Annotated in this window: 92 protein-coding genes (1 of these 92 running past the window's edge); 28 read left to right on the forward strand and 64 right to left on the reverse strand. The window is 48.2% G+C overall.

Annotated elements, in window-relative coordinates:
- Positions 1-337: 337 nt before the first annotated feature.
- Positions 338-3,202: a response regulator gene (locus IDZ20_RS12350; RefSeq protein WP_245792303.1), complete on the forward strand. Its 2,865-nt coding sequence runs from the start codon at positions 338-340 to the stop codon at positions 3,200-3,202.
- Positions 3,203-3,254: 52 nt separating this feature from the next.
- Here IDZ20_RS12350 and recO read toward each other — a convergent pair whose 3' ends face one another.
- The 11 genes from recO to rpoE form a co-directional block, all read right to left on the reverse strand.
- Positions 3,255-3,983 carry a DNA repair protein RecO gene (recO, locus tag IDZ20_RS12355; protein ID WP_188151744.1) on the reverse strand — a complete coding sequence of 243 codons (729 nt, stop codon included), beginning with the start codon at positions 3,981-3,983 and terminating at the stop codon, positions 3,255-3,257.
- A gap of 27 nt (positions 3,984-4,010) precedes the next feature.
- Positions 4,011-4,910, reverse strand: a complete 900-nt coding sequence (gene era, locus IDZ20_RS12360; protein WP_188151745.1) for a GTPase Era — start codon at positions 4,908-4,910, stop codon at positions 4,011-4,013.
- Between the two features lie 35 nt (positions 4,911-4,945).
- Entirely contained in the window at positions 4,946-5,644 is a 699-nt protein-coding gene (rnc, locus tag IDZ20_RS12365) for a ribonuclease III (RefSeq protein WP_223144963.1), read from the reverse strand.
- On the reverse strand, positions 5,601-6,011 hold the full coding sequence (locus IDZ20_RS12370) for a DUF4845 domain-containing protein (protein WP_188151746.1): 411 nt from the start codon (positions 6,009-6,011) through the stop codon (positions 5,601-5,603). The genes rnc and IDZ20_RS12370 overlap by 44 nt, the downstream gene beginning before the upstream one ends.
- 31 nt (positions 6,012-6,042) lie before the next feature.
- The gene (gene lepB, locus IDZ20_RS12375) at positions 6,043-6,900 is read right to left on the reverse strand and encodes a signal peptidase I (RefSeq protein WP_188151747.1); all 858 of its coding nucleotides are present in this window, start codon (positions 6,898-6,900) and stop codon (positions 6,043-6,045) included.
- A gap of 36 nt (positions 6,901-6,936) precedes the next feature.
- Positions 6,937-8,736, reverse strand: a complete 1,800-nt coding sequence (gene lepA / locus IDZ20_RS12380) for a translation elongation factor 4 (RefSeq protein ID WP_188151748.1) — start codon at positions 8,734-8,736, stop codon at positions 6,937-6,939.
- A gap of 130 nt (positions 8,737-8,866) precedes the next feature.
- Positions 8,867-10,255, reverse strand: a complete 1,389-nt coding sequence (locus tag IDZ20_RS12385) for a Do family serine endopeptidase (RefSeq protein WP_188151749.1) — start codon at positions 10,253-10,255, stop codon at positions 8,867-8,869.
- Between the two features lie 127 nt (positions 10,256-10,382).
- Complete coding sequence (locus IDZ20_RS12390) at positions 10,383-10,889, reverse strand: SoxR reducing system RseC family protein (protein WP_188151750.1); 507 nt, start codon at positions 10,887-10,889, stop codon at positions 10,383-10,385.
- A 32-nt stretch (positions 10,890-10,921) separates the two neighbouring features.
- Positions 10,922-11,929 carry a MucB/RseB C-terminal domain-containing protein gene (locus IDZ20_RS12395; RefSeq protein WP_188151751.1) on the reverse strand — a complete coding sequence of 336 codons (1,008 nt, stop codon included), beginning with the start codon at positions 11,927-11,929 and terminating at the stop codon, positions 10,922-10,924.
- 254 nt (positions 11,930-12,183) lie between these two features.
- Positions 12,184-13,071: a sigma-E factor negative regulatory protein gene (locus IDZ20_RS12400; RefSeq protein ID WP_188151752.1), complete on the reverse strand. Its 888-nt coding sequence runs from the start codon at positions 13,069-13,071 to the stop codon at positions 12,184-12,186.
- A 133-nt stretch (positions 13,072-13,204) separates the two neighbouring features.
- The gene (gene rpoE / locus IDZ20_RS12405; protein ID WP_188151753.1) at positions 13,205-13,786 is read right to left on the reverse strand and encodes an RNA polymerase sigma factor RpoE; all 582 of its coding nucleotides are present in this window, start codon (positions 13,784-13,786) and stop codon (positions 13,205-13,207) included.
- A gap of 488 nt (positions 13,787-14,274) precedes the next feature.
- On the opposite strand from rpoE, the gene nadB reads away from it, so the two are divergent.
- A complete protein-coding gene (gene nadB / locus IDZ20_RS12410) occupies positions 14,275-15,933 on the forward strand; it encodes an L-aspartate oxidase (protein ID WP_188151754.1) in 1,659 nt (552 codons plus the stop codon).
- Here the strand turns inward: nadB and IDZ20_RS12415 are convergent.
- Together IDZ20_RS12415 and IDZ20_RS12420 are read right to left on the reverse strand one after the other, a co-directional pair.
- On the reverse strand, positions 15,930-16,637 hold the full coding sequence (locus IDZ20_RS12415; protein ID WP_188151755.1) for a hypothetical protein: 708 nt from the start codon (positions 16,635-16,637) through the stop codon (positions 15,930-15,932). The genes nadB and IDZ20_RS12415 overlap by 4 nt on opposite strands.
- Before the next feature lie 40 nt (positions 16,638-16,677).
- Positions 16,678-16,926, reverse strand: coding sequence for an FAD assembly factor SdhE (locus IDZ20_RS12420; RefSeq protein WP_188151756.1), 249 nt, complete (start codon positions 16,924-16,926; stop codon positions 16,678-16,680).
- 211 nt (positions 16,927-17,137) lie between these two features.
- Here IDZ20_RS12420 and ygfZ point away from each other — a divergent pair, with 211 nt between their 5' ends.
- Complete coding sequence (ygfZ, locus tag IDZ20_RS12425) at positions 17,138-18,205, forward strand: CAF17-like 4Fe-4S cluster assembly/insertion protein YgfZ (protein WP_188151757.1); 1,068 nt, start codon at positions 17,138-17,140, stop codon at positions 18,203-18,205.
- A 124-nt stretch (positions 18,206-18,329) separates the two neighbouring features.
- Positions 18,330-19,169 (forward strand): HDOD domain-containing protein, encoded by an 840-nt coding sequence (locus tag IDZ20_RS12430; protein ID WP_188151758.1) that lies wholly within the window; start codon positions 18,330-18,332, stop codon positions 19,167-19,169.
- 26 nt (positions 19,170-19,195) lie between these two features.
- On the opposite strand, the gene IDZ20_RS12435 is transcribed toward IDZ20_RS12430, so the two are convergent.
- The 4 genes from IDZ20_RS12435 to IDZ20_RS12450 form a co-directional block, all read right to left on the reverse strand.
- Positions 19,196-20,479: a helix-turn-helix domain-containing protein gene (locus IDZ20_RS12435; RefSeq protein ID WP_188151759.1), complete on the reverse strand. Its 1,284-nt coding sequence runs from the start codon at positions 20,477-20,479 to the stop codon at positions 19,196-19,198.
- A 271-nt stretch (positions 20,480-20,750) separates the two neighbouring features.
- The gene (locus tag IDZ20_RS12440) at positions 20,751-24,014 is read right to left on the reverse strand and encodes an efflux RND transporter permease subunit (RefSeq protein ID WP_188151760.1); all 3,264 of its coding nucleotides are present in this window, start codon (positions 24,012-24,014) and stop codon (positions 20,751-20,753) included.
- A gap of 15 nt (positions 24,015-24,029) precedes the next feature.
- A complete protein-coding gene (locus IDZ20_RS12445) occupies positions 24,030-25,175 on the reverse strand; it encodes an efflux RND transporter periplasmic adaptor subunit (RefSeq protein WP_245792305.1) in 1,146 nt (381 codons plus the stop codon).
- 111 nt (positions 25,176-25,286) lie between these two features.
- Positions 25,287-25,517 carry a YgaP family membrane protein gene (locus tag IDZ20_RS12450; RefSeq protein WP_188151761.1) on the reverse strand — a complete coding sequence of 77 codons (231 nt, stop codon included), beginning with the start codon at positions 25,515-25,517 and terminating at the stop codon, positions 25,287-25,289.
- A 465-nt stretch (positions 25,518-25,982) separates the two neighbouring features.
- Here IDZ20_RS12450 and IDZ20_RS12455 point away from each other — a divergent pair, with 465 nt between their 5' ends.
- From IDZ20_RS12455 to IDZ20_RS12465, 3 genes are all read left to right on the forward strand, one after another.
- Positions 25,983-26,792 (forward strand): formate/nitrite transporter family protein, encoded by an 810-nt coding sequence (locus IDZ20_RS12455; protein ID WP_188151762.1) that lies wholly within the window; start codon positions 25,983-25,985, stop codon positions 26,790-26,792.
- A gap of 92 nt (positions 26,793-26,884) precedes the next feature.
- Positions 26,885-27,325, forward strand: a complete 441-nt coding sequence (cynS, locus tag IDZ20_RS12460; protein ID WP_188151763.1) for a cyanase — start codon at positions 26,885-26,887, stop codon at positions 27,323-27,325.
- 70 nt (positions 27,326-27,395) lie between these two features.
- Positions 27,396-29,129: a bifunctional protein-serine/threonine kinase/phosphatase gene (locus IDZ20_RS12465; RefSeq protein WP_188151764.1), complete on the forward strand. Its 1,734-nt coding sequence runs from the start codon at positions 27,396-27,398 to the stop codon at positions 29,127-29,129.
- A 29-nt stretch (positions 29,130-29,158) separates the two neighbouring features.
- Here the strand turns inward: IDZ20_RS12465 and IDZ20_RS12470 are convergent, their stop codons facing one another.
- On the reverse strand, positions 29,159-29,998 hold the full coding sequence (locus tag IDZ20_RS12470) for a lipoprotein intramolecular transacylase Lit (RefSeq protein ID WP_245792307.1): 840 nt from the start codon (positions 29,996-29,998) through the stop codon (positions 29,159-29,161).
- A gap of 525 nt (positions 29,999-30,523) precedes the next feature.
- Here IDZ20_RS12470 and IDZ20_RS12475 point away from each other — a divergent pair.
- The 3 genes from IDZ20_RS12475 to IDZ20_RS12485 all read left to right on the forward strand — a co-directional run bounded on the left by IDZ20_RS12475 (position 30,524) and on the right by IDZ20_RS12485 (position 34,805).
- Positions 30,524-31,996 carry a NarK family nitrate/nitrite MFS transporter gene (locus IDZ20_RS12475; protein WP_188151765.1) on the forward strand — a complete coding sequence of 491 codons (1,473 nt, stop codon included), beginning with the start codon at positions 30,524-30,526 and terminating at the stop codon, positions 31,994-31,996.
- A gap of 160 nt (positions 31,997-32,156) precedes the next feature.
- Positions 32,157-33,893, forward strand: a complete 1,737-nt coding sequence (locus IDZ20_RS12480; RefSeq protein WP_188151766.1) for a bifunctional protein-serine/threonine kinase/phosphatase — start codon at positions 32,157-32,159, stop codon at positions 33,891-33,893.
- A gap of 93 nt (positions 33,894-33,986) precedes the next feature.
- On the forward strand, positions 33,987-34,805 hold the full coding sequence (locus tag IDZ20_RS12485; RefSeq protein ID WP_223144964.1) for a peptidylprolyl isomerase: 819 nt from the start codon (positions 33,987-33,989) through the stop codon (positions 34,803-34,805).
- A gap of 134 nt (positions 34,806-34,939) precedes the next feature.
- Here the strand turns inward: IDZ20_RS12485 and IDZ20_RS12490 are convergent, their stop codons facing one another.
- Complete coding sequence (locus tag IDZ20_RS12490) at positions 34,940-35,941, reverse strand: Gfo/Idh/MocA family protein (protein WP_188151767.1); 1,002 nt, start codon at positions 35,939-35,941, stop codon at positions 34,940-34,942.
- Positions 35,942-36,128: 187 nt separating this feature from the next.
- Here IDZ20_RS12490 and IDZ20_RS12495 point away from each other — a divergent pair, with 187 nt between their 5' ends.
- From IDZ20_RS12495 to IDZ20_RS12510, 4 genes are all read left to right on the forward strand, one after another.
- A complete protein-coding gene (locus IDZ20_RS12495) occupies positions 36,129-36,437 on the forward strand; it encodes an ArsR/SmtB family transcription factor (RefSeq protein ID WP_188151768.1) in 309 nt (102 codons plus the stop codon).
- Positions 36,438-36,440: 3 nt separating this feature from the next.
- Positions 36,441-36,977 (forward strand): rhodanese-like domain-containing protein, encoded by a 537-nt coding sequence (locus tag IDZ20_RS12500; RefSeq protein WP_188151769.1) that lies wholly within the window; start codon positions 36,441-36,443, stop codon positions 36,975-36,977.
- Between the two features lie 143 nt (positions 36,978-37,120).
- Positions 37,121-37,789, forward strand: a complete 669-nt coding sequence (locus IDZ20_RS12505; RefSeq protein ID WP_188151770.1) for a response regulator transcription factor — start codon at positions 37,121-37,123, stop codon at positions 37,787-37,789.
- The gene (locus IDZ20_RS12510; protein ID WP_245792309.1) at positions 37,789-39,204 is read left to right on the forward strand and encodes a sensor histidine kinase; all 1,416 of its coding nucleotides are present in this window, start codon (positions 37,789-37,791) and stop codon (positions 39,202-39,204) included. Before IDZ20_RS12505 ends, IDZ20_RS12510 begins: the two co-directional genes overlap by 1 nt.
- 125 nt (positions 39,205-39,329) lie before the next feature.
- Here IDZ20_RS12510 and nirD read toward each other — a convergent pair whose 3' ends face one another.
- The 3 genes from nirD to cobA are packed head-to-tail and all read right to left on the reverse strand — an operon-like array spanning position 39,330 to position 43,075.
- The gene (gene nirD, locus IDZ20_RS12515; RefSeq protein WP_188151771.1) at positions 39,330-39,683 is read right to left on the reverse strand and encodes a nitrite reductase small subunit NirD; all 354 of its coding nucleotides are present in this window, start codon (positions 39,681-39,683) and stop codon (positions 39,330-39,332) included.
- A 12-nt stretch (positions 39,684-39,695) separates the two neighbouring features.
- A complete protein-coding gene (gene nirB, locus IDZ20_RS12520) occupies positions 39,696-42,242 on the reverse strand; it encodes a nitrite reductase large subunit NirB (protein ID WP_188151772.1) in 2,547 nt (848 codons plus the stop codon).
- 32 nt (positions 42,243-42,274) lie between these two features.
- A complete protein-coding gene (cobA, locus tag IDZ20_RS12525; RefSeq protein WP_188151773.1) occupies positions 42,275-43,075 on the reverse strand; it encodes a uroporphyrinogen-III C-methyltransferase in 801 nt (266 codons plus the stop codon).
- Positions 43,076-43,523: 448 nt separating this feature from the next.
- On the opposite strand from cobA, the gene IDZ20_RS12530 reads away from it, so the two are divergent.
- On the forward strand, positions 43,524-43,814 hold the full coding sequence (locus IDZ20_RS12530) for a DUF1244 domain-containing protein (protein ID WP_188151774.1): 291 nt from the start codon (positions 43,524-43,526) through the stop codon (positions 43,812-43,814).
- Between the two features lie 160 nt (positions 43,815-43,974).
- Here IDZ20_RS12530 and IDZ20_RS12535 read toward each other — a convergent pair whose 3' ends face one another.
- Complete coding sequence (locus IDZ20_RS12535; protein ID WP_188151775.1) at positions 43,975-44,370, reverse strand: globin; 396 nt, start codon at positions 44,368-44,370, stop codon at positions 43,975-43,977.
- A 287-nt stretch (positions 44,371-44,657) separates the two neighbouring features.
- Here IDZ20_RS12535 and ydiJ point away from each other — a divergent pair, with 287 nt between their 5' ends.
- On the forward strand, positions 44,658-47,765 hold the full coding sequence (gene ydiJ / locus IDZ20_RS12540) for a D-2-hydroxyglutarate dehydrogenase YdiJ (protein ID WP_188151937.1): 3,108 nt from the start codon (positions 44,658-44,660) through the stop codon (positions 47,763-47,765).
- An 11-nt stretch (positions 47,766-47,776) separates the two neighbouring features.
- Here ydiJ and purU read toward each other — a convergent pair whose 3' ends face one another.
- The 3 genes from purU to IDZ20_RS12555 all read right to left on the reverse strand — a co-directional run bounded on the left by purU (position 47,777) and on the right by IDZ20_RS12555 (position 50,432).
- A complete protein-coding gene (purU, locus tag IDZ20_RS12545; protein WP_188151776.1) occupies positions 47,777-48,643 on the reverse strand; it encodes a formyltetrahydrofolate deformylase in 867 nt (288 codons plus the stop codon).
- Positions 48,644-48,799: 156 nt separating this feature from the next.
- A complete protein-coding gene (locus IDZ20_RS12550; protein ID WP_188151777.1) occupies positions 48,800-49,621 on the reverse strand; it encodes an SDR family oxidoreductase in 822 nt (273 codons plus the stop codon).
- Positions 49,622-49,667: 46 nt separating this feature from the next.
- Entirely contained in the window at positions 49,668-50,432 is a 765-nt protein-coding gene (locus IDZ20_RS12555) for an enoyl-CoA hydratase (protein ID WP_188151778.1), read from the reverse strand.
- Positions 50,433-50,607: 175 nt separating this feature from the next.
- Between IDZ20_RS12555 and argS the strand changes: the two genes are divergently transcribed.
- Entirely contained in the window at positions 50,608-52,347 is a 1,740-nt protein-coding gene (gene argS, locus IDZ20_RS12560; protein ID WP_188151779.1) for an arginine--tRNA ligase, read from the forward strand.
- Between the two features lie 143 nt (positions 52,348-52,490).
- Here argS and IDZ20_RS12565 read toward each other — a convergent pair whose 3' ends face one another.
- The 11 genes from IDZ20_RS12565 to IDZ20_RS12615 form a co-directional block, all read right to left on the reverse strand.
- On the reverse strand, positions 52,491-52,790 hold the full coding sequence (locus IDZ20_RS12565; RefSeq protein ID WP_188151780.1) for a hypothetical protein: 300 nt from the start codon (positions 52,788-52,790) through the stop codon (positions 52,491-52,493).
- 315 nt (positions 52,791-53,105) lie between these two features.
- Complete coding sequence (locus IDZ20_RS12570; protein WP_188151781.1) at positions 53,106-53,519, reverse strand: hotdog fold thioesterase; 414 nt, start codon at positions 53,517-53,519, stop codon at positions 53,106-53,108.
- A gap of 47 nt (positions 53,520-53,566) precedes the next feature.
- The gene (locus IDZ20_RS12575) at positions 53,567-55,135 is read right to left on the reverse strand and encodes an AMP-binding protein (protein ID WP_188151782.1); all 1,569 of its coding nucleotides are present in this window, start codon (positions 55,133-55,135) and stop codon (positions 53,567-53,569) included.
- 67 nt (positions 55,136-55,202) lie between these two features.
- Positions 55,203-56,291 carry an o-succinylbenzoate synthase gene (menC, locus tag IDZ20_RS12580; protein WP_188151783.1) on the reverse strand — a complete coding sequence of 363 codons (1,089 nt, stop codon included), beginning with the start codon at positions 56,289-56,291 and terminating at the stop codon, positions 55,203-55,205.
- A gap of 43 nt (positions 56,292-56,334) precedes the next feature.
- A complete protein-coding gene (menB, locus tag IDZ20_RS12585) occupies positions 56,335-57,186 on the reverse strand; it encodes a 1,4-dihydroxy-2-naphthoyl-CoA synthase (RefSeq protein ID WP_188151784.1) in 852 nt (283 codons plus the stop codon).
- Positions 57,187-57,267: 81 nt separating this feature from the next.
- Positions 57,268-58,140 (reverse strand): alpha/beta fold hydrolase, encoded by an 873-nt coding sequence (locus IDZ20_RS12590; protein ID WP_188151785.1) that lies wholly within the window; start codon positions 58,138-58,140, stop codon positions 57,268-57,270.
- A gap of 24 nt (positions 58,141-58,164) precedes the next feature.
- Positions 58,165-59,922, reverse strand: coding sequence for a 2-succinyl-5-enolpyruvyl-6-hydroxy-3-cyclohexene-1-carboxylic-acid synthase (gene menD / locus IDZ20_RS12595; RefSeq protein WP_188151786.1), 1,758 nt, complete (start codon positions 59,920-59,922; stop codon positions 58,165-58,167).
- A gap of 62 nt (positions 59,923-59,984) precedes the next feature.
- Positions 59,985-61,463, reverse strand: a complete 1,479-nt coding sequence (locus IDZ20_RS12600; protein ID WP_188151787.1) for an isochorismate synthase — start codon at positions 61,461-61,463, stop codon at positions 59,985-59,987.
- Between the two features lie 119 nt (positions 61,464-61,582).
- Positions 61,583-61,906: a YqcC family protein gene (locus IDZ20_RS12605; protein WP_281250574.1), complete on the reverse strand. Its 324-nt coding sequence runs from the start codon at positions 61,904-61,906 to the stop codon at positions 61,583-61,585.
- Positions 61,903-64,023 (reverse strand): ATP-dependent DNA helicase DinG, encoded by a 2,121-nt coding sequence (dinG, locus tag IDZ20_RS12610; RefSeq protein WP_188151789.1) that lies wholly within the window; start codon positions 64,021-64,023, stop codon positions 61,903-61,905. The genes IDZ20_RS12605 and dinG overlap by 4 nt, the downstream gene beginning before the upstream one ends.
- 6 nt (positions 64,024-64,029) lie before the next feature.
- Entirely contained in the window at positions 64,030-65,181 is a 1,152-nt protein-coding gene (locus tag IDZ20_RS12615; RefSeq protein WP_188151790.1) for a 1-acyl-sn-glycerol-3-phosphate acyltransferase, read from the reverse strand.
- A 349-nt stretch (positions 65,182-65,530) separates the two neighbouring features.
- Between IDZ20_RS12615 and IDZ20_RS12620 the strand changes: the two genes are divergently transcribed.
- Positions 65,531-66,811: a response regulator gene (locus IDZ20_RS12620; protein WP_188151791.1), complete on the forward strand. Its 1,281-nt coding sequence runs from the start codon at positions 65,531-65,533 to the stop codon at positions 66,809-66,811.
- Positions 66,812-66,859: 48 nt separating this feature from the next.
- Here IDZ20_RS12620 and IDZ20_RS12625 read toward each other — a convergent pair whose 3' ends face one another.
- Both IDZ20_RS12625 and sbcB read right to left on the reverse strand, forming a co-directional pair.
- Positions 66,860-67,876: an aspartate carbamoyltransferase gene (locus IDZ20_RS12625; protein ID WP_188151792.1), complete on the reverse strand. Its 1,017-nt coding sequence runs from the start codon at positions 67,874-67,876 to the stop codon at positions 66,860-66,862.
- 206 nt (positions 67,877-68,082) lie between these two features.
- Positions 68,083-69,534, reverse strand: a complete 1,452-nt coding sequence (gene sbcB / locus IDZ20_RS12630; RefSeq protein WP_188151793.1) for an exodeoxyribonuclease I — start codon at positions 69,532-69,534, stop codon at positions 68,083-68,085.
- A gap of 185 nt (positions 69,535-69,719) precedes the next feature.
- Here sbcB and can point away from each other — a divergent pair, with 185 nt between their 5' ends.
- The gene (can, locus tag IDZ20_RS12635) at positions 69,720-70,355 is read left to right on the forward strand and encodes a carbonate dehydratase (protein ID WP_188151794.1); all 636 of its coding nucleotides are present in this window, start codon (positions 69,720-69,722) and stop codon (positions 70,353-70,355) included.
- A 170-nt stretch (positions 70,356-70,525) separates the two neighbouring features.
- On the opposite strand, the gene dcd is transcribed toward can, so the two are convergent.
- Both dcd and apbC read right to left on the reverse strand, forming a co-directional pair.
- Positions 70,526-71,095: a dCTP deaminase gene (dcd, locus tag IDZ20_RS12640; protein ID WP_188151795.1), complete on the reverse strand. Its 570-nt coding sequence runs from the start codon at positions 71,093-71,095 to the stop codon at positions 70,526-70,528.
- Positions 71,096-71,244: 149 nt separating this feature from the next.
- Positions 71,245-72,333: an iron-sulfur cluster carrier protein ApbC gene (gene apbC / locus IDZ20_RS12645; protein WP_425443433.1), complete on the reverse strand. Its 1,089-nt coding sequence runs from the start codon at positions 72,331-72,333 to the stop codon at positions 71,245-71,247.
- A 321-nt stretch (positions 72,334-72,654) separates the two neighbouring features.
- On the opposite strand from apbC, the gene metG reads away from it, so the two are divergent.
- The 7 genes from metG to IDZ20_RS12680 all read left to right on the forward strand — a co-directional run bounded on the left by metG (position 72,655) and on the right by IDZ20_RS12680 (position 80,998).
- Entirely contained in the window at positions 72,655-74,703 is a 2,049-nt protein-coding gene (gene metG / locus IDZ20_RS12650) for a methionine--tRNA ligase (RefSeq protein ID WP_188151797.1), read from the forward strand.
- Positions 74,704-74,791: 88 nt separating this feature from the next.
- Entirely contained in the window at positions 74,792-75,367 is a 576-nt protein-coding gene (rsxA, locus tag IDZ20_RS12655; RefSeq protein ID WP_188151798.1) for an electron transport complex subunit RsxA, read from the forward strand.
- Between the two features lie 4 nt (positions 75,368-75,371).
- Complete coding sequence (gene rsxB, locus IDZ20_RS12660; RefSeq protein ID WP_188151799.1) at positions 75,372-76,004, forward strand: electron transport complex subunit RsxB; 633 nt, start codon at positions 75,372-75,374, stop codon at positions 76,002-76,004.
- On the forward strand, positions 76,001-78,295 hold the full coding sequence (rsxC, locus tag IDZ20_RS12665) for an electron transport complex subunit RsxC (RefSeq protein WP_188151800.1): 2,295 nt from the start codon (positions 76,001-76,003) through the stop codon (positions 78,293-78,295). The genes rsxB and rsxC overlap by 4 nt, the downstream gene beginning before the upstream one ends.
- Before the next feature lie 101 nt (positions 78,296-78,396).
- Positions 78,397-79,446 carry an electron transport complex subunit RsxD gene (gene rsxD / locus IDZ20_RS12670; RefSeq protein ID WP_188151801.1) on the forward strand — a complete coding sequence of 350 codons (1,050 nt, stop codon included), beginning with the start codon at positions 78,397-78,399 and terminating at the stop codon, positions 79,444-79,446.
- 30 nt (positions 79,447-79,476) lie between these two features.
- On the forward strand, positions 79,477-80,130 hold the full coding sequence (rsxG, locus tag IDZ20_RS12675) for an electron transport complex subunit RsxG (protein ID WP_188151802.1): 654 nt from the start codon (positions 79,477-79,479) through the stop codon (positions 80,128-80,130).
- 157 nt (positions 80,131-80,287) lie between these two features.
- A complete protein-coding gene (locus IDZ20_RS12680; RefSeq protein ID WP_188151803.1) occupies positions 80,288-80,998 on the forward strand; it encodes an electron transport complex subunit E in 711 nt (236 codons plus the stop codon).
- Between the two features lie 93 nt (positions 80,999-81,091).
- Here the strand turns inward: IDZ20_RS12680 and IDZ20_RS12685 are convergent, their stop codons facing one another.
- From IDZ20_RS12685 to pabB, 8 genes are all read right to left on the reverse strand, one after another.
- The gene (locus IDZ20_RS12685; RefSeq protein ID WP_188151804.1) at positions 81,092-82,306 is read right to left on the reverse strand and encodes an MFS transporter; all 1,215 of its coding nucleotides are present in this window, start codon (positions 82,304-82,306) and stop codon (positions 81,092-81,094) included.
- Positions 82,307-82,361: 55 nt separating this feature from the next.
- Complete coding sequence (locus IDZ20_RS12690; protein ID WP_188151805.1) at positions 82,362-83,408, reverse strand: sugar phosphate isomerase/epimerase family protein; 1,047 nt, start codon at positions 83,406-83,408, stop codon at positions 82,362-82,364.
- A 72-nt stretch (positions 83,409-83,480) separates the two neighbouring features.
- Complete coding sequence (locus IDZ20_RS12695; RefSeq protein WP_245792311.1) at positions 83,481-84,680, reverse strand: Gfo/Idh/MocA family protein; 1,200 nt, start codon at positions 84,678-84,680, stop codon at positions 83,481-83,483.
- Between the two features lie 146 nt (positions 84,681-84,826).
- Positions 84,827-85,759 carry a sugar phosphate isomerase/epimerase family protein gene (locus IDZ20_RS12700; protein ID WP_188151806.1) on the reverse strand — a complete coding sequence of 311 codons (933 nt, stop codon included), beginning with the start codon at positions 85,757-85,759 and terminating at the stop codon, positions 84,827-84,829.
- Between the two features lie 108 nt (positions 85,760-85,867).
- Complete coding sequence (locus IDZ20_RS12705; protein WP_245792313.1) at positions 85,868-87,772, reverse strand: glycoside hydrolase family 2 protein; 1,905 nt, start codon at positions 87,770-87,772, stop codon at positions 85,868-85,870.
- A 175-nt stretch (positions 87,773-87,947) separates the two neighbouring features.
- Positions 87,948-88,559: a response regulator transcription factor gene (locus tag IDZ20_RS12710; RefSeq protein WP_188151807.1), complete on the reverse strand. Its 612-nt coding sequence runs from the start codon at positions 88,557-88,559 to the stop codon at positions 87,948-87,950.
- Positions 88,560-88,582: 23 nt separating this feature from the next.
- Positions 88,583-89,722 (reverse strand): sensor histidine kinase, encoded by a 1,140-nt coding sequence (locus tag IDZ20_RS12715; protein WP_188151808.1) that lies wholly within the window; start codon positions 89,720-89,722, stop codon positions 88,583-88,585.
- A 237-nt stretch (positions 89,723-89,959) separates the two neighbouring features.
- Complete coding sequence (gene pabB / locus IDZ20_RS12720; RefSeq protein ID WP_188151809.1) at positions 89,960-92,092, reverse strand: aminodeoxychorismate synthase; 2,133 nt, start codon at positions 92,090-92,092, stop codon at positions 89,960-89,962.
- Between the two features lie 373 nt (positions 92,093-92,465).
- Here pabB and IDZ20_RS12725 point away from each other — a divergent pair, with 373 nt between their 5' ends.
- Both IDZ20_RS12725 and IDZ20_RS12730 read left to right on the forward strand, forming a co-directional pair.
- Positions 92,466-93,830 carry a response regulator gene (locus IDZ20_RS12725; RefSeq protein ID WP_188151810.1) on the forward strand — a complete coding sequence of 455 codons (1,365 nt, stop codon included), beginning with the start codon at positions 92,466-92,468 and terminating at the stop codon, positions 93,828-93,830.
- Between the two features lie 400 nt (positions 93,831-94,230).
- The gene (locus IDZ20_RS12730; RefSeq protein ID WP_188151811.1) at positions 94,231-96,726 is read left to right on the forward strand and encodes an EAL domain-containing protein; all 2,496 of its coding nucleotides are present in this window, start codon (positions 94,231-94,233) and stop codon (positions 96,724-96,726) included.
- Between the two features lie 14 nt (positions 96,727-96,740).
- Here the strand turns inward: IDZ20_RS12730 and IDZ20_RS12735 are convergent, their stop codons facing one another.
- The 15 genes from IDZ20_RS12735 to ccoN form a co-directional block, all read right to left on the reverse strand.
- On the reverse strand, positions 96,741-97,523 hold the full coding sequence (locus tag IDZ20_RS12735; protein ID WP_188151812.1) for an SDR family NAD(P)-dependent oxidoreductase: 783 nt from the start codon (positions 97,521-97,523) through the stop codon (positions 96,741-96,743).
- Between the two features lie 93 nt (positions 97,524-97,616).
- Positions 97,617-98,462, reverse strand: a complete 846-nt coding sequence (locus IDZ20_RS12740; protein WP_188151813.1) for a hypothetical protein — start codon at positions 98,460-98,462, stop codon at positions 97,617-97,619.
- Complete coding sequence (locus IDZ20_RS12745) at positions 98,446-99,282, reverse strand: citrate synthase family protein (protein ID WP_188151814.1); 837 nt, start codon at positions 99,280-99,282, stop codon at positions 98,446-98,448. Before IDZ20_RS12745 ends, IDZ20_RS12740 begins: the two co-directional genes overlap by 17 nt.
- Positions 99,279-101,192, reverse strand: coding sequence for a thiamine pyrophosphate-binding protein (locus IDZ20_RS12750; RefSeq protein ID WP_245792315.1), 1,914 nt, complete (start codon positions 101,190-101,192; stop codon positions 99,279-99,281). Before IDZ20_RS12750 ends, IDZ20_RS12745 begins: the two co-directional genes overlap by 4 nt.
- Positions 101,193-101,715: 523 nt before the next feature.
- Positions 101,716-103,848 (reverse strand): TonB-dependent receptor plug domain-containing protein, encoded by a 2,133-nt coding sequence (locus IDZ20_RS12755; RefSeq protein ID WP_188151815.1) that lies wholly within the window; start codon positions 103,846-103,848, stop codon positions 101,716-101,718.
- A 2-nt stretch (positions 103,849-103,850) separates the two neighbouring features.
- Positions 103,851-106,199, reverse strand: a complete 2,349-nt coding sequence (locus IDZ20_RS12760) for a YfiR/HmsC family protein (RefSeq protein ID WP_188151816.1) — start codon at positions 106,197-106,199, stop codon at positions 103,851-103,853.
- A 213-nt stretch (positions 106,200-106,412) separates the two neighbouring features.
- Positions 106,413-107,129: a sulfite exporter TauE/SafE family protein gene (locus tag IDZ20_RS12765; protein WP_245792316.1), complete on the reverse strand. Its 717-nt coding sequence runs from the start codon at positions 107,127-107,129 to the stop codon at positions 106,413-106,415.
- Positions 107,126-107,449, reverse strand: coding sequence for a cbb3-type cytochrome oxidase assembly protein CcoS (ccoS, locus tag IDZ20_RS12770; protein ID WP_188151817.1), 324 nt, complete (start codon positions 107,447-107,449; stop codon positions 107,126-107,128). Before ccoS ends, IDZ20_RS12765 begins: the two co-directional genes overlap by 4 nt.
- Before the next feature lie 63 nt (positions 107,450-107,512).
- Positions 107,513-109,975, reverse strand: a complete 2,463-nt coding sequence (locus IDZ20_RS12775; RefSeq protein WP_188151818.1) for a heavy metal translocating P-type ATPase — start codon at positions 109,973-109,975, stop codon at positions 107,513-107,515.
- Between the two features lie 101 nt (positions 109,976-110,076).
- Positions 110,077-110,664, reverse strand: a complete 588-nt coding sequence (locus IDZ20_RS12780) for a FixH family protein (protein WP_188151819.1) — start codon at positions 110,662-110,664, stop codon at positions 110,077-110,079.
- Between the two features lie 72 nt (positions 110,665-110,736).
- Entirely contained in the window at positions 110,737-112,176 is a 1,440-nt protein-coding gene (gene ccoG / locus IDZ20_RS12785; protein WP_188151820.1) for a cytochrome c oxidase accessory protein CcoG, read from the reverse strand.
- Between the two features lie 174 nt (positions 112,177-112,350).
- A complete protein-coding gene (ccoP, locus tag IDZ20_RS12790) occupies positions 112,351-113,253 on the reverse strand; it encodes a cytochrome-c oxidase, cbb3-type subunit III (RefSeq protein ID WP_188151821.1) in 903 nt (300 codons plus the stop codon).
- A gap of 15 nt (positions 113,254-113,268) precedes the next feature.
- Positions 113,269-113,469 carry a cbb3-type cytochrome oxidase subunit 3 gene (locus IDZ20_RS12795; RefSeq protein ID WP_188151822.1) on the reverse strand — a complete coding sequence of 67 codons (201 nt, stop codon included), beginning with the start codon at positions 113,467-113,469 and terminating at the stop codon, positions 113,269-113,271.
- Positions 113,470-113,473: 4 nt separating this feature from the next.
- A complete protein-coding gene (ccoO, locus tag IDZ20_RS12800; RefSeq protein WP_188151823.1) occupies positions 113,474-114,085 on the reverse strand; it encodes a cytochrome-c oxidase, cbb3-type subunit II in 612 nt (203 codons plus the stop codon).
- 11 nt (positions 114,086-114,096) lie between these two features.
- A protein-coding gene (gene ccoN / locus IDZ20_RS12805) for a cytochrome-c oxidase, cbb3-type subunit I (RefSeq protein WP_188151824.1) crosses the window boundary here: on the reverse strand, positions 114,097-115,343 show its 3' portion. 211 nt of this gene lie beyond the right edge of the window; the window shows 1,247 of its 1,458 coding nt (coding positions 212-1,458); its start codon lies off the right edge, out of view; the stop codon is at positions 114,097-114,099.

The raw sequence follows: 115,343 nt of genomic DNA on the forward strand, positions 1-115,343 counted from the left end.
TGTAAGCGCACTAACGGCGTGTTACCAATACAGGATTCAATCGTCGGATACTGGCGGTCTATGGGACTAGCGTTTGGATGATCCATTATTGTCGTGTGTACTCCTCACAAGGTTAGACGGCCCTTCGTTGGACAGTTCACTACTCGCAATCATTGCGCCGCTGCCATCGCGGGCCGCAATTCTACCGTTATACTTCCTAAATTTCCTCTTTTTGCCTATTCTAGGCACCGCCGACCGTATTCCCTCAACTGGACTAGGTATTCATTATCAATGTAATACTTGCCCCTAAGCGGTGGTCTGCCGCTAAACCAATAGAGCAAAGCCAAAGGTTTCAATCATGCTGATACACCGGGAACTCCGTAAAAAGTTACTTTTTTTAACGCTCGTTCCCATAGGTTTAGCTGTCGTTCTCTTATGTGTTACCTTTTATTTCTTACACAGTGATTTTTTGCAGCGTCAAAGCCAGCAACGCAGTCAGTTTATTGTCAATTTAGTACGTGGCGATTTCGACAAGCAACTCGATTTTGGACAGTATTATCAACACCTTTCAAGCATGCTATTGAAATTCGACAACGTCCGCAGTGTCGCATTAATAGGTGAAGACAATTCAATTTCGGATATTGCGGGGCTGCCAATCCAGTCATTAACCTCAACCCAACTGCAGAAGTACCGCGACGCTGACCAGAACACTCACTGCCAAGATAAAAAATGTTTCACACTCACACCGCTTAGCTCTCCCAGCGAAGCTAATAGCTTACCTCAGCGCGTACTTGTGGTGAGCGACAACTATGATTTTACGCTAATCACGCACCGAGCCATTATTATTGGCCTCACGGTAATTTATGTTATCTGGTTTATTGTTTATCTTTACATCCGCCGTTTTCAGGCGGCTATCACACGGCCGCTCTATATTATTAACGAGGGCATTGAGCGTTATACCAAAGGCGAATACGCTACCCCCATCCAGCGTGAAAGTGATAGCGCCTACGGTGAATTAATCGATGGCATTAACAAGCTCGCACAAATTCAAAAGTCAGCGCAAGACAACCTCCAGCAAAATATTGAGCAGTCGACAATCGATTTACGAGAAACCTTAGAGACGGTTGAAATACAAAATATCGAATTAGATATTGCCCGCAAAAGCGCACTGCAGGCGAGCCGAGTAAAATCGGAATTCTTAGCAAACACCAGTCATGAAATTAGAACACCGTTAAACGGTATTCTCGGTTTCTCCGAGCTATTGAAAAAAACCGAACTATCTCCTCAGCAAGCCGAATATCTCGAAACCATCGATGAGTCCGCCAAGGGCTTGCTAACCATTATTAACGATATCCTCGATTTTTCTCGTCTCGAAATAGGAAAGCTGACACTCGAATACAAGCCGGTAAAACTGCGTCAAGTTATCGAAGAATCATTGCGTTTACAGGCCCACCCAGCCCACGAGAAAAAATTACGCCTGCTAACTATTATTGATCATGACATTCCCGAAAACCTACTCGGCGATCCACTGCGCTTGAAACAGGTCCTATCAAACCTGCTATCGAACGCAATCAAGTTTACCAACAGCGGCAATATATTAATTAGCGTCAGCAAAGATGTTCGCGCGGACAACCGTATGACCTTGCACTTTAGGGTTACCGACAGTGGAATTGGCTTAAATCAAGAGCAACAAGACAGTTTGTTTGACGCCTTTACCCAACTCGACTCCAGCGCAAGTCGCGCCTACGGCGGTACAGGTTTAGGCTTGGCGATCGCGAAAGGTTTGGTCGATCGCATGAATGGCCAAATCGGCGTTGAAAGTGAACCGGGTAAAGGCGCAACCTTTTGGTTTACCGCTACCCTCGGCTGCAACACTAACAATCAAGATAGTCAGGGCTACTTGCTCGGTAGCCTGCGCAATAAAAGAGTTCTTATTTACGACTGTGAAACCATGAGTCGCGCTGAAATTGTCCACTATATTCGCGGCTGGGGTGCCAGTGTTAACGAGATATCAGAGTTTGATGAAATACTAAATGCGACTGCCGCCGCCTGCAGAAATGGTCAAGTGGACCTAGCCATCCTTGATGCTCAAGTGACCCGCAACACATTCGACAAAAACCGACTTTACGAGCTTGTGCGAACCTTAAACGACGACTACTCCCTACCGGTTGTAGTATTGGCGCCACCGTCGGTACACCGTTTAATTGAGCCAACATTAAGCGGAACTCACAGCGCCATTTTACAGCGCCCTATCTACTGTAACCGCTTTAACCAAGTGGTTTGCGAAGAGCTAGGAATCATTATTCCGGAGATCGAGCAAAGTCGTACCATAGCTCATCGCGGTGGCGATGAGGAGGCCGTAAAAATACTCGCGGTAGATGACAATCCAGCCAACTTACGCCTAGTTTGTGAGCTCTTGAAAGATTTGGACGTTAAAGTATCGACCGCCGACAACGGTGGCGATGCCGTACGCTTATGTGATACCGAATTGTTCGACTTGATTTTAATGGACATTCAAATGCCGGGAATGGACGGTTTGGACGCGACACGACAAATTCGGATTCGCGAAAAAAATAAACGGCGTACTCCAGTCGTTGCACTAACGGCCCACGCAGCAAACGAGCAAAAGGCACGCCTGCTTCTCGCAGGCTTGGATGACTACCTTACCAAACCCGTGAGTGAAAACGAACTTCGACATGTCATCGAGCGCTGGGTTAGTCACACAACCCTAGCTATCGCAAAACCAGGCGCTGACCCTATTAGTAGCAACACAGCAGCCAATAGGTATGCCGAAATAAATAATGCGGTATCTAGGGAAACCTCCTCCCCCACTATAGATCTTTCTCAGGACGGCCTCGTCGACCTAGAATTATGTTTGTCACTAGCAAAGCACAAAACGGATCTCGCTCGCGATATGTTGCAAATGCTGCTGGATTCACTGACTGCCAGCACCGATGAAATTCGCACTAGCCTGAGCGAGGGCAATCTAAAAGAGCTTCAAGAAGTTATTCATAAACTGCACGGTGGTAGTTGCTATTGCGGTGTGCCACTATTAAAACAACACGCTTCAGAACTAGATGCGAAATTACAGCGGGTATTACAACAAAATGATGACTACCCCGAATTAGAACACGACGTTAACCGTTTGCTTTCTATTCTAAAAAAATTAAAAGAGTGGCAGCACAATACGGATATCGAACAGTTCTTTTCGATAGCCCGTTAAAATATTGGCTTTTAACGAATAGATACTAATGAATAGCTCAACGGAGAGAATGCTACAGCGTTAGGAATAACTCGCGGCTGTTAAGTGCTCGACCACCCAAATGATGGTTTATGGCTTGCCGACACAACCGCTTAGCCACGCTACGTACTGCTTCAAGCCTCCACTGGCGAGCGGCGATTGCACACAAATCGCAACCACGGTAAAGATAGACACCCTGTATTCCTAGCTCCACACGGGAGAATCCAAGCTCTTGCTCGAAGCGATAAAAACTTTCTGCACTATTTTCAATTGGGCTGCCGCTAACGTCAACATTAAAATGTATCGCGTAGCCTAATTCCGCCAAGAGCACCAATTCAAATTCACGCAAGCAAATATCTTCTTCACCGACAGTAGAGTTTGATAAGGCTGTTAACGTGGACTGATAACAGTGAAACAAATGGGGTTGAGGGTCTTCTGCTGGTAAAAGGTACGTTAGGATCTCGTTTAAATAGAGACCGCAATATAGCTGAACGCCAGTAAGGGGAATGGGGTTGCTAAGGTTTTCCAGCGATAGAATCGTTTTTAATTCACCGTCGCCGCGATAACTTAATTGCATTAGAGTGAATTGCTGAGGCTGCAGGTGGCCGCGATTTTTACCCCGGCCAGCACCACGTAATTTTGCCGCTCTATGCACCCCGCGAACACGGCCAAAATTGGGAGAAAGGAAATCGACTAGAATACGGCTATCGGTATAAGCACGCCGATGAAGCATAAAAGCCTGTTCATTCTCGATCAACTTCATAAGGCTGCACTTGGCTTAAGAAAAGTACTATCGTTGATCAAACCCTAGGCTGCGCAGCGCCCTTTCGTCATCGGACCAGCCCCCCTTTACCTTCACCCACATCTTCAGCATCACCTTAGAGTCGAACAGTCTTTCCATATCGATCCTTGCCTGCTGACCAATCTGCTTAATGCGGTCGCCTTTTTCACCGATCAAAATACGCTTTTGGCCATCTCTCTCGACAAGGATTAGCGCGCTGATAGTTATCAACCGGCCGTCCTGTTCAAATTCTTCGATCTCCACCGCCGCCTGATAAGGAAGCTCCTCTCCCAACTGGCGAGTAATCTTTTCACGGACGATTTCTGCGGCTAAAAAGCGCGAACTTTTATCCGTAATTTGATCATCAGGGTAAAAGTGATCGGCTTCAGGTAAATGCGAAATGGCTAACTGCTGTAACTTATCAAGGTTGAGGTTCTTGAGTGCCGATACCGGTACAATTTCTGCTCGCGGCAGTTTTGCCGAAAGTTTTTCAACATAGGGTAGCAAGGCGGCTTTATCGTCCATTTGATCAACTTTATTCAACGCGATAATGACCGGCGAAGTGATTTGCTCTAGCTGCTGAAGTACCCAGTCGTCCTCATCTGTCCAATGATTTTTATCGACCACAAATACCACAACATCAACATCCTTTAAGGCTGAGGATGCGGCTTTGTTCATATATTTATTAATCGCCTTGGTTTGACCTTTGTGAATACCGGGGGTATCGACAAAGATCATCTGTGCACGCCCCTCTGTTTTAATGCCGAGCATGTTGTAACGTGTCGTTTGAGGCTTGCGAGACGTTATGCTAATTTTTTGCTCAAGCAGATGATTAAGCATTGTCGACTTGCCGACATTCGGGCGGCCGACAATAGCGATATAACCGCAAACACGGGGGAGATCGGACATAAAAAACCTTTCTAACAACTGGAATATGAGGTGTGTTAAAGACCAAGCTCTAACAACATTTGTTTTGCGGCCAACTTTTCGGCTTTACGCTTACTGGTACTAATAGCGCTGGTTTTTTTCCCGCCGCTATGCACTTCGCAACTCACTTCAAACTTGGGCGAGTGGGCCTCGCCTAGACGATTGACAACACGATATACAGGCAGATCCTGTTTGTGTTCTTGCATATATTCTTGCAGGCGAGTTTTTGAATCTTTCCCCGACTCTTCCAGCTCGATAGAATCGAGCATATCGGCAAACCAGAAAAGGACAATCTTACGACACACCTCTAAGCCTGCCTCGAGATAAATCGCGCCGATAATCGCTTCGACGGCATCAGCTAAAATACTGGAGCGACGAAAACCGCCTGTTTTCAATTCGCCCTCACCTAACCTTAAGCATTCACCAATATTTTTTTCTCGCGCAATTTCAGCCAAGGTTTCACCCTTAACCAAACTCGCTCGCACCCGACTCATATCGCCTTCTTGGCCCTCGGGGAAACGGTTAAACAATTCTTCCGCAATAATGGTGCTAAGCAGAGCATCCCCTAAAAATTCAAGGCGCTCGTTGTTGTCCTTGCCGACGCTGCGGTGACTTAGCGCTGTAGCTAGCAACGTCTGGCTTTGAAACTCATAGCCTAACGCTTGTTGAAGCCTATTCAGGCTTAGTTTCAATGAGGAACTTACAACATTTTTCACTATTTGAACTATCCAACTGTTGTTTAAAGCTTAATACCACGTCGACATTGGCGAACATGTGTACCCGCTCTTCATAAACACTGTTAATAAGGGTTCGATCTTTTAGACGAACGACTTTAAAGGATTTTTCGGACGTGCCTCGAATCCCGTTTATTTGAATAAATTTTTGCAGCTGAGATTTAATTTCGGAGCGATCCATCGCGTTTATATCTTGGTCAGCAAAACTCTGCAGCGCACTAACCACATAGCGATTATCGAGGTAGTGGGGGCCCAATTTAAAAAAGCAGGTAAGGAAGAATCCAACGATAACTAACACCACTAACCAACCAAAGGTACTAAAACCACGCTGAGCACTAAGTCTATTCATATCATGCGGCCTAAAGTGTAGGAAACTGATTTTAAATACTGCCGGTACGAGAGAAGCTGGGAATACTGAAAAATGTTTTCCAATGCATCCAAATAGCGAAGGCTTTACCAACAATTCGCTCTTCGGGCACAGGGCCCCAGTCGCGACTATCTGAACTGTTATCGCGATTGTCACCCATCATAAAGTAATGCCCCTTTGGAACAACGTAAGTACCGTCAACGCTTAAACGTCCGGCGACTGTACACTTACGCATACGGTGGGCTTCGTCGGCAAGCAGCTCATCCATTACAAGGTATCGACCGCCGCGAGATGAGCAGTAATCCCGCTCTGGGTCTTCACTGACCAACACCTGCTGCTTACGCTCACCGTTAACGTACAGCACGTTATCGGTGTAGCGAACCGTATCGCCGGGTAGACCGATAACACGCTTAATAAAATAGCGCTCGCTATTAGGTGGGAAAAACACCATCACATCACCGCGCTGCGGATCGCCGACAGCTAAAAATTTAGTTCGCAATACCGGTAACCGCAAGCCATAGGCAAATTTATTAACCGCAATAAAATCACCGACTTCTAGGGTGGGAACCATAGATTCGGAGGGTATTTGAAAGGGCTCAATGACAAACGAACGCAGTACAAAAACCAGCAATAGGATGGGGAAAAACGATTTCGAGTATTCAACGACCGCAGGCTCCCGAATAACCGCGCTATACGCCGTTTGATAACCTTCATCCGCCAACTTACTTGCATCATCTCGGCCAGCATACTGTGCATCCAACTCGCGTACAGCGGCCTTGCGTGGCGCCCTTAGCGCAATGATATCGTACAGCCACACCAAACCGGTGGCGGAAACAGCCAGTAGCAATATTAAAGGTAAATTGATATCCATTTATTCGTCTCGTTAAGTCTGTTTTAGGAATCGACTCTAGGAATCCACTTTTAGTACCGCGAGGAACGCCTCCTGCGGAATTTCAACGTTGCCCACTTGTTTCATGCGCTTCTTACCCGCCTTTTGCTTTTCAAGTAGCTTTTTCTTACGGCTAACATCACCGCCATAACACTTAGCGGTCACATTTTTACGCAGTGCTTTTACTGTAGTACGCGCAACAACTTGGCCACCTATGGCTGCCTGAATTGCTACGTCGAACATCTGCCGAGGAATCAACTCTTTCATTTTGTCCGCTAGAGACCGGCCCTTATTGTGTGCGTTATCACGGTGCACGATCAGCGCCAAAGCGTCAACTTTCTCGCTATTGATCAACACGTCCAAACGAACTAGGTTAGCGTCTTGGAAGCGGACAAAACTATAGTCTAGAGAAGCAAACCCCCGACTAACGGACTTCAACTTATCAAAGAAGTCCATAACCACCTCGTTCATTGGCAGCTCGTAAGTCAGTGAAACTTGCCCACCAACGTACTGGAGATTTTTTTGCATCCCGCGCTTTTCAATACACAAGGTAATTACCGAACCAAGGTATTCCGACGGCACAAGCATATTGGCTTCGCAAATAGGCTCGCGCATTTCTTCAATCAAACCGATATCGGGTAACTTTGAAGGGTTGTCGACGTAGATAGTTTCGCCCTTTGTGGTAAGCACTTCATAAACAACGGTTGGTGCCGTTGTTATCAAATCGAGATCATACTCTCGCTCAAGTCGCTCTTGAATAATCTCCATGTGCAACATACCGAGGAAGCCACAACGAAAACCGAACCCGAGAGCATCTGAGCTTTCAGGCTCATAAAACAGCGACGCATCATTAAGCGTCAGCTTAGCTAGGGCATCTCGAAACGACTCGTATTCATCGGAGCTTACGGGGAATAGTCCAGCATATACCTGCGGTTTGACCTTCTTAAAGCCTGGTAGCGCTGGGGTACTGGAGGTATGCGCGTGAGTGAGTGTATCCCCCACCGGAGCGCCTTGAATCTCCTTAATACCGGCGACGATAAAACCCACTTCACCAGCACGCAAAATGCCAGTATCCAAACGTTTCGGCGTAAATACACCGACCACATCGACAACATGGGATTTACCGATCGTTTTGGAAATAATCTTTTCTCGGGCTTTTAGCGTGCCCTGGGTAACGCGTACCAGCGACACCACCCCCAAATAGTTATCAAACCAAGAATCAATAATGAGCGCTTGTAAGGGGGCATCTACGTCGCCGACTGGTGCGGGCACGTCGCGAACCAAACGCTCCAGCACTGCCTCAATCCCTAAACCAGACTTGGCGCTACACTGCACCGCGTCGGTGGCATCAATGCCTATAATATCTTCAATTTCTTCGGCGACCCGCTCTGGCTCGGCTTGCGGCAAATCCATCTTATTGAGTACAGGTATAACTTCTAGGCCCTGCTCCAAAGCCGTATAGCAGTTTGCCACGGACTGGGCTTCCACGCCTTGGGCGGCGTCTACAACCAGAAGTGCACCCTCACAGGCCGCTAGCGAGCGCGATACTTCATAGGAAAAATCGACATGACCAGGAGTGTCAATGAAATTCAACTGATACACCTTGCCGCTCTCAGAGGTGTAGTTCAGGGTAACGCTCTGGGCTTTAATTGTAATTCCCCGTTCTCGCTCCAAGTCCATTGAATCGAGGACTTGTGCAGCCATTTCCCTAGAGGAAAGGCCGCCACAGTGCTGAATAAACCGATCCGCGAGGGTAGATTTACCGTGGTCGATATGAGCGATGATGGAGAAGTTTCGAATGTGGCTTAGATCTGTCACTACTGCTTGCAACCCGTAATAGAATGATGGAATGGGGGTATTTTGGACGCGCAGTCTACAGTATTTATGGGGGCTAAGCTATGCAGATGGATGCTCTCGCACCCGCCGGCATAGCTATAACAGCAAGTGATTATTGCTGGATACGTATGGTGCGGAAGCTCGGCCGACCATCGCGGAAAAAACGAATGGGCAGCAAGCTATCGGCTGGTAGATTGCTCAACACCCTACGATAATCGTCAACCGTATTAATCTGCTCGAAACCAAGTTGAGCCACAACATCGCCAGCACGAATTCCAGCCTCCGCTGCCGCGCCGCCGCCGTCTACCTGCGCAACCATCACGCCACCACTTAAACGCCAACGATCTCGCACAGAGCTATCCAGAGGTTCAATCGTCAAACCGAGTCTATCGCCACTATCTGGCTGACTGCTCGCCAGTGCCTTAGCGCCCTCCGCCCCAGTTAATTGACCAACGCGAACCTTCAAATTTTGCTTTTTACCCTGACGCATAACAACAACAGGAACTTCTGACTCAGGCTTGGTAGCACCAACCATTGGCGGCAAATCGCTGGAGTTAGCGACCAAATCACCGTTAAACCGCAAAATAATATCGCCGATTTTTAGCCCAGAACGAGCGGCTGGACCATCAATTTCCATCTGTGCGACCAGCGCACCTTCTGGCTTCTTTAAGCCAAACGAGTCGGCGAGATTCTTATCCACTTCTTGAATAACAACGCCAAGCCAACCGCGATCAACCCGCCCTTTCTCCTTCAACTGATCCACCACATCGATTGCAACCGATGCAGGAATGGCAAAGGAAAGACCAATTGAACCACCCGAGCGAGTATATATTTGAGAATTTACACCAACTACTCGGCCATCAAGATTAAATAATGGGCCGCCCGAATTACCCGGGTTAATGGCAACATCTGTTTGAATAAAAGGTACGTAGTTTTCATTGCGCTCACTCGGCAAACTGCGACCAATTGCACTCACAATACCCGCGCTAGCGGAAAAATCTAACCCAAAGGGTGAACCAATAGCGACAACCCACTCACCGACGCGAAGGGTTTCTTTGTCTTCCAATTGTAAATAAGGAAGGTTGGTTTCATCTACCTTCAACAGTGCCAAATCGGAGCGTGGATCGGAACCAACAACCGTCGCGCGATATTCTCGTCGGTCGGTAAGGCGCACAACAATTTCATCGGCATCTTCAATGACATGGTTATTCGTTAGGATGTAGCCATCTTGGGAAATAAAGAAACCAGAACCCATCGACTGCATATTGCGCTCTGGCATTTGCCGAGGCTCGAACAGGTGGCGAAAAATATCGGGGACTTGCTGTCCCGGCGGAAGATGGTAGCTACTACGCTGAACCTTCGTTTGAGTATTAATTTTAACAACGGCGGGGGATGTCTTTTCGATAAGCGGGGTAAAATCAGGCAGCTGATAACGCTGCGCTGCGAACGCCGACGTTGACACAACAAATAAACATGAGACCAATAAAAATCGCATAAACATTAATAGCTCTCCTAAACGCATTACTGGTTTAAATTTCAACCTCTATATTTTCTGTAACTGGGTATTCAACAAATATGTTTTCAGCAACAAAAATGCAATAGGATGAAACAAAAAAGTGGCCCAGCACTTATACCAACGGGCTGCTAATTTCGACAGACTGAATGTCATTTTGTTTCGCAACTTTACCTATAAACATGGCCTGATAACAATTTCGAGTTGCCAGCATTCGAGTCGAACGCCGCACAACCACACCGCCGAGAAGTAAGCCCACAAAACCAGCAAGCAGCATCAATGGTTCATTCAGATTAAATTTGGACGCACAAAAAACCGAGACTAATGCCGCGCCGAGCGGAACGCCGTAGCTTACAAAGGTAGCCTGCAGAAATGCGCCTTCATCAATGCCGATTTCAACTTCGTCGCCAACATTAACTAAATGAGTGTCTGTCGGAGAGGTAGTTAGAACGCTAGCAGGATAGAGTGCTTTTATATGTGTCATATTTGCACCCATTTCACCAAGAATTTTTTGCCCGCAGCCGTGTCGAGCTTGGCACTGTCCACACACAGACTGTTTTTCAGTTTCAACCCACACGCCATCAGGATCCAACGCAACAACCCGCCCTGTTTCAGTTAGCATTACTCACCCTCATTGGATTAACCTTGGCTGTATTAGTTTACGTTTTCAGACTCGACATCTATTTCGCTTTCATTAGCCGCCGGAGTAGTTGTAGTCGCCAACGGACGTACCGACACAAGCACCTGCTGAGCAGTATTTTGAGGCAGCTCACCTACCAAGGTGATATGCAGTAATTCACCGGCAATTTGCTGTGTTGTGAGCGCAATCAGTGTTGCCCCACGATGGGCAATGCGGTTTGGTTTTAATTCTTCCCCTGCGCCAGCCGGTTTAATAAATACCGAGAAAGAATTCACGCCGTCGGTATAAGTTTCAACGAAACCATCTGCGTCGGTCCACTGAGCGCTGGCTCTAACAAAGCCGGACGGAATCCAACTTGCTGCCCACGGAATTCTCGACTCGGGTTCCGGCGACCCACAGGTTGGCGCAACCTTACCGGCAGCAATCACCAGTGACTTTCGCTCGTCTTCATCGAGCTGCGGATCTATATCAAGGGAAACAAACTGCAACCGCTCCAACACCCGCGAAGACGAAGAAACAACCGCCTTTACTAATAAGGCCGACTCAGTATCTACCGCTAGAGTAATACCCAAGCGAGCGTCATCCTTCGGCAATAGCTGAATAACAATTGCTTTACGTCCAGCAATGCGGGCATAACCGCGAGTATAGAATTGATAGTGCTCTGAAAGGTGTAGAATCGCCCCGTCGGGGCTTTGTAAAGCTCCCCCGCGGAGCAAATGACTACCTAAAGTTTTACACCCCAAACTACCGCCGCTGCGACTCAATTGCTGTTCGGGACCACTTAGGTGAAGATAATGTTCAAACTCGCGTCCCTCATCTACCCAGTGGGTAACTTGCAGAGTTTCTAGCGTGCCGCCATGTTCGTAGGTTAGCGTACCGCGATAATTTGTAGATCGCATCGCCACAGCCATAAGACTCACCAACTGATCCGCCGAATATTCAGTTTGCACTGATAGCGCTGGCGTTGCGGCCAACAGCAGCAGCGCAGTAACGACACCGGTTATGAAATTCCGTAGGATCACCTTTGCACTCCACCTTGAAACATCTGTCTAGCTGAACACATTTGTTATCGCCGATATTTTTGCCCGCAGAGCAAGAGCGCATGCCGACTTAGGGACGCATATAACATTCGTTATATAAATGAGAGAATAAGTTCGATAACAGAGATGGGTTCAGTTAACACTGTTATCAAGCTTAAGAAAAAGTGAGACCCTGCAAATTACTAGCCCCTAGGTATAGGGGCTGTTCGGTTTAAAAACACGTCGGTTAACAAACCCTATGGTTGAACCGGATTTGCGGCGGGAGCAACAGAATCCTTAACGGTAGATGGAGCGACCATCGAACCGTCCACCTCTTCAGCCACGATTTCAGTAGCGCCGGCTTCGACTTTAGCCTGCTCAGCACGAAGCTCAGACAAACGCGCAAATGACAAAACACCCAGATCGCTGGCTTTAGCCGTATTTTCTGCGTGAATGTGTAAAAGGCGATCAAATCTCGCTTGCAACTCTGGCTCTACTGCGCCACCAACAACGGCTGCAGAGCGCTCGGGAACAGCTTGGACTGCTCCAGTTAACGGCAAGGACAAGCCACTAACATTGCTACCAGTGCCCACAGTTCGTGCATTTAGCTGCTGGGTAAAGCGCATAGGGATAACCGATGAGTCTTTTAGCGGCTCGCTAATCGCGCTATCGCCATTAGCGACCTGCGCAGCAACACCAGTCGCTTGACTGTCTCCGGACAGATTATATTGCTGCACACCAAACAAACAACCAAAGGCTACGGTTGCAGCAATGGCAACTTTTCCAAAGCCGTCACGCCACTTTCTAAGCGGCGAAGACCCAAGTGAAGCAGCTGCAGAAGATCGGCCTTCGGATTGACTAAGTTCGGCAATATTAGGTTCTGCGTCAATTGCATTCATAACACTCGCTGCAAATCCCACGCTAGGTACAACACCAACCTCGCCTCGCAGCAAAGCCCCCGAGAGGTTGTAGCGCTGCCACTTATCACGAACTGCATCATCCAAGTCGTCACTATTATTAGTAGTGCGGCCCAAAATCCGCTGTAGATCTAAATCGTTGGCTTCGTTATCGGTGAGCGCCGAAATCGCCTCGCCTAGGGATGGATCGATGCTCAAGGTAGAAGCCTCTGTATTTTTGTCGCTCATAGATAAAGCCTAATTCACCGTAGATAATAGGTTTAAGTCGTTGTTGTTATAAAGTGCTTAGTATCACACAGCTAGTGTGACAACGGTGCCTGTTGTTTGTTCAACAAGTCCCCCTGCCTTTGTCCGTTTGCCGTTACAGAAGTGGTGCCATCTGGGCTTCGATCGCTTCGCGCGCGCGGAAAATACGCGAGCGAACAGTGCCGACAGGACAGCTCATAACCTCAGCTATCTCTTCATAGCTCAGCCCTTCCATCTCTCGCAAGGTAACGGCGGTACGCAAATCTTCGGGAAGGTTCCGAATAGCGCTATCCACCACCGCTTCCAATTGGTCACGCATCATTTGATTTTCCGGGGTATCGAAATCCTTTAGAGAATCGCTACCCGAATAGAATTCAGCATCCTCGACTTCGACATCGCTGGAAGGCGGGCGTCTGCCCCGCGATACCAAATGATTCTTAGCCGTATTGATCGCGATTCGATAAATCCAAGTATAGAAGGCGCTATCCCCACGAAAGTTAGCAAGGGCTCGATATGCCTTGATAAAGGTTTCTTGGGCGACATCTTGAACCTCCGCGTGATCGCGCACGAAGCGACTAATAATCGCAAAAATTTTATGTTGATACTTGAGTACCAGCAGATCGAATGCACGCTTATCGCCCTTTTGCACCCTCGCGACTAGCTGCTCATCTGTTTGTGAAGCGGATTTTTCCGCCATTGATAACTCCCAAATCGACCGGGAAATACCGGTGCGATGCTCTATTTCTATAGTTTTTATGTGCCGGACAAAGACCTATGCCATCTGCAATAGTTCAAAAATCCACTTTCAAGTCGCTTCCTGACTGAAAAACGTTCAACACACGTTCTTTACAAATTCACTTTAATTAATACTTCGTTTAGCCAAATTAGCGCGCCAAGTCGCGCGAACCTGATATGACTACAAAAGTATGCCCAGCAAACCCTTAACTGAGTCTTAACAATTGGGGCGCCAAGCTAAAAACTCAATCATAAGATTAGCGTAAATACCGCACCGAAAAGCGACATCGGTAGATCGGTGCGGATTAGCCTGCTTAGGTTATTCGAATAAAACGAGGGCTGGGGATACAGAATCACGGCGCAACCGGATAGCGCGAGTGTACCGCACTTATCAAAATCGAATGTATACTAAGCAGTCACCACCCCCCTACTCCGGAAGAAGCCTACACCATGCCCAACTCTCTCGCTTCGGCAACAACAACCTCCACCGCCAATTTAAAACAACAGTTTGATGTCCTTATCATCGGCAGCGGCGCGGCAGGTCTTACCCTCGCGCTAAGTTTACCCACGACGACTCGCGTTGCCGTATTAAGCAAGAGTGAAATTAGTGAAGGCTCGACCTGGTATGCCCAAGGTGGAATAGCCGCGGTTCTGGATAGCACCGACAGCGTAGAATCTCACGTTGCAGACACGCTCGCCGCCGGAGGTGGGCTTTGCCATAAAGATACGGTCGAATTCACCGTCGCCAACAGCAAAGCCGCAATCGACTGGCTAATCGCTCGCGGGGTAGCCTTTACTCGCAATAGCGGCGGAGACGATTACCATTTAACCCGCGAAGGTGGCCACAGTCAGCGCCGCATCATTCACAGCGCCGACGCCACCGGAAAAGCACTGCACACAGCTTTAAATGAGCAGGTTAAAGCGGCCGAAAATATTGAACTTTATGACCACTACATCGCCATTGACCTTATCCGTCAAGCCGAGGCGGGAAGCCGAAAATTGCGCTGTACCGGCGCCTATGTATACAACCGCAAGAGCGACGCCGTAGAAACATTTGCCGCCAAAGCTGTGGCACTTGCCACCGGCGGCGCCAGTAAAGTCTATCTCTATACCTCCAACCCCGACGGCGCTAGTGGTGACGGCATCGCCATGGCATGGCGCGCAGGCTGCCGTGTTGCCAATATGGAGTTCAACCAGTTCCACCCCACGTGTCTTTACCACCCTAAAGCCAAATCCTTCCTCGTGACCGAAGCACTGCGTGGTGAGGGTGCCAAATTACTCCTGCCAGACGGCAGCCGATTTATGGATAAGTTTCACGAGCTTGGCGAGCTAGCACCGCGCGACGTGGTAGCGCGCGCAATCGACCATGAAATGAAGCGTTTAGGTAGCGATTGCGTGTACTTAGACATCAGCCACAAGTCCGAAGAATTCATTACATCGCACTTCCCGACCATTAAACAAAACTGCCTCAACTACGGTATCGACATTACCCGAGAGCCTATTCCTGTCGTTCCCGCCGCGCACTACACTTGCGGCGGCGTTATTGTCGACAAGCATGGGCAAACCGATTTAAACAATCTCTATGCGATTGGCGAAACCTCATTTACTGGATTGCATGGCGCTAACCGTATGGCTAGCAACTCACTTCTCGAATGCATTGTTTATGCGCAGTCTGCCGCCGCCAAGATAACCGCGACCCTTGCCGATATTTCCACTCCAACAGATGCGCCGCAGTGGGATGAATCGCAGGTAACCAACTCAGATGAAGATGTTGTGATTTCGCACAACTGGGATGAGTTGCGACGTTTTATGTGGGACTACGTGGGCATTGTGCGCACCCAAAAGCGTTTAGAGCGAGCATCCCACCGAATCAAACTCTTGCAGAAAGAAATTCACGAATACTATTCGAACTACATGGTTGGCAACGATTTAATTGAGCTGCGCAATCTAGCGACCGTCGCTGAACTGATTATTCGATCGGCTATTGACCGCAAAGAAAGCCGCGGCCTGCACTACTCGCTCGATTTCCCCGAGCTTGCCCCGATTGCGCGCGACACGATTATGGTACCCAGCAATTTTGCCGACCAAGACATTATCGTTCAGGCCTAAGTTTTGGTGAAGGCGATCCGCAGGTGCCTAAAATCATCGTCCGATAAAAAACTATCGGGCGTCAGCACTAAATTCACTCGTGTATTCGCTTGCGGCGTCACCGTTAGAGCGAAACATGACCACAGCCTTCGCCCGAGCTTTATCGCAACTAGAGAAGTTTTTCCAATAACGTGATTCGACGCAATAGCGTTATTAGAGGGGGTAGAGATATCAGAGTTTAATTGGATGCCACGTAATCGAGCACTTAAGCATATCGCGTAGGGCGTAACCACCAACTCACCGACATGAGCGACACGCTCCCAACGATGGCCAAAGCGCAGTTCAAGCTGGTATCGGGCGCGGGCGCGCTGCAGATTGCTAGCAGCTAATTCCGGTCCAGCGGTCATGCCAGACCTAGAGATTAACTCTGACGACTTTTCCGGCATCGCTGTTGAGGTCGATTGAATCCCTAGCTCAGTAGATTGAGCAGAAAGCTTCTGTAGGCTCAGCCCAGTAACCGCCAGCTCATTTTTTATACGAAAAATCAACCGCCATCGACCGGCCAGCTCAGCCAACCAAACAGCTAAGAGCGCACACTTAACCCAAACACCAACGCTTACCAGCACAATGACGCATAAAGTAAACGTCAAAAGAAACGCCGCAATATAACCTTGCTTGGAAGATGATTTTAAAGGGATAACGAGTCGCTGCTGATTGCTCGCCATAAGTATCTAGGCCCTCCTTGGCCAGCGGATGAAAATGTTACTACTCTGGCTGGATACCTGTATTCTGTCGAATGATATTGACTATCGTAAGGATATCCGCTTCTTCTGGGTCGCTTTTACGCAAAAACCACTGGAACATGTCTTGATCTTCGCACTCCAGTAATTTTTCAAATAGTAATTGCTGCTGCTCAGTTAAGCTTGGGAAAATATTATCTAAAAACGGCAGCAAGATTAAATCTAACTCCAGCATGCCTCGACGTGTTGCCCATCGTAATCGGTTCTGATCCACTTTTTACCCCATCAGGTGTTTTCTGGCGCTATTCTAGCGCTTTTTGATCTATTGTGGTGACGTTATCCCAATTCAGATTCACAGATTACCTAACCCGAAAGCGTTGATTTTATGGCGCCCACGCAATCGATCAATGCGCCCCGCGCAAGGCTTGTGAGTTGAGCCTACGAAGCGCTAAGATGTGTGTCTCCTAAGCTAAATCGACCTATTCATGAGCAACACTCTATTTTCTCTCTCAACCTCAGCAGCGAGCATTACCAACCTAGACACAAGCCAATCAAAATTGCTTGTAATGCCGCTGCAGGACTACAAGCTTTTAGACATTGAAGGCCCTGACGCTGAAAAACTGCTACAAGGCCAGTGCACCTGTGACTTCCGTCGCTTGAATAGTGGCGACTGGTTGCGCGGCGCCCACTGCAACCCAAAAGGCCGAATCCTTTCCAGCTTTGTTGCCCAAGGACTAACGCCGCAGCACATCCGCCTAAGAGTCCATCACAGCATTCAACAAACGGCGCTTTCTGCCCTGCAAAAATACGCTGTATTTTCAAAGGTACAGCTATCTGCGGTAGAAAGCATACAGGTTGTTGGGCTTTACAGCCTACAGCTGGAGCAAATCCTAACGACCGCTAATCTGGAAATTCCCGCGATTGGCAAAGCGGCATGGTTAGAAAACAGCCAACTATCGTTGCTACGCATTGACGCCCACCGCTTAGAAATGTGGATAACTAAAGAGACCTCTCTAAGCTCCCAATGGACGGAAGTATTAGCGACCGCTGAAACCGCAACGGCAAACTGTTGGAAACAACTGAATATTCGCGCAGGTATCACCGAAATCGATATTGAGCTTCACGAACAGCTACTTCCCCACGAGCTTAACTATCAATTAATTGATGCCGTTTCGTTTCGAAAAGGGTGTTACACCGGACAGGAAATCATCTCTCGCACCCATTACAAGGCGACCCTGAAAAAGCACCTATACGCGCTAAGACTTACTCTGGCGTCGGCTTCTGGAAACACCGAGGGCAACCAAGGTTCAACACCACAAGCAATCACCTTTGGTTCAAAGCTACTGGATCAGAACGGCAGTAAAATTGGCGTTGTTATTCAAGCCGCCAAAGTGTCGCCATCAGACGCTGGCGAACAAACATGGGAGCTGCTTGCACTTATTCGAGATAGTGATTACGGCCACGAAAATGTGACCTTAGAGCCCTATTCCAATGCAAAAACCCAATGGCTAACCCTGCCCTATGCTATACCTAAAGAGCACCAACCGAACTAAGGGTTAAGTGTTGCGGCAATATTAACCGCTTTTTCAATCGTTCCATTAACCCTTAGCGTACAGCCAAACCTCGCTGCACAGGTGCCTCACCCTCTATTAGGATTATTACAAAGAGATTTGGCCTATGAATCCGCTTGCTCAGAAGATTGCGCAAGATATCAATACCGCAATTGATACTGACAAACTAGTACTACCTACCCTGCCCGAAATTGCGTTACGTGTACGCGAAGTTGCCGACGATCCCGATGCCAGCATCAAACAGCTCGGTACAGCTATAAGCTCAGACGCATCCTTGACAGCACGTATAATTAAAGTTGCCAACAGTCCCTTATTTCGCGCGCCGCGAGAAATAGAAGACTTAAACATGGCGCTCTCGCGTTTAGGGATGCAATACACATCAAACCTAGCAATAGGTTTGGCGATGGAACAAATGTTCCAAGCAACATCCGACCTTGTCGACAAACGCTTACGTGAAGTTTGGGCGCGGTCTAGCGAAGTTGCCGGTATGTGCCACGTACTTTGTAAGCACCGAACCAAACTCCGCCCCGATCAAGCGGCCCTAGCAGGGCTGGTTCATCAAATTGGCGTGCTCCCAATTCTTGCCTACGCCGAAGAAAACAATGCTCTTTTAAGAGACAGCCTCAGTCTCGATAGTGTTATCGATGAGGTATCGCCGCAGCTGGGCATTAAGATTTTAACCGCTTGGGAGTTTCCAACGGAGCTTCGTAATGTCCCTATCGACTGTTTGAAATTTGATCGAAAAATCGCTCACCCCGACTACGCCGATTTAGTTACTGTTGCGATGCTACAGAATTATGCAGGGTCAAATTCCCGCTTCGCTTCGTTAGATCTAAACTCGGTAACCGCATTTGCTCGCCTCGAGATTGAACCCAACATTGAATCTACTGAGGCCGAAGATTTAAGCGATGAAATGGAAGCGGCACTCGCGCTCTTACAAGGGTAAGGCGCGAAAGATGAAGGCCAACAGTGTTAGCTCGGTAGGTTTTGTTTTTTATATTGCCGCGGTGTAACGCCTTCCATTTTCTTAAAAATACTATTAAAAGTTGCTTTACTGTTAAATCCAGCCGCGGTCATTATCTCGACCATCGTTGCATCGCGGGTGGATTCAGCCACCATTAAGCGCTTCGCTTCTGCGATTCTATAGCGATTAATAAATTCAAAAAAATTGCACTCGTAGTGCGCCTTCAATACCGTCGACAAGGTTCGTGCGGAGACACCAATACGCCGCGCCAAGGCTTCGAGTGTAAGATTTGCCTCCAGATATACGCGGTCAGTCTCTACTAGCTGATCCAACTTCCGCACATACTCTGGATTAACACTCGGTTCGGCGACTTTTTGTTTGGCGCTCGACGAACGGCCATCGTCTCGAACGGCTTGATGAGGTTCGAAAGAATCTACAACAAATTTCTGGGGTAGACTAAACCCTTTAAATCCCGCGATTAGAACTGCGCTGAATAACATACAATTTATATAGTTTGCTGACAGCCCTAAAAACTCCACAGGAAAGCCAATTGCAAATTTCACATTTACGATCAAACCAAAACTAACAACGCACCCCAGCCCCCACAGCAGTAAAACACCCACCACTAAAATAGGCACAGCGCCAAAGTAAACTTGACCGCCGTCTAATTCTTTTTGATTCCTTCCAAAGACCACAGAGTCAATCGCCGGTGTGAAATCCGAACGCTTCTCCAACGCCGCCATCGAGTGCGCTTTACCGCCAAGACCTCGCAGATACACAAATAATTCTGTAGCCGCCATAACCGCGAAGTAAAGTCGCAACAGCTCTCGGCACAGCACAATAAAATATATTGTCATCAGATCGGCCCCATCCGGAGCCTCATCGGCACTTGCTGGCGTCGCTTCATGATAATTGTAATAGGCTAAAATCTGGTGCAACAAAAACAGCAGAAACGGTAGAAGATAAATTGCGTCGCGAGCACGCGGTCGATACTCCGCATCCAAAAAAGAACGTAGCATCCACAAAAATAGCGGCCCCTGCAGCCAATACCCCATTTCCAGTAAATATAGCGACTGAGGTAAAAACTCCACCGCCCAAGGGTGGAATTCTGCCCCAAAGCGAATCAGCTTATCGAGAGGGATTGCGCCACAGGATAAGAAAAATAACCCCGAAAAAATGGCCAGTCTAGGATTGCGGGCAGCCGCAAACACACTCGCTAGAAGCAGCAACCCACTCTGATAGAGTGTGATTAGCAAGACTGTATCGTGAAAATTAAACAGTACTAGGTTCACATGCGTGTACTCTTATTAAAACAAAAATTATTAAACCAAAGATTATTAAACCAAAGATCTAAAAAAATCCGTGTCGGAGTCGCACCAGCCAGAAAGCTAACGAGCCAATAATTACGCACCTGAACTGAATTAACTGAAGGTAGACTAGAGAATATCGTTATTATTATTGGGTCAATTAAGCCGCTGCCAATAGTAGCAACTTAATTGACCAAGGAAAGCTTAGCTCGATTAGTCGGCTCATTTCAACCTATAGATTACCATAACGCGGTAATCACTCGGTTGGAACATTTTCAGCAGTACCATACTCGTAGGCATAGTAGACAACCGGAATCACCAGCAACGTTAGAGCGGTGGACACCAGCAAACCAAAAATAAGCGAAACCGCAAGACCGCCAAAAATGGGATCATCTAGAATAAAAAAGCCACCCATCATCGCCGCGATAGCCGTGAGCGCTATAGGAACCGCGCGAACTGCGGCAGCCTCAATGGTCGCGGACTGCAAACTCTTACCCTCCCGCTGCTGTTGCTGAATAAAATCCACCAGCAAGATCGAATTGCGGACGATAATACCTGCGAGCGCAATCATGCCAATCATCGACGGCGCGGTGAACTGCTGCCCCAACAACGCATGCCCAGGCAGAATACCGATCACAGTCAACGGAATGGGGGCCATGATAATCAGCGGCACTGAATAGGAGCCAAACTGCGCTACCACCAAAAGGTAAATCATAATCAAGCCAACCGAGTAGGCTATACCCATATCGCGAAAAGTTTCGTAGGTTACCTGCCACTCGCCATCCCACTTCATACTCCAAGCATAAGGGTTCTCGGGCTGCTGTATATAAAATTGCTCAATCGGTGCTCCGTCTATTGGGTTCGCATCTAAGCTAGCGCTTATTTTCGCCAACCCGTAAAGCGGGCTGTCGGTTTCCCCTGCTGCATCACCCATCACATATACAACCGGTAATAGATCTTTATGATAAATGGTTTGATCACGCGTCTGCTTTTGAATAGTCGTTAGTTGAGACAACGCCACCAACGAGCCATTGTTCGCCCTCACCTTTAAACCTTGTAATACCTGTAGGTTATCCATATCGCTAGCGGGAAGCTGCAATCTCACTGCGATAGGGGTTTTCGCATGCACATCGTGCAAGTAGGAAGCGTCTTCACCGCCCAGTGCTGCTGCAATATCCGTCACAATCGTTTGCTGATTGACACCAAAGCGTGCGGCTCGGGCTCGATCGACTACCAATACCCACTTAGATTGCTCGGCTTCTACGGTGCTATCAACGTCCACAACGTCATCGGTAGCCAAAAAGAGTTCGGTTACACGCTCTGTAACCTGTTGCTGTCGGGCGTAATCCAAACCATAGATTTCCGCAACCAACGGCGCCATAACCGGCGGACCAGGCGGCATTTCCACCAATTTAACATTGGCGTGATATTGTTCTGCAGTTTGCTGTAATCGCTGGCGCGCATCGAGCGCTATTGCATGGCTTTTACGACTACGCAAACTTTTGTGCAATAGATTAACTTGAATATCACCTTGATGCGGTTCTCCTCGCAGGTAATATTGGCGAACCAGACCATTAAAATTTATCGGCGCAGAAGTCCCTGCATATAACTGATAGTGGGTAACTTCTGGAATTGTTTCCAACTGCACAGCCAAGGCCTGCAGGGCTTGATGAGTAACTTCGAGCGGAGTGCCTTCCGGCATATCGATAACAAGCTGAAACTCACTTTTATTGTCGAAGGGTAGCATCTTCATTATCACCGACTGACTCACAACCAATAACAACGACAAGACAATAAGAACAAGAATACCAACTAACAACCACACACGATTGCGACGCCCAGCCTTTTTATTGAGAAAGGGCGTCATGATTTTTTCGAAAAACACCTGTAAACGCGAAGCCTTTTTTTGCTCGCCATGAGAAGCTGTTTGATTACCTGCATGAGCGCTCGCCGCCTCGCGAGCAAACAGTCGAAAGTACAGCCAAGGCGTGACAATAAATGCAACCGCCAATGAAATTAACATTCCGGTCGAGGCGTTAATGGGTATTGGGCGCATATAGGGGCCCATTAAACCAGTTACAAACGCCATAGGCAGCAGCGCGGCAATGACTGTAAAAGTGGCCAGAATGGTCGGACCACCCACTTCATCTACCGCAATCGGAATTGCTTCTTTAAGGGATCGCCCGCCCAATACCATATGACGATGAATATTTTCGACGACGACAATGGCGTCATCAACCAAAATACCAATCGAAAAGATGAGTGCAAAAAGCGATACCCGATTTAACGTAAAGCCCCAAGCCCAGCTCGCAAACAAGGTGATTGCCAAGGTCACAACAACCGCCACACCAACCACAATCGCCTCACGTCGACCAAGAGCAAAAAACACCAAAACAATCACCGAGAGCGTGGCAAAGATCAGTTTCTTAATTAAGGTTTGTGCCTTTTCTTCCGCCGTAGCACCATAGTTGCGAGTTACGGTTGCCTCTACCCCATCGGGAAAATATATACCTTTGATCTGCTCGAAGCGCTGGATAACCGCATTCGCTACGTCGACGGCATTTTCGCCGGGCTTTTTCGATACCGACAAGGTAACAGCTGGAAATCGACCGGCGACCTGCTCACTATCAACCAAACCCAAAGCCGGCCCAGCGCCAAAATTTACGTAGCTATTCGGCGTTTCGCCTACTACCGTCACCGAAGCTACATCCCGCAGAAATATCGGTGCGGTTCCCTGAACACCAACCACCAACTCACTAACATCTTCCGGCGTAAGCAGAAAACTACCGGCCTGTATTTTTATCGTGCGATTTTCGCGCACAAGTTCACCGGCATCCGCAGATGCATTTGCCGATGCCAAAGCGTGCCGTAATTCCTGAAGCGACAAATCGTAAGCAGCGAGGCGTACTGGATCAAACTCGACCTGTACAACTCGATCTGGCCCGCCAATGATTTCGATATCCCGAGTGCCGGGAACGCGCTGTAACTCAGCCTCCATTGAATGGGCGATACGCAATAAATCGAGCGCACCAATGTCTGGGTTTTTACTCCAGAGCGTACCGGCAACGATCGGCACATCATCAATACCTTTGGGTTTTATTAATGGCTGGCCAACGCCGAGATTACGAGGAAAAATATCTTGATTAGAATAGAAGGCATTGTATAAACGTACGATTGCATCTGTGCGAGGCTCGCCAACTTTAAAGCGAACGGTTAAAACCGCCAGCCCCGGAGATGATGCGGAATAAACATGGCGGACACCTTCAATCTCAGACACAATTTGTTCGGCTGGTGTTGTAACGACACTTTCCACCTCCTCTGCACTCGCGCCAGGAAAGGGAATAAAAACATTCGCGAAGGTTACATTAATCTGCGGCTCTTCTTCACGTGGCGTCACCATCACTGCAAAAAAGCCCAGTAACAAACCGGTAAGTGCTAGTAGCGGTGTTATTTGTGATGTTAAAAATGCTTTGGCTATGCGCCCGGAAATACCCAAAGGAAGAGATTTTTGTCGATCCATTACGCTACCCTAACCCTAGTTGGCAATTTTGAATTGTTGTTTATAGGCGCTCGCTGCCAGCACTGGGTCTAAGGCAACGCGTTCACCGACATTCACGCCTGACAAGATCTGACGCTGGCCCTCAGCAGTTGCGCGGCCAATACGCAGGTAGCGAAACTCCACTCGCTCACGCTGATCTGCGCTATCTGCATTGTCTAGGTTATCGGATAACACATAAACGCCCGCCACCTCCCCTCGATAAGCGACAGCAGAGTCGGGAATTTGAGTCAGTGTTTCGCGGCCACTCACGACGGCAACTTTAACTAAAGTTCCTGGGAATACAGGCTCACTCAGTTCGATTGATGGTAACTGCAACAAAACCGTAAAACTGTGAGTATTGGCGTCGGCGCTGGGCGGCATGCGCATTTCGTCAACAGCGATCGACTCGCCACTAGGCAGTATCACGCGCGCCATTTTATGTTGGCGTAAATGGCCAATATACTGCTGCGGAATATTTACCTGCACGCGCAGATGCTCTAACGACAGGCCTTCCATCAATGGCGTGCCGGGCGCAACCGCGGCGCCCACTTCTGTTAAGCGCTTTACCACAATGCCATCGTAAGGGGCGATAACGCGGGTGTAAGCCAAGCGTTGCTCGGCGTCTTTTACCGCCGCCTCGGCAGAAGCGGCGCGCGCCTGAGCCGATAACTCAGCCGCCTTAGCTTGATCGTAACTCGCCTCCGCAACCATCCCTTTCGCGTACACATCGGTGATCCGCACAAACTGAGCCTTCGCTTCTGATAGCTTGGCTTGCGCTTCACTAAGCTGGGCTTTAGCCGCCTGTAATGAAGCTTGCTGCTCGGTATCCGTCATCACCGCAATAACATCCCCTTTGCGAACGTAATCGCCAACATCATAGGGTAACGAGACTACACGGCCGTTCGTCTGCGAGGAAACGCGGGCTTGGTTCACCGCCTCGATAACACCGTCGAAATTTATCTCTATCGCAACCTCCGACGCCGTCGCGTCGACGGTTGCAAGCGTCCCCTGCGGGATGCCCGGCGCAGTAACAACTGTTTCAATATCGTTCCCGCAGCCACTCAACAAGATCGTAGCAATCGCCGTTAGCAGCGCTGGGGCAAAAGAATTAAAGCGGACAAACGAGGGAATTGGACTGGCCACACCGGCCTCCTGTTATAAATCGGACAACGTAGAATAACTTAACCCACTAGATAGCAATGCCTCCAGCAGACAGTGCCGCTAAAACAATTACATCTCAACAGCAAACCACAACTAGAGATCGGAACCACAGCGAAACGCCACGCCGGGCTTTACCCCTAACTTGCTAAGAATAGTCGCTAGTGGGCAAAAGCCGGTAAATGATGCCTGTAATAAATTCACCCCAACGAAGGTGGTAAACCACAGCCAGTAGGGGTGATGGAAATGCGCTAACGCCAAACTGGCTAACACAAAAATGCCCGCGAAACGGAACACCAACTTATCAACATTAACCGTACTCGACATAATCAAACTCCTATACACACCATTCAATATTTCAATTACCTAAGGTGTCGGCAATTGTTTCTGTATTCAAAAACGCAAAATTAAGGCTACACTAATTTAGTCATTGCTAATATATAGCGATACAGTCTCTCGCGCAAGTGTTTTGTTTCTTCACACAAAATCGTTCCACTACCCCAAAGCGAACCAAAACAGTGCGGCAACAGCAAGAACGAGCAGAGCTATAAAAAATGTACCAACCATATGCTCAATTCAAATGCGTTTTCGTCCCATTTAAGTGCGCAAGATGCTACGCGATACCATCAAAACCAACAAAAAATAGCCAAAATAATGAAGCAATTTCCTTAATATCAATGACTTACATTAAAAAATGAGGAGTGGCCTGCAAATTGCTCTTAGTCTCATGCAACGCTTAGACGCAGTAACGAACACTCACTGCATCCAACAACTCCAGCATGAGAACTCACTATGTCTTATTTGGTCCCTTCAGAATTTGTCACAAAGATGGTAGACGCAGGTGAATCAAAGATTTTTATGTCCACTCGTGACACCTTGATTCGCGCTTTTATGGCCGGCGCCATTCTGGCCTTGGCCGCCGTATTCGCCATTACAATCATCACCCAAACTGGGTCGCCGCTAATCGGCTCGATCTTATTCCCCGTCGGCTTCTGCATGCTCTACCTGCTAGGCTTCGACCTGCTTACGGGTGTGTTCGTACTCTGCCCCCTAGCCTTAATTGACAAACGCCCCGGCGTCACTATCGGCGGCGTTTTACGCAACTGGGGCCTCGTCTTTACCGGGAACTTCGCAGGCGCTCTGACCGTTGCATTTTTAATGGCATTTGTCTTTACCTATGGTTTCTCAACAGACCCAGGTGCAGTCGGTAAAAAAATCGCGGGTATTGGCGAGTCTCGAACTGTAGGTTACGCAGCCTATGGTGCAGCGGGCTGGTTTACAATTTTCATTCGCGGCATGTTATGCAACTGGATGGTATCTACCGGCGTTGTTGGCGCGATGATATCTACCACCGTTAGCGGCAAGGTAATCGCCATGTGGATGCCGATTATGCTGTTCTTCTTTATGACCTTCGAGCACTCCGTTGTAAATATGTTTTTATTCCCCTCAGGTATAATTATGGGCGGCAGCTTTTCGATTATGGATTACCTCTTATGGAACGAAATTCCAACTGTTTTGGGCAACCTTGTTGGCGGCTTAGCATTTACCGGGTTAACGCTCTACAGCACACATATTAAAACGGGTGCAAAGCGCGCTATCTAATGGTTAGCGGCAATCTAAAGCCTGTAGTTAAACATCCTCGGTCGCGATTGCACTGAGGATGTTTAAATCAACAAAGAATCATAGGAGGTTTTATGGATAAGCAAGCAATGACAGACCTTATTGTCAGCACTAAAGTCGCCAAAGGTCTAACCTGGGAAAAAATGGGCAGCGATTTGTCTATGTCGAGCGTCTGGCTAGCATCTGCCTGCCTCGGCATGAACAGCGCACCAAAAGAAAAAGCCACGGCAATCGCCAGTTACCTTGGCCTCGATGCCAAAGTCGCTATCGCACTCGAGGCTTACCCGACGAAAATTTGGCAGCAAGCCGTCCCTACCGATCCACTCATATATCGCTTTCACGAAATCACCGGTGTATATGGCGCAACCTTGAAAGAAATTATTCAAGAAAAGTTTGGTGACGGGATTATGAGCGCGATCGATTTTTCCTTAGAAGTCGACAAAATCGAAGACCCTAAAGGTGATCGGGTTGTGATTACCATGAATGGTAAGTTCCTACGCTACAATAGCTGGTAGTAGATCTATTACATGGCGTTTTTCGGAACGCCATATGTGCCCCCTCCACAAGCCAAGCAATAGCGAAACTATGTCAAATCATTTACGTGTTGCCGTTGGCCAGTATTCGGATAAAGGCCGCAAGGAACTCAATCAGGACTTCCACGGTGTCTACATCCCAAAAGAACCACAGCTAAGCTCGAAAGGTGTCGCCATTGCGCTAGCCGACGGCATTAGCAGTAGTCAGGTTAGCCAAATTGCCAGCGAAGCCGCCGTCAGTAGTTTTCTCGAGGACTATTTCTGTACATCGGAAGCTTGGTCAGTAAAAAAATCGGCGCAGCAAGTCCTTATGGCGACCAACTCGTGGCTGTATTCGCAAACGCAGCAAAGCCAGTATCGCTACGACAAAGATCGCGGCTATGTTTGCACCCTCAGCGCGATCATTATTAAATCCTCTACCGCACACCTTTTTCATTTGGGCGATGCTCGAATCTATCGGGTTCACCACGGCTCGATGGAACAACTTACCAAGGACCATCGCCTCTGGGTATCGCAGCAGCAAAGCTATCTCAGCCGTGCATTGGGAATGGATTCTCATATTGAAATTGACTACGCCCGACTCAGTGTAGAAACCGGTGATATTTTTTTTCTTGCCACCGACGGTGTCTACGAATACACCAATGCAGAAGACGTTAATACTGCGATCTTAGCCCATAGCGATAACCTAGATCTCGCAGCCAAAGTATTGGTTTGCAAAGCTTACGAGAAAGGCAGTACCGACAACCTTACCGCGCAGATTATTCGCATAGATCAATTACCACTATTAGATGCCGACACTGTTCAGCAAAAACTGACCGAGCTTCCCTTTCCGCCGTTACTCGAAGCCCGCGAGATTTTTGATGGCTATAAAATTATTCGCAAACTGCACGGCAGCAGCCGCAGCCATGTTTACTTGGCAGAAGATATTGAAACGGGAAATGCCGTAGTCTTAAAAACCCCATCAATTGATTTACGTGACCAACCGGCCTATTTAGAAAAGTTTCTAATGGAAGAATGGGTCGCCAAACGTATTAGCAGCCCCTACGTCGTTAAGCCCTGCCCTCAAACCCGAAAGCGCAACTTTATTTACATCGCGCTGGAGTTTATCGAAGGGCAGCCGCTCAGCCAATGGATGCTAGACAACCCCAAGCCTGATTTAGAGTCGGTAAGGGAGATTGTTGAACAGATAGCAAAAGGGTTGCGGGCGTTTCACCGATTGGAAATGCTCCATCAAGATTTGCGCCCCGCCAACGTGATTATCGATAAATCCGGAACCGTTAGAATTATTGATTTCGGTTCAACCAAAGTTGCAGGCATAGATGAAATTGCTTCACCAATTAACCATCAACATATTTTGGGAACAGCACAGTATACTGCCCCGGAATATTTTTTAGGTGAGAATGGCGACGCCCGATCCGACCTGTTTTCGCTGGCGGTTATGACCTACCAAATGCTTTCAGGCAAACTGCCATACGGTGCAGAAGTCGCAAAGTGCCGCAGTCGATCAGCACAGTTAAAATTAAAGTATCGAACGGTACTCAGCGACGAAGGTGAAATTCCTGCTTGGGTTGACTACACCCTACAGAAGGCTTTGCGGACAAACCCAGAAAAACGCTACCAAGAAATCAGCGAGTTCCTATACGACTTACGCAAACCTAGCCAAGAATTCCTAAACAAAACACGCCCCCCCTTAATAGAGCGCAATCCAGTCATCTTTTGGCAGGCCGTTTCATTTGCGCTTGCTGTCACAAGCCTAATATTAGCCGCCAAGAACTGGTCAACTTAATCACCATCACACCCGCGAGGGTGCATTCGTTAATACTTCCCTGCCAAATAATGCTTACCAAGCCAGTGTGCCATTAGCCACTGCAGACCAAAAAATACGATCAGCGTAACCAAAAGCAGTGCCAGAGCGATCCATGCAAATAGTGTTGGTGCCATCATTAAAGTCGACATTAAGGATTCTTGATAATAAAAAAACCACTGATGCCCAGCGGGGAAAACCCAAATATGCAATTGGTTAAAAACCCGCTCGGCGCCAACCACAAACAGCACTGTAAACGACAACGATAGCAGCGCTCCAACACCCACTAACTGATGCTTAAGTTTCGGTAACCGGTGTCGACGCAGATATATAGTCGACAGCCCACCCCACAACACAACGATTAGCAACGCCGGCCAAAACAAGGTTTGCAATAGTTTGGCAACATCTTCTAGGTGCTGAATTTCAGGGGCTCGCAATAGTTGTTGCTCGCCAAAGCTAGAGCTTGTTTGATAGCGAATGTCCGCCAAGCCATCGCCGCCTTTGTGTACGCTGAGGTTAATTGCGGCAAACAATTGAATTCGCTGCGCGCGCGTGGTATCGCTAAACCCTGACTTAAACTTATTTTTAACACCAAAACGATCAATGCCTTCACCTATGCCACCGTGGTCGAGCCAAACGCTGTAACCAAAATTAAGCGGCGCAAGCAGTGCCCAACTAAACACGAGCGCCGCAAGTAACGACAGAATACCGTAGCCACCGGCACCTACTCCAGCCACTACGCTCCCAGTCCCTACTCTCGCGGAACGACTGATATTAGCCTCTGCAACTTCGCGCGGTTTAACCGAGCTTGATCGTCTATCCCTGCGCGCTTGTCTATCTACATTGCTCACTCCGCCTCCTGGTTAATATGTTAATTTTTTCTACTAGATTCAGCTATGAACCGCTAGCAATCTAGAGCGAACTACCGACATTCAACGAATCACACTCACATTTCTTATTGATACCGAAACAGACCAAAGCTAACAAGATAGCTTACCTATAAATGAAGCGAGTATCGCGGAGATATGCACCAAAATAAGGAGTTCGACACCTCAATTCATTCGCTAGAGCGTTAAACCATATTTATAGATCCGATTCGTTCAGATACATATTGGTGCACAAAATCACTACATTTAATCAAAAATCAATCCATCACCGCCTTAACCCCGACAAGACTGCACCATGCATAACAACCGCGGTTCACCAATGGTGCACAGAAAAGACCGCAGCGAAGCGTCAAAATAGATATTTCCCTTTATTTTCAAACACTTAAAAACATAAAAATGAAGTGGCCCCATTATTGCTAATTCAATACCACGCTACATCGCTTGCACCATGCAAGCATCGAAACCGATCAAACCTAGCCGAGACCTGTTATGAGTAGTACGAACCTTAACCTGTTTAAATTTTCAGAACCGAGCATTCGCACCCTGCACCTAACTTGGGTTGCGTTCTTCCTTACCTTTGTTATGTGGTTCGCTCACGCACCGATGAAGCCATTAATTATGGCCGCTTTTGATATGTCGATCGCGCAGTGGAAAGCGCTCTTAATACTTAACGTGGCACTCACGATTCCGGCGCGAATTGTTATTGGCATATTGGTCGATAAATTTGGCCCGCGCATAGTATACAGCTCGCTACTGGTCATATCTGGCTTCCTTTGTGTCGCCTTTGCAATGGCACAAAGCTTTGAACAGTTAGCTATTTTGCGTTTCGCCATGGGCTTTGCTGGTGCGGGCTTTGTAATTGGTATTCGCATGGTCGGCGAGTGGTTCCCAGCCCGCCAAGTTGGCTTGGCAGAAGGTGTTTACGGTGGCTGGGGTAACTTCGGTTCCGCCGCTGCAGCGTTCAGTTTACCTACGGTAGCCTTGCTCTTTGGTGGCGATGACGGCTGGCGTTATGCCATCGGTGTTACCGGTATTATGGCTTCCGTTTACGGTGTTTTCTTTTACTGGCGCGCACGCAACACACCTAAAGGCTCAACTTACTTTAAGCCAAAAAAATCGGGCGGCTTAGAAGTTACTAGCAAGCGTGACTTCTATTTTTATTTGGCTATGAACGTTCCCATGTATTTAATTCTCGCCGTACTGGCGTGGAAGCTTTCGCCAGCGGGCGTTAGTCTGCTAAGCGCTACGGCAACCAACTCAATGTATGTTTTACTAGTAGCGCTTGCGATTTTCCAATTCTCGCAGATCTACAAAGTTAACAAGGAAATGTTGCAAAATGGTGCCGCGGAACACGACAAGTACGAATTCAAGCAAGTCGCTATTTTAGATTGGGCCTATTTTGTAACCTTCGGTTCCGAACTCGCCGTTGTATCCATGTTGCCAGCATTCTTTTTAGAAACCTTTACCAGCTTGTCGCTTGTTCAAGCCGGAGCCTTAGGTGCAGCGTTCGCCTTTATGAATCTTGTTGCTCGCCCTGGTGGCGGTTACATCAGCGATCGCGTTGGCCGCCGTAAGTCGCTATCTATTTTTATCGCCGGCCTTGCCGTGGGTTACTTTATCCTGTCTCAGGTTTCCAGCGGTTGGCCAATCGCGTTCGCGGTAATGGCTGTAATGTTTTGCTCCTTCTTTGTTCAAGCAGGTGAAGGTGCAGTATTCGCAATGGTGCCACTGGTCAAGCGTCGTATGACTGGGCAAATAGCAGGTATGGCCGGTGCTTACGGTAATGTTGGCGCGGTGAGTTTTCTAACGATTTATAGTTTTGTAAACGCCAGCACCTTCTTTATGATTATCGGCGCCTCTGCGGCCGTGGTTTTCGGCATTGTCCAGTTCTTAAAAGAACCACAAGGTCATATGACCGAAGTTTTGGATGATGGTACAGTGCAGCGAATTGAATTAACCTAAGTTCAGTTGCACTCGCATTGAAATAAAGCAGCTTAAGGCTGCTTTATTTTTATCTGGTAATTATTCGCCAACATCCGGTCTAAAAATGATTTTAGTCGCAAGGTAAACACTAACAAGCCAAACGCGATTAAATTGCTTAAAAGCTACCCGAGAGAGACCCATGGAACACCTACATTCGGCGCTCACCATTAGCCTTGCGCAGTTCAGCGACAAAGGCCGCAAACCTGAAAACCAAGATACCATCGGCGCGCGTATTCCCTCGCAAGACCAGCTAGCCACACTTGCAACTAAAGGCATAGCTATCGCAATTGCCGACGGGGTTAGCAGTAGCCTTTCGGCCCGCCAAGCGAGTCAGACCGCCATCAGCGGCTTTTTAACCGACTACTATGCCACGCCCGAAACCTGGCGAACACAGCAGTCGGCGATGCGAGTAATCCACTCCCTCAATAATTATTTATGGGGTCAGAGCCAAAACAGCGTACGCGGCGAAGGTCAGCTGACGACTTTTTCGAGTCTGATCTTAAAAGGCGACAAGTGTTTTATATTTCACGTTGGCGACACACGCGTCTACCGCTTACGCGATGACAACTTAGATTTAATTACCCGCGATCACTGTCAGCGTATCGATAAAGACACAACCTATTTAAGCCGCGCACTAGGCGCAGATCCCGCACTGGAAGTTGATATTCACACCGATGAAATTAAAGCCGGTGACCTTTTTATTCTTACCTCCGATGGTGTCCATGATGCTATCCCTCAACAGCAGTTCAAACAGCTCGTACTCGAGTACCAAACCAATCTTGACGCACTTGTGGAGATGGCCGCAGAGCAATCGTTAGCACACAACTCACAAGACAATATTAGTATTCAAGCTGTTCGCGTGGAGACAACCGGCACATCCTCCCAAGACGACACCGTAACCGTCCTCTCGAAACTACCCTTCCCGCCGTTGCTGGAACCCGGCATGAGTATTGATGGTTTGCGCGTCGAAAAAATCATTCACGAATCAGAACGCAGCCAAGTGTATTTGGTCAAAACCGCAGATGGAACACCGTTGGTAATGAAGACTCCCTCGGTGAATTATGAAGACGACCCTGCCTATATCGAGCGTTTTGTACAAGAGTCTTGGATCGGCTCACGCATTACCAATATGCACGTTGCACGCGTGGTGCCGCCGCCGAGCAGCCGCAATACGCTCTACTATCTAACCGAATATATTCCGGGGCCAACCCTAGAAAAATTAATCCAAGAGCGAGCGCCGCTCGACATCAGCGATGCTATTGACCTATTAGAACAAACGCTCAAAGGCATTCGTGCTTTTCACCGCAAAGATACCCTCCACCAAGATCTCAAACCAGGCAATATCGTCGTCGGGGCTCAGGGCGCAACGATTATCGATTTCGGCAGTTGCTGGGTTGCAGGTGTACAGGAGGTTGGTTCGGTTATACCCCGCGAGGAGGCACTCGGCACACTTGACTATTCTGCTCCCGAATACCGCTGTGGCGGAACCATAGGACAAAGATCCGATCAGTTTTCACTGGCCGTGGTGCTCTACGAAATGCTCACCAAGAAACGTCCGTTTGGTGAGTCCTACAGCGCTGCTAGCTCGCTCAAAAGTTTTCAGTCTCTGCGTTACATGCCTGCGCGCAAACACAATCCAATGGTACCGGTTTGGCTCGACCGGGCGATTGAAAAAGCCTTAAGCATAGACCCAGCAGACCGCTATAACGCCATGTCCGAATGGCTGACCGACCTGAAACGCCCCAACCCTCAATGGCTATCTCCGCAGGAAATGCCGCTGTTAAAACGCAATCCAATCAGAGTCTGGCAGGCGCTTGCGGCACTGGGGTGGCTGCTACTGGCTGTCGAATTACTGATCGAGATACCCACAAAGTAGAATACCCTCGGCTACATTTTTGCTACACATAAAATCTAAATTTAGGGTAAGGTTGGCCCCACAACCCACCTAACCAATGAACAGTACTCCACCATGACTATCGCAAACACATCTCTAAAAATGGCGGCTAACCGCAAGCTGCAAGCCATCTTAAGCCTGTCAATTCTCGCCCTGTCACTTGTCGCAAGCCAAGTGCAGGCAACCATCGTTCAATTTCAAACCTCCAAAGGTAGCTTTGAAGTTAACCTTTATGACGAAGGTACACCGATTACAGTCGCCAACTTTCTCTACTATGTAAACGCTGGCCTCTACGCAGATACCATCGTACATCGACAAGTACCGAGCTTTGTCGTGCAAGGCGGTGGCTTTACGATTACCGACATCGAGACCGGTATTACAGCTATCGAAACTAAAGCTGCCATCAAAAACGAAGCTGTGTACTCAAACGTTACTGGTACAATTAGTATGGCCAAATCTAGCGGCAATATTAATAGTGCAACCAGCCAATGGTTTATTAACCTAAAGAATAATTCTGGCTCATTAGACGGCACCGAAGGTGGTTATACCGTATTTGGTGAGGTCATCGGCGACGGCATGACCGTGGTTAACGCGATTGCGGCTGAAGAAAGATTTAATCTCGGCGTCAGCCCCTTCACCGAAGTGCCATTGCAAGACTTCAGTAATGCCGATGCCGCAAATGATGTAGAAATCACCTTGGATAATTTTATCTACGTGAATGCAGTTGTAGTTCTCGATGCAACCACCGATACGCTCAACGATATCGTTCCCGTCCCCAACACCGCCGACAACTCAACTGACAGCGATAGCGGTGGCTCTTCCAGTGGCGGCGCTTTCTATTGGTTGTTATTGCTACTTTTACCACTACGTTTAATGAAGCGTTCGGCTCGATAAAACAATCACGCCAGCCCTTCAGACATAAAAAAGCCCTGTTAGCATCAAACGATTTAGACTGAATCGCTCGATGCTAACAGGGCTTTACCCGTGAACTTAACCGCGTAAAAAATTTAAATCTAAAAGCTTACGAGCTAAGCCTTGGGGTTCACCCAACTTCCAGTTTCTGCACTGGTAAACAATCCCTCAATAACCTTCATATTTGCCAGTGCATCGGATAAGGGTGTAGGTACAGGTTTATTGGTCGCAATCGCTCGCGCCAAGGCATCAACTTGAAGTGTGTAGTGATTGGTAGGCTCAAACTCAATCACCTCTTCTTCGCGATCATGATAAAACCGTAAGGTCGCGCCGCAGTCATCCGGTTGATAAAAAGGATATTCAATAAGTAAACCGCCGTGCTCGCCCGATACATAAACACGCTGTACCGGCTCGCTCTGAGTGGAGCAATAAATACTCGCCTGAGCATCACCGAAATCGAGCAACCCATGGGCGTGCTTGTCGACTTGAAAATCTTCATCAATGGCCAGCTTACCGACAACATTATTCGGCTCGCGGTCAAATAGATAGCGACACGCCGAAATACAGTAACAACCAATATCCAACAAACCGCCGCCACCTATACCTGGCATGTTGCGAACATTTTTTGGGTCGCGATTAAAATAGGTGAACACCGCTTCAATACTATTTATATGGCCGATTTTGCCATCTTCTAACATTTTTTTAGCGGTCGCCCATTGCGGATGAAAGCGATACATAAAGGCTTCCATTACCCGCAAGTGCGGGTACTTCTTCGCCGCAGCGATTAATTTTTCCGTATCCGCCACATCCAAACCGATAGGTTTTTCGCATAACACATGTTTACCCGCTTCGAGTGCGTGAATGGTCCATGGCACATGCAGGTGGTTGGGTAGTGGGTTGTAAACAATATCTATATCTGGGTCTGCCAGAAGTTGGTGATAATCGCCGTAGCTACGCGCAATGTTATTCGCACTGGCAAATGCCGCCGCCTGACTCGCATCTCTCGAGCTTACCGCTACCACTTCGCAATGCTCCGACTGCTGAATCGCCGGAATAAGTTTCTCGCGAGCGATCTTAGCCGTGCTAATAATTCCCCAACGTAATTTTTTTGTTTGCATAGGTTTTGCCTGTATAGCCCGTTCGCCAAATTTTATTGATGTAAGGCCATTATAGCGATCGCCCTTCAATTTTGGGCGAAATACCGAGAACCTACATCAAGCCATCGGGATATTCTGCTCTCTATGGTTGCCTATTTAGGGGTTGCTAATATAAGCTTGGCGCCTGACTGTTTATCAGGAGAGCCAAATGGCGACAACAATTGACCAGATCGCAGAGCACGCGGAAGATGCCGCCGGCCTGCTTAAGGAACTAGGCAACGAAAGTCGCTTGATGATTTGCTGCCTGCTGGGCGACAGCGAACTCTCGGTGGGAGAGCTAAACCAACGCCTTCCGCTAAGCCAGTCGGCATTGTCTCAACACCTAGCTCGCCTCCGCGATGCCGGGTTAGTGCGCACTCGCAAGCAAAGTCAAACCGTGTTTTATAGCCTAGTTGGCGAGAACGCGGTAAAAATTATTACCACCCTAAAAAGCATTTACTGCCCCAACGAGGAATAATCCATGTCCGTTCGTCATATGAGCGCCGCCGACTTTGTTGGCTTAACCCATTCAGCCTCAGAGCCCGCTGCGATCTTAGACATACGCACGCCAGGCGAAGTCACTCGCGAGCATATTCCCGACTGTATATTTCTCCCTTTACAAAAATTAACCCGCGATAGCCTTAACACAGCCCTTGAAGGCCACCAACAGAAAAATACCGTGTATTTGTTATGTCAAAGCGGCATGCGAGCGGAAGCCGCCGTGCGTCAATTGGGCAGTGTCGAAGGGGTTGAGCTGGTAATCCTACAAGGTGGTCTGAACGCCATTAAACAGTGCGGAGGTAAAACCGTTCGCGGCGAAGGAAAAGCGATTTCTCTCGAACGCCAAGTTCGTATAGCGGCGGGGCTTATGGTTCTAACCGGCGTTATCCTCGGCCTTAACCTTCACATTGGTTTCCTCGCGCTGTCTGGATTTGTCGGTGCTGGACTAATATTCGCCGGTATCACCGACCGCTGTGGTCTGGCGTTTTTACTCGCACGCATGCCGTGGAACCACTAACACGCTCAACAAATAAACAAGGCGTACAAACCTCAGTCAAAAGCAGGTAAAAACCCTACTTTCCCCTGAGATATACTGTGCACTTGGCTCAAGAAAGCGACGAGCCGTATAAACACTAAAGGAACACCAAAGGAGAGTGTCGAATGCTAATTTTGCTGGTAGAGGACAACCGCGATCTCGCGGCCAGTGTTTTGGACTACCTAGAACTGCAAGAATTCGACTGCGACTATGCAGAGCGCGGCGATCACGCGCTCCAACTGAGCAAGGAAAACACCTACGACGCAATGATTCTGGACATTATGATGCCGGGCATGGATGGCTTGTCGCTTTGTAAAACCTTGCGCGAACACGGTAATAATGCCCCGGTGATCATGCTAACTGCACGCGACACCCTCGATGACAAGCTCTCCGGCTTCGAAGCCGGCGCTGACGACTATTTGGTAAAACCGTTTGACCTGCCCGAACTAGCCGCGCGCTTACGCGCCATAACCAAACGCAAAATCACCAGCAGCTCCAAGCTACAAGTCGCCGATTTGGAAGTTAACCTCGATGACCACATAGTCACCCGCGCGGGAACAACCATCGATCTTTCACCCGCATGCTGGAAATTACTGGTTGCCTTAATTCAAGCCAGCCCAAAGGTGATGTCGCGATTCGAGCTGGAAAGCGTTCTCTGGAAAGACAGCCCACCCGATTCTGAGGCATTAAAATCGCACATGTATACACTGCGTAAACTGGTCGACAAACCCTTTGACCGCGCGCTTATCCATACCTTGCGCGGCGTCGGCATAGCGCTACGTGACGATAGCTAATGAATAAAGCCAATCTAGACGCTAGCCATTCAACCGAATACCAGAGTTCACCGGAAGGCCAACCCAGCGCAGAATGCACTAGCAGTAAATGTGATTCGATCACCATGAAGCCCGACTGTAACAAGTCGCTGCGCGCCCGTATTGGCAAAATTGTCGTTATTTTTTCTATTGTTCTGGTGTCGTTTTACACCACGATGCTGGCCACCATCTACGAATGGGGCTTAACCGACGCAACCCACGGCGTAGTTTGGCAAGAAGCGGAGATGTTTAAAAGCGCCTACCAGCTTGATAAAACCACCCCGCTACCTCACACCCAAACCCTGCAAGGCTATATTGGCGAGCAAAACCTACCCAACTCAATTATCGGCCTATTTCCACCTGAGCGCTGGGAAGCTTGGCCACACCACGAAGAGGGATTACTTTATCGGTTCCGTAAAAATGAAGGTTCTGAATCTCACTATCACCTACTAATTTCGCAGCTCCCCGATCAAGCAGAACGTTTATTTATTTTCTACGAGATCACCGTTACCGATGAGATCGCCAGTAAAATATGGCGAAAATTTAAAATTTTAGCGATCGTCGGCGGCCTTCTCGTTATTACCATGCTAGTTATTTTCAGGGCGACTATTCATCGCTCTATCACTCCCATTGGCAGTCTTTATAACTGGATTAACCAACTCGACCAAAGCAGCTCGCCTCCCAAGCTACCCGATGATATTCGCCCAGATGAAATTGGCGAGCTGGCCTACAGTCTTTACGACGCACTCGAACGTATTCACTCTCACAACGAACGCGAACGCCAGTTCTTGCGTAACGCTAGCCACGAATTACGCACGCCCATCGCCATTATTCGCAACGCCATGGATGTTTTGGAACACAAGCGCAAGGTTGGCAACGACGATATAGACGCAGTGCTACGTCGTATTCGTCGCGCTGGCGATACCATGAAATCGGTAACTGAAGCCATTCTTTGGTTGGCAATTGAAAACTATACCCCGCCGGTGAAGAAGCAAGTCAATATCAAAGATATGATCATTAGTATTATTGAGGAAAACAAAAACCTCAACAGCGGCTTGCCAATTTCGTTAAACGTGAATTTAGATGCAATTACCGATCAGGAAATTGAGGGGACACTACTTTATATTGCGCTAGACAATGTCATTCGCAACGCCTTCCAACATTGCTGTGATGGCGAAATATCTATCAGCGCGCGCGACAGCCACAGTGTCGAAATCATCAACACCAACCACAACTACAGCTACGCCAACCCAAAACAACAAGATGTTGCCGAAGCATTAACATCGGGAAGTTTTGGCCTAGGGCTAACCTTGGTTCAAAAAATATCCGAAAAACAAGGTTGGACATTCAGCTTTATTATCGATGAGCATCAAGCTAAGGCCAGCCTCGATTTTTAGGTATAAAAAAGGGCGACCGAAGTCGCCCAACTGGTGCAAAAGAAGCTCTACTACGCTAATTCATTTAGCTCGATTTCTATTTAAACTTTCCAAGCTTTCAATCTTGTAGCCTACTTAGCGGCAATTTAAGCCGCTATAGCTTCGGCAATGGCGAGTTCAATTTTCCCGTTGCTCTCACGTATCGGGTAGGTTTTGATTGAGACCGTTTCGTCTTCAAGACAACTGCCATCTTCAAGAACAAAATGTTGCTTATAAATTGGCGAGGCAACCACAACCTTGCCTTTCAAATCGCCAACAATACCGCGTGCAAGTACCGCCATTTTTGTAAAGGGGTCGATCGCGCTCACCGCATAAAGCTGACCTTTAATACGGAAGATCGCCACCTGCTCACCATTTAGGAGGGCGCGAACCCCGACCATTGACGGCACGTCGGCTGATTCACACACTGACGCCCAACTGTAATCATTTGTATTGCTCATAATTCGTCTCCGTTACGCCATTTCTGATTCTGTGGATTCAACAAAGCGCACTAACTCTTCGTCCGTTGCTGGACGTATTTGCGAACGCTCTTCAACAAAAACAACCGTGTTATCTTTTTCATCGCTGTTAACAAAGGTACGGAAGCGCTTTAGTTTCTCAGGGTCTTCAATTGTGGTTTTCCATTCACACTGATAAGTTCCAACCACCTGAGCCATTTCGGATTCTAATTCAGCACAAACATTTAATTTATCGTCGATCACCACCTGCTTGAGGTAATCCAAACCACCGTCGAGGTTATCCATCCATACCGAGGTGCGCTGTAAACGATCGCCAGTCCGCACGTAAAACATTAAGAAACGGTCGATATAAGTAATTAACGTTTCGTCATCCAAGCCCGTTGCAAATAAATCGGCGTGGCGCGGCTTCATACCACCATTACCACACAGGTATAGGCTCCAACCATGTTCGGTGGCTATCACGCCAACATCTTTACTTTGCGCTTCGGCACACTCGCGAGTACAACCCGAAACACCGAATTTAATTTTGTGCGGTGCGCGCAAACCCTTGTAGCGATCTTCAAGTCGAATTGCCATGCCCACACTATCGAGCACACCATATCGACACCACGTGCTACCAACACAAGATTTAACCGTACGGAGAGACTTGCCGTATGCATGGCCAGTCTCAAATCCCGCATCGATTAATTCTTTCCATATTAACGGCAGCTCGTGCTGCTGCGCACCGAACAGGTCAATACGCTGGCCACCGGTAATTTTGGTGTAGAGGTTGTAGGTTTTTGCCACCTGACCCAATGCAATTAATTTGTCTGGCGTAATTTCACCGCCGGCAACGCGCGGCACTACCGAGTAGGTGCCATTCTTTTGCATGTTCGCCATAAAGTGATCGTTGGTATCCTGCAGTCCCGCATGCTCATCTTTAAGAACATAATCATTCCAACAGCTTGCCAGTATCGATGCTGCGGCTGGTTTACAAATATCACAGCCCAAACCTTTACCGTGTTTTTCAATAAGATCGTCAAACGACTTAATTTTTTCTACCCGAACAATGTGATAAAGCTCCTGACGCGTGTGCGCAAAGTGTTCACACAAGTCGGTGTTCACTTCCACACCTAACTTGGTCAGTTCGCTATTCATCACTTGGGTAGCTAAAGCGACACAACCACCACAACCGGTACCCGCTTTAGTCGCCGATTTAATATCGCCAATCGTCATTGCGCCATCTTGTACTGCGCAACAAATTTGGCCTTTGCTAACATCGTGACAGCTACAAATACTCGCGGCATCTGGCAACGCATCAACACCCATTACGGCTCCGCCACCACCATCAACAGACGGCAAAATAAGTGCTTCGGGGGATTCGGGTAAATCCATACCCAGCACACACATCTGCTGAAGTGTGCCATACGCTTCTACGTCACCAACCAATACCGCACCCAACAGTTTTGTACGGTCTTCAGAAACAATAATGCGCTTGTAGACATCGGCAACGCCGTCTTGATAGACATAACTCAAACAGCCAGGCGTACGACCTTGTGCATCGCCAATACTGGCAACATCGACACCGAGTAGCTTAAGCTTGGTGCTCATATCAGCACCGGTAAACTCTTCGCTGCCACCGCTAATATGCGAAGCGGCTACTTTAGCCATGGTGTAACCCGGCGCAACCAGACCAAAAATACGGCCATTCCAGAGTGCGCACTCGCCTACCGCGTAAATATCTTTGACGGAGGTTTCACAAAAATTATTAACGACAATTCCGCCGCGCTCGCCGATTTCAATATTAAATTGACGTGCAAGTTCGTCTTGCGGGCGAATACCAGCCGAGAACAAAATCATATCGGTTTCAAGGAATGAACCGTCGGCAAAATTCATACGATAGCGACACTCTTCGCCATCAATAATTTCTTTAGTATTTTTCTCTGTGTGAATCTGTACACCCAGGCTCGATATTTTCTTACGAAGCAGATCACCGCCGCCTTCGTCTAGCTGTACAGCCATAAGACGGGGTGCAAACTCAACGACATGTACCTGTAACCCTAAATTTTGTAATGCGTTGGCCGCTTCCAAACCGAGCAAACCACCACCGACAACCACGCCTACCTTGCTCTGCTTTGCAGATGCGGTGATGTCTTCGAGATCTTCAATAGTGCGATACACCAAACAGTGTGGTTGATCCTTACCGGGAATTGGCGGAACAAACGGGAATGACCCAGTAGCCAACACTAATTTATCGTAGGCTTCTTCACGGCCACTGGCGGTAACCACTTTGTTTTCGTCACTTTTAATCTCAACGACTTTATCGTTCAGCACATAGGAAACGCCGCTTTCCTGATAGTAACCTTCAGAGGTCAGCATTAAATCGTCGGCTGTTGCACCAGCAAAATAGCTACTCAGTTGAACGCGATCGTATGCTAAACGTGGCTCTTCAGAAAATGTAATAACGTCATATTGATCCGCAGCTTCGTGCTGAATCATATTGTCGATAAACTTGTGACCTACCATGCCGTTGCCAACAACGACGATTTTTTGCTTGCTCATAAATACATCCTCAGACTGGATAACAGGCGCGCTTAGGCACAACTCTGTACTAGGTGATCGACACGGATTTGAGTATTCAATTGGGCGGCTAACTGCACCACTTCACCAACCACGATAAGGGCTGGTGACTGAACTTGTTGTTGGGTAATCAACTGGGTCAGCTCTGAAATAGTGCCGGTAATATCCCGCTGATTTGGTCTGCAACCATTTTCGATAATGGCAATAGGAGTTGAGGCATCCATACCTTCTGCAAGCAATTGCTGCTGTATCACACCGGCTTGATTAACGCCCATGTAAAACACTAGGGTGTGATCAATATGAGCCAATGCCGACCAATTTAAATCCAGCGTTTTTTCTGCATGGGCGGTAACAAATGTACAGCCCTGCGACATTCCGCGATGGGTAAGCGGAATACCGGCCGCCGTTGTACAGCCAGAGGCAGCTGTTATTCCCGGCACGACTTCCGCATCTACGCCAGCTTTTAATAGGGTTAGTAGCTCTTCGCCACCGCGTCCAAACACGAACGGATCACCGCCCTTAATTCGCACCACGTTTTTGCCTTGGCGCGCTTTTTTAACCAATAGCTGGTTCAGATCGGCCTGTGCAATACTATGATTTGAACGCTGTTTACCAACATAGAAAGCCGGTACGCTGTTTGGGAAAAGCGCACGAATTTCTTCGCTGACAAGATTATCAAATAGAATGAGGTCGGCATTCTGCAGACAACGCAAAGCTTTTAGCGTTAACAAATCAGGATCGCCGGGACCAGCACCCACCAGCCAAACTTTGCCGGTTAGCGCTGCCGTTGTTTTTGCGTTTTTTTGTATAGGCATTTTTACGCTCTGTAATAAATTGGATTGCACCAGATAACAACAAACTCGGAGGAAGGAAAATTTGCTGTTAAATCAGATAGAGCAAAACCAATGCCACACTAATAAAAACACAGGTAACTTTTCTGACAATTACTTTTTATTGTTATTTATCATAGACTTAAAAACACTTCACATAATTTAATCGACACCATTTTTGACCCTAGCGCACTGAACAAAACACTCTTTGCGCACAGATATAAAGCACAGGCGCACCACAAAACCACAGATGTAATAAATTAAGCTACAAAAAATCCAGTGGCTAATCTTTTTCAACCTCAAGAACGCACCAATTGCGACCACAAAGAATAGGCTCCTTTGTTTAAAAGCTAGCCACCATTGCCCACTGAGATATCCCACTATTTCAGGTATAGTTTGCGCTTTTCAACCGCGAAGCCAACCGGAGAGCGATATGACACCAACTGAGCAAACAGAAATCGAAGCGGCAGTATTCCGTAAACTTCTCGCTCACCTAGATGCGCACAAAGAAGTACAAAACATTGACCTGATGAATCTCGCGGGGTTTTGTCGTAACTGCCTTGCAAAATGGTATTCGGCCGAAGCCACGACCCGAGGGGTAGAACAGGATTACGACACGGCGCGCGAGCGAATCTATGGAATGCCTTACGAGGAATGGAAACAACGTTTTCAACAACCGGCCAGCAGCGAACAATTAGCCCAAATGGCGAACAAGAAGCCGTAGCGGAAGCACATTGGTGGGTACGACGGGCAAAGAGTATTGGCGAGCTACATTGGCAGCCTCAATTCGAAAGTATCATTCGAAAGCGTCGCGGAGAGGTTCATGGCTAGTTCCGCAGTTCTTGCTCCCTAACGATTAGCCGAACAAACAGAGGCGTGGCTTATTACTGATAACCCTTCATAAAGCTCACGCCCGGCTCAAGCACCATCCGCCACGCCAATGCGTATTCGTCATTAAAATGCGGATCTAGCTGCCGCAGGCTTTCGATAAGCGCGTCTAGCCAAAGGGTAAATAAGTCGGCGGGTACTCCCAGTTTGCTGTGATAGCGCGCCAGTTCGATCAAGTCTTCAGAGGCAACACGCGTGCTGGAATAGTCCATTAGAATCAATAGTGAATCCTCCAGCATCTCGTAGCGCTTTGTTTCCGAGGTTTGTGCAAACATCTTACTTACCACTGGTGACTTACTTTCAAAACAACGATAGAAAGCCGAGAAAAAGTGCTGATAATTGTCGGTTATGTTGCGTTCGAAACTGTCGTTAAACAATCCAACATCATTCATTTTCTCTTCCACTCTCCCTTAAACACCAGCTAAAATCCCCATCCTCGCTATATAAGCTATACGAGAAGGGTCAAATACCCTGCGCGACACCTGCCACCAGATATGACTGCAACAATAGTAACTGTAGTACAAAGCCTATTATCTAGTTGCTACGTACGCATATTTAGTTGCTAATTGACAGCTAGTCGCCGTACCGATATACCGCTATGGTTATCAACTACACAGCTAAACCCCTGTTGGGCCTCACCGATAACCCAGCCGCCAATGCCGTAACGAGCCATTTTCATATGATTCCAAAGCTGAAACTCCTTGCCGATCAAGCGCAAACGTACCTCGACTTTCTATCCGACTTAGAGCAACGAGGCTTCAATGGCGATATTCATGCTGACCAGAGTAGTCGTATCGCACTGGCAACCGACAACTCTATTTATCAGGTAATGCCCGAAGCCGTGGTGTGCCCTCGTAACCGCGACGACCTTGTCACCTTAACGCAGCTCGCGGCCGAGGCGCAGTATCAAGCGATTGTGCTCACTCCTCGCGGTGGCGGCACAGGAACCAACGGCCAATCCTTAACCGATGGCATAGTGGTTGACCTTTCCCGTCACATGAACAACATCATCGAAGTTAACGCCGAACAAGGCTGGGTGATCGTTGAAACCGGCGTCGTTAAAGATCAGCTGAATGCCGCCCTAAAGCCACACGGGCTGTTTTTTGCGCCAGACCTCTCCACCAGTAATCGCGCAACTATCGGCGGAATGATTAATACCGACGCCTCGGGACAAGGGTCTTGCCTGTACGGTAAAACCCGAGATCACGTACTCGAGCTGGAAACAGTCCTAATCGACGGCAGCATTATCGATACCCACGCCATCAGCGATGAGCAGCTCGGTGCTATAACACAGGGGGATGATCGCTGTAGTCGTATTTATCAGTTAGTCGACAGTATTCAACGCGAACACCAGCCTTTAATAGACGAAATTTTTCCACCGCTGAATCGCTGCCTTACCGGCTACGATCTCGCCCATATTCGCGACCAGCAAAACTGCATCAATCTGAACAATATACTCTGTGGCAGCGAAGGCACTTTAGGGTTTATCAGTCGTGCCAAATTAAACGTACTGCCCATTCCGAAATACTCGGCACTGGTATTGGTAAAGTATGCCGACTTTAACAGCTCGCTGCGCGATGCAACCGAACTGATGAAGTCTGGGCCGGCCTCAATCGAAACCGTCGATTCAAAAGTGCTCAACCTCGCCATGGAAGATTTTATTTGGCAGCAGGTAGAAGAGTTCTTCGAAGGCGACGACACTAAAGATATTAAAGGTATTAATCTGGTCGAATTTACCGGCAACGATGAAGCCGAGCTAAATAACCAAATAGAGCAACTCACCAGCCTGCTAGCGTCTTCCGTAGCCCATCAGGGTAATACTCCAGACTTTGAAACCGACACCTTTACACCAAGTGGCCGCATCGGTTATTCCGTCGCTTGGGGAGACAGCGCCGTAAAAAGTATTTGGGCTATGCGCAAACGCGCGGTTGGTTTACTTGGCAACGCACGCGGTGAAGCTCGCCCAATCCCGTTTGTGGAAGACACCGCCGTACCACCGGAAAACCTCGCCGATTTCATTTTAGAATTTCGCGAAATTTTAGATGGCTACCGTCTCGACTACGGTATGTTTGGTCATGTCGACGCCGGTGTGCTGCACGTAAGGCCCGCACTCGACATGAAAGACCCAGAGCAAGAAGATATGGCGTGGGAGATTTCAGACCGTGTGGCGGACCTGTGCCATGAATACGGCGGCCTTCTTTGGGGCGAACACGGTAAAGGTGTGCGCTCGTCTTATTCGCCACAGTTTTTTGGCGAACTATACCCACAATTGCAACGCATCAAAGCCGCCTTCGACCCCCACAACCAATTGAACCCGGGGAAAATCGCCACGCCTGACGACGGCGAGCAGCTATTAAAAATTGACGAGGTGCCCACGCGCGGCCAACAGGATCGCGAAATAAAAGTTGAAACTTGGCAAGCCTTCCCCGAAGCGGTGTACTGCAATGGCAACGGCGCCTGCTACAACTACAACCCTAACGAGGCTATGTGCCCAAGCTGGAAAGGCACACGTGATCGTATCCATTCACCTAAAGGCCGCGCCTCACTGTTTCGCACTTGGCTTAAATTACTGTCAGACCACAATGTTCATGCCGAGCAGGAACTGCAAAAAACCAGTGCCTTTAAACGCCTATTCAACTGGCCGCGCCGCGTCGTTAACAGCCTTACTCAAAACCGCGAAGCCGATTTTTCCCATCAGGTCTACGACGCTATGGCAACCTGTTTGGCCTGTAAGGCCTGCGCCAGTCAATGCCCGATAAAAGTCGATGTGCCCGAGTTTCGCAGTAAATTTATTTCTCTTTATCACACCCGCTACACTCGGCCACTAAAAGATTACTTGGTTGGCTCGCTCGAATACTTATTACCTTGGTGCGCAAAAGTACCGTTGGTTTACAACCTTGTGATGGATGCCTCGCCGGTAAAATGGATACTGCGTAAAGGCGTTGGCTTTGTCGATGGGCCACTGCTATCCCGCGGCGGATTGAATAAGCAAATGGCACCGGTGGCCAGTGTGAAAATGTTAAATAAGCTGAGCGAAGCCGACAAGCAGCGAACGGTAATCATCGTGCAGGATGCTTTTACCCGCTACTTCGAAACTCCACTTATCGACGATATTTTTACGCTGTTGCGAGAACTGGGCTTCAACCCTCTGCTCGCACCATTTAAAGCAAACGGTAAGCCGTTACATGTTCACGGGTTTTTAAGTAGCTTTACCAGGGCCGCGCGTAACAATGCAAAAATGCTCAATCGCTTTAGCGACGCCGGTGTCGCGCTGATTGGCGTCGACCCGTCGATGACCTACACCTACCGTGCAGAGTATAAAAAAGTACTAGAAAGCGAAGAGGGGTTATATCGCGCGCCGCAGGTAAAATTGATGCAGGAGTGGCTGGCGGAACAAACCGATGCTCTGCAACAGTTACAACAGCGCAATGTTGAAAAGGGTAAAAAATATACCTTAATGCCCCACTGTATCGAACAGACTCACGCGGCTCGAGAGCGCGATTTATGGCGCACCATCTTCGTTGCGTCAGGCTTTGAACTGGATATTTTGTCTTTGGGGTGCTGTGGTATGTCGGGCACCTACGGCCACGAAGCGCGCAATTTGGAAACCTCGAAAAAAATCTATCAGTTGAGTTGGGCCAAGCCCGTCGCCAATATTCATGCATCACAGTTGGTCGCAACAGGCTATTCCTGTCGCAGCCAAATTAAACGTGAAGACGGCAAAGTGGTGAAGCACCCTCTGCAGGTGCTGTTAATGGCGATTAACGAATCAGATCAGTCGGAATAGTCGCTAATTTATTAACGACTAAAAACAACGGTCTTCTGACCGTTGCGCAGCACACGCTGCTCAACATGCCAACGCACCGCGCGCTGTAGTACTACGGCTTCTATGTCGCGACCAATCTCTACCAGCTCTTCCGGTGAGTTCGCGTGGGTTACCCGCTCGACGGACTGCTCGATGATCGGCCCTTCATCCAAGTCGGCCGTTACGTAATGGGCGGTGGCACCAATTAACTTTACGCCGCGGTCATAGGCTTGGTGGTAAGGCTTAGCGCCTTTAAAGCCGGGCAAAAACGAGTGATGAATGTTAATCGCCCTACCGGCGAGTTTGGTACACAAGTCTTCCGATAGAATTTGCATGTAGCGAGCCAACACCAGCAACTCGGCATTGCCCTGCTCCATCACATCGAGAATTTGTTTTTCTTGCTGCGCTTTAGTCGCGGGGGTAACGGGCAAGTAGTGGTAATCCACACCGTACCATTCGCATAGGCCGCGCATATCTTCATGGTTGGAGATAACACCGACAATATCGACGGGCAGATAACCACGCTTCCACGAATTCAATAAAGTATTAAGGCAGTGCCCCCACTGTGATACAGCGATAACAATTTTTTGTTTCTCGCGGCCATCGGTAAGCTGCCAATCCATTTGATAACGTTCGGCAATAGAGCGAAATGCGGAGATCACACCCTCAATATTCTTCGGCCCCTCAACTGACTCCAACACGGTGCGCATAAAAAATCGGCGCATGGTGGAATCCTCAAATTGCGAAGACTCGCGAATATTAAAACCTTGCAGTGAAAATAGGCTGGCGACGTCGGCCACAATGCCGGGACGGTCGCTACAACTAAATTTAAGAATCAGCTCTTCTACCTGTGCCGACATTGAAATCCCCAACTTAAAAAAGCAAACGTAAGCAATAAATTAAAAAATTCTAACGGGCAGCAGGTTCGACAATTGTTCTTGTTTGAATTTAGCCGATAACCGCGTAACGCTAGCTCCCTAAAGCGCGGCGAATCATAACAACACCGATAGAGAATGTCATTTAGACGACGACTCGGGCATCAGTGCTGCCGCCATCATACCGCTTAACCCAGACGCGCCCCCCAAGGACCAGCCGCCATCGGCCGGTATTACTGCTCCAGTTACGTAACTCGCCAGACTCGATGCTAAAAAGAGTACCAGATGGCCGACATCTTCCGGCGTACCTAAGCGCTTTAGCGGTACTGACAGCCTTGCCATCTCTAGCATTTTAGGGTTCGGGGCTAACCTAGCCATGCCCTCAGTGCCCGCAATCGGGCCGGGGACAACACTATTCACCCGAATGCCGTCAGGCCCCCACTCCATCGCCAAGCTGCGAGTAAGCATATCGACCCCCGCTTTCGCGGCACAAACGTGGGACTGACCAATCATTGGCAAAAACGCCTGTGGTGCCGAAATATTAATCACACTTCCACCGGGTTTGCGTAAATGTGGGTACGCCGCCTGCAACACATGGAAACTACCTAACAGGTCAATATCCACCACCGACTTAAAGCCATTTGCCGACATGCCAGTCGCCAAGGCGGGGAAATTCCCGGCGGCACCACTGACCAATACATCTAAGCAACCGAATTCCGCTACCACCAGCTCTATACCCGCAACGATTGCCGCCTGATCCCGCACATCGGCAACAAAACCCAGCGCTTCTGCACCCAGCTGCTGCAATGATGCAACCGTATCATCCACCTTGTCCTGGCTACGGCTGGCAACGGCAACCCTAGCGCCCTGTTTGGCAAAACACTCAGCAATACCGCGGTTAATACCGCTGGTACCACCAACAACCAATACGGTTTTACCGGCTAAATCGAAAGTAATAGTCATCTTTTATCCTTATATAAACACCCGCGGTGGGAATGGAATGGCGACACTAATCAAACTGTGAATAATCCGGCGAGCGCTTGGCGAAGAATGCGCTAACGGCCTCTTTAAATTCAGGCCCCGCTAGCCCCTTGGCAAACTGTTGTAACTCGGCTTCCATCGCTTCGTCTACCGGCGACGCAATTCCCGCCTTTAACAACTTTTTCGCTTGGCGTACGGCTTCAGGTGGTTGCAGTGCCAGCTTGAGACATTGTTCTAGCGCCTTCTGTTCTGGCTTATCGACGATACTATTAATAAGCCCCCCCCTGAGTGCCTCTTCAGCATCGAAGGCTTCTCCTAACAATAGCCATTCCGCAGCACGCGCGTAACCCGCCAAACGAGGTAAAAGATAGGAGGAGGCATACTCGGGACACAAACCCAAATTGACAAACGGCATGGAAAAACGCGCATTTGCAGCGGCATAGACAAGGTCGCAATGCAGTAAAAGCGTTGTACCAATACCCACAGCAACGCCTTCAACCGCTACCACCACTGGCTTGGGGCAACTGGCTAGCGCCCGCATAAACCGCAAAGTGGGCATATTCGCGTCAAACGCCTCCAGAGCGCTAAAATCGGCCAGATCATTACCGGCAGTAAAACAGCCATCACTTCCCAATAAGCAAACCACTCTGACACTGGCATCACTACTAGCTTGCTCAATAGCATCGGCCAACCGGCTGTACATCGCCATATTCAATGCGTTTTTGCGCTCGGGACGACAAATTCGCAGGTACATCACGGCATCCTGAATGCTGATTTGAATAGGCTCTTGCATCTGACATCTCCAGCTTATGTTGGTCTCGGTTAAGTGTAGCAGCGCAACGCCAAGCATATTGGGAAGCACTCGCGTTTGCGGAATCCTTTACTTGCATCTACCTCCTAGGCCGTTACAATCGCGCTTCGCTAATCTGTCGTCGCCTTGCGACACCAATTTCAAGACCTCTCTACTTATGAATATTCGTACATTTCTCGCCGATCGTGTTCGCAGCGCCATGTCTGATGTGGGTATCCCAAACGACTACAGCCCACACCTCGCCGCCAGTAAAAAGGCCGGTTTTGGCGACTATCAGGCCAACGGCGCTATGGCCGCGGCCAAGGCGATGAAAACCAACCCGCGAGAATTAGCGCAATCCATCGCCAATAGTTTGGACCTGTCTGGCGTCGCCTCAAAGGTGGAGATTGCTGGGCCAGGCTTTATCAATATTCATTTAGATAAGCAATGGCTATCCAATAAGCTGGCTACTAGCTGCGAATCACCTCAACTAGATGTCAGCCAAAAACCCCAGCAGCAAACCGTGGTGATCGACTACTCATCACCGAACCTCGCAAAAGAAATGCATGTCGGCCACCTGCGCTCCACCATTATTGGCGATGCCGTAGCACGCGTACTGGAATTTACCGGCGATAAGGTGATTCGTCAAAACCATGTGGGCGACTGGGGTACACAGTTCGGAATGCTGATTGCCGAGCTTGAAACGCAACTTACCCACGGCGAGCAGGCCGAGCTGGCATTAAAAGACCTAGAGGGGTTCTACCAAAAGGCAAAAGCGCATTTTGACGAAGATGCCGCGTTTGCCAATCGCGCCCGCGATTACGTGGTAAAACTGCAATCTGGCGACGCGAATGTGCTTAAGCTGTGGCAGCAATTTAAAAATGTATCGCTATTGCACAGTGAAGAGATCTATAAAAAGCTAAACGTTACCCTTACCGCCGAAAGCGTCTATGGCGAAAGTGCCTACAATGACGACTTAGCACCAGTTGTTGCAGACCTGCGCGAAAAGTCTTTGGTAGTAGAAGACGAAGGCGCTCAGGTTGCATTCTTGCAAGAACTAGCCGATAAGAATGGCGAACCCAGTCCCGTTATTGTGCAGAAGAAAGACGGCGGCTTTCTCTATGCCACCACAGACTTAGCGGCCCTGCGCTATCGTGCAAACAGCTTAAATGCCGATCGCGTTTTGTATTTTATTGATGCCCGTCAGTCATTACATATGCAGCAGGTATTCACCCTTGCCCGCAAAGCAGAATTTGTAAGCGAGTGGATGAGCCTTGAACATCACCCGTTCGGCACCATGATGGGAGCCGATGGCAAACCCTTTAAAACACGCAGTGGCGGCACAGTAAAACTTGCCGATTTATTAGAAGAAGCCGTTGAGCGAGCGGCCGTTGTGGTAAGCCAAAAGAACCCAGACTTAACTGCAGAAGAAATGACGGAAGTCGCTCGCAAAGTCGGTATCGGCGCCGTTAAATATGCAGATCTCTCAAAAACTCGTACCAACGACTACATCTTTAACTGGGATACCATGCTCAGCTTTGAGGGCAACACAGGCCCGTATTTACAGTACGCCTATACCCGTATTAAAAGTATCTTCCGCAAAGCCAACCTAGAAATGGACAGTTTTAACGCAGAGCTTTTGATCAAAATGGATCAAGAAAAAGCGCTGGCACTAAAAACATTGCAGTTTTCGGAGGTGATCGAACAGGTTGCAGAAGAAGCCTTCCCGCACATTCTCTGTACCTATCTTTACGATTTGGCGAGCTTGTTTATGACCTTCTACGAGGCATGCCCAATTCTAAAGCCCGACGTAGAACCCGATACCCGTGAAAGCCGTTTAATGCTGAGCAAAGCGACGGCTCTAACCCTACAAACAGGGTTAGATCTGCTTGGTATCGAAGTGATGGAGCGGATGTAAACTTTAGATCTAAGGCCTATGATCGCAGCGCAGCCTAGCTAATGTTCCTAGCAGGCTGGCCGCGTACAGGCCAACTAACCTCTTAGCCGTCATGCAGGTGAGAGTAACCCCACCCACCTAGACAAAACCTAGCCGTCAGCACCTTAACTCGAGCGAGCGCCACTGCCCGCAGCTGCTTTCTGCCTTGGTATATCAACCACGTTTTTCTTTGCTTTAGGTTTAAGATTTTTAACGACAAACCCAGCCCCCGCCATAGAGACCAAATGTGCATAAGCATCTGCCAGTGGTCGCGAATCTGTTAAGTCGACATACTCGTGTAGCATCTGCATAAACTCAGGATGGGAGAGGGTCAGCTTTATATCTAGCTCATCCTTAACAATGTGAATACATTCCTTTGCGTAGCGAATAGCTTTTGGATTGAGCATCCATGAACGATCTTGCATAAACTTTACCCCTAACTTCCATACAACGACTGCACTACAGGCCATTACCCCATAGCATTCACCTATAAGCCTAGCAACAAACCTGAATATAAATTAAGCGATTGGGAACTATGTGCGAACGCGCACATAATTCGCCGCTAAAAAATCAGCGTTGGATTTTTTAAAAACTTAGAGGTATTAAAAACTTAAAAAAAAGCGATTATGGATATCAATATGACACCGGCACGTCCGACCTAGATTCATATCCGGCGTGGATTCGCGCATATTAATCTATTGTATCGAGCCGTCGGAAAAGCAGGGATTCTAGTTTTTCAATTATTTCACCGCCACAGTAAGCCGCGACACACAAATCAATTGGTCTCGCTGATCGGTAATTTTGATGTCCCAAACTTGCATGGATTTTCCGATGTGCAAGGGCTCGGCTACTGCGGTGACCAGCCCCTCTTTTACCGAGCGCATATGGTTTGCGTTAACCTCTACGCCAAAACAGATCTGGCCCTCTTCACAAGCCAAATGCCCCGCCATACTACCGAGCGTTTCCGCCAGAACTACAGATGCGCCACCATGAAGAAAGCCCAAAGGCTGTTGAGTAAACGAAGCTACCGGCATGGTAGCGGTAATAGAATTATCGTCAATTGCGGTGACTTTTATTTGTAAATGACCGACCAAACAATTCGCAGCAAACTGATTGAGCTGGTCGGGGGTTGCTGATTTTTTCCAGAGGCTCACACCTTTCTCCTTTCGGTAATTTCGGCTTTAACTTCGGTTAAGGGTATTTAGCTAGCGTTCAGACCATAGATATTTTGTGCCTGTCCCGCTAACAACTTGCGCTGTGGTTTCAACTTACTAACTGTGGGCAAAATGGCATAGTGTCTCGGCACGAGGTAGCCCGGCAACCGATTTTTCAATTCTATAACTGTATCCTTAATATAATCATCATCGAGTTGCAACCCTGCAGACAACTCTAAAAAAGCGAATGGAACCCAACCAAAATCGGGGTGGGGTACCGGCACCACAACGGCTCGAATAATCGAATCTAACAGTTGCAGCTTCGCCTCGATTTCTTCTGGCTGAATATTCTTGCCACCACTGACAAACTGGTTATCTAAGCGCCCGATCACTTTAACTTCTCCGCCAATATTAACCGCACGATCGCGAGTGTGATACCAACCTTCCTCATCACGACCAGAGTTGAAAGTATGGTCGTGAATATAACCCAGCATTAGCGTTTCCCCCTGCACCAGCAATTCGCCATCGTCTGTCAAGGTAATACATGTATCGCCAATAATTTTCTGATGGTTTTTACTAGCAGGTATTACACTTTCGCTAGCTTTCGACAAGCCGCCGGTCAATTGACTACTAGAAACCTCGGAATGAGGACAAGAATCAGGATTGTCATAGATATAAAAAGGCACGCGCTGAGTCAAAAGCTGTGAAGCGGTTTCCGTCATTCCGTAAGTGAGATACAGCGGTATACCCCGATCGGACGCTAGGGTTATTAGAGGTTCTCCCACTGGTCCACCACCCAACAAAACAGCCTTTAGGTATAAAGCTTGATCGAGACAAGTTAGCAGGCGCTGCAATTGTGTAGCCACCATTGAGGTATGGGTAATTTTAAATTTACTTAATACTGTCGCACTCTCAACACGCCCCGCAATAACCAACGTAGACTGAGCCAGCAGCGAGCGTAAAACCTGCGCAAAACCACCAATATGATAAAGGGGCAAACTCAGCAAAGTACGATCATCAGCCTGCAGCGGAATAAACTCATTCGCCGCTGAGGCATTCGCCAACAAACTTTTATGGCTATGTAAAACCAACTTCGGGGAGCCGCTGGAGCCGGAGGTAAAAATACCCAAGCGCGCCTCGCCACAGGGGCGCCATAAATCGTCGCAGCTAACTTCGGTCAGAACTTTTATGTCTTGCTGAGTCTTTAATTGACTGTAATCATCCGGCAGACTCTGACTCCAATACTCAATAAATTCGACACCAACACGGTAGTCAACGGCAAAAGTTCTTTGCAACTCTATGACTCTATTTTCAGGAAGGTGAGCGTCAATCGGAATAGCCGCACAACCAATACGCATTACCGCAAACAGCGCAGCAATACTTTGCCAAGTATTGCTTACCGAAACAAACACCGGAACCACTTCCTTCGATAGTAGCAACGCTGGCGTTAGCTGACGACGTAAAACTTTAACGAAGCTATTCACCTTAGCTTCAAAGTCACGAAAAGTCAGGCATTCACAATCGGTCTCAATAAAAATTCGATCACCTACAAACCCTTCATACGCTTGTGCTTGATCGAAGAAAAAACCATCTAAAGGCATATCGCCATTATTCATTACCACCGTTCCATTATTAAAAATTCACGCTGTTAACCTTTAACCTTCAATTCGCAACCAACAACAATCAAAGTTCCGCGACTTTTCGAAGTAGTGCCGTTGGAATAGAGTACTGAGCCTGTGTCTGAAAATATTTTTGCGTATCCAACCCGTGGTAATCCTGCGGGCCAAGCTGTTCAGCTAAACTCGATAACAATCCAAGACCAACAGAGGTTTCAAAACTACTGCTAACAATCGAACGGTAGCCGTGTAACATTGCCCAATTCGATAAAGCATACACCGACTCTAAGCCCAATAGCGTAGGCTTTAGAATTAACGCCGCCAAACCTGCCTGCGGTATCAAGCTATCGGCATTGGTAACGACATAAGGTTGATACAAACTTTCATCTAAGGCGTAGCCAATATCGCTAACACTTGTCCAACGCCGGTATTCACTCGGGTCGCTTAGCGGCTCTTCAAGCCATTCGATACGTGAAGCATCCACTTGTTCAGAGAGAATTTCGACCTGCGGTAACGACCAACTTCGGTTAGCGTCCAAACGTAGCTTTCCGCTAAAGTTAGGGTTTTGTAGTAGCGCATTAATTCGTTCTATATCTCTGCACAACGGTCCAATACCGACTTTGAGTTTTATACGCTCCGCAGGAATCGATATAGTAGCTAAATTTTTAGTGACGGCATCGCTCTCAGTTAACAACCAGCAGCGTCGGCAATATTGGTTCGAATCATGTAATTCACAACTGTATGGGGAAACTCTATTTAGCCTTACGCTTTCGATCAGGATTCTAACAGCGCCAAGCCCAAAGCCGACCGAAGGATAGAGTTTAGTCGACGTTTTTTTAATCGCTGCCATTAATGTACTGAGCTTACGCGGTGTGTTTGGCTCGCAAAAAATAGACTTAAAAAAGTGGTCTAACTGTTGCTGACATTCGCTTAACGTTTCACGACTAAACCCTGGTAATGGCGCAACCTCTGTCCAACCGACTATAACTCGATTATCCTCGCCACCACCAGTTTGCAAATGCCATTTCAGCAGCAGAACTGAGCGCACTGGCAGCTCTGCTAATGCCAAAATTAATGGGCGACTAAAAGGTAGTTCGAGATGAAACAGCTCCAACTTCTGAATAATGGTTATTTCATCAAATCGGTAATCGCCCATAAACTATGCTCTGGCCAAGGCTGAATTATGATTACATCAAACTCTATGGCTGCCGCTTAAACTTGGAAAAATCTGGCGAGCGTTTTTGCAAGTAGGCGTTGCGACCTTCCTGCCCTTCTTCCGTCATATAAAATAACATGGTGGCATTACCAGCCAACTCCTGAATCCCGGCCTGACCATCAAAGCCAGCGTTAAATGCCGACTTTAAAACACGTAAAGCAATCGGCGATTGTTTTAACATCTCTTGCGACCAAGCAACAGTTTCTCGCTCCAATTCCACAAGCGGTACAACACGATTAACTAAACCCATATCCAACGCCTCAGCGGCATCGTACTGGCGACAAAGAAACCAAATTTCTTTTGCTTTTTTAGGGCCGATTAAGCTCGCCATATAACTAGCGCCAAAGCCGCCATCAAACGATCCAACCTTCGGGCCGGTTTGACCAAAGCGCGCGTTATCGGCAGCAATCGTAATATCGCAAACTAGATGCAACACATGGCCGCCACCGATAGCATAGCCCGCAACCATTGCCACCACGGGCTTAGGAAGCGAACGAATTTCTTTTTGTAAATCGAGAACATTTAGGTGATGGGTTCCAGTACTGTCTTCGTAGCCAGAATTACCGCGAACACGCTGGTCACCGCCAGAACAAAAGGCCAAATCACCTTGGCCGGTAAAAACCACCACACCAATAGATTCGTCAAACCGCGCGTCAGACAAGGCTGCACGCATTTCCATAACCGTTTGCGGGCGAAACGCATTGCGCACTTCGGGGCGGTTAATGGTTATCTTCGCCACACCTTCCGCTTTATGATAGAGAATATCGGTAAATTCGAGATCGACCGACTGCCAATCAAGCGCCGGTATTATTGAGCTGTGTGCAGAATCTGTCATGATAGGTTTTACTCATTCAAATCAAAAAAGGTATTTATAATAGAGCCAAAGTCTTAACTATATTTTTATTTCAGCTAGCCATTATTTTTTAAAGAAATCGATCGACTCTAAAATCGACTCCGCCATCCACTGCGGGTTCTGGAAATGTATATTATGCCCTGCATCTAGTGCCAACAAATGGCATAGCCGTGCAGAAGATTTTTTTGTCCGTTCGACAAGCCTAGTCGCAATGGCGGTAAATTTAGCATCTAGCGCTCCCGATGTGTAGCTAACTGGCAGTCGGCCACTGACAATAAAATCGCTATAGTCCGCCTGCTGCGACAAACCAAAAGCGTACAATTGTGCGCTCAAGGCTAGCCTACCTGTATCGCCATAATGCGCTATTTTCATACTAATAAGTTGGCCTTTTTCGCCTTCGCTTAGGCTGCTAAATACCGCCTGCTGATACCAATCGGCCAACACTCTTGCCAAGGGTTCTGTTGCAAATCGCTGCGCCCAACGGTTGTCAGCTTGTCGCCGAATAGATTTTTGTTCTTCATCAGCTAAACCCGGATGCGCGCTCTCTAGAATCAAACCGCGTATTTGGCTCGGCCTTTGCTCATAAATTATTTTCGCCAAAGCCAGAGCAAGCCGCCCGCCCATAGAATAACCCAATAGATAAAAATGTTTCGGGAGCCTTGGTTGGATTTCTTGATACCAGTCGCGAATACGTCTTTCGAAAGCCCGATTTCCCAAAGTTAAAGTGTCTGTAGCATTAACCTCTGTAGTATTAGCCTTAGTAACCTCCAATCTTTTCGTCGGCGAGGCGGTAATGGATTCAGCTAAATCGCTACTGTTTGGCAAACCCAGATTGATCCACTCAAAACGCGGGCTTAGCAATCTAGCAATATGAATAAAATCTTCGTCGCTAGCCATAAAACCGGGGATAGCGACTAGTACTTCCCGCTCCTTCATGGCGACACCTTTATACAGAACACATCATACCGCCAACTTAAGTTCAGCAAGCAATGCTTTCAGCTGTGTTGTCCCCGTTCCTTGCGGGATTACACACTCTAAAATTGCCGCGCCGGGCTGAGCCATAATGTTCGGCAAAATTCTATTAAGCTGCTTGATTGAATCCGCGCGCTGATAAGCGATGCCAAACAGCCTTGCCGCGTCATTAAACTCGCGACCGTGAGGCATTAAAAAAAGTGTCTCAAAAGATTCTTCTTCGCTAGCGGGCAACAGACTAAAAATACCGCCACCGTCATTATTTAGAACAATAATTTTTAACGGAGCAGGCGACTTTGCAATCAACGCTAGACTATTAATATCATGAAGGAATGACGTATCTCCCACAAAGGCGACACAGCAATCATAGTCGCCGTAGCCAATAGCGGCAGCGCTCGCTAGCAAACCATCAATACCGCTAGCACCGCGGTTGCTAAATACGCTAATACGCGTGTCCACATTTGTGGGGGCGGAGAAACTATCCAGCATTCGAATAGCTAAACTATTACCGGCAAAAACCGCATTCCGGCCCACCAATTCGGTGGCCACGCGATAACATATCGACGCTTCATGCCAGCTAAGCTGTAACTGTATTTTAATCCATTGCTGCATTTCGCGGTTATTCGCCAACAGCGCGTTAACTTGATCATAAGAACAAGCAACGTCCCTTGTATCGATGCGATCTACCCAACGAGAATAATCAAGCGTATAACGATTAGCGCGGCCGGTTGGATCTAGATTTTGGTGAGCTTCCAAAACAATACAATAATCGCTACAAATTTCTGCCAGCCACTGACTTAATCGTTTACTAACCAGACGCCCGCCGAATTGCAATATAAGGTCAGGATGGAATGTTTCTCGATTAATACCCTTGGCCAGCAGCAAATCGGCGTAGTGGAGAATATTCGGCAAACCTTCAAAACGAAACTGGCTAGTTACATCGGCGATAACTAAGCCGCTTAATTCTGCGAGCCAAGGATACAGCTGTCTGTATTGCGCTGGCGTCAATCCACCGAGTACTACCAGACAGTTACTCGAATCGCGAAGTTTTTGCTGAAGCTCCGCTATACTCTTGTCGCTATCACCATCGGTATAACGATCACCATTTCTATAACTATCACTCGGAAATTTAGCCATCCCAATTAAATCGGGCGTTTGAGAAAATTCATTCAGTTCTGCCGCCGCAAAATCACACGGCGGCATTTCAGAGGGATAAAGTGGTTCGTCAAACTGGCAATTGATTTGCGCTGGGCCAATAGCGTCAACTTCAGAAAACAACTTCGCCATGGCATCTAGCTGTTTTGTTAAGCCGGCCGATGTGTCGGGTAAGGTGAAATTTAGATTCAACCGAACGTAATGGTTAAAGAGATTCTTTTGCGCAATGGCTTGATTGGCACCGCAGTTAAGCAAGCGATCTGGTCGATCGGCAGAGACAACTAGCAGCGGCACTCGTGTTTCATAGGCTTCAATAACGGCAGGATACAAATTGGCCACAGCCGTGCCGGAGGTTGTAACAACCACCACCGCTGCAGCGTTAACTTTAGCGAGGTTTAGAGCAAAAAAACCCAGCCCGCGCTCGTCAAAATGGGTGTGAATATATAAGTCGGAATGCTGTTTTTTTAGCCTGAACAGCGCCAAGCTAAGTGCGGCACTGCGACTACCCGGAGCGACGCAAAAATGGCGAACTCCCAAGCGATAGAATTGTGAAACAAGTGTAAATGACCAGAGGGAGTTGTTTATAAACAAAATAAAATCCGTGTAGCCTATTTGGTCTGGTATGTTTGATCTCGTAAGCAAACGCTCATCGGCTAGCTAAGTTGTGGTTCAGCAACTTCAAGCGCACTTAACATTGCGGTCAATTTTACTTCTAATTCCTGCCACTCCATAAGCGGCTCAGAGCCTTTCACAATTCCCACACCAGAATAAAGCCACAACTCTTTACCGCGACACAAACCAGAACGAATCGCTACCGCTAGCTCCGTGCGCTCCTCGCTAATCAAGCCAACTGTACCACTGTACCAGCCACGCTGGAAATGTTCAGTTTGCGCAATAAATCTCTGGGCTTGTAACCGCGGGTAACCACACACGGCAGGCGTAGGATGAAGATTTTTATAGACCTCAGCGTCGCCAATACTCGGCATTAATACCGCAGAAATAGCTTGAAAACGATGCTGTACGGAGCCGAGTTTTACAATATCTGGCTTTGCCCTAGTTGAAACATGCATCGCCAAGGGAGCAATACTTTTTCCAATAGCTTGAGCCACCAGCCGATGCTCTAAGATCAGCTTAGGATCGAACATTAAGGCTTGCGCTAAATTATTGTCCTGATCATTACTAAGGTTACTCGCACCAACGCCGCTGTTACACGCACGACCAACAGTACCTGCAAGAGCTTCTGTAGTTAGCCTCTGACCAATTTTCTGGTACAAACGTTCAGGCGAACAACCAAAGAAAATACTCTCGCCCTGCTCAAGGGCAAACACATATCCCTTTTGCGAGCTACCAGGATTGTTTACAGAATTATGGCTGCGATCAATTGCCTCAACGCTATTGGCAAGTGTAAAACGTCGTAATAACTGAAACACGTCTACATCGCGCTGCATTTCAAGCTTAACTTCGCGCGCAAGGACGACCTTATCTAATTCACCAACATCAATTTTTCCGATCACCTGATTTACGGTGTCCGCCCAATCCTGATAGCTCAAACTATTGTTACGCTCAACAACACTGTTAGTACCCTGATCGCGAGGATTCTCAACACGTAAGGCGCGACGCAACAGGCCTAAAAGCAGTAATTGAGATTGCCATGTAGCATAATTGTGAGCGTATAGGTTGAGCGACAACTGACAGCTATCGTGACGCTGACTCAGCTCCAATAGCGGCAACACATAGCGTGCAGCAGGAAAATCCTGCCAATGCCCATTACCTGATTGGCCGGTAAACGCGCTTCCACCAACCCAAACAGCATCGGTACCGGCGACAATCGCTTGCGCGCGGGCAAAAATATCGAGACTTGCTTCTGGGGTTGATGCACTGAGACTAACGGCGGTGCCGATTCCAGCGATGCTATGGACGTAATTACGATGGGAAAAATAACAGCGATCGACCGACATTGCGTCAAGTTTAGACAACATCAACAGACTATCCTGCGGCTCAATCTCTATAGTAACCCGCACCAGCTTGTCGGCCTTATAGCTTTGGGCCGCTAAGCGTTGCAGCAAAAACTGAAAGCCGTCGCTAAAGGCATAGGGCTTAAATGCAGAGAAGAGGTTATTCTGTTTGCGCATAGTTGTGGTCGTTCTCGATAGACGAACAAAGCTTAGCACTACCCGAGCGATAGAAAATGACCTCGGTCAAAAGCTGAGTAACTTGTATGAAAAATCAGCCACTAAGTGCTTGAGCGGGCTTAATTCTCCAGCAACCGCTGTTCAAAACGCGCTAACAGCATAATTAAACTCTCGCCATTCACCGCCCGTGCGCGAAAGAATTCTTCCGCCATAGGGACTATGTCGCACTTTTCCGGAGGCCGAACCCCAGCCTGCAGCATCTCTCGGAATCGCTCGAGAAAAACAAACTGTAGCCATTGATTGAAACTCAAAGTATCCACACAAAATGGAAGGCTGCTCTTAAGTGCCGAGTCCTCTGGACGCTGATCTTGCCAGAGCTGCAGCTGCCGCAATTGGAACTCGATCTCCATTAGCAACGCCTCCAACTCGACGGATCGGCTCAACGTATACCCCCACCAAAAGGCGGCAAGGAATTGAGTAACGCTCGACCATAGCGGCGGCTGAGAAGGCGGCGATCTAAGATAGAAACCTTGCCGCGGTCCGACTCCGTGCGCAATAAACGGCCACAGGCCTGTACCAAGCGCACCGCGGCATCGGGCACGGTAATTTCCATAAAGGCATTGCCGCCCTTCGCTTCGATCCATTCGGCTAAGGATGCTTCGACCGGATCATCCGGCACCGAAAAAGGGATTTTGGCAATAATGACGTGGCTGCAATAGTCGCCGGGTAAATCGACCCCTTCGGCAAAGCTTGCCAGACCAAATATTACACTGCCCTCGTCCTCGTCAATGCGTCGCTTGTGCTTCGCGACCAATTGCTGCTTACTTTCGCTGCCCTGCATTAAGATGGATTTACGCACCTCGCGCGGCAGACCTTCATACACTTCCTGCATTTGCTTGCGTGACGAAAACAATGCCAAGGTTCCGGCCTTAAGGTCGATAATATCCGGCAAATGGGTAATTAAGTTTTCGGTGTGTTCGACACCCGCGTTCGCATCAATAGTCCAGTCTGGGATATCGAGCGTTGCGTTTTCGGCAAAGTGAAATGGGCTTGGCACCACCGCATAGTTGGAGTCTTCGTAGGTACCTGCGCGATAACGAAATCGATCAAAACTGCTTAGCGCGGTGAGCGTAGCGGAGGTAACGACCGCACCGCAGCACTCCGACCACAAATCCTGCTGTAAAGCACGGGAAGCGAGTATTGGGCTACAAACAATTTCGAAATCGGTAACGTCGTTAAATTCCAACAGGGTAATCCAACGCGCATAGGGGAATTTTTCGTTGATCTCGGTATTGGCGTAGTTTGCCCAGAGTTCAACATTGGCTTCGGCGCGACTTAACCATGCGCCTAAAACTGGGTAGAGGTTTTCTAAATCAACTCGCGGCACGACTGGATAGTCATCTTCCAGCAAGGTACTCATTTCGCGATTCAATTTTTGCAGCAGCAAAACCAAATCGCCAAACACATCCTGCAATTGCGCCGCTAAGGTTTCTAATGCTTCCGGTGCAACGCCCTGCTCAAACCGCAAACGTGCCGTTTTGCCATTGCGCTCAACCCCGGCAATTAAACTTTGCAGCAATGGCAAATGTTCTTCCATTACTGAGCGCACGGCTTTTAATGATTGCTCCATTGGCAATGACAATTGCACGAAATAGGAAGCGTCCGACACCGGTTCAAGTAAACTCGGCCACTGCCCTTCGCCCTGCCCTAGCCAACGAATTGTGCTGCGATACCGAGTTTGATTGGCGAAGTGGTTTAGTGCTTTTTCTGGGAGATGGTGACCTTCGTCGAATATATAAATGGTGTCTTTCGGATGCGGTAAAATCGCGCCGCCACCGAGGGCGAGGTCAGCCAATACCAAGTCGTGGTTGGCAACAATGCAGTCGGCATCGTCGAGTTCTTCGCGAGCTTTAAAAAAACTACAACTGCGCACGAAACTGCACTTTCTTCCGGTGCACTGACGATGGTCTGTAGTCACTCGCTGCCAGCTAGACGGTTCAATTTCATCGTGCCAGTTATCGCGATCCCCATCCCATTTATTTTGTGCGAGGCGCTGAGTCATTTCACCGTAAAGCTGAATATCCTTCGCACTTAGTGCTAACACCTCTTCATCGAACACGGGAATAAGCTGGGTATCGTCGTCCTGTGCCAATAAACGATCAAGCTTGGCTAAACACAGGTAGCGGCCGCGCCCCTTGGCAATACGAAATTGTGCTTTTAATTCCGCGTAGCGCAACAAGTCTGGTAAGTCTTTTAAAACCACCTGCTCTTGTAAAGCCACGGTCGCCGTCGCCAACACTACTTTTTTATTCATCGCTCTAGCGATTGGCAAGGTCGCCAGTAGATAGGCAACCGTTTTACCAGTACCCGTGCCAGCTTCAATCACACAGATATGACCATCGCTCGTACGTCGCTCCTCATCATCCAGCTGAATATTGCCAAGCGTTTTGGCTATTTCGGCGATCATGAGTTTTTGCCCGTAGCGCGGCTTTAATTCTTTTGCGGCTAAGAACTTACGATAAGCCTGCTGGATTTCATCCTTGGTTTTAGTGTCTAACACAGGCGTTTATAGTTCTCCGAGTCGGCGATACACTGGGTTGGCATAACTGCGTAACAGTGTTTCCTTCCACTTGTCGTTACACAGTGCGATATGTTCTTTGAACTGACTTAATGACGCAGACCTGTCCCGACTGCTAAACAGCTGATTGTCTGCACCTATGTGTACATCCGGTACTCGCCCTTCCAGCATCTCAAAGGCAAAACAGTTGCTAGGATGGAGCACGTAATTAGCTTGAATTTGCAGATCTAGGGCCGCGGCAACTTCATCTGGCGAATCAAACTCTTGGTCTAATACTTCGCCCACAGCGACATGTACAGCGCCTTTAAAACCGCTGATACCACGCTCAATACTGCGCACATCTTCATGCTCTTCCTTAACGTAACTGCCCTCGGTCGCCTTTTCATAAAGCTCGCGCGCCTTTGCTTGGTCGCAAGGGTCGAGTTCGTAGGAGATACTCACAGGAACAATTCTCGCCTCGCGAATATAATCGGCAAGCGAGCGGGTTTTGTCGCGGCTCAGGGCAATCATATTAACAATTGCGGGATTGGTGGTGTCGATGCCATCTTTGGCGCGGCCTTCACGTTGGGCTATCCAAACATTTTCATGGTCATTTACCACCGAGTGATGAATATACTTCGATAATGTTTTTGCGGCTTTTAATCGCTCCCGCGGCGCCGCAATTGCACGCTTCACAATAAAACTTTTATTGAGACGCATAATATGAGACGCATAGGGTTTGGTTAGTAGATTATCGCCAATGGCGATTCGCAAAGTCGAAAACCCATGCTGATACAAACCCCAGTTGACCAGTGCTGGATCCATCGCGATGTCGCGGTGGTTGCTGATAAATAAATAGGACTGTGACGGATCTAAGTGCTCAAATCCCGAATAGGTGAGACTGGTGGTGGTGCGATTGAGAGCATCAACCAAATATTTTTCGAGCGACAGCTGAAATTCGTGCACGCTATTAATAGGCGCAATTTCTTTCTTCAGGCGCCTGCGCACTAGGGGCCTCAACAGGCCACCCGCAAGTTTACCTAAGGTTGGTGCCTTCACTTTTATAAGCGTGTCCAAAAACTCCGTATCCGCTAGTAAACGTTCCAGAATTGGGCGTACTTCTTCATCATTGTACGGACGGATATCGTCAAACTCCGACATAAAACCCTAAGCTCCTCTTTATGTACTGATCTACTTATATGCTTAATACGAACCATTGGCACGCCGCCTTTTGTAACTAGCAGTAACTAGCGCTTTTTTCGCGTCGTGCTTCACTGATTCAATCGCCCTTTCCGGGGGATACTGGCCACGCTATTACAGAGAGCCTTATAAATCTCGGCTGCAGTGAGACCGAAGCTGATAAAACCGAGCATTATACCGGTTTAGGGGCTCGAGCATAACGATGGATATGATGATTATCAGCTGTGCTAGACTTTAGCTAATCATAACAAGCACTAAACCAGTGCAATAATAAAACGACATCACTTCAACTCGAGCTTACCCAGCCTATATGAAAATACTGCTTGTCGAAGACAGTCCGACCTTGCGTTACGCCACCAGCGCCCTTATTCGCGCCGCAGGCCACGAACCCGTGATTGCAGAAAGCGGCGAACAAGCCTTGCAAGTCGTTGATAAAATGCCTGTAGATATGATCATAATGGACGTGGAAATGCCGGGCCTCGACGGTTTTGAAACTACCCGTTTGATTCGAGAATGGCTGGGAGAGCACTGGATTCCGATAATTTTCGTTACCGGTTTGAGCGAAGACGAAAACCTACGTGAGGGCATAGAGGCAGGCGGCGACGACTACTTAATCAAACCGGTAAGCCAAGTTATTCTCAACGCGAAAATTCGAGCCATGGAACGCATTTTGGCGATGCGCGACCAAATGAATAAGCTCAATCACGAACTTACCCTATTAAGCCAGCGCGATAGCCTCACAAAACTCTATAACCGCCGCACCTTCGATGAAAAAGCGGAAGAAGCCTGGCGAATCGCCACACGCAACAAAGCTCCAATCACACTGATCTTGTTAGATATTGATCACTTCAAGCAATACAACGACGAATACGGCCACAGTGCCGGCGACACCGTAATTCGCCATATCGCAACGGCTCTGAAACGTTGCCTACACCGGCCCAGCGATGTGGTAGCGCGCTACGGCGGAGAGGAGTTCATTGCGATATTGCCAGGCACACCAAAAGAAGGCGCTCACTTTGTGGCCGAACGCATACGCAAAACAATCGAGGCGCTAAATATTAAACATCGAGGCTCGTTAACCAGCGAGAAGGTTACCGCGAGCGTAGGTGTTTCGGTTACCAACTACACCACCGGCACCACCCTATTCGACCAAATAAACAAGGCCGACGAAGCGCTCTACAAAGCCAAAGAGAATGGCCGTAATACGGTTCAACTTATTAACAGCGAACCGGCAACTAAGATACTTGTAGTGGACGACGACACCGCAACCCTAAACCTAATCAGTAAAACCTTGATTGGACACAGCCAAATAGCAACTGCACAAACGGGCGAAAAATGTATCTCATTAGCCGGCGACCTGCAGCCCGATGTCATCCTGCTAGACCTTTACCTTCCCGGCGTTAATGGTTTTGAACTATGCCAATCATTGCGCACCAACCCCGCCACCGCAACGATTCCGATTATTGTCATGTCCGAATCAAAAAAAGATGAACTGCTGGATTTTGCCAAGCGCGTAAAAGCCAACGGCTGTCTGCAAAAGCCGCTAAACCTAGATCGCCTGCTTGCGAAAATAACCCCATTCCTGCACTAGTTAGAGGGCTAAAGGGCTAATGGCAGCACAGCCAAAGACTTCACTTGACTACACAAAGGTACGATTGTGACACCAGTTAACGGGTCGCGAGCAAGCGTCAACCTGATCGACAACATCCAAAACAAGTGCAAACAAGGCCATCCTCACCAACACCCCGTTATCAGCTTGGCGAAAAATTGCCAGATTTGGGTTTTGGTTTAGATCGTTATCCAGCTCATTAGCCTCGGCACGAGAATCCCGCGGGAGCGGATGCATGATGACGGTATTGGGCTGACAAAACTCGGTGTAAATCGCTTGATTTAAACGGAAACGCCCACGATACAAATCGGCCTCTTCTTTCGAAGCAAAACGCTCTTCCTGAATGCGAGTAGAGTAGACGATATCTACCTGCGTAATACTCTGGGTAAGCTCGTTTGAGACGCTTACCTTGTGACCTGCCGCGCGCAGGCTTTCTATATACTTCTCCGGCATAGCCAACTCTGTCGGCGACACCAAAACCACTTCAACATTACTGAACAACGCTAGTAATTTGCACAGGGAGTGAACGGTACGGCCATGTTTTAAGTCGCCGATCATTGCGATGCGCAGATGGTCCATGGAACCACCTTTTTCTTTCACTTCTTTTTGAATCGTGTAGAGGTCGAGCAATGCCTGGCTTGGGTGTTCGTTGGCACCGTCACCGCCATTGACCACCGGCACTCGACTCGCCGACGCAAATTCCGCAACCGAACCCGACTCTGGGTGACGCATACAGATGACATCGCTATAACCCGATAGCACCCGCGCTGTGTCGTAAAGCGATTCGCCCTTGGCGATGGCGGTACTCTTAAAGCCGGTGGTTTCACGAACCTCCCCGCCCAGTAGATTAAATGCACACCCGAAACTGACCCGAGTTCGGGTGCTGGGTTCGAAAAACATATTACCGAGAATAGCCCCCTCCAACACGCGTGTGACACGCTGGCGAAGCGCGTAGGGCTCCATGCTATCGGCTACCTGAAAGATTCGCTCAATATCAGCGCGGACAAATTGTTCAACAGAGAGAATATGGGAGCCGGCAAAAATCACAACAGAAGACCTCGATAGCAGAAGAGATTAGGGGATTCAGAATGGCCGCTATTCTACTGCCGCGAGCGCAAACACCCAAGGGGAATTATCTTCCGTTTATCCACCAAAACCACAGAACCTCGTAACGGGTAAATAACGCCGATAGCGAATAGAGCAGTATGCGAGGAAACCTAAATTCCCCCCTTTTCGTTACCCAGTCACGTCAATTAACGCAGATAAGAGGAGATGGCGGCCATCTTAGACTCGCCATAATCCGCCAAAGCATCGAGCAGGCGCAGTTTTTCCGTATTCTCAATCGCATCCGCACTGTAGCTATTTCGAAGTGCAGAAAGTTCCTGCTGATACTCATCGTAGGACAAACAGCCCTCGCCACCATCACGCAACCTAACGGCTACAAACTCTTGCCATTGCTTGCACTCGACCGAGCTCAAGGCGCCGGGAAAATTGCGCGCCTTGTAACGCAATGTCATTGCATTCAAACGAGTATCATCAAACACAAAATTCGTTTCGGCCAGCGCCGCCGGACTGGCCTCGCGAAGCTGGGCAGCTACCAATTTGTCACGATCAGAAATAAAGCCGTCGTATAATTTTTGCTCAGGGTCGAGTCGTTCGGCGAATTCGCTACTGCTATATAGCTGGTGCAGCTTCGCGGTTAAGTCGGCATTTGCCAACTGCTGCCAGTGCTGCTCGCACAGCGCTTTGTCAATATTTAACCGCTTTGCCGCCTTGTCATCCAAGAGTTTGGTAGTCGCCAATACGGGGCATTTATTGAGGTGTACCAACTTCAGCGGAATTCGCGCTTGCCCTTCTGGTAGATCGGAATTGGCTACAAACACCCGCGCCTTTATGGCCTCGGCATCCAATTGCAGTAACGGTGTAGGGTCAACAGAAAGGTCGTACACCACCACAGCATTTTTGTTGGTAGGATGCATCGTCAGAGGTACAACTAAAGCCGCGCAACCGTGATCTGCCGAAAAGCGCGAGGAAATATGCAGCAGCGGCTTACGATGTTTTAAGTCGATCATCGCGGCCACTTTTTGTTTGCTGCGATTAGATTCCACGTACTTATAGAGCTCTGGCTGCTTGGTTTTTATCAACTTGGCCAAGGCAATGGTCGCCGCCACATCAGAATAGGCATCGTGTGCCGCGGCGTGACTAATGCCATTCGCCTGCGTCAAATTTTCTAATTTAAAGCTAGGCTTGCCCTCAACCATTGGCCATTCGATACCGCTTGGTCTAAGCGCATAGGTGAGTCGCACCATATCAATAATGTCCCAACGGCCATTGCCGTTGCGCCACTCGCGCTCATAGGGGTCAAAGAAATTTCGGTATAGGGTGTAACGAGTGACTTCATCATCAAAACGAATTGAGTTATAACCCACTCCACTGGTTTGCGGCACTGCGAGTTCAGCGTGAATTCGAGCAATAAACTCTGCCTCTATCAAGCCTTCTGCCAAGGCTTTTTGCGGCGAAATCCCCGTAACCATACAGGCCATGGGCTGTGGCCAAATATCTTCTGGTGGCCGGCAATAGATCATCAAGGGCTCACCAAGAATATTGAGCTCTTCATCGGTTCGAACACCAGCAAACTGGCTCGGGCGATCGACAGATGGGGTGGCCCCCCAGGTTTCGTAATCGTGCCAATAAAATGTTTTCATGTTGCCGCCCTCTCCCTAAGTCCAACAGCGATAGCACGCTGACCTGCCCCCAACTGTTTCGATTTTGTTCAATTTGTAGGTTGGGTACGCACTAAAGTACGCATTTGCAACAATGCCTGCTATTTTATCTTTTGCCGCCAATTCGCATTGGGTATACTCGCCGGCAACGATTATTTGGAGGCACTATGAACGAATTAGACACGCTTTTCCAGAATAACGAGCAGTGGGCCAACGCTATTAAAGCTGAGGATCCTGCGTTTTTTGAAAAGCTAGCGAAACAACAAAACCCCGAATATTTGTGGATCGGCTGTGCCGATAGCCGCGTCCCTGCCAACGAAATTGTTGGTCTATTACCAGGCGAACTTTTTGTTCATCGCAATATCGCCAACTGTGTTGTCCACACAGATCTCAACTGCCTTTCGGTAATCTATTACGCCGTACAGGTTCTCAAAATCAAACACATTATTGTTTGCGGTCACTATGGCTGTGGCGGCGTAAATGCGGCTTTGAACAATTTTCAGCTGGGCCTCGCGGACCACTGGATTCGCAACATTCGCGATGTGTATTATACCAATCGTACCGAAGTTGACGGCGTGCTGGACTCTAAAGCTAAAGTGGATTTACTTTGCGAACTTAACGTTAAGCAACAGGTATCTAACGTTTGCCATATTCCCGTTGTGCAAAATGCCTGGGCCGCAGGACAACCGCTGGCCGTGCACGGCTGGATTTACGGCATTGGAGATGGGCGCTTAAAAAGCATCGTTGACAGTATCGATAGCCTAGATCAGATCCCAGAACAATATCGCGTCGCCGGTCTATAGTTCGCGCTACGGCTGCCACAAAGTAGTTGCTGCGAACCCTACTGTTCCGACGCTAACAAACACTCGACAACAAAACGCCTGCAGCTGAAGACCACATGGGAATTCCGCTGCAGGCGTTACGAGCACGCTAAATGGCTTTGCGCTATTTAGCGTTTTCTAGGTTAGGTGCCCTAGGTTTTTGGTAGGGTAACGCCAAGTTGCCCTTGATACTTACCGCCGCGATCCTTGTAGGAGGTATCGCACTCTTCGTCGCTTTCAAAAAACAACATCTGCGCAACGCCTTCGTTAGCATAAATTTTTGCCGGTAACGGCGTGGTGTTGGAGAACTCGAGAGTTACGTGCCCCTCCCACTCAGGCTCCAATGGCGTGACATTCACAATAATTCCACAGCGCGCATAGGTAGACTTACCTAGGCACACGGTTAACGTGGAACGTGGAATCCGGAAATACTCAACGGTGCGTGCCAACACGAATGAATTGGGCGGAATGATGCAGACATCACTCTTGATATCTACAAAGCTATCATCGGAAAAATTCTTTGGGTCGACGATAGCCGAGTGCACATTGGTAAAGATTTTAAACTCGTCGGCACAGCGCACATCGTAGCCGTAACTCGAAGTCCCGTAAGAAATTAGCCGCGATTTGTCTTCTCCGTAGCGCACTTGGCCCGGCTCGAAGGGTTCAATCATGCCTTGCTCGGCAGCCATGCGGCGAATCCATTTATCGGACTTAATACTCATCGAAAGGTTCTCACTGGTCAGAGGTTAAAATTTTTAAAGTGGGCAATATAATGATGTTCGCGATAATAGAGGTGTGAGCCAAGCGCTGCAAGGGGCGAGCCTCGGCGAACGCCAAGCATCCATCTATTCTCTTTATATTTACCGAAAACTTAGTCGTTACTGAACACGATCTCAGGCCCTGCATCGCCTTGCACAGCCTGCTGCCACAACAGCAGTGCCACCTTATGCGCAATGTTTCGATATTCAAGGCTTATGGCTGAATCAGGATCGGCAGCCACGGGCGGCTTACCGGCATCCGTTAAGGCGCGAATATCCATCGCTAGCGGCAGTTTACCCAATACCGGCACCTGATACTCGGCCGCCAAACGTGCTCCACCCTCATCGCCAAAAATAGCTTCGGTATGACCGCAGTTGCTACAGGTATGAGTAGACATATTTTCCACCACACCCATCACTGGGATGTCCACCTTGCGGAACATCTCTATACCCTTCTTCGCATCCAGCAAGGCGATATCTTGAGGTGTGGTTACAATCACTGAACCCGAAACCGGTACTGCCTGAGACAAAGTAAGCTGAATATCGCCAGTACCGGGCGGCATATCGATAACCAAGTAATCGAGATTGTCCCAATTAGTATTATTCAACAGCTGCTGCAAAGCGCCGCTAACCATCGGCCCACGCCATACCATCGGCGTGCTATCGGTAACCATGTTACCCATTGAGATCAACTGCAAGCCCAAGGCTGACACTGGAAGAATGCGCCCGCCACCCGCCAACTCGGGTCGCTGGCCACCAACACCGAGCATTTGCGGCTGGCTAGGGCCATAAATATCTGCGTCCAGCACACCGACACGCGCACCGGCATGTACGAGTGCCAAGGCAATATTAGCCGCGGTTGTAGATTTGCCAACGCCACCTTTACCAGATGCCACCGCAATAATGTTCTTCACACCGCTGATGGCATTCATTTTTTGTGACTGCAACGACTTAGCTGCAAGCACCTCACACTGCCAATGCAGTTCACATGTGGTTCCGCGCGCTTGCAAGAACTCGGTTATCGCCGCTTCCAGTGCGGTTTTAGTCGAGTCAAAATGCACGCCTAAACGAATATCGATTCGATAGCCTTGGGCTGCGAGCTTAACCTCGGCAATTTCGCCCAGAACCATACCATCAACACCGGGAACCGGCAGAGCCAATAGATCATTAATTAGACTGTCACTCATAACCAACCTCTGAATAAGTGCGTAAACCCTTAAATAAGCGGGTGAACCCCACGCGAACGTAAGTTTAGATGCGCGCGAAAGTACCACCGCAGCCATTTTGGATCAATGCCGTTACTCGCCACGTCTTAAACCCAACCTCTAACCCGAGCTAGAACAGCATCGCCAAGACGCTGATTTACCAGCTAAAATCTGCCAAAACACGAGATCAAACGGCGATTTAATGGTATAGTTCCGCGCCCAAAAATCATGTCAAAGCCAGCATTTAAAGGAGCCACGGCCCCGATACAGAATCGCTTCGCCTGACAACACATCTGCAATACGGTAAATACGACGACAATGACCGAACAACGCAAAATACTCGTGACTAGCGCTCTGCCATACGCCAATGGCTCCATCCACCTCGGCCACATGGTGGAAACCATCCAAACCGATATCTGGGTGCGCTATCAGAAAATGTGCGGCCACAATTGTATTTACGTATGTGCAGACGACGCCCACGGCACCGCAATTATGTTGCGCGCCGAACAAATGGGAATCTCCGCCGAACAACAAATTGCCAAGGTAAGTGCAGAGCATCAAGCCGATTTCAACGATTTTATGATCGACTTTGACAACTACCACTCAACCCATTCGCCCGAGAATCACGAATTATCCAGCTTGATTTACCAGCGACTAAAGGCCAATGGCCATATTGCGGTGCGCTCGGTAACCCAAGCCTTCGACCCAGAAAAGCAATTATTTCTCGCCGATCGTTATGTAAAAGGTACTTGCCCCAAGTGTAAAGCCGCCGATCAATATGGCGATAACTGCGAAGCCTGTGGTGCGACCTACTCGCCGATGGAGTTAATCAATCCAGTATCGGCACACTCTGGCGCAACCCCTGTCGCCAAAGATTCCGACCACTTCTTTTTTACTCTGCCCGCGTTTACCGACTTTTTAAAAGAGTGGACTCGCGCCGGCCACCTGCAGGATGAAGTCGCCAACAAATTATCAGAGTGGTTAGACAGCGGCCTGCAGGAGTGGGACATCTCGCGCGATGCACCCTACTTTGGTTTCGAAATCCCTGGTGAACCCGGCAAATATTTTTACGTTTGGCTGGACGCACCTATCGGCTATATGGCGAGCTTTAAAAACCTGTGCGACCGTACCGACGGGTTGGAATTCGACGACTACTGGAGCAAAAAATCCAGCGCCGAGCTGTACCACTTTATCGGCAAAGATATTATTAATTTTCACGCGCTGTTTTGGCCAGCCATGCTCAACGATGCCGACTTTAGAACACCAACCAAAGTTTGCGTGCACGGGTTCTTAACCGTCGACGGCAAAAAAATGTCTAAATCGCGCGGCACGTTTATTAATGCTCGAACTTATCTAGAACATTTAGACCCTGAGTATTTACGCTACTACTACGCAACCAAACTGACCAACAGCGTCGATGATCTTGACCTTAACTTGGAAGACTTTGTCACCAAGGTAAATTCTGATCTAGTTGGTAAAGTTGTCAACATCGCCAGCCGCACCGCCAAGTTTGTCGCCAACAGCGGTGGTGAACTTTCCAGCACTGTCGCCAACCCAGAGCTGTGGCAATTGTTCACAGAAAAAAATGCCGTCATCGCCGAACATTACGAAAACCGTGAGTTCAGCAAAGCCATGCGTGAAATCATGGGCCTAGCTGATGCTGCAAATGAATATATTGCTGAACAAGCGCCGTGGAAACTCGCCAAAGAAGAAGGTAAAGAGCAGCTAGTGCTCGACGTGTGCACAATGGGCGTTAATTGCTTTATGGCGCTGATGACCTATTTAAAGCCCGTATTGCCCGCAACCGCAGCGCGCGCAGAAGCCTTTCTTAACCTCACCTTAGATTGGAACACGCCGCGTAGCTTTTTGGGCAAGCATTCCCTCAATGCTTTTAAACCGCTGTTAACCCGTGTTGAAGGCAAACAGGTAGACGCCATGATTGAAGCCAGCAAAGATGAGATGCCAACTACAACAAGCGCCGCCGTAGAAGCTACAAAAGAAGCGAGTTCGGATAGCTGGTTGAGCAAAGAGCCGATTGCCGCAGAGATTAATTTCGACGACTTCGCCAAGGTCGATTTACGTATTGCACTTATCGCCAACGCCGAACATGTGGAAGGCGCAAACAAACTGCTACGCCTCACACTTGATCTCGGTGGCGAAACCCGCAATGTATTTGCCGGGATTAAAAGCGCTTATGCGCCGGAAGACCTAATCGGAAAGCTAACGGTGATGGTGGCAAACTTGCAGCCCCGCAAAATGAAATTTGGTATGTCCGAGGGCATGGTACTAGCCGCAGGCCCCGGCAAAAATGAACTCTATATTTTAGAACCCGGTGCCGGCGCGCAGCCAGGCATGCGCGTTATGTAATTAGGTTGGGTGTCATTTTCAACAACACCTAAAACAGCGTAAATTTTAACGACCACATTTAACAATCACAGCAAAGGCAGAAGCCAATATGACCGAATTTGCGGTTATTTTATTGAGTACAGTATTGGTGAACAATTTTGTTCTGGTCCAATTTTTGGGCCTCTGCCCATTTATGGGTGTATCGAACAAATTGGAAACCGCCATAGGTATGGGCACTGCCACCACCTTTGTGCTTACCCTCGCCTCGGTGTGCAGCTACATGGTGCACAGCTGGGTACTAGAACCGTTAAGCCTCACCTATTTAAAGACCATCTCTTTTATTTTGGTAATTGCCGCAGTCGTGCAGTTTGCAAAAATGTTTATCGAAAAAACCAGCCCGCTGTTGTATCGCGTGTTAGGTGTTTTTCTACCCTTGATTACCACTAACTGCGCCGTGTTGGGTGTTGCCCTGCAAAATACCAACAAGGCGCACACTCTGCTGCAATCCACCTTCTATGGATTTGGTGCCGCCGTAGGGTTTTCGTTGGTACTTATTTTATTTTCCGCAATGCGCGAACGTCTAGCCGTCGCCGATGTGCCAGCGCCTTTTAAAGGTGCCGCAATCGGTATGATCACGGCGGGTTTGATGTCACTTGCCTTTATGGGCTTTGCTGGTCTCGTATAACGATATGATCGAACTATTCACAGAACAACCCATTATCAGCGCGCTGATTGCCCTTGGCGGACTCGCCGCTGTTTTTGGTGCGGTGCTCGGCTTCGCCGCGATTAAATTTAAAGTTGAAGGCGACCCGTTGGTTGAGCAAATTGACGAACTGCTGCCGCAAACGCAATGTGGTCAATGTGGCTACCCCGGTTGCCGTCCCTACGCGCAGGCGATTGTAGACGGAGACCCAATCAATAAGTGTCCGCCCGGTGGCCACACAACTATTGCAGCGCTCGCCAATTTACTCGACGTAGAAGCGCCGGCACTGGATGAAGAGCACGGCGAAGAATCCGAAGTGAAAAAGGTTGCCTATATTCGTGAAGACGAATGTATCGGCTGCACCAAGTGTATTCAGGCCTGTCCCGTGGATGCGATCCTCGGCGCGGCAAAACAAATGCACACCGTTATTGTTTCCGAATGCACCGGCTGCGATCTATGTGTAGAGCCCTGCCCAGTGGACTGTATCGACATGCTGCCAATTGAGACCGGCATTGCCGGTTGGAAATGGGATATGCCAGCCCCAGCACACATTATCGCCAGCGATAAAATACCCCATAGCGCGGATGCGTCTACAACGAAGCAAGAGGACGCCGCATGAGAAAAGTATGGGATATACACGGCGGCGTTCATCCGCCCGAAAGCAAAACGCAATCTAACCATTGCGCGATTGCCAGTATCGAGCTTGCCGAAGAACTTGTACTACCGTTAAGCCAGCACATTGGTGCGCCGTCAACAGCTGTAGTTACCGTTGGTGATCGCGTCTTGAAAGGCCAATTAATTGCCGAAGCTCAGGGTTTAATCAGTGCGCCAATACACGCCTCTACATCCGGTACCGTAACCGCTATCGAACAACGCCCGATTGCTCACCCGTCGGGCATGACCGCTGACTGCATCGTGCTCAAGCCCGATGGCCTAGAAGAGTGGATAGAGATCGACGCTTGCAACGATTACAAAGCGCTCGAAAAAACTGAAATCTTAGCTAAAATTCGCGGTGCGGGAATCTCCGGAATGGGCGGCGCCGGCTTCCCTGCAGCAGTGAAGCTAAACCCTCGGCCAAACCAGAAAATTACCACGTTAATACTTAATGGCACCGAGTGTGAACCTTACATCACCGCCGACGATATGCTGATGCGCGAACACGCTAACGAAATTATCGCGGGGGCCCTATTGCTGGCCCACCTGCTCGACAACCCGAGCGAAATTCTCGTCGGCATCGAAGACAACAAACCTGAAGCCATAGCGACAATGCAAGCAGCGGCCGAAAATACCGCAGTGGAAATTGTTGTATTCCCAACCAAATATCCGTCGGGTGGCGAAAAACAATTAATTGAAATCGTCACGGGCAAACAAGTCCCAAGCGGAGCGCTTCCAGCCAGTATCGGCATCGTCGTACAAAATGTTGGCTCGGCCTTTGCTGCATGGCGAGCGGTACGTTTTGGCGAACCCTTAATTAGTCGTGTAACGACGGTTGTCGGTGAGTCCTTAGCGTTACAGCGCAACATAGAAGTACCATTAGGCACGCCTATTCAGCACATATTGCAGCAACACGGCTGGCAACAAGAAAATGCCGCAAGGTTAATTATTGGCGGCCCAATGATGGGTTACACCGTCGAGTCGCCTTTAGTACCAGTGGTAAAAACCACCAACTGCATTCTAGCTCCGTCGCGACAGGAAGTGCCCGAGCAACCACCAGCGCAACCCTGTATTCGCTGCGGCATGTGTGCCGAAGCCTGTCCCGCGAGCTTGTTGCCACAACAACTATTTTGGTTTGCGCAATCAGAAAATTATGAAAAGTTACGCGAACACGATCTTTTCGATTGTATCGAGTGCGGCGCCTGCTCTTATGTATGCCCAAGCAATATCCCACTGGTGCAATACTACCGAGCGTCTAAAAGTGAAATTCGGATTATCGATGCGGACAAGCAAAAGTCCGATCGCGCACGCGTTCGTTTCGAAGCGCGCAAAGCGCGAATAGAACAAGCCGAAGCCGAAAAAGAAGCCAAGCGCGTAGCGCGTAAAATCGCCGCAGAGCAAGCCAAGCGTTTAGCAGACGAAAAGAAAGCCTTGGCAGGGCCCCAAGGCACTGCAACAACTACGTCTTCTGAACTGGCCGATAAAGCCAGTACTGCTGCCAAGCCCACAGACGTCGACCCAGCTACCGAATTGGCGAAATTAGAACGCGCCCTCTCCAGTGCACAAAGCCGTCAGGAACGCGCTACAGCATCACTGACCGACATGCAGCGCGAAGACCCTGACAATACGGCACGCATCGAGTCTTTGCAGGCACGACTTAAGCAGGCGCAATTAAAAGTTAACGAAGCCGAGCAAAAGCTGGGCAGTTTTAAAGCGGCGCAAAATTCCGTTGTCGCCACCGAAACGATCATCAAACAAAAATTAACCAGCTCACCGCTAGAGCAACTGCAAAAATCTGTCGACACGATTGGCAAACGCTTAACAACCGCCCGGCAAAAATTAGCTGAAGCCGAGGCCGCTGGAACGCCAACCGTAGAGGCACTGCGACAGGGTGTTGCCAAATTGCAACAAAAGCTCGATACCAGTGAGCGAGAACTGGTCGAAGCTAAGGCTGCAACTTCAACGGCGAGCGAAGTTGCAACAGAAGTAAACTCTGACCACAACAAAACGTTATCCGCCGCTGATATTGCAATCGAAAAAGCCAAAGCAAAGGCAGCAGCACAAGCCAACATGAGCGATACGGAAAAGCGTGCAGCGCAATTGACATCACTACAATCACGACTGACCAAAGCGCGAGAACGCTTGGCAAAAGCCGAGGCAGAAAACAATGAAAATATTGATGCTTTCCGTATTGGCGTAGAAAAGCTCGAAGTAAAACTGGCCGAAGCCAAAGAAGACGTAAAGGAAAAAGCGTAGGTAATTACCGACTATTACCTTTAATAGCGGCGGTATTGAATAGCAAATATAGCTGCCGAATTAAATTGAATATAACTGTAACCCAGTGAGACATAGCCGCAATGGCATTTATAAAAATCACATCACCTCATGCGCATAAGCCAGGCAACACTGGCTCGGTTATGCAAACGGTACTTTTGGCAACACTGCCAGGCATCGCTGTACTTACCGCTTTTTTCGGCCCAGGCACACTGGTTAACATTCTACTTACATCGCTGTTTTGTCTAGCATTCGAGGCGGCATTTTTAGCCCTTCGAAAGAAGCGTATAGCCTTCTATTTAAAAGACTACAGCGCTCTAGTGACCGCTTTCCTGCTAGCGCTTGCACTACCGCCTTATGCGCCGTGGTGGTTAATCGCAACGGGCTCTCTATTTGCTATCGTCATTGCCAAACAACTATACGGCGGTTTGGGTTACAACCCATTTAACCCGGCGATGGTCGGTTATATTGTTTTATTAATCTCATTCCCACTGGAAATGAGTAGCTGGCCAGCGGCCTCGCCAACCTTATCCGATGGTGCTCAGTTACCCGGGATTATCGCCACCTTACAGCAGGTATTTTTAGGTGTACCTATCGACGGTTACACCGGCGCTACACCACTCGACCTTCTAAAACAAAACCAGAGCCAACTTATTAGCGATTTATACGCTAACACTAGCGCCTTTAATCAAGGTCGCTGGGCTGGTGCCGGTTGGGAGTGGGTCAATTTGGCTTTTCTCGGCGGCGGCATTTTTCTGCTGTATAAAAAGATTTTTACTTGGCACGCGCCGATAGCCATGCTCGCTAGCTTAGGCCTGTTAGCCGCATTATTTTACGATGGTGGCAGCTCCACCAGCTCCGGCTCGCCACTCTTTCACTGGCTATCCGGCGCAACGATGCTAGGTGCGTTCTTTATTGTTACCGACCCAGTTACCAGTGCCGTAAGTGTACGCGGTCGATTAATTTACGGGGCCCTTGTCGGCGCTCTAGTGTTTATCATTCGCGTATGGGGCAACTATCCCGACGCTATGGCATTCGCTGTATTGCTAATGAATTTCGCCGCGCCGTTTATTGACTACTACACCAAGCCGCGCACATACGGGCACAAATCTGGCCCAAAAAGCCAAGCGTAATTAACTGTAAAACTCCTATGGAAATATTCTGTGTTAGGTCAATCGATAACTAAAAACAGCTTAATTCTTACCCTGTTCGCCGTAGTTACCGCCGCTATTCTCGCGGTTACCTATAGCGCTACCGCTGAGCGTATTAGCGCGGCAGAACGGGCTGCGGCGCAAGCGGCGTTACTCGAGCTGGTACCGCGTTCGCGCCACAATAACGATATGCTGAGCGATACGCTGAATTTATCCAGCGAGATGCAAGCCGCGCTCGGTTTTCACGGCAAGCAAGCGGATACGCCGGTGGCCTATATCGCCCGTTTTGACGGCAAGCCCGTTGCCGTCATTTTGCCGACCGTAGCGCCCGACGGCTACAGCGGCGATATTAAATTAATAGTCGGTATTAATCTGGACGGAACCATTGCTGGAGTACGAGCATTAAGCCATAAAGAAACCCCCGGCTTAGGTGATAAAGTAGATTTGCGTAAAAGTAATTGGATTCTGAATTTTAACGGTCGCTCGCTACTACAGCCCAGTATTGAACAGTGGGCAGTTAAAAAAGACGGCGGCACCTTCGATCAATTTACCGGCGCAACAATTACACCGCGTGCGGTTGTGAAGAGTGTAAAAAAAGCACTGTTATTTTTCCAGCAACAGCGCGACGTCATCTTTCCTAGCAGTAGCGACGACGACATTTTATAACCGGCCAATTAACAATTGGTTGGCAGGCTAAATGGTCAATCTGTAGTAGTCACGCGAAAGCAGCAGCTCTCATTCAACCGAAAAAAGCGGCTGAGCTGAAACATAAAACTTAAATTTATATACAACGTCGGCAGATCTCGACGTGGCGAGACAAGTTATGAGTCAGTACAAAGAAATAGTGAGTAACGGTCTTTGGAAAAACAATCCTGCGCTAGTCCAGCTACTAGGTTTGTGCCCCCTGCTTGCCGTTACCGGTTCGGTTGTCAACGCACTCGGTTTAGGCTTGGCCACCATGCTGGTATTAGTTGGCTCTAACATTGCCGTCTCGTTAATTCGCAACGCGGTAAGCGATGCGGTGCGACTACCCGCTTTTGTCATGATCATTGCCGCATTTACCACCTGTACCGAGTTATTAATGCAGGCTTTCACCTTTGAGCTGTATCAGATTCTAGGAATTTTTATCCCACTTATTGTTACCAACTGCGCCATCCTCGGTCGCGCCGACGCGTTCGCCTCTAAGAACAGTATTTTACCTTCGGCAATCGATGGTTTGATGATGGGGATGGGCTTTCTCTGTGTGTTGGTCGCCATTGGCGCGATTCGCGAATCTATCGGTAGCGGAACACTGTTCAATAACATGCAGCTATTATTTGGCGAGTCGGCTCGCGGTTGGTCCATTCAATTATTTGGTGAAGGGTATCGCGGGTTTTTAGTCGCGGTATTACCACCCGGCGCTTTTTTGGTGGCCGGAATGTTAATTGCTCTAAAAAATAGTATTGATTCTCACCTACAAGCGCGCGCTGCGGCAAACAAGGTGAAGCTCGAAAAAGGTTCTAAACGCGTTAGAACAACGGGACAAGTAGCTTAAACCTTAATGCTTAATCGCTAGGGCCGAACAACGACCCTAGCGTAGCCTTACATATCGTAATTACAGATGTAATTAGCGCCTTAGAGTAAGGCGCTAAACTCTCACCTTTTTACGCCAAACATACAAAATCGAAAACAGCACAATCAACACCAGTGGAAATACCACAAGCTGCTCGAGGGTCGCCTGACCTGCGGCGACCTCTGCTGCATCGTCGGCTAAGCCTGACACGATCGCTTGCTCCTTAGCCGCATCAATCCAGCCACCGATAACCGGGTTCATTGCCCCAACAAATAACATACCAGCAGCACCAACTAGTGATAATCCCAGCGCCCCGGTCTTGGCCTGATACTCACTGACAAAGCCGATCATCGTTGGCCAAAAGTACATAACCCCAACTGAGAATAATAAAGCAGCCACATAAACCATCGCGCCGGAAACCTGACTCAGCATAAAGATTCCCAGTGCCGCAACCACGGCAGACGCAAGTAACACACCTGCGGGGTTAAGAGCATGTACAACTGGCCCAGCAAAGTAGCGGCCCACCGCCATCAAGCCAGTTACCATTGCCAAAATAAGCATTGGATGCGCACCGGACTCCGCCAACATAACGCTCACCCACTGCTGTGTACCCAATTCGGTTGTTGCCGTAAAGGCCATACACACCAGCATAAAAATAAACAGCGGTGACGCTAGGCTTCGAATATTGATACTGGTGGATGTTTCAGAATTCACCATTGCGGGGAAGTCCTGGCTAAAGACAATATAGCCGTAGGCCAAGGTTGGTAATAACATCACCGCAATTTGCATTTGCCAGCCAAGACTAAACGACGTCATAGCGGCTGAGATCAAAGCACCGATGACAATGCCGCCTGGGAACCACACATGAAAGCGATTCAGCATGGTGGTTTTATTGTTGTGATACATATCGGCAATAAGCGGGTTACAACCCGCTTCGACCGCGCCGTTTGCGAAGCCTATGCAGAAGGTGGAAATTAATAAGCCCCAAAAACCATCGGCAATAATGGTTAAAACTAAACCTAACAGGTGGCCAACAAATGCCACGTACATCAACAGCTTTGGCCCAACTTGGTTGTATAAAAGTCCGCCCACCATCATCGCCACAGGGAAGCCAAAGAAGGCCATGGAATTGATCCAACCGAGTTCAGTTTTGGTAAAACTAAAGCTATCGGCAAGCTCACCCAAAATTCCCGCGCGAATCGCAAAGGTCATTGCGGTAACAACAAGCGATAGGCAGCAGGCAAAAAACAGCAAGTCCTTTTTAGGCGCGATATTTTCAACACTAGTCATAATTGATTTCCGTTATGTTTTTATTGTTGTGTAATTTCTAGTTTTTTATTGCTCGCTAATCCAAGCCTAAAATACGTTTGTTCAAACTTTCATCTGGTGCTACTGCAGCAAAATCGTCGAATGCTCGTTCCACTTTGCGGATCATATGCTTTTGAATAAAAGGTGCACCTTCGCGAGCGCCATCTTCTGGATGCTTTAAACAACACTCCCACTCCAACACCGCCCAACCTTGATAATCGTATTTGGCGAAGCGGCTAAAAATGCCGCTGAAATCGATCTGGCCATCACCGAGTGAGCGAAAGCGGCCGGGGCGATCGACCCAACCTTGGTATCCGCCGTAAACACCGCTGCGCGCAGACATAATAAATTCCGCATCTTTAACATGGAAGGCCTTGATACGCTGATGATATAAGTCGATAAAGCCGAGGTAATCCAAATGCTGTAACACGAAGTGGCTGGGATCGTAGAGAATATTAGCGCGCGGGTGATGATCGACTTCTTCTAAGAATCGCTCAAAGGTTGCCCCGTCGTGCAGGTCTTCGCCCGGGTGAAGCTCGTAACACACATCAACACCAGCAGTATCGAAAGCATCGAGGATTGGCCGCCAACGCTTAGCTAATTCGGCAAAACCGGAATCGACTAAACCCGCTGGGCGCTGCGGCCAAGGGTAGACAGTGTGCCAAAGCAGAGCACCGGAAAATGTCGCGTGCGCGGTCAATCCAAGATTTTTACTGGCTTTCGCTGCGTACAGTAACTGCTGCACGGCCCATTCAGTACGACCTTTGCTGTTGCCGCGCAAATGTTCGGGCGCAAAGCCATCGAACATATCGTCATAGGCTGGGTGTACTGCCACCAACTGGCCCTGCAGGTGTGTAGAAAGCTCGGTAATTTCCAAGCCTTTTGCGGCAAAGGTCGCTTTTAATTCATCACAGTAGCTTTGGCTTTCGGCAGCTTGCTTTAAATCGATACAGCGTGCATCCCAAGTCGGAACCTGCACACCTTTATAGCCGAGTGACGCCGCCCAATCGAGGATACCGTCGAGCGTATTGAATGGCGCTTCGTCGCCAAGAAACTGCGCTAAAAATATTGCCGGACCTTTCATAGTCTATCTCCGATATTCGCTAGTTTAAGCTAGCGCCGTAATTTTAAAATTTTGGGACGCTCATGCCATTAACTAGCGGCTAACATCACAATTCAGTTGCGTCCACTGCCCACCAGCGGCACTGCTAGCGACAACCGCCTCGATAAACGCCATGCCTTTTACGGCCTCATCAATACCCGGTACGTTATTCATTGTGGAAGACTGGGGAGCTTCCGTGCCGCGAGCGTCGGCAATAGCCGTGGCAAAATTACTGTAAAGATTGGCAAAAGCTTCAATATAGCCTTCTGGGTGCCCCGGTGGAGTGCGACTATTGTTACTGGCATTAACGCCAAGATAGCCCTGCCCTGCACGGATCAGCTCCGCTGGGCGATCCGGCCACTTAAGCCAGAGCGAGTTGGGTTCCTGTTGTTGCCAGTCGAGTCCACCCTTAGTGCCATAAACACGAATGCGTAAATTGTTTTCTTCACCCACAGCAATTTGGCTAGCAAACAAAACCCCGCGCGCGCCCTGATCAAAACGCAGCAGTACAGAGCCATCATCATCTAGGCTTCGACCGGCTTCCAACGACTGTAAATCGGCTAACAAGGTCGCTATCGATTGGCCACTAACAAACTCGGCCAGGTTAGCCGCGTGCACGCCAATATCGCCCATACAACAGCTTGCACCCGCTTGCGCAGGGTCGAGTCGCCAAGCGGCTTGCTTACCATCTTCGCCCCCCATCACCGCCGCCAGCCAACCTTGGGTATACTCGGCAACCACCTTGGTTACCTTGCCAATATCGCCGCGCGCGACCCGCTCACGGGCTTCCATTACCAAGGGGTATCCCGTATAGGTATGGGTTAAACCAAACAATAAGCCCGTCTCGGTAACCTGCTGCTGCAATGCGCGCGCTTCGGCTAAATTCAGTGTCGCCGGCTTTTCGCAAAGAACGTGAAAACCCTGCGCTAGCGCGCTGCTGGCAATTGAGTAGTGAGTGCTATTGGGGGTAACAATGGCAACAAACTCCATCCGCTCAGCCGCAGGTAATTCGGCTTCGCGTTGCATCATGGTTTGATAATCAGGGTAACATCGCTGCTCGGGTAGGTAGAGTGCCTGGCCTGCGCTGCGGGATTTTTCGGGGTCGCGACTAAACGCACCGCACACTAGTTCTATGCGGCCATCCAAGCGCGCCGCCATACGATGGATATTGCCGATAAAGGCGTCGGGGCCTCCACCAACGATCCCCATGCGAATTTTTGCTGCAGGTTTTTTTGACACGAGTTCTTTAGACATTGTCGCACTCTGGCTTTTGGGGATTTAAATAATCACGCATTAAACGATTCACAAAGGTGACCGCTTTCCACTAATAACTAAACTGACTTGCTACAGGGCGAACAAGGCCTTTAGCAAGTCAACAATAGTAGTGCCGCATCTAAACCTTAAGCTTTCGACAAGGCGCTACGCGTGCGCTCTAGTAACTGCTTAGTTTTCATAATGCCGACTTCTTCCGCTAGGTCGTCGCCTTCATATTCAATGCCCACCCAATCGGAGTAACCGGCGTCTACCACCAGTTTCATAATGCGCAAATAATCGATGTCGGTTTCGTTACCATCTTTGTCGAAGGTAAACGTCTTAGCGCTAACGCCTTTTGCAAAGGGCATAAGCTCGGCAACACCTTTATAACGGTCATAACTTTCGCCGGTATCGCGATTAATAACGAAGTTGCCGAAATCTGGCAAGGTGCCCACACGCGGGTGGTTAGCCGTTTTCATAACGCCGCTCAACCATTTGCCATTAGACGAAAGACCGCCGTGATTCTCGACGATGACGTTCAAATTCAGCTTGCCGGCATACTCCGCAAGTTGATGCAGGCCGTCCGCGGCTAACTTCATCTGCTCATCCCAACTACCGCTACTTTGTGCATTCACACGAATAGACTGACAACCTAACTGATGCGCAGCATCGGCCCAACGATAGTGGTTTTTGACCGCTTGCTTGCGTGCCTTCGCGTCTGGATCTCCCAAGGCGCCTTCGTGATCGCACATAATCAGATTGCTGAACACACCGTGATCATCGGCGCGCTGGCGTAGCTCTCGGATTAATTTATCGGTAAGTGTTTTCGCATAAAACTGGTTTACATATTCGATCGCATCTATGTCAAATTTTTCACGCGCGATCTTTGCAAAATCCAACAAGTTGTAGGTTCCGTCAAAGAAACCTTTATGAAGTGACCATTGAGCAAGCGATATTTTAAATTTTTGCGGCATGGCTTGTTTGCCTTTTTCAGCAGCGGACGCGGCCATGAAAGGGGTCATTGCACTGGTTCCAGCCATAGCGGATAAAACCAATAGTTGGCGACGAGTCATATTCATGGCGATCCTCTCTTTTTATTATTGAAGTAACGAAGTCTATTGAATCTATTGTATAAAGCTCTCGATTGTGGGGCCGACTACCTCAATTTTAGGTCAAGATAGCAATAATTATCCCCCGGCTTTACCCTGATAGAAGTCGCGAAGCCGATACCACGCTTGTTTGCGCTCGCCACTTTCAGACACTAAACCCTTGCGATTCCAGTAGTCTTGTATCTCCGGCAAAGGCCGACGTGGCGAGCGAAAGTCCTTGAGAATCCATGGTGTCATACCTTTGACGAAAGGTATCTTATCTATCATTTCAAGATTGTAACGATAAACGTCGTCTTGATACTCTTCTGTCCAGCGCGCATTTTTGTCGCCATGGAGCCCAGCTAAAGCGCCAGCTCCAAACTCACTGATAATCACCGGTTTATTGTAGTCCGATTGCCAGCGCATTGCGGCACAGTCACTCGGTTTGTCGCTGTACCACCCACAATAGGTATTAATACCGATGACATCGACCAGCTCGGCAAACGGATCGTCAATTTTTTTCGCGCCACCGACGGTTTGTTGGGTATCGGAAGCGGCGGTAATTAATCGTGTAGCATCTAGCTGTCGGGCCTTGGCGACTAATTTCTTCAAAAATGTAAAGCGCAAGTTATGATTGGGGGTTTCATTCGCTACCGACCACAGAATAATCGCTGCACGGTTCTTATCACGCTGAATCATTTCAGTTAATTGTTGCTCAGCTTTTTGATAAACCGCCTCGCTTTCGAATTGCACCGTCCAATACACTGGAATCTCTGACCAGACTAAAAGCCCGAGTCGATCAGCCGCACGCAGCATATTTTCATTGTGAGGATAATGCGCCAAACGAACAAAGTTACACCCTAGCTCCTTCGCCATAGTCAGTATCTTTACCGCTTCGGCTTCACTCCAAGCGCGCCCTTCGCCACCGGGCTTTTCTTCGTGAATACTGATGCCGCGCAAGTAGATAGGCTCACCGTTTAAAACGATATCCTCGCCCTGTACACGAATATCGCGAAACCCTATCTCATCTTCAAGTGTCTCACTTCCATAGCGAAACACCACCTTGTACAACTTAGGATTTTGCGGAGCCCAGCGTTGTGGATTAGCCTCAAAACTAAAACTAGCTTTACCGCTGGAATCGACATCTAGCGCAGAATCAAGCCCTAGCTCTGGCAGCTGTAGGTGTATGTTCGTGTTGCCTTTCGGTGAATCGCCGGAGAGCTGAACCCAACCACTAATTCGGGACTTACCCAAAGCTCGTGCTTGCAAATCCAAACTTAGGGTGTAGTCGCTGATGTAGGTTCTATCCAATTCTAAAATTGTTACTGGCCGTGTAATACCGCCGTAATTCCACCAGTCAGTATTAACCGTTGGAATATTGTCGCGCTCGCGGCGGTTGTCGACTTTAACCACGACGAAATTATCACCGGCCTGCAGCTGCTTGGTAACGTCGAACTGAAAGGGGGTAAACCCTCCTTCATGGCGACCAACTTTCTCGCCATTCACATAAACCACAGCCTCGTAATTCACCGCATCGAAATATAAAACGTAGCGCTTATGCGAATTCTTGGTTAACGAAAAGCTCTTTTGATACCAAACAGTTCCCTCATAGAAAAACAACCTCTCCAATTGGGTATTCCAATCGCCAGGAACCTCTAACAGAGGCGATTTAGAGAAATCATATTCGACTAAATCTGAAGGCGATTTTGCGCTAGCATTTTTAAAATAACCATTGGGGTTTTCTAGGTAACGATGGTTATAAAAACCATTTTCGTAGGGGTCTACAATTGTGCGCCAAGGTCCATTCAAACTGATTGCAGTGCGCGCATGAGGATTTTGTAGTAATAGGCTTTGAGCTAAAGCCGCCGGAGCGTGCAGGGCTGGAGTTTGTATAGAAGAAGATTTTTCAGCCGCCATAGATTGCATAGCGATACAAGAAAGTAGTAATACAAGCTTAACCAATAGGACTTTTAGTGTTGTACCACATGTTTTGATAGTGAACATAATTCCCCTCAATGGCGATAACCAGAAACCAAAACATCAACGCGAATAACCCTAGCGGCAACTTATTAATTAGATTTTTGCTGCTTAAAAAGCTGTACTCGTTTGCAGACGCGTGGCTTACGATCAAAATAGAGGGGTTAGAATAGGCAATTATTGCGCGGGAAGGAACCGATTTCTACAACCATCCTTTTTGCCGGGCAATGCGCGCAGCATCGACACGATTGGTTGCATTCAATTTAGATATGGCTTCGGAAAGATAATTTCGCACCGTCCCTTCGGACAAAAATAATTCAGCGGCTATCTCTGCAGTTGACTTACCCGCGCTGGCGAGTTTAAGTGCTTTACGTTCTTTATCCGTTAGCGGATCGCGGTCATCCAGCGCTGCCATAGCCAATTCAGGATCGATAATTTTTTTACCCGACACAACTAAGCGTAACGCGTTACATAGCTGTTCCGATGGGGCGTCCTTTAACAAAAAACCACACACGCCGGCCGCTAGAGAACGTCTAATATAGCCCACCCGTCCGAAGGTTGTCGCTATCACGCATTTTAATTGCGGGTATCGCAGCGCAACCTCCTCCACCAACTCTATGCCACTACGTTCTGGCATTTCGATATCGGTAAGTACCACGTCGACTTCGTCAGTCCCCAAGCGCGCTAGATGTTCGAGTGCAATATTGCCGTTTTCGGCTTCGGCAACGACGCGAATATCCGTCTCAAGATTGAGCAACGCTTTGAGTGCACCGCGCACCATAGCCTGATCTTCTACTAGCAATACGCGAATCATAAACGAATCCATCTGCGACAAGATTAATAATCTATTGTGATAATGATGTGCATTCCCGAGTCCAGCTTTATCTCTAACCTACCATTAATTTCTTCTAGCCGCTCGCGAATGCCCTGCAAGCCATTCCCCTCTTTAATCACACTAGGAACATCGCCATTATCATAAATAACTAAAGTGCAGGAGTGAGCGCTATTTTCGGTGTGAAGGCTTACTTTTGTGGCGTTACTGTGCCGCAATATATTGGTAACCACCTCGGTTAAAATCAAACTCAACGCGGCTTCAGATTTTGCCCCCAACTTCTCGAAGTTGCAGTTTTGCTCAACCGCAAGCCCCTGAGCGCGTAAACGCTCGGAAAGATTCAACACTTGGCTGGCGATCGTCTTTGCTTTATAGCCACTGATAGCGGTACGAACCTCGCTTAAAGATTCACTGCAAATATCCGCTACCTGTTGCATTTCAGTTAACGCTAGATCCAAATCGCCGGCACGCCCTAGCTTAACCGCGAGTTGAGATTTTAGTGCAATAGACGTTAGGGTATGGCCGAGTACATCATGCAAATCTCGAGCGATTCGTTCGCGCTCCGCAACAACGGCTATTTGTTCCAGCTCTAGCTGTGACTTGGCTTCGCGATCCTGATGCTTGCGTTGCAAGCGACTAAACACACCAAAAATACTCATTCCCACAATAGGAATCGTGCCGGGCAAAATAAAGTACGCCTGAAACAAATCAAACAAATACGCCGCCACGAGTAAACAGACCACAACACCGAGCAAGCTCAGCAGCGCACCACGCGGTTCAAAACACAGCGCCAAATAAAATACAAAAAAACAGAAGAAGATGTTACTGCCAGAATTATAACCACAAGCGAGCGTTGTTAATAAAACACCAACTACGGCAATTTTTATTGCCAAAGAACGCGGCGAACGGAGACAAAGAAATAATACCCCCAACAAAACTAGATAAATAACCAGCGCCCCGATGAGATACAAAGGTGTCAGCGAGATATACCAGAGCGGGAAAAAATAAAACAGGGTATAAATCAACGGCACTAACAGCCAAATCCATTTAGTGCCATTTTGGTTTGGGAGAAATTCCCCAACAATCGAATCTTCCGCTAGAAATCTTCCAGAAAACATCATCTCTTTCCATAATTGTAAAGCCATTCGTCTAGGCCCTAGATATTCACGACGATGTACTTTATAGCAATATAATTTGATCGCCGCAGCTTATAAGCTATATCGTCACACAGGCTTTAAATGAACAATCCATCTAGCCACAGCCACCTAAGCTTAATAGATTCCATTATCAGCACTAAAAAGGGAAATACCTATGGATGATTGTCAGCCACTCAAATGACAAATGTCATCTTAAGTCAAAGCACAGTGACTCAACGTTATCCTTTAACTCGACGTTACCGAAAGTGCTTGCAACAGCGCCTGCGCTTTTACTTGCGTTTCCTGCCACTCACTTTCTGGATCACTCATATCAACGATTGCACCGCCAACACCCAGACTCGCTTCGCCATCTTCAACGACCAGCGTTCGAATAATAATATTAAAATCAGCGCTGCCATTTAGCGCCAAAAAGCCAAGTGCTCCCGAATAGATTCCACGGGCACCACCTTCGAGCTCATCCAAAATTTCTAAAGTACGACGTTTGGGGGCGCCTGTCATCGAACCACCGGGAAAACAAGCTCGCAAACAATCTAGTGCCGATACATCGCGGCGTAAGCGCCCGCGAATAGTACTTACTAACTGGTGTACAGAAGCATAACTCTCCACTGCAAATAACGCTGGAACCTGGACGCTACCCACTTCGCACACCTGTCCTAAATCATTGCGCAGTAAATCGACAATCATTAAATTTTCAGCGCGATCCTTTTCATTTGCCGCAAGTTCGTGCTGTATCGCCCTGTCCTCCACCGTATCAGTGCAACGCTTGCGCGTACCTTTAATAGGCTTGGATTCAACCGTGCCGCTTTTATCAATAGTAAGAAAACGCTCTGGGGAGGAACATAGAATATGTAACCCAGAAAATTTTAAATAGCTGGCATAGGGTGCAGGGTTTAAATGGCGTAGTGTTCGATAAAGCTGTAGAGGTTCGGCATTACTTTTTACCGACATACTATTGGTAAGGCACACCTCGTAGGTTTCACCTTGAAGAATCTTTTGTTTGGCCTGTTCGATTAAATCTAAATAAGACGCTTTAGTGTGCCTAAAATGAATCTCGCTGGTATCCCAAGACTCGTCACCCAAGGGGATTTGATTCGCGCCGGAAGGGATAGAATCGGCCAACACGGTGAGCTGAACTTCCATCGTTTGCAACCAATACTCGGCTCGCGCCGCTTGCTCGGGCTGCTCCAAACAAACCAAATAAACAACCTGTTCTTCATGATCAAAAACAATCATTCGGTCTGCAAAAATCCAGCTCGCATCAGGAGACTTAGAGCAGTATGGCGCTGCAAAACCAGCCGCCGCCTTCATTTCGTAGCCCATGTAGCCAACATAGCCCAAGGTGAAATCAAAAGGCAGTTCATCGGTACTAATTTTGGACGCGTCGAGCTGCCCTTGCAGATATTCAAACATGTCGGTTTGAATACGATGCTGTCCTGTGGTTGTTTGTATATCCAATGTTTTTGTTTCTTGCCGGTAACACAAAGTTTGCGCATGAGGCCCGGTAGCGTCCCCCATATAGGAAAATCGTGACGGGTGTAAGGCGGAGGCAGAGTCCAACCAAAAACTATTTTCGGATAATGCGAAAAAGTCGCTAAACACGGCTTCGGCATCAGTAAAAAATGGCAGGCGTCGGTAGGATAATTGCAGGTCTGCCGCAATACCCAGCGAACTTTCCTGACGTCGGGAACGCGCACCGTCTATTTCATTAGAAATTATTTTTGTAGCAGCGTTTAGCGGCGAGACATTCTGCGGTGAATTTATTGCAGCGCCCTGCTCTTTTAGCCAGTTTAAAGATAGATCGCGAAAGTTAGCCAACAGCTTGTGGCCATATTCGCTACAAACGGATTCAGGATGAAACTGTACGCCCCAGAGTGGCTTGCTTTCATGGCGTGCGGCCATCAGTACACCGTCGTCGGTATAGGCGAGACCCTTAAACATTGGCGGTAGCTCACTAACCCATAAAGAGTGGTAACGAACTACTGCAAAGGGGGAAGGAATATTCTTAAACAGGTCCTCACCGCGATGCTGTATTTTACTAAGCCTACCGTGCATAACCTTGGTAGCGTAATCAATACGACCGCCATACAGATGACACAAACCTTGGTGACCAAGACATACACCCAATATCGGCAGCGGCGCCTCGCGCAGCACGTCGCTACAAATACCGAAATCCGCTTCCCTATCGGGGCGGCCGGGGCCTGGAGAAATCACAATATTATCGAAGCCCTGTGCCAGCACCTCTCGCCAGTTGTGGCAGCGGTTATCAATAACCAGTGGCGGAACCCGATTAACCTCTGCGATTAACTGGTAAAGGTTATAGGTAAAAGAATCAAAATTGTCGATGAGTAACGTTTTCAATAGATGTTTAACCCGCCTAAAAACTCAAATTTACCTTAACCCAAAAACCCTGCCCCCAAGCCAACCCACTTACAACCAATTATGACTCAGACGTAACACAAGAGCGCAAGGATACTCCGCTTGTCATTTTGATGGTAGCTTCAGGCGCCGACCAAGCGCTCAAAAACCGCCAGCTCTGCACGACTTACACCGCTATTACACGTTTCACAGAAGCAAACATTGGCACTGGTAAAAGCGCTTCAACACTGGTTAAATATGCGCCAACAGTACGCGGGGTAAAAGCTAGTCTTAGCGCGAACACCAGAAAGCTTACACGTTAGCCAAGAACCCCCAACGCCAACAATAATAAGAAATTTACCCGAGAGATTTACGCATGTCCCGAGTGCTTATTGTCGATGACTCCAAAACGGCACAGTTTCGTTTAAAAAAGATGCTTGCGCGTTTTGACCTCGATGTCGACACCGCTCTCTCAGCAGAGGAAGCGCTCGGTTACTTAAGTTATCAAATGCCCTCGGTGATTTTTATGGATCACCACATGGAAGGCATGGATGGTTTAGAAGCGCTAAAAATTATTAAGGCCAACCCAAGCACGGCTATGATTCCCGTCATTATGTACACCGCCGAACAGGGCGACGTCTATACCGGCCAAGCACGCGCTCTCGGCGCACTCGACATTCTGTCCAAAGAAGTCATCAAACCCTCTAACTTAGAGCGCGTTTTATCCAGCTTGGGCATAAAGCCCTTAGGCCGTGAACCAATCGCCGACGTTGCCCCTCCAGAGCCTGAAGACACCTTCACAACGCCCCAGGTCGCCGCGCCAGCAGACTTTTCCAATGTTGACCGCGACCCACCGCTTTCACAAGTGCGAGCCCAGGTAGCGCGGCTGTTTGAAATGCACATCGCCGATGTACGTCAACAAATAAGTGAAAATTCGCGTTTTATTATTAGTCGCATTAGTCGTGAAATAGACGAAAAATCGCATCAAGAAGCCACAGTAGGTGACGTTCCTCTTTCCGTGTTGAACGCTGAAATAGAAGCCGATCAAAAGCGCTCAGCCACTATTTCGGGCGCGCTGTTAATACTTATTTTTATCGCTCTCGGTCTGATTGGCTACGAGCTTATGAATACCCGCTCAGATTTAAAAAATATGGGCGAAAATGTGATGCTACTTGCCGAAACCAATATTGAAAATCAAGCCTTAGTGGCCAGCCTTAGCGAAGCCCTGCTTCAAGAGCGAGGTGCTGCCAGCAGCAACATTTCAGAACAACTACTCGACATCCTAAGCTGGGCGCTAGACACAGACTTCCAGTTCAATTACGGCGAAGCACCGTTAAACGAAACCACTGTTGGTGAACTAAGCAATTTGATCTATCGCCTCGCCGAAGTTGGTTACAGCGGCACCGTGGAACTGAACATCCACTTCGGCAACAGCTGCCTACAACTTGACGACTCCGGCAACTGGCAACTGGCAGATGCCGAGCTAACTGCCGACGGCTGTACCATGCAATCGGAAATAAACGCCGACATTTCCAGCAACGATTACCTCAGCTTACCCTATTTGAATTTTGAACAAACCGCGACCCCCATTAAAACAGGCCAAATTGAACTACAAATTAGATCTAGCGGTTTTGGTTCACCGCGATACAACTACCCTCTTGTCACTCCCTCAGTTACCGCAGTTGAGTGGAACGAGATAGCAACCAAGAATAACCGCGTTACCATTAATCTTATTCACTAGTGGCTGCTCTCTAGTCGGCAACGCAAATGAACATCACTGCCCCTTGCCTCGGGGCAGTAAAGACATAAGACCGTCAGTAAGCTTTATAGATGGATATTCGGCTGTACTCGGCCAGCCCCAGCACCTCGAAATAGCGCAACATTTACACCGTAAAAGCACGAAAATAGGCCTCCAATACCTCATTAGTATCAAAGCAATGATTATTGCCATCCTTGTATACATTAACGCATAACATTTTTGCCGCCACAGCTTTGTCATTCGACGCCAATTCTCGAGAAAAAATGGCACAATTTTCGTTACGCGCCTGTAAACTCAGCTAAACTTGACCAGCAGCAGAAGCGTAATCCGTTTCTTTATTTAATTCATATCCGCCTGATGCGGATTCTTCAAAGTTGAGCAAATGAGCGAAATACTAGTAGTTTGCCCCAACCAGACTGAATGCGCGTCGATAGTCGCCGAGCTGGAAAAATGCAACCTCTACAATATTAGGGTTACCCATTCTGCAACTTCAGCCCTTGCCGCTATTCGAGAGCGGCCGCCATCACTACTGATCTGCACCCTAGAGCTTGACGATTTGGATGGCTGGCGGCTCGCTCGTATGGTGCGCTGTGGCGCACTAAACTGTAAAGACGACACACCTATTTTGATCTTCACAGAAAAATGGTGTCAGCATATTACCGAAATTACCGCACGCGAATACGGTGTCAATCGAGTTCTGCCCTCAAGTGAGATAGAAACCCTCGGCCACGAAGCGAAAAAATGCCTGAGCGGCGATTGGAAGATCTATGTAAAACCACGCCTACTTGTAATTGAAGACGGTGCCGATACCGCCGATTTAGTGTCGCGTGTGCTCGACCGACAATTTCAAATCGACATCGCCAAAGATGGTGAAACGGGAATTCAGCTGTGGCGCGAACGCAGCTATAGTCTGGTCCTTTTGGATTACATGTTGCCGAACATATCGGGCAAAGAGATTTTAAAAATAATTGTAGCCGACAAGCCAGAACAGCCGGTGGTTATGATGACAGCACACGCCTCTACAGAACTTGCCGAACAATTAATGCTATTGGGCGCTAGCGATTTTCTGGCCAAGCCCTTCCGTACCGAACAATTGCGAAAAGTGTGCGATCTCGCCACACGCCGTGAGGACTTCCGTTTAAGCAGCCACCAGTTCACCGAAAAAGTGAATTCATTAGAGGCAAGCGAACGCGAATACCGCCGCATCTCTATGGTCCACCAACAACTACTGCATAATTTACAAACAGTTGTAATGGAACTAGATGAAAACCTAAATCTCACTTTTTTAAATTATTCATGGCAAGTATTAACCGGCTACGACCTTGACGAGTCGCTCGGCCAGCCCCTGATGAAATTCTTAGCGGACGAATGCAAAGCCGACAAATCTGAAATCGAAGTTAAATTGCACGATGTGCTCAGCAAGCGCAAATCTGAATGTGAAATTGAACTCTGCTTGCTCGATAAAACCGGCCATAGAATTTGGGCGCAAATGAAAATCCGCCGCTCGGCACACCAAAATCAAACCACGCTAACCATCTGTCTAGATAATATTACCAAGCGGAAACAAGCCCAAGAACAGCTCGAATATCTTGCTATGCACGACTCGCTAACAGGCTTGTTTAATCGGCACTATTTTGAAGAATCGTTAAAACATACCTATGCCGACTCAGTGCGGACTGATCGCCAGCACGGATTAATTTATATAGATCTCGACTATTTCAAGGTGATTAACGATACTTTTGGCCACCACGAAGGCGATGAAGTATTACGCCAGATTTCCACCTTACTGAACTCTAGAGTTCGATCCTCAGACCTGCTCAGCCGACTCGGTGGCGATGAATATGCACTTCTGGTACATGATGTAAGTGAATCTGGCTTGAAAGAAATCGCCGTTGAGTTTCAAGGTTTAGTAAACGACTTTACCTATCAGATTAATGGTCAGCGCCTCAAACTAGGCTGCAGTATTGGCCTAAGTATGGTCGACGGCAAAGCATCAAATGCTGAAGACTATTTAATGCAAGCGGACATCGCTTTATATGTCGCCAAAGGCCGTGGGCGAAATTTGATTCATCGCTATAACCCAAACGACAGTGAAAGCGAAGATCTACGCACTCGGGTTAACTGGGCGCAGCGAGTTAGAGAGGCGGTGGCCGACGACCGTATTATTTTGCAATACCAGCCCATTTTTGACGTTGCCAAGAGCTCTATTGCCTACCACGAAGCTCTGGTACGTATGATTGGTGAAGATGGCGAGATGATTTATCCCAGTAGCTTTATTCCACCTATGGAAAGTACCGGCGAAATGCATTTTTTAGATCGCTGGATCGTCAAGCTCGCAATTCGCTCACTAAGTGAAATAGAGAATTTGGAGCATATCGCGATAAATTTATCGGCGCAGGCGTTTAACGATGAATCCCTCGTGCCAATAATCGTTGAGGCACTTAACGAATGGAAAGTTGACCCGGCCTGTATTACTTTCGAACTCACCGAAAGTGCTAGCCTACTAAACCTCAATGCCACCAAAAAAATTGTCGAGAACTTACATACCATTGGCTGTAGCTTTGCAATCGATGACTTTGGATCCGGTTTTAGTAGCTTTGCCTACCTAAAAGAACTGCCAGCAGATTACATCAAGCTAGACGGCTCGTTTATTCGTCATCTCCATGAAGATGAAGTCGATAAAGTCTTAGCTAAGTCGCTTATTCAAGTTGTTCAGGCTATGGGTAAAAAAGCAGTCGCCGAATTTGTAGAAAACGAAGCGATATTTAATATCTTGCAAGAGTTTGGTGTCGATTATGTACAGGGCTACCATATAGGTCGCCCTGTATCAGCCGGAGAAATAAAGCCTCGCCAACCTGGCTATGCAAAACGCCTTTAAATTCTAGCTTTGTGCTAAGCCGCTGGGAAAAGTGGGTGCCCTTGAATATGGTGCCCACCGTCGACATCTATTACCGCACCTGAAATTTTCGCCGCTTTTTCCGACCCCAAATACGCCACCATCTGAGCTACGTCTGCAGGCTGTGCAGTTCCTAACGGTTGAAACTGATTTAGATATTGATACAAACCAGCGACCTGCTCCGCAGATAAACCTAAGTCGGCAGCAGCAGAAGAAAAAGTAAACCCAGGGTTTACCGTATTTAAACGGATGCCATCAACAGCCCAGTCTGCCGCTAAGGCTTCCGTCAACTTTACTAGCGCCGCTTTGTACATCGCATATAAAGGCATACCGTTAACGTATCGCTTGGTAATAGACGATCCAATATTGACAATTGCACCACTGTTTTTTGCTAAATACGGATGAGCGTACTTACACAGCTTAATTACACTCGTTAAGTTCGCCAACACCGCAAAATCAATATCGGCATCATCACTTTGCAACAGAGGCGCATTAATACAATTCGCTAACGCATTGTTGACTAATATATCGATATCGCCAAACGTCGACACCGTCGCCGCAATTAAAGCTTCCGCGGCTTTGGGGTTGGTCATGTCATATGCTAATCCGATAATCTCCCCAGCTGTTTTTTCCTGTAACCCTGCAGCCGCTGCGTCCGCGTTGACTTGGGATCGACTCGTCACCACAACCTTAAAACCGTCCGTGGCAAGTTGCTCCGCAATACCATAGCCAATACCTTTACTTGCGCCGGTAACTACTGCAATTTTTTTACTGCTCATTTTTATATCCTAAAATAATTTTTCTGTATTCAATCAATGTAGATTGATCGACTTAGATTAAAATTTCAATTTTAAATAGTTAACGCTTTTCCGCTAAATTAATGTTCTAACTGACGGGCCGATATAGCTAATATCGTCGCACCTGAGCGGCAAAAAATCGTGCGCGGGGCGGTCGGCGTACTCAACATAGCAGGCGGTTACACCACTAAACACCATTACCGAGTAGATACGATAAACTTCCTCTGGTGTAAATCCTTGATCGGAAAGGAACGCGGACATATAGCCGTTTATATTCATGCTCTCGCCGTAATCGTGCACGAGTACTTGTTCAATCTCATAGGCGAGGCAAAGGTGCTCCCCTTTGTCGAACCCTAACTCTTGAGTAACACTTTCCATCGTGGTTAAGCGCTCGTCGCCTTTAGCAAGCGGACGAGCAAAGCCAACAATATCGACTTTACCGCGGTTAGCCTTAACCTCACGATCGATAATATCCCGCGCGCTGTCACCCGACCGTTGCAGTGCTCTCGCGGTTTGAATAAAGGTTAGCCCTGCGACTAATGTTTTTTGACCGTATGCGCGCGAATCTGCTGCCAAAGTTCCGGCAACCGTTGCCGCCGTAACCGACGTTTGCGCCTCGCCTGCTAATGCGCCAATATGGTTACACCATATCCGCGGGTCTGGCCAACTTAAACAGCCATAAATCGCTTCGATCCAATCCGCCAAGGGCTTAGAAACAAGTTTCCCCGTCGCATTTAACACCACGATTTGCATAAAGGTTTTTTTGCCTACTAGATCCTCTAGCATGGAAAAACCATGATTATAAACGCCTTTTCCGGGAATCCATCCGCCCTGTCGGCTGCGGATACGACCGCGTTTTTTTTCCAATCCTTCAATTGCGTCAGGATCACTTCGGGTTGTGTTATCAGTCTTCAATAACATAATCACTATCCTTTACAAATGGCATGGCGGTCATAGGTTTATTTGAATACTCCAAGCCGTGCGCCAATATTCCGGGCGCGCCCATAAGCTGATAAAAGCCTGCACCTACACGCGGTTGAAAACCTAAATCCGACAAAACTGCGGCAGCAACACCCGTGCGTAGAATACCCAAACCTTCGCCTTGCAAACCTTCTGACAAATCCAAACTCCAGCGTAGCGTCGGCAATTCTAGCTCGGTGCTTTCAAGTAGATTTTCGGCCAACTGCAACGCTTCGATATCAATCCCAAAGTAAGCTTGCCCGAACCCTGGAATAAGAGTTTTATCAACAGTTGACGGCTTATGGCCTAGACTAAATTCTTGTAAATAAGTGAGGGACGGACGTCGACAATGCTTGCGTACAAAGCGCATCGCAACTTCAACTTCTCCACCACCATAACGATCGCCCCCTAACAGGATTAAACCGATCGGTAAAATATGACTCGCGTCTGTTTTACCAACTCCGGCATTCATAGCGGCTCGAGTCGCGGGGTGGCGAGGACCTGGGTTAATAAATGCGATTAATAGCTTTTCTAATAGTGAGGATTCGTCTTTACTTGGTAGTTCACCTCGAAATAGCAAATACAGCACATCTGTAAAACTACGTTTTTGTATTAGCTCCGAAAGTTCATAACCGTGACACAGGTGCGACTGGGCGATGTAAGGGTTGTCGGTACTCGGCTGTTCGCGCCATATTTTTGTTGTTATGGTTTCCGCAAAAACTTCATCGCGCCGTTCTACAGTACGTGCCGTAGTTACATCTAAATTGATTACAGAGGTCATAACAACAACCCCTCGAATTCGCCCTCAATGCGGCCCTTAATGGGGCTGCTAAGACTACTGTCAACCGAGCCCAGAGTTTGCAACCTCGCGATCATTGGCGGCACCTCTTCACGATCAATTCGAACATCAAGTAAGGTTGGGCCAGCGCGATGGATAATCTTATCGATATCCAATTCATCGAATTGCTCTGGGCTTTGAATAATGTGACTTTCTACACCAAGTGAGTGGGCTAGTTCAGCAAAATTCACCTTGGGTAGATCAAATGCAATGGGCTCTGCTTTCGCTAAACGCTGCCCGTGCATCACCATGCCGTAGACGCTATCATTTAAAATTACATAGATAACCGATAAGCCTTCACGAGCAGCAACTGTAATTTCTTGTCCACTCATCAAATAAGAGCCATCACCAGTAATGCACACCACAGGGCACTTCGGATTTGCACGCGCAATACCAACCGCGGCGCCTATAGCCCACCCCATCGGCGCAAAGTTCATCGTTACCCGCAACCAATTGTCGACCTTTGAACGGCCGTCTTGGGAACTTCGTCCCTGCCGCGCCAAACAATTATCCAAGCGTCGTGAACAATTTCTTGTTAAATAATGGGGTGCCCACATCATGCTGTTACCCGCATCGACAACAAACCGCGTGGACCGAGGAAATTTTTCGGAGAGTTCTCGCATCAAACGTTGTGGTTTTATTGGCACTGAATCTGAGTAATATTTATCTATATCATCGAGCACTACATTTGGATTTAGACCGGTGTGAAGCTTGTCGGCACTGCCCTTAATGTTTTCGCACGAAGGTTTAATCCGCGCCAATATGCCTCGACAAATAAGTTTAATACTGCCAAAAACATGCAGCTTGGCCATCGGGGTTTGTAATATATTTTCGGGATTACTGTCGACGTGAATCAACTCGTTATTCATCAACGAATCACACCACCCCGCGCTTGTAAACTCACCAAAATCTGTTCCAAACGCAACGATGGTTGAGGTGTGATAGCGCAAGGTTAGCGCTGCGCTTACATGGCCGCCAAGACCAAATACGCCGCGATAACCGCTATGGCGTACATTCAACAAACCTTTTGCATCGGGCGTTGTTACAAACTTCGCGCCACACAAAGAGGCTACCTCAAGAATATCTTCAATTGCGTCGTTGCAGCCCTTGCCGATTAAAAATAATGGGCTGTGTTCAGTTGGTAATGCGGACTCAACTGACAAGGCTTGCGGCTTTAGGGCGTCCGCCAATTGTTCTATTGCGCGCTCGTCAGTTTGTTGTCCCAATGCCTCAATTTGCATTTTTAGGTTAGCGCCCAAACGTTTTGAGGCAACGACACTGCGAAGAATATCGACGGGTATCGAAAGGTGAACAGGCCCCTGAGGATGCTGATGCGCACGCAACAGCGCTTGAGTAAGTTTCGTTTCAAGTTGGTTAACATGGGAAACGAGCGTGTTATAACGCGTACAATGCCTAAACATGCCAATAATATTCACACCGGTGCAAGCGGATTCTTGTAAGGCGCCACGGCCGAACTGGGTGATTGCTGGCTGGCCGGTAATGACAAGCATGGGAATATTATTATCGTAGGCGCAGGCGACACCGGTAATTAGATTAGTCGCACCTGGCCCTGACGTTGCAATGCAAACGCCGATCTTTCCTGACTCGCGCTGATAGCCGTCGGCCATACTCGCAGCAGCGGACTCATGGCAAGCTGATACCGCCTGTAGCCCTCCACTTCTAGCACTTTTTGCCAGCGCATTGTATACAGGCTCTACCGCTCCTCCCGGCACACCAAAAATATACCCCACGCCTAACTGCTCCAAATACTCAATAATTAGTTCCGCGGCATCTCCTAACGGCGCCCGGCTTGCGGCTTGGTAAGTGTTAATCTTTGCAATCGTACTACTCACAGTTTACTCCCGATTTTAAAGCTATATTTACAGTTCACCTTCAGCGGCCAACGCCGAAACATCCTGTAATAAAATCCATGAGAGAAGTGTGTAACTACCTAAAAAGAGGTGTCGAATTTTTATACATCCGTTGAATTTGACGCCACTATTGCGGTCGATTTTTAGCATAAAAATCAGCCACTGCAAGTGTTCATTTTTCGGACTTACAAATTTAGATTCAAAACGCCTGCCAACAATGGCAACTAAGTCATTGTTATTGAAAGGTTTTCTCTTAATAAAATGATGTGTGACTCGGATCACAATTAAGCAACCCCTAAAGTAATTATTCGCGCCACCAAAATAATTAGCGCGCCGGACGGCGAGATGGCAGTTTTTTTGCGGAATAAATAATTTTCGATACTCGGCACAAATTTACGGCCCTAAACCTTAATCGGGTAAGATAAGTGTGCGAGATTTGCGCTGACAACCAACCAACGGACGAGGGTAGACTCGTGCACCGGAGAAAACAAAAATGTTCAGAAGATCAAAATGTAGCGTAATTTAACTCGAGCCAAACACTGCGTCCTTCGAGGGGATAGTCTTGAATAATACTATCTGTACTGGGCTCTCTGGCATCGCGGTCAAAGCTATTTTTAACTTTAATCGAAACGCCTAGACCAGGCAGAAGATTTTTTTTGCTGAGATTGAAGTCGAGTCGACTGTAATCGCTAATTGCAGAGCGTGTATCGGTAACAGCACGCTCACGATCCATTATTTTATTTAAGTGAGCGTTTAACGACCACTCGCTACGGAAGCGCCAATTGGCAATCAAGGTTAGCTGTTTTCCGGGAGCATCACTTATTGCCTCACGCGTCTCGGTATCTTTCGATTTCTGCCAAGCAGCATTCACCGCTAGGTTAAACCTCTTATGGGGTTGCCAAATTAATTCCCACTCCAAGCCATGCCCCTGTTGGTCGCGCGCATTTTCAGCTACGGCACCACCGGCTCCTGGAACAAACTCGATTAAATTTTGCGCTTTGTAATAGTAGAGGTTAAGCCGAGTTTTAACATTGTCTAGTGGTCTGTAATCAAACAAAAGTTCGCTGGTATCAATGGTCTCAGGCTGCAGTTCAGAATTACCGATGGCAGCAGGGTTATTAATAAAAGAGAGCTCGCCAAACGAAGGGGCGCGAAAGGCGCTACCGTACATAACTTTACTGGTAAGCCGGTCAGTCGTATTCCAAACCAAGGCCAAACGCGGATTAAGAGTCGACCCAAAGTCTGAATAATTATCTAAACGAACACCCGCCGTAACCATAATTTCCGCCGCTAGACTCCATTCATCCTGCAGCATTACGTGGTGAATATCACGCTCAGAATCCGCCAGAAAAACAAACTCCGTGTCGGAGATGTCAGTCAGTGTTCCACTAACTGTATCTTCACTACCATCAAGAATCCCAGGGCCAAAGTTTTTTAACTCCGTACTGGAAAAGCGCTGTTTTTTATAGCCAACCGCAATGCGAATGGAATGGTCTTTAAGTTGATCAAACTGCGCTTGCCACTCAATAGCTTGATCCCGACTTAACCCGCCTGGCTTACCTATTACCCCGTCGGTAAACACTGGCGTTGCTGTCGGATTAATAAAATCGATATTGCCATCGCTGCCAATTGGCACTCGGCTACCTGCGGGTAGTAGCGTCAAGTTTGACTCTACGTCGTTATAAAAATAATTAAACTTAAGCTGCTGAGACCAACCCAATACCACCGGCAGATCGTAACTTACGCCCAGCGACGAAATTTTAAATTGCTCTTTCGAACTAGGATCCAAGGCTTGTGCGCCGCCGACACCATTACCGGTGTCGTCTGAGCGCCAATGCCATAGATTAAAGTTCCAATTATCGTTGCGTGCACCTAAGTGGATATCGAACACCCTGTAATCAGACGCGAGGGCCGCAGGCGCCAAAGATGCCGATGTCGCAAAAATATCGTCAAGGGTTGTTTGTAAATCGGAATCGACAACCCTCGATGAGTCACCGTCACTTTCCATATAATTCAAGTTTGCACTCAACTGCCAAGCGGACAAAACTTTAGTCCCTGTAACCCAAAAATCTCTAGAACCAAACGAGCCGGTACGCATGCCTGCCTCAAAGCCAACCGCGGATTCTCCAGCCTTGGTAATAACATTGATAACGCCAGAGAATGCATCAGAGCCGTAGAGAGCCGAACCTGGCCCACGAATCACTTCAATTTTTGCGATAGCGCTCGTCGGCAAACGTAATTGATAAGGACGACCGCCCTGAGCGCTCCACTTAACCGGATTGCCGTCAAGCAGTAACTGTACGTGTGGATTAAAACCTGTGTGAATACCGCGCAGTGAATAAACGGCATCGAGGCGATTAAGCGATGACAAAGACACATGTAAGCCGGGAACGGTTTCTAGAACTTCGTCAAGGGTTCGTGCGCCAAGCATCGCTATGTCGGCCGCCGTTATCACCGACGCAACCGACGGCGCAGCTTGTAAGGTTTTAGGGGTTCCTGTGGCGAGGTCCAATTGAATATTGGCCAAATCTTCAAGAGATAACGAAAACAAACTCGGCTGTTCGGCAACTACGCGGCTAGAAACAAGGCCCGCAAGCATCGCCCCAGCGACCATACAGAATAGCTTTTTAGTTATCATAATCACTTCTCAGATGGTTTGTGTGTTGCTCCCTCTGCGGACATGATTTTTTCGACCGCTAACTTTAAGGTCGTTATTGCCACTGGCTTGGCTAAAAAGTCATCGGCACCGTATTCTTGACTGCGTACTCGATCATCGAGTACAGAGGCAATAATGATAGGTGTTTTAGACAAGGCAGTATTTTCCTTAATTTTTTTAAACAATTCCCATCCGTGCATATCGGGCAGAAGTAAATCTAGGGTTATTAGATCGGGGTTCTCAAGCAGAGCCAGGCGCATACCTTCATCTGCCGTCGCCGCTGTAAACACTTGATAATTTTCTTTGCGCAGTGTCCGCGCCATTATATTTAGAAATTCAAGATCATCATCAATTAAGAGTAATCGTGCGCTGCGTTCGTTGCCGACCCCCTCAAGCTCTACAAAATCGAGTGTGGCATCGTCAAGATCAGTGTAGTTGACGATGTCACTAATTTCCTCTTTAACCTGAATAATGGGTAAAGGGATAGAAATATAGAAACTAGAGCCACGTCCAAACTCACTTTTTACCGATATCGCTCCGCCCATCAACTCGGCAAACTGCTTGGCTATTGCTAGCCCCAAGCCAGTACCTTGGTATTTTCGTGTCGGAGAACTATCCGCCTGGGTAAAACGATTGAACACGTTACCAAGCTGCTCGGGCGGAATACCGACACCAGTATCTGTAACTTCAATGTATATTTGCGTCGGCTGATGCTCCGCAGTAACCGAAATGGTGCCCTGTTCGGTAAACTTACAAGCATTGGCTAACAAGTTTAAGAGTATATGTAGAAGCTTTTCGGGGTCGGCCTTTGGCAAGGCTTCACCATCAACGGTGGCAACCTTAAGCTTTAATTGTTTTTCGGAAATTTGCGGCCTCACACCACTTAAGGCCTCTTCAACGAGAAGGCTGAGCCTGACAGGTGTTAAATGTAATTCCATTCGGCCAGATTCAATTTTGGCCAAATCTAGAGAGCCATTGATAAGCTTTAGTAGGCGCTGGCTATTATTAATGACACGGCCAAGATCATGCGAATGATGCTCAAGACCTTCGAACTTCAAATCTTCCATTACAACATCGGTGTAACCGATAATCGCTTGCAATGGCGTACGTAGCTCGTGGCTCATAGTCGACAAAAATTCGCTTTTCGCGCGATTGGCATTTTCTGCACGAATTTTGGCAATTGCCAAGCGGTCACGCGCTAATTTCAACTCCTCGCCTCGCAGCGACAAATGTTCATTATCACGCTTTTTGTTGATATACGCCCAAACCGCTACAGAAACCAAAACCAATACCAGCAGTAGTAAAACAACAAGATTAATGAGTGCGAAGTTCTGGGTCGCGATGGTCTCGCCCATTTCGCTCATTCGCTGTTGCTGCAGAGACAAGGTTGAATTCAATTGGTCTAATTGATTTTCTCTATTTTGAATTTGCGCGGCTATCTCGTCGAGCTGTGTCTGGCGCAAATTCAATTCTTTAGTTTGTTGCTCACCGGCCTGTTGCAATAAAATCCGCTCTCTATTGGTGGCCTCTAAGCGTTCTTTTTGTTGGGCTATGGCGACTTGCTGGTCACTAATAAGTTTATTGCTGGCATCGATATTGTTCTGCAGGTTACGCAGGTTTTTAGCCAAATCGGTATTGTTTCGTTTGAGCTTATCGATATTTACTTCAAACGCTCGCAGACTTAATTCACGCTCCTGTAACTGTTTTTGCATGACGACAAGTGACGCTTGTCCATCACGAAATAATCTCGCCACATCGATTTCACTGCCGCCATTCAAGATAATTTCAGTGTTTATCGTTAAACCGTGGTTTAGCAGGTTGGCCTTGTTAATTTCAAATCGCATCCGGCTATCGCCAGTGGTGTATAAATTTATCATCACTAACTGCTTGTTTTTCTGCTCGGTAGAAACTAACAGTATAGGCCTAGCCCCAATCGCATCGTATATCGTAAAAATATCGGCATTATGCTCAGGCCCAAGCAGTAATAATTGATAGCGGCTAATATCGCGAGGATCGCTAAAAATATCGACTTGAATAGGTGAATTGTCTAGTTTGGCTCCGCCAAAGTGCGACGCTATTTTATTTGCCAGCTCGAGATCTTCTGGGTCGAAGATACCAATGGAAATGGCGCTAAACTGTTCCTGATCAGGCCAAGAAACATGTTTAATAAAATTATAGAGATAGGATGCAATTAGCTCGTCGTGACTGAGGGACTGAGCAGCGCCAGACGACTGAGCGATAACGGGTAATTGAGCTGGAGAGAGCGCGTGTACCGTAGAATAGGTAAAAAGCAACCCGAGGAAAGACAATATAATACATCGAGCAAGATTCATTGCTCTTCTAGACAGAGTTTTTGCAAACTGAACTCTTGCAAACTGAATGGCCATTTGGTGCAAAATAATTCGCATGGTTGCATACATTCTTGGCGCTAACGTGTGAGTGTATTTTTATTCTTGTCACAACGAACAGGTCGATTATGCACTACCCAAACCACACCAGCAAGAAACGACAAAAACCAGCCTCTTAGAGTATATTTATATGTATACCTAGTGGTGGTGCGGCGCCATTGCCGCGTCCATTTGGATTATACCCATCATAGCTAACAACTGTTGTAGAACAGGAAGAAGCGTGTAAATACCGTAAGCGATAAAGGCGAAAGCAAAGCTCCACTTAATAATCTTTTTTGCCAACCATCGGCGTACGCTTGTTGCGGCCACAGCGCCTAACAATACCGCCGGTATCGTACCTAAACCAAAAGCCAGCATCACTGTAGCGCCGTTGAATGGCGTTACCTGTGTTGCAGCATATACCAATACCGAATACACCAACCCGCACGGCAACCACCCCCAAATAGTGCCGAATAAAAATGCCGCTGGAATCGTTTTTACCGGCATTAACCGTTTGCCGAGGGGCGACAAGTATTGCCACAATTTACTACCAGCGCGCTCCAGCAAAAATATCCAACGAGTCCAGCCCGCCAGATAAAACCCCATAGCAATGAGCACTAACCCAGACAAAATACGCAAAATTGGCAGCGGGGTTAGATCTTGGACATGACCGCTGGCAAAAGCCGCTATTGCCCCCATAACGGCGTAACTTGTGATGCGGCCTATATTGTAGCTGAGTAAAATCACCATCCGCCGCGCGGAGGAATCTGAATCAATACCAAATGCGAGTGCCGCAGCAACGCCGCCACACATACCCAAGCAGTGACCCGCGCCCATTACCCCTAAAACGAATGCGGTAATAATAATATCTATCATGATTTCTGCGGCAACTTCGCGGACGGCGTATCGGCAACAGTATTTCCCATTTCAACTGTTGCTTTAGGATTACTCGAATCTGCTGTTGGTTCTAACTTTAAATTACTATCGGCAGCCTTTTGTGGGCCCTTTTGCGCACAGCGTTCTCGTCGAGCGACCTCTTGGGTTGGTCTCAGGGTCGGCTCATCATCAAATAATATTCGCTTTGCTTCCGTATCTAAGTCGTCAAACTGGCCAGATTTCACTGCCCAGAAAAATATCCGAATTGCGATGGCAACGAATACCAATGCAATTGGAATGAGTATAAAGAGACTTTCCATAGGGTTTTTGCCGTGCTAAAAATTGAAAAAAACTAGCGTTTAGACGTTGAAAGACGAATTATTTTAAAGTCGCATCGCATTCACTACCACAATAAGTGAACTAAATGACATGCCAACCGCTGCAAGATAAGGCGGTAACACACCGGTTACCGCAAGCGGCAGCGCTACACCGTTATAGATTAGCGCCCAAGCTAAATTTTGACGAATAACCTTTCTCACCCGCTGCGATAACGTCATTGCCGCGGGAATCACACCAAGATTCCCATTGAGGAGAATACAGTCGGCACTGGCTTGCGCTAGTTTTGTCGCCGCGCCCATAGCCATAGAAACATTAGCTCCACTCAAAACCGGCACATCATTAATACCATCGCCAACCATTAAAATATTATCGCCAGCTTGCTGGTGTTGTTGTAGCCACTGCAATTTATCTTGCGGGCGTTGCTCGCTGTAAATATTGGCTATCCCTAACTGACCAGCGATCACCTTAACCACGGTACGTCGATCACCACTAACAACAGATACCGTTTTGCCCATTGCTTGCAACTCGGTAACTGCTGCCGAAGCGCTGCTGCGTATCTCATCGGCAAACTCCACCCACAAAATCGGTTCGAATACCGCATCGCGCTTAATCGCAAGCAACTGCCACAAACCTTCAGCTGTTGGCGCCTCACCAGTTTTACTATCTAGTACATAAGCCATGCGACCAAAGCGATAGTCCGCATGATTGACGCGGCCACCAACCCCCTCGCCTTCAACGACCTCAACTTGTTTTGCACTGTAGCACTGTTCACGGCCGACAAATGCCGCCGCGATAGGGTGACGCGTGTGGGACTCAAGTGCAGCAATTATATCGAGCCAGTAATCAACTTGCTCTGCAGAGGCTTCAGTCGTACCGAACAACCGCCACCCCACAATTCTCAGCTCACCGCAGGTTAGCGTGCCCGTTTTATCGAAGGCGACATGCTGTACTTGATTGAGGTTTTCCAAACTATCGGCATTCGCGACTAACAAACCCAATCGTCGAGCACGACTCAAGCCCGCGGTTAAAGCCGTCGGCGTAGCCAACGAAAGCGCGCAGGGGCAAGTTACCACCAACACAGACAAAACCACCCACAGTGCACGAGCGGGCTCGAGCCACCACCATGCAGCGCCGGTTAACGATGCAATGATAAGAACAGCTGCAACGAAGTGACCGGCAATTCTGTCGGCTATCGCTTGTCGTCGCGGCTTCTGCAACGCGGCTTGTTCAACCAGCTGCTCCACCGCAGCAAGTTGTGTGGCATCACCTACCGCAACAACTCTAAATTCAATCGAAGTCGCACAATTAAGTGTGCCCGCAGCCAAAAAGTCACCGCTTTGTTTTTGCTGCTGAAGCGACTCGCCAGTCAATAGAGATTCATCTAGATACGCCAACTCTGAGATTAGTTCACCATCGGCGGGCACGACTTCACCGGCGGCCAAATAAATAACATCACCGGGCTTTACTGCCGACAGAGGAATACAGTGCGCAGTTCTTTTCGCGCTGTTTATATCAACGACATTTCCATCATCTAGGCTTTCTTCACTAGAAACTTCATCAAGCCGCTGAACACTAAGGGGCAATAGCTGGCGTAAGTTTTCGGAGGCAAAAATATTACTGTGGCGCGCGCGCATTTCGAGATAGCGCCCAAGTAATAGAAAAAACGTAAACATGGATACTGAATCGAAATAGACATCGCCGCTGCGACTAATGGTTGCCCACGCACTCACGCTGTAAGCTAAAGCGATAGCGATGGATACCGGCACATCCATATTAAGATGTTTGGCCTTTACCGCCCGCCAAGCTGATTTAAAAAAGGGCGAAGCGGAAAAAAATACAACCGGTGTTGCCACCAAAAAACTCACCCAGCGTAACAACACCAGCCAAGTATCACTCATCCCTTGTAGCGCCCCGGCGTAGAGTGCTACCGCAACCATTCCGACTTGCATCATGCCAATGCCGGCCACGCCCAAGCGTAGCAATGACTGCTGCGCTTCGGTTCGCCTTAATTGATTTTGTAGGTCTGGCCGCTCTGGTTGAGGGTCGTAACCGATGCGGGCTAGCGCCATAAATAGATGGCTTAGCAATTGCCGAGCGGGATCCCATTTAAGCAACACTTGACGAGTGGTTACGTTCACACGAACCGACATCACTCCGTCAACTGCCTCCAAGTGGTGTTCGATTAACCAAGCACAGGCCGCACAGCTAATTCCCTGCACCTGTAAACGCGCGGTACAAAACCCAGAATCATCGCTCGACACAAACTGTTGCTGAACTTCGTTGAGGTCGTAACTTTGAAATAGACTTAGGCGAGTGTTGGCAGGCTCGGCGGGACGGCTCGCGAGACTATCGCGATAACGATAATAACCTTCTAACCCACCAGCGCTAATAACCTCTGCAACCGCGAGACAGCCATAACAACAAAACGATTTGGTTGTGCCATCTAGCTCTAGAGTTAATTCCGTACTGACCGTAACCTTAAGCCCACAGTGGAAGCAATCTGTCATAAAGAGTAGTCAATCATTTGATACAGGCCGTCGTTGAGTCCAAGCACACGCATTTTCACGGTATCTCTGTTTTATTTTTCGCCAACAACATCGGTTTAACGCTATTTTAAAAATACAGTTAAGTCTTTCTCAAAATTTATTTCACCGGTTATTCTCCAATGCGGTTGCGGCATAGCAGTGTCGGCCGCTGCACTGGCGTGCGCTCGACTTTCTACTCGAATATAGCGCCGCCCAGTTAATAGCTGATCGAATTCCACTTGGTAAAGGTTAGGCTCCCGCAACCGCAACACCAGCGTTTGATCTAAGTCTGCCTCGGCAGGGTGCGACAATACCAACACTAACTCTGAACCAAGTTCCACATCGGATTGCATTGTAAGCTGCACACCACGACCGGTATTGTTCAATACTAACTGCCCGTTAATATTATTCGACTTTGCATAGGCTTCAGCCGCAAAACGATTATTTACCATTTTGCCTTCTTTGTAGTAGTCATCGCTCACAACGTCATCGCCACCATACACCGCGAGTGTAACCAAAACAGAACAGACTAACAGCACTGCAATAAGTGGCGATAAAACAAACCACGCCCAAGGCTCTCGATACCAAGGCGCTTTCCTAATTTGGGGGGACGACGCTTTATCTTCTCCACCCCGTGTCGGCGTATTGGAGTCTACTAAGGTTGAATTCATATAATTAACTCTTGGCTCTTTTTTACCGGTTGCATTCGTACTTTCTCTAGCTCTTTAGCAATTCGAATTCGATCACTTTCTGCGCGGTGTAGGCCCGATGAAATTTGAGTCTTCATCCGCAAGAATTGTGTCATCGTCCTTCGCTTGTACCACAAATTTAATAGCTGTCTTTTCAGTTTTTAGCTCGGACCTATCTAACGAGACGCGTAAGGGAATACTAAAAACTTCACCCGCTTCAATTTCTACTGAATTCCCACGTCGAAGCTTGAATGCATATTCACCTTCAACCTCCACGTTGTAATGGTGCGGTTTGTTATCCATATTATTGATTTTAAGTGTATAGACATTCTGCACCTGATCGCCACTAATACGATAGAGACGTGCACCACGGTCGCGAACAACATCAACAGTCAGAGGTGTTCGAGTCAGAACCGTATACATAAACGCCACCACCATTGCACTTACCGCAAATGCGTAACCAAATACCCGTGGACGGAAGAAGCGGGTAATCCCGGTTTTTAGCTGATCAATAGAGGTAAAGCGAATTAAACCGCGCGGATATTCCAGCTTGTCCATCACAGCATTACAGGCATCCACACACAAGCCGCAGTTAATACACTCGTATTGGATGCCATCGCGAATATCGATATCGACTGGACACACCTGCACACACCAAGAGCAGTCGATACAATCGCCCAAACCCTTCGCTTTATAATCTTCTCCACTTTTCCGTGGGCCGCGACCCTCACCGCGGGCAGTATCATAATGCACAGCGAGCGTATCTTGATCGTACATTACCGACTGAAAACGCGCATAGGGGCACATATATTTGCAGACCTGCTCACGCATCCAACCAGCGTTAACATAGGTGGTAATGGTAAAGAACGCCGTCCAAAACACTGCCGCTGGCGGCGTATTCAGAACAAACATTCCTGTACTTATATCTCGAGAAGGTACCAAGCCGAGCAATAATTCCCGTATCGGAAAGAAGTAACCAACAAATGTTACCCCGGTGATAAAAGCAACCAAAACCCAAAGCGAATGTTTACTGCCTTTGCGCACGACCTTTTCTAGTGACCAAGGTTTCTTATCCAGTTTTATTCGGGCATTGCGATCACCTTCGCAAAAGCTTTCGATGGATATAAACATCAAGGTCCAGACGGTTTGCGGGCAAGTAAAGCCACAGTAGACACGCCCTAACAATACCGTAACGGTAAACAACGAAAAAGCCGAAATGATCAGCAACCACGCCAACAACATAAAATCTTGTGGCCAAAACGTTAGCCAAAGAACATGAAATTGTCGTGCTGGCAAATCAAATAGAATTGCTGGACGCCCATCAATAATTAACCACGGCAACAGTAGAAACGCGGCAATTAAAGGTAAGCCGGTGTAACGTCGAACAGACTGATAGAAGCCAGAAATTTTACGCGTGTATATCTTATCTTCGGCTTCATACAAATTGCGGTAGCGAATAGCATCTGTATTTTTAGTCGACTTAGGTTCGGACACGTTACCCCCTCTATTACCTCAAAAAACCGGCCCATACGCATGGACTTAAATTCACCTGATGCACCCTAATAAAGTAACAAGTGCATTAGTGAACTGAAAAACTATATTAGAAAACCCTGATATTTAATATGAAAAAAAACGGAGCTATTTTAGCCTCCGTTTTTATCCCGTTATCTAATCTTCGTAGTCAAATGATAATGAATAAACGTAAGCCGCGAGAATATGGATTTTTTCTTCGCGTAATTTATCGTGCTGTGCCGGCATTTCGTTTGCTAAGCCCATACGTACAGAATGCTGTATACCGGCGCGCGAACCATCGTACAACCAAGTTGTGTCTGTTAAATTTGGTGCTCCAATTAAATGATTGCCAGTCGCATCAGCACCGTGGCAAGCAGCGCAATTTTGCGTGAACACCTTAGCACCATTAACCGCTAACGCTTTTTCGTGGGGCTGACCAGAAAGCTGCAAAACATATTCGGAGACACTGACAACACTTGGCTCACCAATAAGGCTGCCCCACGCCGGCATCTGCCCAGCACGGCCATCGGTAATCGATTGTTTAATGGCTTCTGCAGTCCCGCCATAAAGCCAATCTTTGTCTGTTAGGTTGGGGAAGCTGAAGTTACCGCCACCATCGGCGCCGTGGCAAACGGCACAGTTGTCGGCAAATAAGCGCACACCCATTTTTAGAGCACGACCATCATGAATTAATTCGTCTATCGGCATCTGCGAATAGGCTCCGAAAGTCTCACTGTAGTTCTCGAGGGCCTCTTGCTGATCCAACTGCAATTCTCCAACGGACGTCCACCCCAAAATACCTTTATAACTGCCGAGCCCTGGGTACAACGCCAAGTAACCTACACCAAAAATAATGGTGCCAACAAACATTAAGAACCACCAGCGCGGCAAAGGGTTGTCGTACTCTTCAATACCGTCATACACGTGGCCAGTAGTGCGGTTTTCTGGGTCGTCATCATCGCTTTGCGCAACTTTACGGTTTGCTAAAAGCACCCACAACACCAGTCCAGTACATACCACTGTTAGACCTATAATCCATAGGTTCCAAAACATACTCATATGCGTACCCTGCCCTTATTTTTTGTCAGCGCTATGAAGAGAAGAATCTTCAGCGGGAGTTTTTTTGACATCTGCGGCCTGCTCATCGGCAAACGGTAAGTTGGCGGCCTCGTTAAACTGCTGTTTACGACGCGGTGAAAACGTCCACCAACAAATCCCGATAAACGCCAGCATTACAAAAATGGTCGCTATGCCTCGCAGTGTGTTGATATCCATAAGCCTACCGCTTCTGAGTTAACAAGGTGCCTAACTGCTGTAAATACGCAATTAAAGCATCGATTTCTTTTGTCCCGGCAACGGCAGCGCTCGCACCTTCTATATCCGCATCGGTATAGGGAACACCCACCCTGCGTAGGGCAACCATTTTCTTAGGCGTAACCTTTGCGTCAATCTCGTTCTCAAACAACCAAGGAAAGGCTGGCATATTGGATTCAGGAACAACATTGCGCGGGTTGTAGAGATGCGCCTTATGCCAAGTATTACTATAACGTTTACCCACTCGAGCCAAATCCGGGCCGGTGCGCTTGGAGCCCCACAGGAAGGGGTGATCGTAAACCGACTCACCGGCAACGGAGTAGTGACCGTAACGCTCAACTTCTGCACGCAGTGGCCGTACCATTTGGGTATGACACACATGGCAACCTTCGCGAATATAGACGTCACGCCCTTCCAACTCCACGGCCGTCAGCGGCACGAGCCCATCGATAGGTTCAGCGGTCTCTTTCTGAAAGAACTGCGGCACGATTTGCACCAGCCCACCAAAACTAATGGCAACTACAACTAGCACCACCATCAAACCAATATTTTTTTCAACTATGTCATGATTCTTCACGGTAGCTCCTCTTAAGCCGTCTGGGGTGCAGCGACCGAATCGGCGCTTTCGCTAGAGTCATTTTGAGGCTCTTTTTCAGCTACGGTTCGGTAGACGTTGTAAGCCATCAAACACATTCCGATAAGGAAAAAAGCACCCCCGATAAATCGTACGAAATAACCGGGATAGCTCGCTTCAACCGACTCCACAAAACTGTAGGTCAAAGTGCCATCGGAATTAAAGGCTCGCCACATCAAACCCTGCAACAAACCGTTGACCCACAAGGATGCGATGTACAACACCGTACCAATTGTCGCCAGCCAAAAATGGGTATAGATCAAACGAACACTCCACATTTGCACGCGGTTATAGAGCACCGGCACCAGGTGATAAACAGCACCAATCGAAATCATCGCAACCCAACCTAAAGCGCCGGAGTGCACATGGCCAATGGTCCAGTCGGTATCGTGAGAAAGTGCATTAACGGTTTTAATCGACATCATCGGCCCCTCAAAAGTCGACATGCCGTAAAAGGAAAGAGAGACCACTAAAAAGCGTAGTGTTGGATCGGTACGCAACTTATCCCACGCGCCCGAGAGGGTCATAATCCCGTTGATCATTCCACCCCAAGACGGGGCTAGAAGGATAAGCGACATCACCATACCCAGTGACTGCGCCCAGTCCGGTAACGCTGAATAATGTAAGTGGTGTGGGCCAGCCCAAATGTAGATCGCGATAAGGGCCCAAAAGTGCACGATAGAAAGCTGGTAGGAATAAACGGGGCGCCCCGCCTGCTTCGGCACAAAGTAGTACATCATGCCCAAGAAACCTGCAGTTAAATAAAAGCCTACCGCATTGTGTCCATACCACCACTGAATCATGGCGTCCATTGCCCCAGAATAAGCCGAGTAAGATTTCATGGTAGACACCGGCACGGCCATACTGTTAACAATATGCAATATCGCGACGGTAATAATAAAAGCGCCAAAAAACCAATTGGCGACATAAATATGCGGCGTTTTTCGCTTCATCACAGTGCCAAAAAACACCAAAGCGTAAGCCACCCAGACAAGCGTAATGACGATATCAATGGGCCATTCCAATTCCGCGTACTCTTTTGCAGAGGTCAACCCCATCGGCAGCGTAATCGCAGCGGCAACAATTACCGCTTGCCAGCCCCAAAAAATAAACGGGATTAAAAATCCTCCCCATAACACAGCCTGACAAGTTCGCTGTACCACATAAAATGATGTTGCAAACAGTGCGCAACCACCAAAGG

Origin of the sequence: Teredinibacter waterburyi (assembly GCF_001922985.1) — a bacterium.
Classification (GTDB): Bacteria; Pseudomonadota; Gammaproteobacteria; order Pseudomonadales; family Cellvibrionaceae; genus Teredinibacter; species Teredinibacter waterburyi.

Coding starts and splice junctions, on each gene's coding strand:
- IDZ20_RS12350 (WP_245792303.1), top strand. CDS start 338: ATGCTGATACACCGGGAACTCCGTAAAAAGTTACTTTTTTTAACGCTC.
- recO (WP_188151744.1), bottom strand. CDS start 3,983: ATGAAGTTGATCGAGAATGAACAGGCTTTTATGCTTCATCGGCGTGCT.
- era (WP_188151745.1), bottom strand. CDS start 4,910: ATGTCCGATCTCCCCCGTGTTTGCGGTTATATCGCTATTGTCGGCCGC.
- IDZ20_RS12370 (WP_188151746.1), bottom strand. CDS start 6,011: ATGAATAGACTTAGTGCTCAGCGTGGTTTTAGTACCTTTGGTTGGTTA.
- lepB (WP_188151747.1), bottom strand. CDS start 6,900: ATGGATATCAATTTACCTTTAATATTGCTACTGGCTGTTTCCGCCACC.
- IDZ20_RS12385 (WP_188151749.1), bottom strand. CDS start 10,255: ATGTTTATGCGATTTTTATTGGTCTCATGTTTATTTGTTGTGTCAACG.
- IDZ20_RS12390 (WP_188151750.1), bottom strand. CDS start 10,889: ATGCTAACTGAAACAGGGCGGGTTGTTGCGTTGGATCCTGATGGCGTG.
- IDZ20_RS12400 (WP_188151752.1), bottom strand. CDS start 13,071: ATGAGCGACAAAAATACAGAGGCTTCTACCTTGAGCATCGATCCATCC.
- rpoE (WP_188151753.1), bottom strand. CDS start 13,786: ATGGCGGAAAAATCCGCTTCACAAACAGATGAGCAGCTAGTCGCGAGG.
- nadB (WP_188151754.1), top strand. CDS start 14,275: ATGCCCAACTCTCTCGCTTCGGCAACAACAACCTCCACCGCCAATTTA.
- IDZ20_RS12415 (WP_188151755.1), bottom strand. CDS start 16,637: ATGGCGAGCAATCAGCAGCGACTCGTTATCCCTTTAAAATCATCTTCC.
- ygfZ (WP_188151757.1), top strand. CDS start 17,138: ATGAGCAACACTCTATTTTCTCTCTCAACCTCAGCAGCGAGCATTACC.
- IDZ20_RS12430 (WP_188151758.1), top strand. CDS start 18,330: ATGAATCCGCTTGCTCAGAAGATTGCGCAAGATATCAATACCGCAATT.
- IDZ20_RS12440 (WP_188151760.1), bottom strand. CDS start 24,014: ATGGATCGACAAAAATCTCTTCCTTTGGGTATTTCCGGGCGCATAGCC.
- IDZ20_RS12450 (WP_188151761.1), bottom strand. CDS start 25,517: ATGTCGAGTACGGTTAATGTTGATAAGTTGGTGTTCCGTTTCGCGGGC.
- IDZ20_RS12455 (WP_188151762.1), top strand. CDS start 25,983: ATGTCTTATTTGGTCCCTTCAGAATTTGTCACAAAGATGGTAGACGCA.
- cynS (WP_188151763.1), top strand. CDS start 26,885: ATGGATAAGCAAGCAATGACAGACCTTATTGTCAGCACTAAAGTCGCC.
- IDZ20_RS12465 (WP_188151764.1), top strand. CDS start 27,396: ATGTCAAATCATTTACGTGTTGCCGTTGGCCAGTATTCGGATAAAGGC.
- IDZ20_RS12475 (WP_188151765.1), top strand. CDS start 30,524: ATGAGTAGTACGAACCTTAACCTGTTTAAATTTTCAGAACCGAGCATT.
- IDZ20_RS12480 (WP_188151766.1), top strand. CDS start 32,157: ATGGAACACCTACATTCGGCGCTCACCATTAGCCTTGCGCAGTTCAGC.
- IDZ20_RS12485 (WP_223144964.1), top strand. CDS start 33,987: ATGACTATCGCAAACACATCTCTAAAAATGGCGGCTAACCGCAAGCTG.
- IDZ20_RS12490 (WP_188151767.1), bottom strand. CDS start 35,941: ATGCAAACAAAAAAATTACGTTGGGGAATTATTAGCACGGCTAAGATC.
- IDZ20_RS12495 (WP_188151768.1), top strand. CDS start 36,129: ATGGCGACAACAATTGACCAGATCGCAGAGCACGCGGAAGATGCCGCC.
- IDZ20_RS12500 (WP_188151769.1), top strand. CDS start 36,441: ATGTCCGTTCGTCATATGAGCGCCGCCGACTTTGTTGGCTTAACCCAT.
- IDZ20_RS12505 (WP_188151770.1), top strand. CDS start 37,121: ATGCTAATTTTGCTGGTAGAGGACAACCGCGATCTCGCGGCCAGTGTT.
- IDZ20_RS12510 (WP_245792309.1), top strand. CDS start 37,789: ATGAATAAAGCCAATCTAGACGCTAGCCATTCAACCGAATACCAGAGT.
- nirD (WP_188151771.1), bottom strand. CDS start 39,683: ATGAGCAATACAAATGATTACAGTTGGGCGTCAGTGTGTGAATCAGCC.
- nirB (WP_188151772.1), bottom strand. CDS start 42,242: ATGAGCAAGCAAAAAATCGTCGTTGTTGGCAACGGCATGGTAGGTCAC.
- cobA (WP_188151773.1), bottom strand. CDS start 43,075: ATGCCTATACAAAAAAACGCAAAAACAACGGCAGCGCTAACCGGCAAA.
- IDZ20_RS12530 (WP_188151774.1), top strand. CDS start 43,524: ATGACACCAACTGAGCAAACAGAAATCGAAGCGGCAGTATTCCGTAAA.
- IDZ20_RS12535 (WP_188151775.1), bottom strand. CDS start 44,370: ATGAATGATGTTGGATTGTTTAACGACAGTTTCGAACGCAACATAACC.
- ydiJ (WP_188151937.1), top strand. CDS start 44,658: ATGATTCCAAAGCTGAAACTCCTTGCCGATCAAGCGCAAACGTACCTC.
- purU (WP_188151776.1), bottom strand. CDS start 48,643: ATGTCGGCACAGGTAGAAGAGCTGATTCTTAAATTTAGTTGTAGCGAC.
- IDZ20_RS12550 (WP_188151777.1), bottom strand. CDS start 49,621: ATGACTATTACTTTCGATTTAGCCGGTAAAACCGTATTGGTTGTTGGT.
- IDZ20_RS12555 (WP_188151778.1), bottom strand. CDS start 50,432: ATGCAAGAGCCTATTCAAATCAGCATTCAGGATGCCGTGATGTACCTG.
- argS (WP_188151779.1), top strand. CDS start 50,608: ATGAATATTCGTACATTTCTCGCCGATCGTGTTCGCAGCGCCATGTCT.
- IDZ20_RS12565 (WP_188151780.1), bottom strand. CDS start 52,790: ATGCAAGATCGTTCATGGATGCTCAATCCAAAAGCTATTCGCTACGCA.
- IDZ20_RS12575 (WP_188151782.1), bottom strand. CDS start 55,135: ATGAATAATGGCGATATGCCTTTAGATGGTTTTTTCTTCGATCAAGCA.
- menC (WP_188151783.1), bottom strand. CDS start 56,291: ATGGGCGATTACCGATTTGATGAAATAACCATTATTCAGAAGTTGGAG.
- menB (WP_188151784.1), bottom strand. CDS start 57,186: ATGACAGATTCTGCACACAGCTCAATAATACCGGCGCTTGATTGGCAG.
- IDZ20_RS12590 (WP_188151785.1), bottom strand. CDS start 58,140: ATGAAGGAGCGGGAAGTACTAGTCGCTATCCCCGGTTTTATGGCTAGC.
- IDZ20_RS12600 (WP_188151787.1), bottom strand. CDS start 61,463: ATGCGCAAACAGAATAACCTCTTCTCTGCATTTAAGCCCTATGCCTTT.
- IDZ20_RS12615 (WP_188151790.1), bottom strand. CDS start 65,181: ATGTCGGAGTTTGACGATATCCGTCCGTACAATGATGAAGAAGTACGC.
- IDZ20_RS12620 (WP_188151791.1), top strand. CDS start 65,531: ATGAAAATACTGCTTGTCGAAGACAGTCCGACCTTGCGTTACGCCACC.
- sbcB (WP_188151793.1), bottom strand. CDS start 69,534: ATGAAAACATTTTATTGGCACGATTACGAAACCTGGGGGGCCACCCCA.
- can (WP_188151794.1), top strand. CDS start 69,720: ATGAACGAATTAGACACGCTTTTCCAGAATAACGAGCAGTGGGCCAAC.
- dcd (WP_188151795.1), bottom strand. CDS start 71,095: ATGAGTATTAAGTCCGATAAATGGATTCGCCGCATGGCTGCCGAGCAA.
- metG (WP_188151797.1), top strand. CDS start 72,655: ATGACCGAACAACGCAAAATACTCGTGACTAGCGCTCTGCCATACGCC.
- rsxA (WP_188151798.1), top strand. CDS start 74,792: ATGACCGAATTTGCGGTTATTTTATTGAGTACAGTATTGGTGAACAAT.
- rsxB (WP_188151799.1), top strand. CDS start 75,372: ATGATCGAACTATTCACAGAACAACCCATTATCAGCGCGCTGATTGCC.
- rsxC (WP_188151800.1), top strand. CDS start 76,001: ATGAGAAAAGTATGGGATATACACGGCGGCGTTCATCCGCCCGAAAGC.
- rsxD (WP_188151801.1), top strand. CDS start 78,397: ATGGCATTTATAAAAATCACATCACCTCATGCGCATAAGCCAGGCAAC.
- IDZ20_RS12680 (WP_188151803.1), top strand. CDS start 80,288: ATGAGTCAGTACAAAGAAATAGTGAGTAACGGTCTTTGGAAAAACAAT.
- IDZ20_RS12685 (WP_188151804.1), bottom strand. CDS start 82,306: ATGACTAGTGTTGAAAATATCGCGCCTAAAAAGGACTTGCTGTTTTTT.
- IDZ20_RS12690 (WP_188151805.1), bottom strand. CDS start 83,408: ATGAAAGGTCCGGCAATATTTTTAGCGCAGTTTCTTGGCGACGAAGCG.
- IDZ20_RS12695 (WP_245792311.1), bottom strand. CDS start 84,680: ATGTCTAAAGAACTCGTGTCAAAAAAACCTGCAGCAAAAATTCGCATG.
- IDZ20_RS12700 (WP_188151806.1), bottom strand. CDS start 85,759: ATGAATATGACTCGTCGCCAACTATTGGTTTTATCCGCTATGGCTGGA.
- IDZ20_RS12705 (WP_245792313.1), bottom strand. CDS start 87,772: ATGTTCACTATCAAAACATGTGGTACAACACTAAAAGTCCTATTGGTT.
- IDZ20_RS12710 (WP_188151807.1), bottom strand. CDS start 88,559: ATGATTCGCGTATTGCTAGTAGAAGATCAGGCTATGGTGCGCGGTGCA.
- IDZ20_RS12715 (WP_188151808.1), bottom strand. CDS start 89,722: ATGGCTTTACAATTATGGAAAGAGATGATGTTTTCTGGAAGATTTCTA.
- IDZ20_RS12725 (WP_188151810.1), top strand. CDS start 92,466: ATGTCCCGAGTGCTTATTGTCGATGACTCCAAAACGGCACAGTTTCGT.
- IDZ20_RS12730 (WP_188151811.1), top strand. CDS start 94,231: ATGAGCGAAATACTAGTAGTTTGCCCCAACCAGACTGAATGCGCGTCG.
- IDZ20_RS12735 (WP_188151812.1), bottom strand. CDS start 97,523: ATGAGCAGTAAAAAAATTGCAGTAGTTACCGGCGCAAGTAAAGGTATT.
- IDZ20_RS12740 (WP_188151813.1), bottom strand. CDS start 98,462: ATGTTATTGAAGACTGATAACACAACCCGAAGTGATCCTGACGCAATT.
- IDZ20_RS12745 (WP_188151814.1), bottom strand. CDS start 99,282: ATGACCTCTGTAATCAATTTAGATGTAACTACGGCACGTACTGTAGAA.
- IDZ20_RS12755 (WP_188151815.1), bottom strand. CDS start 103,848: ATGATAACTAAAAAGCTATTCTGTATGGTCGCTGGGGCGATGCTTGCG.
- IDZ20_RS12760 (WP_188151816.1), bottom strand. CDS start 106,199: ATGAATCTTGCTCGATGTATTATATTGTCTTTCCTCGGGTTGCTTTTT.
- IDZ20_RS12765 (WP_245792316.1), bottom strand. CDS start 107,129: ATGATAGATATTATTATTACCGCATTCGTTTTAGGGGTAATGGGCGCG.
- ccoS (WP_188151817.1), bottom strand. CDS start 107,449: ATGGAAAGTCTCTTTATACTCATTCCAATTGCATTGGTATTCGTTGCC.
- IDZ20_RS12775 (WP_188151818.1), bottom strand. CDS start 109,975: ATGACAGATTGCTTCCACTGTGGGCTTAAGGTTACGGTCAGTACGGAA.
- IDZ20_RS12780 (WP_188151819.1), bottom strand. CDS start 110,664: ATGAATTCAACCTTAGTAGACTCCAATACGCCGACACGGGGTGGAGAA.
- ccoP (WP_188151821.1), bottom strand. CDS start 113,253: ATGAGTATGTTTTGGAACCTATGGATTATAGGTCTAACAGTGGTATGT.
- IDZ20_RS12795 (WP_188151822.1), bottom strand. CDS start 113,469: ATGGATATCAACACACTGCGAGGCATAGCGACCATTTTTGTAATGCTG.